This window comes from uncultured Idiomarina sp. (genome assembly GCF_964010655.1).
Taxonomy (GTDB): domain Bacteria; phylum Pseudomonadota; class Gammaproteobacteria; order Enterobacterales; family Alteromonadaceae; genus Idiomarina; species Idiomarina baltica.
Genome location: NZ_CAXGLS010000001.1, coordinates 1 through 115,343, shown reverse-complemented (window position 1 = coordinate 115,343; position 115,343 = coordinate 1). Strand labels below are relative to the sequence as shown.

Genomic DNA, 115,343 nt, shown 5'->3' with positions numbered 1-115,343 from the left:
CGCATCAGCATGGTTATAGCGCCGCAGAGAATAACCAAGTGTTTTCATTTTTAGATCAAGATAATGACCTCGTTAATGACCAAGATGAGCCACTATCAAAACAGCTTTTGTCGGCTATCGAAAACGAAAACATCAAGCTTTATTATCAGCCACGCCTCAATACCAACTCTGGCTATTTCTCTGTTCTAGAAGCCATTGTTCGATGGCGTGACAACCAGCGCGGTTATTTATCACCAGAGGACTTCAAACCGCTCATCGAAGAGGCATCACTCGCCAAGCAATTTACCGGCTGGATGATTAAAACAGCTTTTAATGACGTATCTCAATGGATAAAAAAAGATTTTATCGTTCGCCTATCGCTGCATATCACTTTAAACGATATTCTTGAGCCGGCAATCTTAAACGCGGTTGCAAAATCACTTAATCAGACTAAGTTCCCAGCCTCTAGCCTCAGCTTAGAGGTGAGTGAGAGATCGCTCGTACGTATCAATGAGCAGGCTAAAGTGTATTTAAAAAAATTGCGTTCAATGGGCGTTACTGTCATTGCCGATCAGTTTGGTGAAGGTCAGCTCACACTTCAGAGTATTTTCGTCCTACCGGTTGATGCAATAAAGCTTTCTGAAAATTTAGTGCTTCAGGCGACATCAAATAGTGACAAAAAGCGAACATTAATTTCGATGATCAAAATGGCACGCTCTCGTGGTCTAAAAACAATCGCAACGGGCGTCGATAATCGCGCCAAACTTTTATTACTTAAACATCTTGGATGTGATGAGTTGCAAGGCTCAATCCTCAGTAAACCTACAGCTAAAGATGATATCCCATGGGCAAGAATCCGATAGAAAGAACCAGTAAAGAAAAGATCGATAGTGCACACTCTCGCTGGTTGGCTGCGTATGCGATAACAACCGCGGTGATTACCATTGTCGCGATAAGCCTATTTTACCTATTCCCATTTGATATGCAGATGTTACACATGGGCATTTTGTGCCTCGGTTTAGCCATTATCGCTGAGTCTGCATTTTTTATATGGCAAGCATTACGCGCCTCTAAGGCGACTTTCTCCGCGTTGCACCCGTCGCTAAGTCAGCTCGATGAGGGTGCCACCATCATTTATGAATTACATAAACAAAACGGCAATTTTCGACCTGCCTATGTCAGCACCAATATATCTCATATCCTTGGTTATACGGTACAAGAAGCGTTAAGCCCCAATTGGTGGTTCGACAATGTTCATCCTGAAGATAGAGCGCTCACGCTAAGCGCTATTAGTAAAGTTGAAGCCAACAAGACGTTCGTTCATCGCTATCGTTTTCGTTCTAAGCATGGCAGTTATATATGGCTACGCGACGAACTTCGCACCTTCAACGACGATGACACCAAAATTGCTGGTCAGTGGACCGACATGAGCCAAGACTTAACTTGGATGCGCGACAGCAAAGCAGTGACTCAACGTGAACTTATGGGCTTTGCCGAACTCAACGAGCACGACTGTATCGTTCGTGCCGACAATAATTTTCGTAATTTAGTGGGCCTGACCGATAGTCTGCCTAATGCTCATCATATTTTAGATTTTATTTCTCCGTTAAACAGTGATAACGAGAGCCCGCTATTAGCGACAGGCATTGAGTATTTAGTCGAGTTTAATCGACCTAGTCAACAGTCACTACAAGGTCTGCTGAAAATCAGCGAAGATAAGCAAGGGAGCGTTCGCTTCGTCACGCTAATTGATCTGTCTGCATTCATTTTGGAGCGTCGACGACTCAAACAGATCGCCTACTTACAGCCTTTGACCGGGTTACCCAATATCGAGCAACTGAAGCTTGATCTTCAAAATGCACTTGAAACAGCAGCAGATAATGAGCTCGTTGCGGTACTTAATATCAATATTCGCGAGTTCCACAAAGTCAATGAGTCTTACGGCGTGGATGACGGCGATCGCGTATTACAACGAGTCGCGCAGCGCTTTAAACAGGCGCTTCCCGAAAACGCATTTTTGTACTGCGCATGGGGTGATGACTTTTGGGTTTTATTGTCAGGTATTAAGGAATATATGGCTTTACAAGACCTGATGGATAACTTGATGAACTCACTTAACAAGCCAATTTTAATTGAACAGCACAAACAAATAAAAGCGTCCGCTAATATTGGTGCATGTACTTATCCCTTAGATGGTTTAACAGCAGCCGAGTTGCTCTCGTATGCCAGTTCCGCATTGCAACGCGCACGTCGACAAACGAGCGCATGCCAAGTTATTTTTAACCAGGAAATGGCAAGTGACTCACAGTCACAACTATTGGTGAAGCAACAGTTGCATGATGCCATAGAAGCGTCACAATTCGAGATTTACTATCAACCGATGTGTGATTCAAGTCTGCAAGCGCAGGGGTACGAGGCTCTGTTAAGATGGAATCACGAAGAGGAAGGTGTGATTGCAGCCGCCAATTTTCTTCCACTTTGCGACACAGTGACCAAACAAAAACTTGGCACCTGGGCTATTCAACGTATTATCGACGACCTTCCATCGATTCCAGTGAATGCTGAGGGTAAACGTAATATCGCTGTCAACGTATTCGCAGAACAGTTAGATGATGCGTTCGTTTCAGATATGGTTCAATTCTCGCATCAGTTGTCTGAAACAAACACACATTTTTGTTTCGAACTGAAAGAAGCATCGTTGATAGATCCATCTGATGAGCTTCGGCAAACATTGAGCCGGCTGACTGAAGCAGGTTTCTCGCTGATTATTGATGACTTTGGCGCAGGCTTTGCAGGACTGACTTATTTGCGAGAGTTTCCGATTTCTGCGATTAAAGTCGAACATGACTTTATTAAAAAGCTCGATAACGAACGTGGTTATGCCATCGTGGACGGAATTGTTGAGCTCTCTCATCGCGCCGGAATAAAAGTACACGCTCTGGGCGTCGAGTCCGAGCAACAATTGAAACAAGCAAGAGCCCTAAAATTTGACTTATACCAAGGTCGATACATTCATCCCGCTAAACCTTTAAATGAACTCGTTGATAATATAAATAACTAGCGCAAGCATTCGTGTTTGCTATTATTGAGCGCGTTCATCCTGATGGTATTAAAGTTATGAATCCGGAAACATTAAAGACTTCCTCTCAAGAGGCTGCGAAAGTGATGCAGTTGCTATCTCACCCCGATCGCTTGCTCATTCTATGTTTACTCAGCGAAAAAGAGTACTCAGTGGGCGAAATTGAAAAGCAACTAGATATTCATCAACCCATGTTATCGCAACATTTAAATCGTTTGCGTCAACAGTCATTAGTCGCTACGCGTCGAGAAGGTAAGTACATTTATTACCAACTTTGCGATGGTAATACAAAGACCATTATGGAACTCCTCTACCGCCTTTATTGTCCAACGGACAGTTAACAAACGTAGGTAAGAGCATAATGGCCAATCGAGATCGCGTTTATCAAGTATCAGCCAATCGAGAATCTGCAAGTCACAAGCTTCGTTATATCGAAAGGTCGGCGCCAGAACAAGGTGATTGCCGTTTGTGCGCCAGCATTCCGAGTGCTAAGTCGCCTGTAGCATCTCGAGATGATAGCGAATGCCTTCAACGTGAGGATCTTTAACTCCCAGCTGACGAAGTCCATCTGAAAGCTTAAGTAGGTACTCACTATTGTCCCCGCTTGGGCCTCGACTTTTAGCAATATGTGTCGCGATTTCATCAAGTGGCGCTTCGCCTAAGAAGGCCGCATTGTCGCTACTAGCGATATATACAAGACCATCCTCTTGACTACCGTCTTGAAATTGCATGGGTGTAAAAAAGCGGAGATAGCCATTTTTCTCTCGATGATCTAAGTGTTCGAAAACGGCAGGCGATACTCGATAAGCCATGCCTGTACAGGTCTCTCCCGGCGTTTCAATTAACGTGAGTACACGACCGGGTGATTCAGGCGTACCACGGTGATCGTGTGAACCTTGCCAAAACCGGCGACTCCAGCCCGAAATGGTAGCAGGCTTACGTTCGATATATGGGAAATCAACCTTGTAGATTAAGGAGCCATAACCGAACAACCAAACAGATTCGAATGTTGATAAATCTTGGCGTTGCTTATTAATTAAACTCGTATCGTGAGACATCTAGTACTCCTTTCAGATACATCCTGATAAGGCAAAGTCTAACAAGCTTTTGTAATTGACAGTAGCTTGGCTTCGTTGCACTCTTATTCGCATTCAATACGATTAAAAAGGTCACTCTATGAGCCGTTCACTTGTCGATCACTTAGCACAGTACGCAAAGTATCATCGTGATCCGCGCAATATACTGACTCACCTCATTGGTATTCCACTAATTGTGGTCGCTATATTAACCTTACTGAGCCGCCCAGAGTTTAGTGTTGGCTATCTTCTACTGACACCCGCCAACTTAGTCGTATTCATTGCGGTGGTATTTTATATACGCCTCGACATTCCCCTTGGACTGCTCATGACAGTCCTTTTGTGGTTAGCGTTGTCAGTAAGTCGCGAACTTGCCGCCTTACCCACCACAGCGTGGTTAATATTTGGTATTGCATTATTCATCATCGGTTGGATTTTCCAATTTATTGGTCATTACTTTGAAGGTAAAAAACCTGCTTTTGTCGATGACATAATGGGCCTTGCCATTGGTCCACTGTTCGTTGTGACTGAAATTATTTTCTTTTTAGGTTTACGTAAACAACTGAAAAATGAGGTTGAAAAACGTCAGTGAATTACCCGGATTGGTTTATTGAGTGGGCCGACGGACGCCCTTATGCCTATACTCTGAGTGCCTGCATTCTGCTTGCTCTTGCTGTTTGGCTTGCACAGTTTTTTACTAAACACATTCTTTTACGCGGTGTCGCTCGTCTATTATCACGCACCGAGTTAGGACGCGATCCAAGCGTGGGTCTTAAAAAGATTATCAGCCGACTTTCTCAAGTGGTTCCTGCGTTACTACTAACAGCCGGTATTCATTGGATTCCAGAGTTATCCGATACCGTCATTACCATCGTCCAAAATGTCGCTGTCGCTTATATCGTGCTCACCATTGCTCGTGCCTTTAGTGCAGCAATGAGCAGTGTAAATGAGATTTATAGCCGCCGTCCCGATGCGCATTTAAAACCCATTAAGGGTTATTTACAAATCGCCACTATCGCGGTTTATTTAATTGCGGCCATCCTTATCATCGCAGCATTAATTGATAAGTCACCGGTTATTCTATTATCCGGTATCGGTGCGATGGGTGCAGTAACCATGTTGGTTTTTCAGGACACTATCCTTTCATTTGTTGCGAGTATTCAGCTATCGTCAAATGACATGATCCGCGTCGGTGACTGGATTGAAATGCCGCAGTTAAATGCTGATGGTGACGTCATCGATATGGCACTACACACGGTAAGAGTGCAGAACTGGGATAAAACAATTACCACCATTCCTACCAAGCGCCTCATTTCTGAATCATTTAAGAACTGGCGCGGCATGCAAGAGGCCGGTGGGCGTCGTATCAAGCGCAGTCTATTTATCGACCAAACCAGCATTGGCTTTTTGAGCGATGAAGATAAGACCCGCCTTCGCAAATTCAAAATACTGAGTCAATATCTCAACGAAAAAGAACAAGATATTAAACAGTGGAATGAACAATTAGTGAGTGAGGGACATGACCCCATTAATAGCCGTAATGTCACTAATATCGGTACGTTTCGAGCTTATGTGCAAAAATATCTGCAAAGCCATCCGCAAATCCACCAGGATATGACGTTAATGGTTAGACAACTCAGTCCCACCGCACAAGGCTTACCCTTAGAGATTTATTGTTTCACCAATACAATTGCCTGGGTTGAATATGAGGGCATCCAAGCGGATATTTTTGACCATCTATTAGCTATCTTACCGGCATTTGGTCTGAATGTTTTCCAAGAGACCTCTGGTCAGGATCTGCGTTCCAGTATTCGTGAGTTTGGGCGTCAGTCGTTACAGTCTTAACAGCAAAGTTGTATGGTTTTTGCAACACAATTCGATATAAAAGCAAAAGCCATACATGAAAGCATATTTCACTCGGTATCCCGTTCTTTTATTGACCGCTTGTATACTCTCGCTGTCTGTTGCAGCAAAAGAAAAAGTCGTAATGCCTGTCTCGTATTCGACAATTACTGAACTTCCGTACGCTGAAGCAGACTCCGTATTGAAGTATGGCGACCACGATAGTCAGTTTATAGAAGTATGGAGACCATCTGAACCCAGCCAAGGTAACCTCGTGTTTATTCATGGCGGATGTTGGTTAAGCGATTACGATATTAAACACGCACGCCCGTTTATGTCAGCGCTCAGTAAGCTGGGCTATCAAGTATTTGGCGTTGAATATCGGCGCGTGGGTAATGGCGGCGGCTGGCCAACCAGTTACCAAGATATCAGTTCAGCCATTCAACATATTCTTGAGAAACCCAACGTTACCGCGCCAAATACCGCCATTTTGGGTCATTCTGCGGGCGGCCACCTCGCCTTACTTGCCGCAACGGATAATCAGCTACCTCACCCGTTCTCAGCGATTATCGGATTGGCCGCTATCAGTAATATCGAACAATATAGTCAGGGTAGCAATAGTTGTGAAACGGTGACCGAACACTTTATGGGAGGCTCGTTGCAAGAACGTACTACCGAATACCGTGCGGCTAATCCAATCGAGCACGCTTTTTTGAATCCCGTTTATTTACTGCATGGCGCCGACGACCCGATTGTCGATCCAAACCAGTCAAAAGCACTGACCGACCGAGCGCAGTCAATATACATACAAAAAGGGGCTGGGCACTTTGATTGGCTACACCCGGATACTGTCGCATTTACCCGCGTAGAGAAATTACTTAAGGATGTATTTAATGAATCAGATTGATTATGCGCGACTTGATCGTGACGATCCCTTAGCCCATAAACGTGAAATCTTTGAGCTACCTAATGACACGATATATTTCGATGGTAACTCACTAGGCGCGTTACCCAAAATAGTCGCACAGACAGTCAATGAAACTACACGCGAGCAATGGGGAAATGACCTAATTAAGAGCTGGAATCAGCACGATTGGGTCAACTTACCCACCATCGTTGGTGCCAAGATTGCCCATTTGATTGGCGCACAAAATAACGAGGTCATTTGTTGCGACTCTATCTCAGTCAATCTATTTAAGGTTATCTGTGCTGCGATTAATGCCGTTGGAAGTGAGAAGCGACGCGTTATTTTATCGACTCGCGATAACTTCCCGACCGATTTATACATGGTCCAAGGTGTTGAATCGTTTCTGGGTCAGCAACGCTGTGAACTCAAGCTGGTTGACGAAGCTGAGCTCGTCGACGCTATTGATGAACGTACCGTTGCGGTTTTAGCAACCGAGGTCAACTTTAGAACAGGCCGTCGACTTGATTTGCAACAGCTCAGTCAAGCGGCTCATGCCCAGGGTGCTTTAATGATAGCCGATTTAGCCCATAGCGCCGGCGTCATGCCGATCCAGCTGAGTCAGTGGCAAGTCGACTATGCCATTGGTTGTACATACAAATATTTAAACGCAGGTCCTGGTGCTCCTGCGTTCGTTTATGTCAGTCAGCGTCACCATGCAATACTCACACAACCGCTACAAGGCTGGTTTGGGCACCTTAACCCATTTGCTTTTGAGCCCAAGTATCAAAGCGCTAAAGGCATTCGACAAATGTTAGTGGGTACGCCCCCCGTCATCTCAATGCAAGCAGTAAACGCTGCACTCGAATGCTTTAATGATGTTTCTCTAGCGCAGGTGCGTGCAAAATCAATGCAGCTGACTCACACTTTTCAACAGAGCTTAGCCGCTCAGGATTGGTCATCCGACTTTGAACTCATTTCACCGTCGCATGCCGAACAGCGTGGCAGCCAACTGAGTTATGCTCATCCAAATGCCTATGAGATTTGCCAGGCACTGATTGAACGCGGTGTGATTGCTGACTTCAGAGCACCTAATTATATCCGTTTCGGCTTTGCACCATTGTATAATCAATTCCAAGAAGTTGAACGCGCAATAGCAATACTGGCAGATATTATGTCAACTGAAGCCTATCGGGATCCGCGTTGGCAAACGCGCTCAACAGTGACCTAGCTCAACAACCGTGTGTCTATCATGAGCTCGTACCGATGCGGGCACATGATGACTTGCTACCAAAACGATAGATAGGGGCAACTCATTCATCAGCCGCTCGGTAATTCGAGCGGCTAAGTCCACTTCTAAGCCAGAGAAGGGTTCATCCAAAATCACCAGAGGCGCGTCTTTAAGCAATGCACGAGCAAGCGCCAAACGTCGATATTGCCCACCCGATAAGCGAATCCCAAGCTCACCGATACGACTATTTAACTGCTCCGGCATTTGCCGAATACGTTCGGCTAACTCAACCCACTCCAACACTTTCCAAATTCGCTGATCATCCAGTTGGCGTCCCAGGGTGAGGTTGTTAAATACGGTATCATCGAGTATGTCAGTATGCTGAGTCAGGTAATTAAATTCCGATAATTTCGGTACTGCGATCTTACCTGAAAAGTTCGCGTACATACCTGCCGTTGCATTTAGAAGTGTTGACTTCCCCTCGCCCGATGGGGCGGATAACCATACCCATTCGCCCGCAACAGCTTGGAGGCTTATAGGTGCAAACAGTTGGCGTGACTGTCGATACACGGTGACATTATCCCACCGCAGCGAGGCATCCACGGACTCAACGACTTTCGCCTTTGCTGAACTATTGGTTTGTTCTGCCAATAAGCGACGACTAGCTAGAGCAGTACGTCCATAAGTTTGCCATTGTTGAGGTAATTCAAGTAACAACTCCTGCCAAGCTAGCGCGGCAAGCAATAACATGACCACCTCCGCACTACTGACCTGAGCGTTTGGGTCAATGAACAACTGAATAGCCACCCAATAGATACCTATAACCGCTCCATGTGTCAGCCACTCAAGTAATAGCTTAATCTTGCGAGCGCGGCGTTGTTCAAACTGAAAGGCACGCTCAGTTTCTCGAGAATAATATGTAATACGTTCGCTTTGCTTATCAAACTGTTTCCACGCCATAACTTCTTCTAGTGACTCAGTGAGTGCCATTCCACGGGCGCGTATACGGTGTTGATACTTCTCAACCTTTACCGCTTGTAATAGCGAGTAGTGTGCTAGTCGAGATATCAACCAGTAGGCGCCCAGCCCTGTAATCACTACAATTCCAGCAAGCGCCCAGTGATAAAAACTAAACCAAAAGATAAAACATAAGCTAACGGCCGCTACCGCAAAGGCTGGCATAGCCAGTCTAAGCCAAAGATTATCCATTGCTTCTATGTGGCGAGTCAGACCTTGAATCGCCTGCGCGACTCGAAAACGTGCTAAGCCTTCATAGGCGTGCCGTTGAAAACGTTTGAACCAAGCGATACGCCAACGCGCTTGTATTTTCAACACCAAGTCATGATTAACTAAACGTTCAACATAACGCGCGACCGTTCTCGTCACGGCGAAAAAGCGAATACCAGAACCCGGTGCATAAATGTTCACCGTAACAAATATCGCGGAAGCCGTAATAAACCAGCCTGATAAAGCCAAAAGTCCAATGCCACAAACGACGGTGAGTAACGCCAACTTGAACCCGAGCCACCACTGCCAGCGATGTGCGTTAAAAGCCCGAAACCAAGGCTTAAATACCGCAGGCTTAGACATACGAACCTCCCCCATCGAGCTCGATACGATGATCGGCCAACGCGATGAGTGCTTCATCATGACTGGCAACAATCACCGTCCGCCCAGATTTACATAAGTCACCCAGTTCGCGTCTAATCACATCCGCGGATTCGTTATCCAAGTTTTCTGTCGGCTCGTCTAAAATGATCAAGGGGTATGAACTCAGTAAACAACGTGCCAAAGCTAACCGTCGTTGCTCACCACCGGACAAGCCTGCCCCACGCTCACCTAGCATCGTATCTAACCCCGAAGCGGCAACAGCAATGGCTTTATCAAGACCGACCCGCCGCAATACGGGTTGCGGGTCAACGGATGGGTCATCACTGTACAAAAACAAGTTAGTGCGAATGCTCGCGGGTAATAGAAAGGGTTGTTGCGAAAAGTAGGCAATCGGTTGGTCGCTATCGTTCGCGCGTAACACGGTACCTTGATAACTTTGAAGTCCAAGAAGAGCTCGTAAGAGTGTGCTCTTTCCCGAGCCAGAAGGGCCAGAGATAACCGTCAGAGCCCCTTTCGGGAACGTAAAGTCGGGGTAAGGTAATCGGGCGTTGGGCGTAATAGTCACCTGCAGGTTTTGGGTTGCCAAGCAGTGCCCCGGAGCAGTCATTGCTACATCCGCCTGCACGTCTTGCGGGTTGTTTTCAGTTAATAAGGTCGCGGCGCCCATGGCTGCCGCACGATCGTGATAAGTTTGCGCGAACTGTCGAAGCGGAGCAAAATATTCAGGAGCCAGCATAAGCACGAGCAGCCCACTAAATAACGTGAGTTCATCAGCACCTAGCCAATTAATGTAGCCAAGCAAACCAAAACCAACGTATAGCGCCACCGCCGCGATGGCCACACTCGAGAAAAACTCCAACACGGCAGAAGATAAAAACGCTAGCTTGAGCGTTTTCATGTTCGCGCGCCGATAATCCTCCCCGGCTTGCGCAATCGTATTATTGGCAAACTGTAAGCCATTAAATAGTTTGATACTTGTCGCGTTCTTAAGCATGCTGGTGAATACTCGACTTAGCGCGACACTGCTTTGTGCATGCTTTTGACTGACTCGCTCAGCCCCTATACCAACAAGCGCCATAAATAGAGGAATGATAGGCCCGGAAATAAGCAGCAACACACCCACAACGGGATTCAGCCAAAAGCAGACCACCAAAATCATCAGTGGGCTTAACACAGTCAGATACTGTTGCACAAAGTAACGCTCATAATAGCCACGTAACTGCTCAACGGTATCGATAAGCATCGACCCATCACCGCGATCAATACTTTGTCCTTGTCGACACTGACTCTGCCATCGCCGCAGTAGTCTTTGTCGTGCATGGTGCAGCGCCAGACCCGCTGCTTCACTTTGCCAAAGTTCACGCCGCCAACCCATGATGGCGCGCGCACAAGTAGCGAAAGCCAACAACAACCAATACAGTGTCAGATCGCTGAGCGGCTCTTTCAGCACCAGCAGTCGATGGGCTAACTGAGCGACCACATACAATTGCAGGATCACACTGGATGTTTGTAAAACACCGAAAAGCAGCGCTCGACGAGTCGAGCGCTGCGCAACAGTTTGGATTTGCTTAAGATAGTTCGCTGCAGAGCGAAAGTTATCACTCATTGGTTCTTAGTGATAACCCTGATCGGCTTTTACCTTGCCGCGAAATACCCAGTAAGTCCAAGCGGTGTAAACAAGCACAATGGGGATTACGAACAGCAAACCTAACAGCAGGAATAGCTGTGACTCATGGGCCGACGCTGCTTGGCTTAATGTATAGTTAGGGGGTACCACATAAGGCCACTTGCTCGCCAATAGGCCTAAGTAAGTGAAAATAAACATTCCCATGGTGGCAATAAAAGGGGTTCCCTCACGCTTGGCTTGAATCGAGCGATATAACCAAAACGCACAAGCCAACGCTAAAATCGGCAGTAGCCAAATCGGCGTGATGTGTGAGAACCAACGCTCTGAAACGAACGGGTCAACAAAGGGAGTCCAGATACTGATGATGGCAAAAATCAGCAGTACCGCCGCCAGTAGCGGCTTCACTAAACGATAGGCCCATTGTTGAGTCGAACCCTCAGATTTCATCACTAACCAAGTTGCCCCCAGTAGCGCATACCCCGCGACCAGTCCAAGCCCCGTCAACACGGTAAACGGTGACAGCCAGTCTAATGCTCCACCGACATAGCGCATATTTTCAGTTTCGAAGCCTTGGATATAAGCGCCTACAACAGCGCCCTGTGCAAACGCCGCAACTGTTGAGCCGATTGCAAAGGCCCAGTTCCAAAGATAACGCGATGTATGTGCTTTAAAGCGGAACTCAAAGGCAACGCCGCGAAAAATAAGTCCCGCGAGCAATAGGAAAACGCCGATGTAGAGTGCCGGCAAGAAAATACTGTAAACCAGCGGAAAGGCAGCCAATAAACCCGCGCCGCCTAGCACCAACCAGGTTTCGTTGCCATCCCATACAGGCGCTACGGAGTTCATCATAATGTCGCGGTCATGTTCACTGGGTGCGAACATAAACAGTATGCCTTGGCCTAAATCGAAGCCATCCATCAACACATACATGATGACACCGAAGGCAATTATCGCAGCCCAGACGTAAGTCAAATCAAAAATGGGTTCACTCATGATAGGTGCTCCTTAATCAAAGTCGGCTTCTGCAGCAGAAAGTGGACGTTTAGCACGATGCTTCTCGTCGTCGTGCTGCTCGGCAGCTTCAGTACCTGCGCGGATAACACGTGTCAGATAATAAGCACCCGCCGCGAATACACAGGCGTACACTGCGATATAGCCAATCAAGGTGAACAATGCCATCCCGCCCGTTAACGACGGTGTTAGTGCTTCGGCTTGGGTCATCTGACCGTACACAAGATAAGGCGCTCGTCCCACCTCGGTTACAAACCAACCCGACAGCACTGCGACGAACGGCGCCAGCGACATTAATCGCAATCCTTGCAAGAACCAACGATTACGTGCGTAAGCCTTATTTTTACGCAAAATGAGACCGGTAATGGCGAATAACACCATGAGTACGCCCATCGCAACCATTATTCGGAAAGACCAGAAAACAACCGGCACGTTAGGTTGTTGATCTTTTGGCATTTCTTTAATGCCGGGCACTTCACCGTCCCACTCGTGAGTCAAGATCAAGCTCGCCATGCTGGGAATACCCACTTCAAAGTGGTTTTTCTGAGCCTCTTGGTCAGGAATCGCAAATAAAAGCAGGGGCACATTCTTTTGTGTTTCCCAGTTCGCCTCCATCGCGGCCACCTTGGTCGGCTGATGTTTTAGCGTATTGAGACCATGCATGTCACCGACAAAGATTTGCAACGGCGCAATTATCAGTAACAGCCATAACGTCATTGAGAGGGCTTTACGGTGCAGCTCGGTATCACGCTTTTCAAGAATAAACCAAGCACTCACGCCAGCAACAACAAAACCACCGGTTAGAAAGGAAGCTAACGCCATGTGGCTGAAACGATACCAAAACGAGTCATTAAAAATGGCGGCTGACCAATCAATGACATGATAAAAACCATCACGCATTTCAACGCCCGCAGGTGTTTGCATCCAGCTGTTGGCCGACAAGATCCAAAAACTAGAAATAAAGGTGCCGATAGACACCATCAGCGCAGCAAAAAAGTGAACACCGTTCGGTACCTTACCGCGACCGAACAAAAGCACCCCCAGAAACGCCGCTTCTAAGAAGAACGCTGTCACCACCTCGTAGCTCAGTATTGGGCCTAAAAAGTTAGATGTCGCGAGCGCGAAGTTACTCCAGTTCGTACCGAACTGAAAGGACATAACAATACCGGACACCACACCCATACCAAAAACAACCGCGAACACTTGGGTCCAGAAGGCACCTAAGCGCTCCCACTTCGGGTTGTTAGTTTTGAATGCAAGGCCGTAAATTAATGCAATATAAGATGCCAAACCGATAGTGAACACGGGGAATATGGCATGAAATGACACGACAAACGCGAATTGAATTCGCGAAAGCACGAGGGGGTCAAGATCCATAATACGATCTCCTTAGCCAATGACGTTATAAGTCAAGTTACTAACCTTAATTGAAAGGTTACTAAATATTTTTTAACACGCTTCTTGTTGCTCTGTCGTGCGGTCAATTTGATGCATATCAATATGCTTATAAATATAATATATTAATCGCGAGCTAGCGCAATTCGCCCCGCTTTTACTGCGTTTCGGCGGACGCTCGGCTGTAATCCAATTTTAAATAAATCACCGTTCATGCCCGTAAGCGTCATCCTCACACCCGCTTTTTTGGCGACTTCAGCATGCGCTTTCATATGGTCGGGTCCGCCATGCGTGGGTATCACCATACGCGGCTTCACCCACTGGTACAGTTGTTTAAGCTCTTCTTGATTAGGATGGCCCGAAGCGTGCAGTATGCGGTCACTTTGTTCGGCATGCACGACCTCTATTCGACGCGCTTTAAACTTATTCGTGAGGCGTTGAATATCAAGCTCATTACCTGGAATAATAATAGCGCTCATGATGACTTTGTCACCTTTATCCAGCACTAAGTGAGGATGGCTATCGTCGGCTAAACGATTGAGTGCTGCTCTAGATTCACCCTGGCAGCCTGTCGCCACAACTAACACTTCTCGTGCTGGTAAATAACCAACATGCGTATGGTCAATGAGCTCAATATGCTCGGGCCATAATCCAAATTGGCGTGCCAGACCTACATTTCTCTCTAAAGAACGCCCAAGCACTGCCAAATAGCGACCCGAAGCTTCAGCTACCCGAGCTAACGTGATTAGACGTGCGATGTTACTGCTAAAGCAGCCGACAACAACGCGTCCTTGTGCTTCTTTTACCTCGGCTAACAGCCCATCATGGCAATCCGCTTCAGAAGTCGACCACCCTGGTTTCATGGCGTTAGTGGAATCACCCACAACGGCATCAATGCCTGTTAATCCAAGTCGTTGAAACACGCCACTGTCAAAGCCGGCTGAGGTAATTGGTTGTGCATCTATTTTCCAGTCTCCCGTGTGTAATACGCGAGCAGCAGGTGTTTCGATAATGGAGACCAGTTCAGCAAATGCGGTATAGGCTAATTTTTTGCGCAGAACAGCAGCTGTATAAGGTGTGGTGTAGATTGGTTTTTGCCAGCGCAGCCATAAATCTTCTATAGCGCCAATGTGGTCTTCGTGAGCGTGGGTAATAATGATCGCTTCGAGTTCGTCTTTATTATCTGTAATGAAGCGAGGGTCGGCACAGACGACTTCGTGCTTTAGGCTATTGGGCTTTGCAGGGTTAAGCGGTTCATCAAAGGAGACACCACAGTCGATCATCAACCAGCGACCGGCATGACCGTAAAGGTTCATGTTCATGCCGATCTCACCTGTCCCGCCAAGGGGTAGGAACCACATGTCGACTTCGCTTGGATACAACGTGAGTCTCCTCTAACTTACTGTGTAAGCGTTAGATATGCGAAACTAGTAACGTTGATGCTACTCCTTTTGGATTACTTTTACATCTTCATTCAGAGATTAAATCGTGCTGTGATGTCAATCAAATACAACACTACACTTGCTTAAACCAATCCTCTATCACATTCATCACTAAACGTGTCTTTGCCGGGATACTCTCTTTCACCGGTAGGACTGCATAAACACCGTATTCCACACCGTCCCAATCGGGTAGTAAGCGGACGAGTTCACCGTTTTGTAACTCAGGCTTCACTTCGGGTTCTGGCAACAGTGCAAATCCAACGCCGTCGCACGTCAATTGAACCGTTGTTTGCATATTGTCGACTTGGATACGCGGCGCTGGCAGCGGCAAGTCATAGGTATTTGAAAAATGCGCAATAAAGGTCTCCGCTTGTAAATCCTCAAGACTGCTAACCCTGCGTTTGGCGAGCTCATGAGTGCTTGCGACACAAGGCACCAAATGCCAATTAATTAAATGATGGGAGTACAAGGAGGAGTCGGGTAATGGCCCAATACGAATTGCGAGATCCACGCCTGCAGTCACTAAATCAATCGGTTCATCCGTCATTGATAACTTAAACTGCATGTCTGGAAACTGCTCAGTTAGCTGTCGTAGAGGCTCGCTCAGTAAGCCGCCCCCGAACCCCACAGGTGCCATGATCTTCATCACCCCCGCCGGCGTTTGCGTCAGCTGCTCCATACGCTCTTGATTTTTCGCAGCAATACTCAAAATGTCCAGACATGACTGATAAAACACTTCACCGGCTTCGGTGAGCGTCATAACCCGCGTGTTACGGTGAAATAACGCTAGGCCATTATCCTTTTCAAGCTTCCTAAGTTGTTGACTGACAGCAGAAACGGTCATATGCAGCTCACTCGCGGCTGCACTCATACTCTTTAACTCGACGGTGCGAGTAAACGCCTTCATCGACCGAATCATCTTCGGATTCATAGCTTAAGCACCTCTTAAATATGCTTACAAATAAACGAGATTGCAGAAACGTTTATTATACGTATATTTGCAAATAAAAACTATTCTCATTTTTATATATGGAGAACATTGTGTATCTATCAAACACGCGCGGCTTAAAACTGTCAATCATTGCCTCTGCCATTTGCACCTTCACTTTATCAGCAAATGCTAACCCGCAACAGTCAGATTACCGCGCAAACCATTCTCATAAACGTGAAAAGCCCATGGAGGTTTTAGTTGTCACTGCGTCCGGTGCCGACAAGACTTTACGAGATGCACCTGCGTCAGTCAGTGTCATTTCTGGTAAAGAATTATCACAACGTTTTTACAAAGATCTGACCGATGCACTGACCGATGCGCCTGGGGTTATTGTCACCAATGGTGGTGACCGACAAGACATCAGCGTTCGCGGAATGAGCAGTCAGTACACCTTGATTTTGGTCGATGGACAGCGCCAAACATCACGAGAAACACGACCTAATAGTGACGGTCCGGGCGTTGAAGGCGCGTGGACACCGCCCTTAGCAGCTATTGAACGTATCGAGATAATTCGCGGCCCAATGTCTTCGCTATATGGTTCGGATGCTATTGGCGGTGTCATCAATATTATAACCAAGAAAACACCGCAAGAATGGCGCAGCGAAGTTCGTGTAGACTCCGTTGTACAAGAACGCAGTGACTCCGGTAATAGCTACCAAGTTAACCTTTTTACCTCTGGTTCGCTGATTGAAGACACCCTCGGACTGCAAGTGTATGGCGGATATACACGTCGACTTGAGGACGATATTGTGGATGGATATCGCGGTAAAAAAACCGACCATGCGACCGTGAAACTCGCTTACACACCAACGGTCGACCACGAATGGCTTTTTGAGGCAGGCACTAACTCACAAACCATAGACGCCACACTGGGTAAAACCGTTGCGCCCCTAGCGGCGGGTGAAAGTTGTGGCCGCCGCGGTTGTCCTGAGTCATCCACTACCGAGTATGACAATCAAAGTTACTCCATTGCTCACAACGGTCAATGGGGGCTTGTCGGCGCTCGAAGCTATCTAAAACGAGACGAATACGACAACAATGCGCGTCAGATGTACATAACCAATACCGATTTCCAAACCGTATGGAATGTGCCACTCACCGTTGAGCAGCCAATTACACTCGGCGCCGCATATCTAAAGGAAGAGTTAGAAGATCGCACCAGTAACCAAATTAGCGACCGCACACAAATCGATAGCTCTCAATGGTCAGTATTTGCTGAGTCAACATGGCCTATCGCAAAACACTTCGAGCTCACAACCGGCTTGCGTTACGACGATGATGAGTATTTTGGTGACCAATGGAGTCCCCGGGTCTACGGCGTCTACCACTTATCACGAGCCACCACACTAAAAGGTGGCGTATCCACCGGCTTTCGAGCACCTAACTTACGTCAAACCACAGAGGATTGGGGGCAAGTCAGTCGAGGGGGAGATATTTATGGTAACCCCGACTTGCAAGCCGAAACATCGGTTAACTACGAACTCGGTTTATATACCCACTTTAGTCGAGGAATAAAGAGCTCAGTTATCGTTTTCTATAACGAGTTCGACGATAAAATATCGCGTATTGCATGCCCCGTCACTCAGTGTACCGGCGGTCCCAATCAGTTCGGCTCTATGCCCACAACGTACGTCAACGTGGATGAAGCAGTGACACAAGGTGTTGAAGCCACTTTTGATGCACGATTTAACAAAGCTTGGAAACTGAGCGCGAACTACACCTTTACGGATTCGGAGCAAAAAACCGGTGAATATAAGGGCGAGCCACTCACACAGCTACCCAAGCATTTGGTACAAACGTCGCTCAATTGGAAGCCTTCCGCGGCAATGAATACCTGGTTACGCGTTCATTATCGTGGCGAAGAGAGTCAACCCACGACTGGACCTTCGAGCGGTTCACTGATTGCTCCTTCATATACGCTGACCGATTTGGGCATCAACTACTTCCTCACACCCGATATTAAGGTCGGAGCCGGTATTTATAATCTATTTGATAAGCAAATTGGTGTCGAAGAGTACGGCTATATCGAGGACGGACGCCGTCTGTGGGTTTCTCTTGGCTGGACTTTTTAATCGATGCGCGCACGTCAATTTTGGAATATTAAAAACTGGCATTGGGTCAGTTCCGCGATTTGTTTGGTCGGCATGCTGCTTTTTTCTGTGACAGGTATCACCCTCAACCATCCCACCGTGTTTGAGGGTGATGCTGAGATCACTCAAATAGAGGCTGACGTTCCCTCCGCTATTATGGCGGGTTTAAATGCCGAGCGACCTCTGAGTCAGGCGTTTCGTCAGTGGTATCAAAGCACCACAGGTAACCCATTACCTGATGCCGTTAACGCACAATGGAGTGAATTTGAAATGTACGTATCGTTACCACGTGCGGGGGGTGACCGTTGGTTTTCAGTCGACCGAGAGTTACATACCTTTTATCAAGAAACCACAGACCGTGGCTGGATTGCTTATCTCAACGATTTACACAAAGGCCGCAACACTCACTTTTTATGGTCGCTGTTTATCGATGTCTTCGCACTGGCCGCCATTCTATTTTCAGTAACCGGCTTGTTGCTTTTGAAAAAGTACGCCAAGGGTCGTAAAACTACGTGGCCATTGGTTGCCGCAGGTCTGCTCATACCTGTATTACTTTTGATTCCAAACCATAGCTCCGCCAATGAACTCAAGGTTGAGCTGCCACGCCTCTCAGTCTCTGAATATCATCCACCTTATCTCGCGGTGTGGCTGATGGACAGTGAGCGCAAGAAAGTCGCTGATGTCGCTATCTGGTATGACACTCAACTTGCTGACAAAGAAGGTGAAAAGTGGCTTAAAGATATGCGCTTATGGTGGCGCCGCAGCGGGCGCTTTTTAAGTATGCCCGTCGATGGGATCTCTGGCGCAACCCGACAACCGGGTTCACATCGAATCGACCTCAAGCCACTGACTCAGGTTATCAGCCAACGGCCTCCGCAATCTTACACCTTGTATATCGAGGCAGCGCGCGAACTCGGTGGACGCGAGGTACTGCAATTTAATTTCCAATGGCCATTAAACAAACCACTGCAACACACCGAGCAAGGCGACAACGAGCTCGGTACTGTAATACTTACTCTGGAGCCTTTAAATGATTAAACGTAAACCCTCACAACTATTACTCATGGGCGTGTTACTAACATCGAGCCTCTCGGTCAACGCCCACCGCTTATGGATAAAACCGAACACCACGACAGTATCCGGTCAAGATGAATGGGTCACCTTTGATGCCGCTATCGCTAACGGTATTTTTAACCCAGATCACTTTGCCATGCCTTTAGACCGCCTCACGGCATACAATCCAGACGGTCAGCCCATTGAGTTGCAAAATCAGGCGAAGCTGAAATACCGAAGTGTATTTGATCTTCAGCTCACCCAGCCGGGCACCTATGAAGTCAGTATGAATAGCCGCAGCCTGCAAGCCAGCTGGCAAGATGATCAAGGGAAGCGGCAGCGTTGGCCCGGCCGTGGGGAAGTGGGTACGCTCGAAGGATTTCACCAGCACGTACCCCAAGATGCAAAAGATTTAAAAGTCTTCGACAGTGCCCGTCGGGTGGAAGTATTTGTTACCGCGGGCGCGCCAAGTCAAAAGGTCATAACACCGACTGGTAATGGACTTGAGCTTAATGGCAAAACCCACCCCAACGATCTCTATACCGGAGAATCGGTATCACTAGGTTTCTTATTCGATGGCGAACCAGCTAAAGATGCACAGGTGACCCTTGTCCGACAAGGCGAAAAGTATCGTGATAATAGTAAGCCGATGCGCTTTACCACGGACGCTAGAGGCACCTTTGAAGTGAGTTTTGATGCACCCGGTATGTACTTTATCGAGGTTGAATATAAAGACGATCGCGCAAAAGCGCCAGCGATGGTGAGATTAGGTAACTACTCAGCCGTCATTGAAGTATTACCTCTATAACGTGTTCAGGGCGCGCCAGCGCCCTGATTATTTTACACCCTACGGTAAAAAATTCCTCGCCGAGGCAAATCCAAGCTGAGCTAACTTTGGTATCTTTTAGACGCGTTGTACCCAACCAATAGAGGAACTTTTATGTCGAATAATGCTTACGTCCCACCCAAAGTATGGGAGTGGGAACCCGGTAACGGTGGTAAATTCGCCAACATTAACCGCCCAGTTTCTGGTGCGACTCACGAGCAGCCACTGCCCAAAGGGGAACACGATCTTCAACTCTATTCCCTGGCAACACCCAATGGACAAAAAGTAACTATCCTACTTGAAGAACTCCTTGAGGCCGGCGTTAAAGAAGCCGATTACGATGCCTATCTTATTAACATATTAGAGGGAGAGCAGTTCTCGAGCGGATTTGTTGAAGTTAACCCAAACTCAAAAATACCCGCTCTGCTGGATAAAAGTACCGAACCGGGCACACGCGTGTTCGAGTCAGGCTCTATTCTTCTGTATCTTGCTGAAAAATTTGGTCACTTTCTGCCAACCACGCCTGCTGCACGTGCCGAATGTCTAAACTGGTTATTCTGGCAAATGGGCAGCGCCCCTTTGCTAGGCGGTGGCTTTGGTCATTTCTATGCTTATGCTGACGAAAAGTTAGAGTACCCAATCAACCGCTTTACGATGGAGATCAAACGTCAATTAGATGTACTCGATAAGCAACTTGCCAATCATGAGTTTATTGCAGGAGACGAGTACAGCATCGCAGATATGGCTATTTTTCCGTGGTACGGAGCGTTAGTTCGCAACGAAGTTTATGAGGCTGCTGAGTTTATTCAAGCGCGCACCTATAAAAACGTACAGCGCTGGGCCGAGCAGTTATCACAGCGCCCTGCGGTTAAACGCGGTCGTATGGTCAATAAAACCTGGGGTGAGCCAGAAGAACAGCTGCATGAGCGCCACAGCGCTGAAGACTTTAAGACTAAAACACAAGATAAAATCGGCTAGAAAAGAAAAAGCCCCGAGTAAAGGCTCGGGGCAAAATATATCCAGGGAGTATAAATTTGTTGTCTGGTGTTCTCCAGAAAACGACTGCAATTATCAATACTTACGGTGACAACTTCGTTTCGGATTCATGACAATTTGATGAATCTCTCAGTTAGTTTTGATTGTCGCCTTAAACTGATATCGAGCCTTCGTCTTCCTCTTGCTGAGCTTCTTTAGGATTTGGGCCATACTTATTCGTACCCGGCTTACCCGCTACACAGGCAATACCCAAAATAATAAAGGGTCCCGCGATAGGAACGAATACCAGTAAATAAAGCCACCCTGTCAAGCCAACGTCGTGCAAACGCCGAACAGCAACGGACACGTTAGGTAATAAAATAAATACACCATAAAGACCCGTAAATAGACCCACGCCGAACTCTTGATCCCATAGTCCTAGCGTGATGTCTAGAATAGCCGCAGCAATATAGAACAACAAATTAAAGAGCGTGAACATCCAAAATTCCGTCCGAGTAGAACGGGACTTGAAATCTAAATAGCGTCGCAACGCTTCTAAATACCACTTCATAAAAAACCTATTATTGTTGAAGTGCTTGCATTATCGGCAGTTCGTTTCCGTTAAGTACAAACTTACCATCTTGCAACGTAAATTTGCTCACATAAGCATCATCTTGCTCAGTAATAAAGCCCTGTTGAATCAAAGCTGAAATAATAAGCGGCGCCTGCTGCTCAGCTAGTTGTTGCATTTTCTCAGGATCTTGTCTTGTCGGCGGTAGCTGGTTTTTAAGCTGCATCAATATTTGTTTTTCTGCAAGCCATGTAGCAAGCGGCTTGTCGATCGAGAGATTAGCATCAGAGTTCACATGAGATAGCCAAAACACCTGATTATCGATGGGCTGAGGTAATTTATCGATGGCGGCCAATTGCATCATCATATCCGCATTCATATCGCCTTGCTCGAACGAAGCTTTGAGCGCATCGATTTTAAGCGAAGGCTCAGCCTCAGAGAATTGCATCAAACGCTTAACGAAGAACTCCTTTTGTTCCTCGAGAAGAACCTCAGGATGGGCGGTCGCATCTTGGTTTGCCGCCAACTTTTGAAACGCCTCAAGCACCTCAATATTTAAATTATCCATGGATATGTCTAGCGCTATATCATTAACACTAATAACCGACGAAGTGAGCGATTCAAGTGTCTGAGCAACAGACATACTTGCATTGACTTCATCTTCCCCGATATCCGAGCGAGTGTTCATTTGATAGTTACTTAGTACTAAAGGTTGCTCCATTGTCTTATCTTCAAAATAAAACTGAGCAATGGAAAGCGATGACTCGCCCTCATAAACACTGCCTTTTAATAATTTTTCAAGCGGTGTTTCAGCGTTAATATCGAACTTCATGTCTTTAAGATCGACTCGCGCCCCACCCTCGGTAGCGAGTTTAAACTGCTCAAAACCACCGCCATATTCGATATTGTCGCTATCAATAGCGCCACGTCCCTGATAACCGGAAAAATTCACCGCTACACCGTCGCCATTCTCGACAACTTTAAACTTGGCAATTCGGTCACGGTACTCCCCACCTCCGAATAAACCTAAAGAGCCTGTCATGTGATACAAAGCATCACCATCGCCCCACTCAAGGTACTCGCGTAACTTGTCGTCCACAAGTTCAAGTTTCCATGAAGCTAAGCCGATTCCTGCATCATATTTTGTCAACAATAAACCATGTTGTGCTGATAGTTGGAATTCGGCGTTTATTTCTTCAGGGAGTTCCATTCCGTCATCGGTCATATTACCGAGTTTTACTGTAACTAAAATTGTCCCTTCCGAACTAAGATAGCCACTCTGAAAGTCGACCAGTTTAGCATCGTACGCTGGCTGAGAATCTAATGCAGCCACTTGCGCCTTAACCTGACTCTCAACAACCGAGCCTGTAAAGTATGGACTCACAGCAAATGCTGCCACAACAGCAGCTGCGCCGCCTAGAAACACTTTTTTGCTCATTTCTACACCTTATTTAGATCAGTTTATTTTGTAATTATTTTGTTGCCATTTTGTCACAAGTTGGGCTGCGGCGCATTAAGAAATATCTTAATTTTCGTGATTTTACCCATGACGCGGGCATCAAAAGACGAGATAATGCGCGCTTTGTTTTAGCAATCAGGTCGAAGCGCTATGGAAATCAAAGTTAATTTTTTAGAAAATCTCAAACTCGAAGCTAAGTTTGACGATTTCACCGTTATTGCCGATCAGCCTATTCGTTATAAAGGTGACGGCTCTGCGCCTAGCCCATTCGACTATTTTCTCGCATCATCAGCCTTGTGCGCGGCATACTTCATTCGCTTGTACTGTAATGCGCGCGATATTCCAACGGAGAATATTCGGTTATCGCAAAACAATATCGTCGATCCCGAAGACCGCTATAACCAGATCTTTAAAATTCAGGTCGAACTCCCAGAGGATATTTCGGACAAAGACCGCCAAGGTATTCTCAGAGCCGTAGAGCGCTGTACAGTCAAACGTGTGGTGCAAACTGAACCTGATTTTCAGATTGAGACCGTCGATAGCCTCGACGACAGCGCTCAAGCTCTCTTGATGGGGGCGCCAGACGGCGATCAAACGACCTTTATTAAAGGCAAAGATTTACCTCTAGAGCAAACCATCGCCAACATGACTCAAATACTGGCTGACTTGGGCATGAAAATCGAGATCGCTTCTTGGCGCAATATCGTGCCAAACGTGTGGTCTCTGCATGTGCGTGATGCCGCATCGCCGATGTGCTTTACTAACGGCAAAGGCGCGACAAAAGAAGCCGCCTTATGCTCTGCATTAGGTGAGTTCATTGAACGCCTCAACTGTAATTTCTTTTATAACGACCAGTACTTTGGTCAAGAGATTGCGCAAAGCGAGTTTGTCCACTATCCCAACGAACGTTGGTTTGAGCTCACCGAAGACGACAGCCTACCTAGCGGCATTTTAGACGACTATACACGTGCTATTTATGACCCTGAAAACGAGTTAGCTGGCTCGAATTTAATCGACACCAACTCCGGTAATATCCAGCGCGGTATCTGTGCGCTACCGTTTCAACGCCACTCGGATGGTGAAACGGTGTACTTTCCTTCTAACTTAATCGAAAACCTGTACTTAAGTAACGGTATGAGCGCCGGTAATACGCTCGACGAAGCGGTTGTCCAATGCCTATCTGAAATATTCGAACGCGCCGTCAAGCGCGAAATTATCGAAAATGAAATCGCATTGCCTGACGTACCGGACACCGTTCTTGAGCGCTTTCCCAAACTCGTAGAAGGCATCAAGGGACTAGAAGAGCAAGGCTATCCCGTATTAGTAAAAGACGCCTCGCTAGGCGGTCAATTTCCTGTAGCCTGTGTCACTCTGATGAACCCTCGCACCGGTGGTGTGTTTGCCTCGTTTGGTGCGCACCCCAGCTTAGAAGTTGCTCTTGAGCGCAGTCTCACTGAGCTTTTACAAGGGCGCAGCTTTGAAGGATTAAACGACTTACCTGCGCCGACTTTTAACCAAATGGCTGTTACCGAGCCCAATAACTTTGTCGAACACTTTATCGATTCCTCAGGTGTAGTGTCGTGGCGTTTCTTCAGCGCACGTTCAGAATATGAATTCGTCGACTGGGACTTTTCCGGTTCAAATCATGAGGAAGTGAACACCTTGTTTGGGATTCTTTCTGATTTAGGCAAAGAAGCCTATGTCGCCGTTTATGACGAACTGGGTGCACCGGCATGTCGTATCCTCGTGCCGGGTTATTCAGAAGTGTATCCCGTAGAAGATTTGATCTGGGATAACACCAACGTGGCACTGCAATTCCGCGAAGATATTCTAAACCTTCACCGTCTCGGTGACGATGCCCTCGCGGATTTAGTCGAGCGTTTAGAAGAAAGCCAGCTTGATAATTACATGGACATCATCACGCTGATCGGTATTGAGTTTGATGAAAATACTGTGTGGGGTCAGCTCACGATCTTAGAGCTTAAATTGCTTATCTACCTTGCGTTAGGCGAACATGCGCTCGCGCTAGAGCATGTGGAAATGTTCCTACAATACAACGACAACACCGTTGAACGCGTTTTATTCTATCGCGCCGTGGAAGCCCTTCTTGAGGTCGAGCTCGACGAAGAACTCGAACGTAGCGACTTTATTTATAACTTCCGCCGCATGTTCGGCGATAAAACCATGGATGCAGTCGAAAGTTCCGTCGATGGAAGCCTGCGCTTTCACGGTCTGACGCCCACCGACATGAATTTAACAGGCCTCGATCGTCACTTGCGTTTGATTGAAAGTTATAAAAAATTGCATGCCGCTCGAGCGCGAGTTGCTGCAATAAGTTTATAGCTTTTGATAGCTGCTCCTGCCTCTCGTTGAGGTGTTGAACTCTGGTGAACCTTTAAAACTACATGTTTTTGGGCTTAGTCTCACTAAGCCCTGCTCGATCTTCCTGCCAGACGCCTAATACAGTCATCTCTGACACTTACGTCATTCATTATCGTTTGCGCCTTTCGTCACCATGTACAAAATTAACCTGTCAATTTTCACAACAGTCACCAGGTCATGAAGAATTCATTAAATCAATTTTTTATTACATGTTTTTGTACCGTCTCTTTAAGCGCTTGTGTCAGTACTAGCCCCAGTCTAGGCGGTAGTTCTGGAAACACCATTACGGGAGCTGCCGGCGGAGCGCAAAGTCAGGGCGAAAACAAAGCGTTAGAACGCTGTGAAGCGCCTTTGGGAACACTCTCCATCTACGAAGATACTAACGAAAACTGGTGGTATGACTATCGACGCATGTACCCCCAACTGGGCACAACCGTGCCGCTCATACGTGTCATGATTCAGCAGTCAAACTGCTTCGTCATTGTTGAGCGAGGTAAAGCAATGCAGGCACTAGAAACCGAACGAACACTCATGGAAAGCGGAGAGTTGCGAGAGCAAAGTAACTTTGGCAAAGGTCAACTGGTAGCAGCCGACTACACAGTCAGCCCTTCGATTCAGTTTTCTGAAAGTGGTACACAAAACGTAGGAGGCCTACTCGGAGGTTGGGCAGGTATTGTTGCAGGCGGGCTATCAAGTAATGAAGCAGCAACCACCCTGTTGTTAGTCGATAACCGTTCTGGTGTACAAGTCTCCGCAGCGACAGGTAATGCGAAGAATTGGGACATCAGTGCCTTTGGTGGACTATTCAGTGGACTCTTTGCCGGTGTTGGTGGCTACACTGACACACCCGAAGGCAAAGTCATTTCAGCCGCATTTATGGACTCATATAACAATATGGTCAAATCACTAAAAAACTATAAAAGTCAGCGTGTGACTGGCGGGCTAGGTCGAGGAGGTGCGTTGGGCGTCAATTAGACGCCCAACCATTAGCTCACAACAGGCACGCCAAATATGGCTTCTATTCTTCCCTGAAGAGACATCCCATCGACGCGATGTTTAGAAGCCTTGTCGAGCAACTTGTTCCAGCGCATGTAATTATCCTTATAGAGCTTTATTGATTGATCCGATGAAGCGCCCGAACCATTCCAAGCCCTACTGTTTTCTAAAGCCACACCTACCGAAGCCATACTGACGGCAACAGTTCCTTCTAATACATTTTCAGGAATTACAATACCGAGACCAGCAGAGCCAATCGAAAGCATTGCCGGTAAGCAAGAGCGTCCCATATCAAGTAAGTTATCACGCCATGAACCTTGCCGAGCGTTGATTGCTGAAAACGTATCTCCAAACAAGCTACTGTGAATATCTTCGAACTCCTCAGCACTCCATTCATGTACAAATCGCTTACCGCTATTGTGGTCGCGTGCCTGCGCTCGAATCACCGTTTCATCTCTTACTTTAAAGAGTAAATCCAATAGCTGAGTAGGTGTAGTGACCTTCTTCTGCATTAACAAGGCGTAAGCATAAGGAAAACTTTGTAACGCCTCTGACTCTGTTTGAGAGATGGTCTGTAGTTGATTAATCGTAGAATTCTGTTGTAACTGACGACCCAAATAGCGCCACAAAAGAGCGCTCTGTTGCGACTTAAGATCTTCGATTGCAGGGGCTGCCACGTAAACCGCGCGATGCTGTGCCGCCAATTCATTAACAAAATTAACGCGAAAGCGATCGATCAAACCAGAGATCAACTTCCCCTCACCCTCTGTTTGGGATGCGGCTTGAGAAAATGCCTTATTAAAGTCATCAACGCTCGGTTGGTCAATGGCCGCGACATCAGCGATACTAACCAACAAACCGGCTACACACTTCGACCCCCGAAAGTCGTTTCGCTCTAACGTTTCCTTTGCCAAACGCTTACGTTCAGTAAAGTTAAGAGCCAACCCCTCAAGCAAACATTGCTTAAAAAGCTCCGCATCATTTTTATCAACTGCCTTTTGTTGTACCCATTTTGACGGACTTTCAAGCCACTCCTTAATCAATAACGAGGATTGAGCAACAGCTTCCTGACAGCAATTGAGCCATTGGTCAGTAACAACTAACGAAGTTTCACGCAGAAGCGAGTGATACAAATTGTTGTGATTTTTTAAAATGGCCTTGTCTTCATCTTGAATTGAGCCATCAAACCACACCTCCGACGACATCGCCAAAGATTCAATCACATTGAGCAGTTGCATGACTTGCTGTCGATTTAACTGCTTTGGACGTGAGTCTGCCCCTAACATCAAACTCATCGATAGATTCAGTTGGCGCGCATTCAACAACGAGCCACCCGTATAGTTCTGAATAGATAACGTCTTCATAATTAACGTTTTTGCTCTTTAAACCCTGTCCAACTAACACTTTATCAATAACTAGTTTGATAGCAAGTTATACCGATTATAAGTCCTGCATTGGCGGTTTTGACGATTTTGATCTCAACTTCCGTTGTAACTACCGCTTGAGATTAGTTTGCTTCAAAAAGGTTTAATACGATTACTGTCTTTTGTCATTAACGTCATCAACCGCGGATGCACAAATAATTTTTCCTTTCCTGAATCAACCTCTTGTAGCACGCCAATATCTGCTAACTGCTTTAAATAGGTTGAAGCCGTCTGGCGTTTTGCAATATCACGCTCAACCAGATTGCTAATACGGCAATAAGGCTGTTCAAAAATAAGCTGAACAAGCTCGTAGCTATATATTTTTGGTAGCTGAGCCTTTACATAATCGGTTGTACTTTCCATGAGCGTTCTAATCGCTGTGATTTTTTCACAGGTCCATGTTGCGGTTTGCTCGACACCTTTTAGCATAAATAACAACCACTCTTCCCAGTTCTGATCTTTAGTGACTTGATTCAAGAGGCGATAATAGTCTTGCTTATTATGAACGATGAAGCGACTCAAATACAAAATAGGCAGTGTTAGAAGACCCGATTCAATAAGGTATAAAACGTTTAAAATACGACCTGTTCTGCCATTCCCGTCATAGAAAGGGTGTATAGCTTCAAATTGATAATGGCTAATCGCCATCTTTATAAGTGGATCCAGATCGTCGTCATTATGAAGGAATCGCTCCCAGTTGGTTAACAAGTCGCGAATCACATCTTCACCGTTTGGCGGCGTATAGATAGTTTCGCCTGTCGTTTGGTTTCCTATAAAAGTCCCCGGTACTTTGCGAATATCCATTTCGGAGTGCTTTAAAGTACTGCATACCTCAATAGCCGTCGCCGTGCATAGCGGCTTTTTCTCAAGTTGTATAAAACCTTGGTATAGCGCAGTTCGGTAACGTAATGCTTCCTTGGTTGCATGATCAGCACCTTTACCCCCTTGCGCATACTGAAAAAGCTTATCGGTCGTGGTAACAATATTTTCAATTTCTGAACTATCCTTTGCTTCCAGCAAAGGCAGCAAGTTGATTAACATGCTTTGATTGGGAATGAGCTCTCCCGCCTTTTTTAACTCCGCTACAGCAGCACGTGCAGAAATACAGGCCTTCAGCACAGCCCTAGTTTCTATGACATCTAGGTTGGGTGGTAATGTCGGTAATTGGTTATACGGCTGCTCTGCTTGCCAAGTCATGTTTAAATTTCCAGTCTAAATCGACATAAATGAATTATGGTTTCAGTTTATGTCGTTCCAATCGACATATCAATCTAACGTGTCGATATTTTCTTGTTTTTTCGACATAAATTATTTTTAGGTCGAGATCATCGACACACCAAGCCTTATCAACCCAAACAAATGGATAGCTGTCACAGCACAATATTGCTAACGTTGTAAAAAGCAGAGTTGCATGAGCTATTCTAAAAAGTAGCACAGAGGTAGCACCAACCAATTTTGGTTAGTGGTAATTAACACTGAAAGGCTGTAAAAATGGTGGCCCCTCGCAGATTTGAACTGCGGACCAACCGATTATGAGTCGGGTGCTCTAACCACTGAGCTAAGGGGCCACTTTAGAAGTGAGTCGCTTAGAAAGCGGCGCAAATTATACGAACTTTTTGCTAGCTTGTCATCGGTATCTTTAAGATAAATCGAGAGATTTCGCCGTTTGATTGAAATTCGACCGACCCTTTTAAGCTGCTGACAAGGTCCTTCACCAAACGTAAGCCATCTCCGTAACGTTCAGGTTTTACATCATCAAACCTAAATAAGTTCTGCTCGACATCTCGGCGTACACTCGGATTTTCGTCGACAACTTCCAAAACTACGTTGTCGTCCTGTTTGCATACACGGATAAATATCTCGCCCGCCTGCGGACCAAATTTTAATGAATGTAAAATAATGATATCGAGCGTAAAGCGAAGCAGTAGCGGGTTCGTTATCACATGCACATCGTCATCACATACAGCTGCAATTGTTTGGCGGTCGTTCGCATGACGTTGTTGATGAAAGTCTGCCAATGCTCGTGTCCAACGATTCATCGCTACTTCCGCAACGGGTCCCTGCTTTTTGTGACGAACATCAATTTGTGCCAACGCTTGGCAAAGATATTCGGCAGCATCGAGTTCTCGCTGCAATTTCTCGAACTGGTGAGTCGACGTATCCGAAACCACCGTTGTAACATCCCGCTGCAGTTGTTCAATACGTCCGCGCAGTTCCTCAGCAAATGCGAGTGCTGCGCGTCCGATAATCGACAATTCATTAATCTGTCCGAGTTTCGCTTCTAACGAGTTAATCGCACGCTCTGCATTGTGTCGTTTTTGCCGTGCCTGATACAACAATAGTAAAAATGGCTGCACATCGTTAATGGCTGATGTGGTGGGCACGGGCGCAGCTTCGTCATGAAGTTGTTCTGTTAGCTTCTCTCGCTCGGTCAGCCAGCCTCTCTCAAAGTTACGGTTACGTACCAGCATCATGGTGCCAATCACAGCAAGTAAGCCGAAAATGCCGAATAGCACACCGACTAAACTTGCAGGGACCAATGACGTCCGCTTCATTAACCAAGCAGCTAAACCCCGGTGAGTGGTGACCGGGCAGGAGACGGTAATCACCGCAGCATCCACTGACTGTCTGACAGACGTAAGTATGTTGGATTCATCGACGGCTTGCCGTGACAAGGCACTGAGCAGTGCCATTTCGGACTGAGGCACGTCGGTTTTAATACTTGACCCTACATAGGTAGGAAAGGCATAGCCAAAGAATTCGCTGGCGACATCCCAATAACCCCCCTCGACTCCCTGAAGTTTACTCGTTTCGCGGTACATAACCTGCTGCAACAAGTCGGGGTTAGTGACCTGATAGTGAGGCTCTGCGTTGGTGGGGTAGAGTTGGGTGATTTCTGTACGCACTTGCTCACAACTCGACGCAAGTCCTTCAGTTGAACGACTGATCAGCTGTGATGGCGAATACCAAAATGTGAGACCAATACCGAAAATAGCGATGGCGATGATTGTCATCGCCATCCAACGGTTCTGGTTACTTATTGAGGAGAGCGAATACACGCGCCACCTTATCTAGAAATTAAACACCTTAGGGTAGTTTATAAAACTCTTTGGCGTTTTGGTAGAACACTTTATCCGCGGCATCAGGGTCATCAAGTGCTTCAACAATGGTGTCAATATCACTCGGCTCAAACCCGCGATTACTACGCGTACCCGGTAAGTCTGTGCCAAACATTAGACAATCAGGGTTCGTCTTATAGAGCGTCTTAATTGCTTCTGTAATATTCACTTCGGTACGCCCAAAGCCGCTTGCTTTGATATTCACACCGCCCTCAGCTAATCGGCGCACTTGAGAAAGGCCTGACTTAGCCATACCCAAGTGGTCCACGCTCAATTTAGGCAACTTCAACAATGTAGGCACCATATCGTCAAGTTCACGACTATCGACATAAATTTCCAAGTGCCACCCTGCTAAATCCCAGATACGACGCCCGAATTCGACAATCCCTTCGATATCTCTATGTACACCACGCTTTAAGTTAACGCGGACACCACGGATACGATGCTCATTAAGTTGCTGAATTTTCTCATCACTGACACTACCCGGTAACTGAGTAACGCCGACATAATTATCCCCCAGGTTTCCAAGCGCTGCTTTCAAATAGCGTTGCTCGAAGCCCTGAAAGGAACCTGAAACAATGACGCCACCTTCGATAGGCATTCCTGTCACAAGGCGGTTGTAATCGTCAATGTAAAAAGGCTTTGGGATGTGACCTTGGTTTTCTATCAACGGAAACGCATCATCATAGATATGAAGATGCGAGTCTATAATCCGTTTTGGCCAATGTTCACGATTAATTCCCATACTGCCTCCTTTCTTAGTAACAGAATCACTCAAGTAGAGCTTGAGCAATTACATACGGTTACTCATCCAAAAACGATTTAAGTTGCTCTGAACGGCTTGGATGACGCAATTTACGCAGTGCTTTTGCTTCAATCTGACGGATACGTTCACGCGTTACATCAAACTGTTTACCCACTTCTTCGAGCGTGTGGTCAGTATTCATATCAATACCAAAACGCATACGCAACACTTTCGCTTCACGAGCAGTCAATCCGCCGAGTACGTCGCGCACAGAGTTACGCAAGCTCTCTGAGGTAGCCGAATCAATCGGTAAATCCAGAGTGTTGTCCTCGATAAAGTCACCTAAATGCGAGTCTTCATCATCACCGATTGGGGTTTCCATCGAGATCGGCTCTTTTGCAATCTTGAGGACCTTACGGATTTTATCTTCCGGCATCGCCATCCGCTCAGCCAATTCTTCTGGCAGCGGCTCACGGCCCATTTCTTGTAGCATTTGACGTGAAATACGATTGAGTTTATTAATGGTCTCAATCATGTGCACCGGAATACGAATTGTACGAGCTTGGTCAGCGATCGAGCGCGTGATCGCCTGACGTATCCACCATGTCGCATACGTCGAGAACTTATAACCACGGCGATATTCAAATTTATCGACCGCTTTCATCAAGCCGATATTACCTTCTTGAATCAAATCAAGGAACTGCAGACCACGATTGGTATATTTCTTAGCGATTGAAATAACCAAACGAAGGTTCGCCTCCACCATTTCCTTCTTGGCTCGGCGCGCTTTTGCCTCACCAATCGACATCCGGCGGTTAATATCCTTAACCTTGGCAATAGTAAGGCCTGTTTCTTTTTCTATTTCATTTAACTTCGTCACACAGCGTTCGATTTCAACGCGTGCTTCTTGTAGTGTGGTTGCATAGTCAACGCCCGCAGAAATCTGCTCATCAACCCATGCTAAACTATTTTCGTTACCCGCAAACGCTTTCATGAATGCACGCTTAGGCATACCGGCTTGTTCAACCGCCGCTTTCATGACCAAGCGCTCTTGAACGCGCACACGCTGCATCATGGCACGCATGTCTTGAACAAGACGGTCAAACTGCTTAGGAACTAAGCGGAACTGCTTAAACAGATCGCTAAGCTTATCAATTTCAACGCGTGCGTCTGGATGTTCACGACCAAACTGAGTTATAGCTTGGCGAGTTGCCTCGTATTGCTCGCGCAGTTCGGTGAATTTCTGACGAGCAAACTCTGGGTCAATGCCGCTATCATTTTCTTCCTCGTCATCATCATCCTCGTCATCGTCGTCCTCATCCTCAAGCTCATCTTCAGAGAGCTCAGAACCAACGTGAGTTGCACTTACGGGCGCTTCATCAACCTCATCAGGGTCAATAAAGCCTACAATGATTTCGGTCAGGCGTAACTCTTCGGCCTCATAAGAGTCCCATTGCTCTAGCAAGAAATTAATTGCTTCGGGGTACTCCGCAACAGAACACTGAACTTGGTTGATACCGTCTTCGATACGCTTAGCGATATCGATCTCGCCCTCACGCGTTAACAGCTCAACAGTACCCATTTCACGCATGTACATGCGAACAGGGTCGGTGGTACGGCCTATTTCACCATCCACAGTAGCAAGTGCTTGTGCAGCTTCTTCAGCTGCGTCCTCGTCCGCCGCACTTTCGGACATCATCAAATCATCTGCATCAGGCGCACTTTCAAAGACACGGATACCCATGTCATTTATCATGCGAATGATGTCTTCTATTTGATCGGAATCAACGATTTCCTGCGGTAAGTGGTCGTTCACTTCCGCAAACGTAAGAAAACCTTGCTCTTTGCCTTTCGCAATGAGAACTTTTAACTGTGATTGCCGATTCTGCTGCATACAGAGATTCCACCTGTCACTTTCTACGAGAGTACCCAAAATGACCTAAAACTATAGCATAATGGCTAATTTTAAGCTACCAAAACGCTGATTATAGCCTAGTCAGTTACGTGTTCTTAAATGCTTAACCAGCATTAAATATTCTTGCTTTTCCGCTTTATTCAAGGGCGTTTGTTGCCCCTTTTTGAGCAGTTCGTCGGCTCTTTGTTCCACATATTGGTCAATTAAATAAACAAAGATATCCTTAAACTCCTGCTCCATATTGTGTTCATCAAGTCCATGTTGCCACACGGCAAGCTTTTCTAGTGCTTTTTGATACGGCGTATCGCGCCAATGCTCTAGCACCTGGGCTGTCGTCATATCACGCTCATTACACTGTTGATGAAGCGCGATAAATAAATCCATACCTGGCAACTTAAGTTCGCCTAACTCTGCTTTAACGGGCACCTCTTTCGCCAACTGCGGATACTGCACGATAAGAGCAACGGCACGGCGCAACGGCGTCATTTTTACCGCATCTGGTTTTGCCTTGCGTTGCTGCGGCGTGTCAACATAGCGTTCCAGTTGCGACGTTTCCCTTCTTAAGAGCTGTGCCAGTTTTTGCATTAGCGACTCACGATAAAAGTCACTGGCAATCCGCTCGATACGCGGTTTCGCCTCACTTAATAAAGCTGAGCGTCCAGACTCTGTATTTACATCAACGTCTTCCGACAAATGCTCGAAAAAGTAATCGACAAAGGATTTAGCCTGATTTAAGTAACGCTCAAACCCTTCCTTACCACTACTTTGAACCACCGAGTCAGGATCTTCACCCTCAGGTAGAAATAGGAAGCTTAAGTCGATACCATCTTTTAGCAACGGCAGTGCATTTTCTAACGCCCGCCACGCCGCATCTCTTCCGGCTCGGTCACCGTCATAACAACACACCACTCTATTAGATGTACGGAATAAACGCTGTAATTGTTCAGTAGTCGTTGCTGTCCCGAGAGAAGCGACCGCGTAGTCGATACCGGCTTGCGCTAACGCGACAACATCCATGTAACCCTCAACAATACAAATTTGCTCGGGTCGGCGTAGACGCTGCTGCATATTCCAAAAGCCATATAGCTCTTGGCCCTTATGAAACAAGCGTGTTTCGGGTGAGTTCAAGTATTTAGGACCGTCACTATCAATCACACGTCCACCAAAGCCAACGACACGACCTCGACGATCGTGGATGGGAAACATCACGCGATCACGAAAGAAATCGAACTTTCGACCCTGGTCATTAACATTGACCAACTTCAAATCGATGAGCTGTTGACGCGCACGTGGCTCAACGCCCATGGTGGTCAACAAACTATCCCAGGCATCGGGGGCATAACCGATTTGAAACCGTTTGACAATGTCACCCGATAAGCCGCGTTGCTTTAAATAAGTAATTACTTTTTCTGAGTTCGCGTGATGCTTGAGCTGATGCTGAAAAAATCGCGTACATTGCGCCATCAATTCAGTGTCATTTTTTAGCTGTGCCTGCTGTTGGTGTTGTTTTTGTGGATCATGACCCTCTTCACGAGGCACCTGCACACCTAAACTTGAGGCCAACTCTTCGACGGCATCGGGAAAGTTTAGGCCATCAAACTCCATAATGAAATCGAGTGCATTACCGTGTGCACCGCACCCAAAACAGTGGTAAAACTGCTTATCGGCACTGACCGTAAACGAAGGCGTTTTTTCATTATGGAATGGACAACACGCCTGATGGTTTTTCCCTGCTTTTTTTAAAGGTACACGGCTATCCACTACTTCGACGATATCAGCTCGCTCAAGTAGGTCGTGGATGAAGCTTTTCGGAATGAGTCCTGCCATGCCCTCAACTTATCTTTTATCTTCGTCTACAAACACGAAAGCCGCGTCGCTTAGGACACGGCTTCCAACACGTAACTTAACGAATTAAGTCTAAGTGCAAGCTGCGAAAAGTGAATATCGCTGTCTGCTACTCGTGTATCTTAGTACAAACGAGTGCGACGCGCGTTCTCGCGAGCCAATTTCTTGGCATGACGCTTAACTGCTGCAGCTTTTTTGCGCTTACGTTCTGCTGTAGGCTTTTCATAATGTTCGCGACGACGAACTTCAGACAGAACACCTGCTTTTTCACAAGAGCGCTTAAAGCGACGCAGTGCTACGTCAAACGGCTCGTTTTCTTTCACTTTAACGACTGGCATTAAAACATCACCTCGGAAAAAATTATCTATGTTGTTTAAAAAATAACCGCAAGGGTTTAATTGGTGGTGAATTGTACCGAGTGAAACTAGACTTGTAAAGTGTTATTCGAATATGAATCATTGGATTGATCATTATTGATCAAACGATCGATCGCATTTTGATGACTCACTAAATGGTATAAAACCTCCTCACACTCCGCCACGCTCAATTCGCACTTTATTCCAACGTGCCATACATTCGGTCGGTGCTCTTGAAGTAAACGGATTCGACCGCTTAACGACCAACGCTGCTGATCGTCCCTACCAATATGCAGTTTTACATCGCGATCACAGAGATCGCTCATCATGCTAGGCAATTGCTGAGTCGTTTCGAAGCCCATACCTCCGCGCCCAATATCAACAATGCTTCCATTAATATAGGGAAAATGGTTCGCAACCTGCAGTTGCGCAGGGTAATCAATACCCACTCGCGGGGACTGGCGTAAAGAACGAGCAATACCTTGCTCCGGATAACTCATAAACAACAGTTTTTCCGGGAAATGAGTCGCGTGTATTAAGCTGACATGCGCTGCGATCATTTCGCCCTCATCTGAAATCAACTTAAGGCGTAAATTCTCGCTTTCCTTGATGGCGGGTAGCACTTTCTCCCAACGCGCTTGATAACCCAGTCCTAAAATCAGGTACTGAGGGTATTGTTGACCTAACAACGTGACAGAAAAAACAAAAGGTTCACCGGCAAACGTACCACTTAACTCAACCTTTTGATTAAAAGTTGGTACAATTTTATGACTGATCTTATCTAGCATTTTTATAATTAATTTTTATTGTTATGAGATCAGCATAGCGTAAAGTTGACAATTGTTAAGCTAAACACACATAAATTTTTTATGACGTCAATTAACGCCAAACTACCATAACATACGTCAAGTCAACGTCTCTGATTGCCCGGCTGATAACTCTGTCTGTACACTCAAAACAGGTAAAACCTAATAGATTAAGGATTTTTGATTTGGACGAAGCTTCGACCAATACAAAAAATGGCCTACAATTTCCGTACTCAATTCCCGAGCGTTTTCGTTGTCGTGATTTTTTGGGTAGCGGAGGTAGTGGCGTTGTTTTTAAAGCGTGGGACGAGCTACTCCAACGAATGGTTGCCATCAAGTTCATCAAGAATCCAACTTTTCTTTCTCGGCAACGACTTGTCGCAGAAGCCCGAGCCTTAGCCAAGTTGAACCACCCATCGCTATGCGGTGTTTATGATGTGGGCGAACCTTCTGAAGATCACTCTTCTCTTTATATGGTCATGGAGCTGATTGAGGGTCCCCGAGTGACCGAGCTTGCTGGTCAGCTGAGTATTAACGATGCGGTCAAACTGGTATTGCAGTTGGCTGAGGGAGTCAGCCATATGCACAGCGAAGGCCTTGTTCATAACGACATAAACCCCACTAATGTCATTGTTAAATACGACTCGAGTGACGAATCGATTCCAACACTAATTGACCTTAGTATTGCAGGACGCGCATCATCCAACCGTCACAAAGGCTTTGGTGTCAGCCCGCTATTTTCAGCTCCGGAACAACGCGGAAGTGAACCCAATACTAGCGGGCGTTCAAAAGCAGTAGATATTTATGGGTTGGGTGCGCTGCTGTTTTTCCTAGTCACGGGTCAAGCCCCCTCTGACGAACCCCAGCGCCAGCTCAAACAATACGCTGATCGCTGCCCGGCTCGCCTGCGCAATATTATACTTAACTGTTTGCACCGCGATCCAAACGAGCGCACCAGCAGCGCACAACTATTAGCACAACAATTAACTGATTACCGATACCGCCGTTTTCCATGGCTGGTGCCGACATCAGTCACCTTACTCGTATCCTCACTCGTCGCAACGATCGCGATCAGTATCATGCACTATCATTTCGCTGATAGTGCAACGGCTGAGCACACCGAAGTGGTCGAAGCAGGTAGTCATATTGAGCAGGCGCTTGCCCATAGTCACTACGCTCGAGAACTGATAGAGAGCAATCAACTGGAACGGGCAAAGCAACAGTCGTTACTCGCCTTAAACTACTTTAAGAGCTCTTTTAAAGAGCAACAACATAGCACATCGGTTGCTGCTGAGATGACAGAGTTGCTCGTCGCCATTGCACCTTTGCTCAGTCGTTCGGAAATGAATGCCTTATTACTCGAGACCACGACTTACTTAGAGAGTGAAAAGCCCGAGGAACGCACTGCAAAATATCATTTAGCTCTGGCACGACTCTATCATCAGCTTACGCTATTGCAGCAAGACAAACCGAAACAAGCCGAGCAGTGGGAGCGCGAATCATTGCGAGCCGCCGCGCGCGCTCTCGCAATGAAACCTAATTCGCAGGAGATCAGAAGCTTTTTCACCCAACTGGATGCTCAGTCAAGCGAAGGAACCGATTGACCGCGAGCGGCATAAAATGCATTTACATAATCGTCAAACGTTCCTGCATCAAGCGCATCTCGCATGCCTTGCATCACGCGTTGGTAAAAATGTAGGTTATGAATTGTATTCAGACGCGCACCTAGCATTTCATTAGTACGATCCAAGTGATGTAGATAAGCCCGTGAGTAGTTTTTACAGGTATAGCAATCGCACTGCTCATCGAGTGGTGAGGTGTCATTGCGGTGCACCGCATTACGGATTTTAATGACACCCGTTGACACAAACAGATGACCATTACGTGCGTTACGCGTTGGCATCACACAATCAAACATATCAATACCACGGCGCACTGATTCAACCAGATCCTCCGGCTTACCAACGCCCATCAAATAACGAGGCTTATGTTCAGGCATTTTTGGCGCAGTGTGCTCAAGAATACGCATCATATCTTCTTTAGGCTCGCCAACGGAAAGACCACCGACAGCATAACCATCAAAACCGATATCGGTGAGTCCTTCCAACGAGATATCACGCAGTTCTTCGTACATTCCGCCTTGGATAATACCAAATAATGCAGCATCGTTGCCTTCATGCGCAGCTTTTGAACGTTGAGCCCAACGCAAAGACAGCTCCATTGATTTACGCGCCTCTGCTTGAGTCGCTGGATACGGCGTACACTCATCAAAAATCATGACAATATCAGAACCCAACTCACGCTGAACTTGCATGGATTTTTCCGGCGTTAGCAAAATTTTCTCGCCGTTGATAGGCGAACGGAAAGTCACACCCTCTTCATCGATTTTGCGCAGTTCACCTAGACTAAAGACCTGAAAACCACCGGAGTCCGTTAAAATCGGCTTATCCCAGTTCATAAAATCGTGGAGGTCACCATGTTGCTGAATCACTGACGTACCTGGACGGAGCATTAAGTGGAACGTGTTACCCAAACAAATCTGAGCGCCAGTCGCCTCGACCTCTTCCGGTGTCATACCCTTGATGGTGCCCAGCGTACCTACCGGCATAAATGCAGGCGTCTCAACGGTACCGCGCTCAAACACCATACGCCCTCGACGCGCGCGCCCTTGAGTTTTATCTAGTTCAAATTTCATCATTACTACAGTCTCAATTCTTATCGTAAAATTAGCATCGAATCGCCATAACTAAAAAAGCGATATTTTTCATCAATCGCCTGTTGATAGGCGTTCATAATCAATTCTTTACCGGCAAATGCGGATACCAACATAATCAAGGTGGATTCAGGTAGATGAAAGTTTGTTACCAAGCCATCAATGACCTTAAATTCATAACCGGGATAAATAAAGATATCCGTATCATCAAAAAATGGAGCAATAAGTTCGTCAGTAGCCTGCGCCGCCGACTCAAGTGAACGCACCGACGTGGTTCCTACAGCAATTACACGTTTGCCCGCTTGCTTCACCTTTTTAATTTGCTCGCATACCTTAGTATCGACTTTGGCATATTCGCTATGCATAACGTGTTCTTCAATCGAATCGACACGCACAGGTTGGAACGTTCCGGCTCCAACATGCAAAGTTACATAACCGAATTCGACGCCTTTATCCTTAAGCTGCTGCAAAATGGCGTCATCGAAGTGCAGTCCAGCCGTCGGAGCAGCCACTGCACCTGGCTCTCGGTTATAAACGGTTTGATAACGCTCTTTGTCAGATTCTTCGTCCGGACGATCGATATAGGGTGGGAGGGGCATATGGCCATGTGCTTCGAGTAACTCAAGAACGGTCTCCTGATGATTAAACTCAAGCTCAAACAACGCATCATGGCGTGCCAACATCGTTGCTTTTACCGCTCCTTCGAGTAAAAACTCGGCACCTGGCTTAGGTGCGCGATTGGCTCTTACATGCGCTAAAACCCGACTGTCATCTAACATTCGCTCAACAAGCACTTCAACTTTGCCACCCGATGTCTTCTCTCCCAATAAACGGGCAGGGATGACGCGAGTGTCGTTGAATACGAGTAAATCACCCGCTTCCAGTTGATCCACAATATCCGTGAATTGACCGTGTTCAATACGGCTTTGTTGAGCTAAAACTCGCAACATACGACTTGCTGTACGTTGTTGCTGAGGATATCGAGCAATAAGTTCGTCGGGTAAGTCAAAGCTAAAGTCGCTGACTTTTAAACCCTCTGACGCATATGACATGTTCCGTAAAATCCGCTGTTTCTATCAAGTGCGCGAATTTTACTCGAAACAGGGCAGCCTGTCACGGCTGCCGCATAGGAGAATAGAACACAGAGCCGACTAAAATTTATATTTCTGTGCCTGTTCTAGTAAATCAGCAGGCTCACTTTCACATGCATCGATCGCTGATTTTTCAAAAACATAAATATTGTCTAAACGCTTTTTGTCACTAACAGACGCATCACGAATGACCAAACTCACCTGTTCGCTGTCTGGTAGAGACTTCAGTGTAATACCGTAATCACATAAAACGCGAGTGAAAACCTGCTCGATAGCTTCAATACTTTTTTCTTGCGTGAGCAGTCTCTCTTTTTGCACCTTTTCTTGCTTTGCTTTTAGCGTTTTTTTCATTTCGTTCAGCTCGATATCAAGCTGCTTTTGTTGAGCTTTGAGCTCAGCTAAGCGCGCCTCAAGTTCCTCCTTCTGCGTATTCATCTCAGCTTTTGACGCTTTATCCTGCACATCACGCTGAAACTCAATGTCTCGAAGCTCTCGATTCAAGTCGCGCACTTCCCAAGCAAGTTCTCGCTTTTGTTCAACGAGCTCAAACCACTCATCTGAATATTCGCCACTAAACTGACTTAATACGCGGTGTGCCGTGCGTAGACCTTCTTCAACGACCCGATCCAGCTGGAGATCCTTAGCAAAACCACTCATCTCCGGCATTTCCGGCGGCATAGGTGGTTCTGGTACGTCCGGGGCTACAATACGCCATGGCATGCGTGCTGAACGAACAAAAAACACCACCCCCTGACCTCTAAGATAAGTGAACTCGACATCGTCCAGTCGTGAACTCTCTGTGCCGTCTTGTTGCTTAGCCGCCGTCGTCAAAATATCTTTGAAAATTTCAATTTGATTCTTCAGTCCTTGATGATCAGCTTCTTGTGCAATGCTCGCGGTCGCAGGCAACATCAGTGCACTGGCGATACTGAGCGATAATAACCAACGTTTCATCATTGATTCTCCTCTTTTAATAGAATCGGTTGCTGCGCAACTTGGCGCAATTGCGCGGTATAAAAATTTAAATCCTCACTGCGCGTTTCATTCATGTACTCAACTAATTGACTCATATCGTCTTTTCGTTCGGCACGATTCGTTGCCATTATATAAGTTGCGAGCTGGGCGGTTGACGTTGATAATTGCTCTCTAAAATTAGCTCGCAGCGCCTTTTCCTGCTTAGCTAATGCAATATTCTGTTGCTGTTCAAATACACTGAGCTTTTGCTCCACCACAGCAGCTACGCGTTCATCAAACTGTGCCGTTAATTGCTGTTTAACCACAAGCACAGACACCATCGCAAGTGCAGCACAGGAGAACGCAAACGAGGCAAAGCTCCACGGGTTCGCCCAGCGGTTTACTCTTGGCTGTGGACCTGTTCCCTGGCGATTCCAATCAGGCACGCGTTCACCTTGGTAGCCGTCGGCTTGCTGTTGCATCCAGCGTATCGACTGCATGCGTTTATGTAATTCGGGTGCATGAGTAGCTAACTGCTCCGCTAGCTCTTGTTCAGCCGACTTTGATAGGTGCCCATCTAGCCATTGCTCGAACTGTAATTCGTAATTCGATTCGTAGTTAGCCATTAATTACCTCCAGCTCACGCTTTAACTTCTCGACTCCGCTATACAGCCGTGACTTAATCGTATTTTCTGACTCTTGCAACTGCGTTGCGATAGCGCGTGTCGTAAGATGTTGAAAAAACTTCAATTCAACTACCATGCGTTGCGCTAATGGTAGCGCTCTAATCGCTTTGACCAACGCAGCTTCTTGTTGTTGATCACTCAGTTCCGGTTCTGGCTGACCAAAAGTAGACTCGTCTATCAGATCCGTTTGTAGCTCATTGTCTAGCACATCAATGTGCCTACGGCGGTAGAACTCAACGCATCGACGATGAGCAATGGTCATTAACCACGGCTTAAATTTATCATCTTGATTCCAGTCTTTAAGACTTCGAAAAACGCTACTAAAGGTGTCTTGAAGTAAATCAAATGCGTCATCGGGACTCGGCAACATGCGTACGCCGTAGTGATAGACCAGCTTCTCGTATCGCTTTACCAAGTCGACCCACGCGGATTGATTACCTTTGAGCGCTTGACTGACGAGCTTTTTATCGCTTTTTTTAAACACTCGTGCTTCCATTGCTTTTGGTTTAGTAATTAAGTCGATAGTGGCTGGAAAAAAGTTTTAATGAAAGCAAAAAAAAAGCTCGCGGCTAAGCGAGCTTCTTCTCAGGAACACGAGGAGTTAAGCGGCAAAGATGCCTTTTAACATGTAGAAGAACATGATGGACATAATCGCACCGGCGGGTAAAGTCACCACCCAAGAAACCACGATGTTACGTACAACACCTAGGTTCAACGCAGCGATACCACGCGCCATACCTACACCCAACACGGCACCGACGAGGGTTTGGGTCGTCGAAATTGGTAAGCCTGTGCCTGATGCCAGCACGACCGTCGAAGCCGCCGCCAATTCTGCAGCAAAACCGCGACTTGGCGTGAGGTGTGTAATGCCTTTACCGATGGTCGCAATTACACGTTTACCCAGCATCGCGAGACCTGCAACAATACCGAATGCACCAAGTGGCAAGATCCACCATGCAAGCTGTGCTTTGCTCGCAATTTCACCACCACTTGAGACAACACTTACAACCGCTGCAAGAGGTCCAATGGCGTTAGCAACATCGTTTGAACCATGAGCAAATGCCATCGCACAGGCCGTTACAACCATAAGCACCGCAAACACTTTCTCCACATTGGTGTAGTGCATATCTTTATCGGCCGACTCTTTAAACTTCAGGCGTCCAATCGCAACTTTACCAATGAAGAAGACTACGATCGCTATACCAATCGCCCATGCAAAACCTTCAGCCGTACCCATACCGAGTCCAACGTGCTTAAGACCCTTTTTGATGGTTACCAATGATAAGACAAACCCAGCTAAAGCCATGTAAAAAGGTACATATCGTTTAGCGCGCTTGAGGGGATCCTCTTGGTCAAAAATAAGCTTCTGCGCACTCATAAAGATCAAATACGCAATAAAGCCGGATATCGCGGGTGTAATAACCCAACTACCGACAATCCCTCCAACTTTACCCCAAGAAACAGCGTCAACACTGACGCCAACGGCAGCAAAACCAACGATAGCACCAACGATTGAGTGGGTTGTCGATACTGGCCAGCCAAGAAACGAGGCAATTAGAAGCCAAACACCGGCGGCTAATAGTGCCGAGATCATACCGAAGACAAGGAGCTCGGGCTGGTCGACAAAGTAAGCTGAGTCAATAATACCTTTACGTATCGTTGAGGTCACTTCGCCACCGGCTAGGTAGGCACCTGCGAACTCGAAAATCATCGCGATGAGGATAGCTTGTTTAATCGTAAGCGCTTTAGAACCGACTGAAGTTCCCATTGCGTTTGCAACGTCATTAGCGCCCACACCCCATGCCATGAAAAAACCGAACACGCCGGCCATGACAATCAGAATTAAGCCGTAAGAACTGATAATATCCATTGATAGCTCCCGTTTAGACTCGCGCTAACATCAATTCGAAGCGTGCGCCTACACGTTCAGACAGGTCGGCTAAATCACCTACCCAATCGAGAATACGATACAAAAACATTGCATCGAGCGGATTCATGTCGTTTTCAACTTGACGGAATTGCTGACGTAATTTGACCTGCAACTCATCAGTATCCGCTTCAATTTCGTCGAGCTCTTTAATGAAATTATCAACTAAAGTACGCTCACGTCCGCGGAAACCAGTTTCCAAAAGGTCATCGAATTCACCAATGGTGTCACGTGCTTTTGCAACTGCATCAATACACCGGTTTAGATAGCTGTTAAAGCCCTCAACCAAATGTGCAGGAATTTGTAATTGGCGCCCTGTGATAAGGCCAGAGATATCTTTCGCTTTGTTAGCGATACGATCTTGCTGAGAAACTAACTCTAGTAGGTCAGTCCGCTCAACGGGCATGAAAAGTCCGCCGGGGAGGTTCAAACGGATATCACGTTTTAGCTTATCCGCCGCTTGTTCAAGCGTTACAATACGTTTACGCTGTTCTTCAGCAGCGTCCCAGTCGCCCTTATAAACCGCTTGAAAGAAGTCTTTCAATGACTCCGCACAACGATGTACTTCATCGATATGTTCAATCATCGGTTTAATAGGTGACTTTGCGAATACACCTAAAAACGAATTTACAGACATAACAGGTCCTTGGATTTTAGCCGATGTTAGCTGGCGCGAATAGTAACTAAATCGCCCCCTAAATAAAACCGCTAACAACCGATATAACCTTGATTTAAGCAGACGTTGAATAGAGAACTATGCAATCGCCCGATTATGCTGAGCAACGATACTGTCTACTCACCTAGTCTCCAAAGTAGACTAATTATCGTTATGTGGAAAATATACTACAAAAATATGACACAAATATGACAAAGCCTCTTCCAGTAAAACTGAAAGAGGCTTTTTTTATATTAATCGGCTGAACGAGTTTAGAACGTATAAACAACAGTTACCGCGGTCTCAGTGTCGAGGTTTTCAATGTCCTCATTCGCAACTTCAGAGTTGTGAGTGCCCGATACCGACACTTTTAGCGCCAACGATGAGTTGATATTGGAAGAAATTGACACCTCAGCTCGGCTTTTCGTGTTTTCTTCACCAATTTCAGAGGAAACTAACGCATTAAAACGCGAGTTTTCTGAAATATCCCACGTCATACTGCCCGCTAAACGTAAGATTGCTGAACCTTCAGCTTCTAGTGGGTTTCGATTTTCATCAACCGGCTTCACACGAGAATAACCCGGACCGACTTCATAGTCAGCATACAGATTTTCGCTGTAGCGATAGCGTGCTCCGTAACCGATAGCTAATGTGCTCTGATACTCATAGCCACTGTATACATCTTCTTCATAGGAGCCGAAGATGAACAATGATGACTTACTGTTTGGCTCAAACTTATAGTTTGATTGCGCCGATAAAAACAAGCGATCTGCTGTCTCGGTTGTTTCACCCGTGTCTTGGTTTTCTTGTTCTGCCGTGTAGTAATCCAAAACACCTTTGTGGCGCCAGTTCCTGATATCCTTTGCGACATTTAGTTTGGCCTTTAAGCTTTCCGTTTCGGTATTACCCGTCGTGAATAACAGACCAAACTCGGCACTTGCTTCCCAAGCCTCTTCCGTTGTCGTATCCATATCCTCGGCATCATCAAACATAAACGTTTGAGCCTGCACACCAAATGGTAAAAGTATACTTGCTACTAATACTGATAAACGCACATTAACCCCACTTTGCATGCGAGCCGGCGCGCCGGCTCGTTCATGAGCACCCGCTCTACTTTACGTTACTTAATGACAGCCTTCAAACTGCCCGCCTCGTACAATTGAAACATTTTTTCCAATGTAATGGGCTTGATTTTGTCTGCTTGACCTTCACAACCAAAAGCTAAGTACCGATCTTCACAGATCTTTTGCATCGCGTCGGTAGCCGCTTGCAAATACTTGCGCGGGTCAAAATTACTTGGATTTTCAGCCAAGTGACGACGCACTGCGCCTGTTGAAGCTAAGCGAAGATCCGTATCAATGTTGACCTTACGAACACCGTTTTTGATACCTTCTTTAATTTGCTCAACCGGCACACCATAGGTTTCTGGTATTTCGCCACCAAATTCATTGATGATTTTCAGCCAGTCCTGCGGTACAGAAGATGAACCGTGCATTACAAGGTGCGTATTAGGAATACGACGGTGAATCTCTTTAATACGGTCAATCGATAAGATGTCACCCGTAGGCGGGCGGGTAAACTTATATGCGCCGTGTGACGTTCCACATGCGATAGCTAACGCATCAACATCCGTCGCAGCAACAAAAGCCGCCGCCTCTTCAGGGTCCGTCAACAATTGGTCATGTGACAGTTTACCTTCAGCGCCGACACCATCTTCTTCACCAGCTTCTCCTGTTTCAAGCGAACCGAGGCAGCCCAATTCACCTTCGACTGATACCCCACACGCATGCGCCATCTCAACGGTTTGCTTAGTAACACGCACGTTATAATCGTAATCCGCTGGCGTTTTACCGTCGTCAAGCAATGAGCCGTCCATCATGACCGAGCTGAAGCCCAACTGAATTGATCGCTGACACACCGCCGGTGACGTACCGTGGTCTTGGTGGACAACCACTGGAATATGAGGCCACTCTTCAACAGCCGATTCTATTAAGTGACGCAAAAAAGGAGCACCGGCATACTTCCGAGCCCCTGCTGAGGCCTGCACAATGACCGGGCTATTGGTTTTATCAGCTGCCTGCATGATCGCGCGCATTTGTTCTAGGTTGTTTACGTTAAAAGCAGGAACGCCGTATCCATTCTCTGCTGCGTGATCAAGTACTTGTCTTAGTGACACAATGGCCATGTAATTCTCCTTAGTTTTCGGCGTGCATTTATGCGTCTTGTGCGCGCTGTTCTAAAATTTCTACCGCGGGTAACTTTTTGCCTTCTAAAAATTCAAGAAATGCGCCTCCACCCGTTGATATATAACTTATCTTATCAGCGATATTAAACTGATCAATCGCAGCGAGCGTATCCCCGCCGCCAGCAATCGAAAAAGCCTCACTGTTGGCTATTGCATTCGCCATTGATTCGGTGCCTTTACTAAATGCCTCAAATTCAAAGACCCCAACTGGACCGTTCCATACGATAGTACCAGCTGCTTTCAGTTTCTCTGCCAGCATTTCTGATGTTTTAGGCCCAACATCAAATACCATATCTGAATCCTTGATCGATTCAACCGCTTTGGTCTCTGCTACTGTATCGGCGCTGAACGCCTGTCCCGTCACAACATCAACAGGCAACGGAATTTCTGCATTCTTTGCTTTGGCGGCCGCCATCAGACGTTGTGCTTCAGGTACTAAGTCTTTCTCGTACAAAGACTTTCCGACATTGTGCCCTTGGGCTGCGATAAAGGTGTTTGCAATACCGCCACCGACGATGAGTTGATCGACAACCGTCGAAAGCGATTCCAACACAGTAAGCTTTGTCGAAACCTTAGAACCGCCAACAATCGCGACCAACGGGCGTTTAGGGTTATCAAGTGCTTTACCGAGCGCATCAAGCTCTGCGGCAAGCAGCGGTCCGGCGCACGCCACAGGCGCATATTTTGCGACGCCATGTGTTGAGGCTTGCGCACGGTGTGCTGTACCGAAGGCATCCATTACAAACACATCACATAAGTTTGCCAATTGCTGAGCTAAAACATCATCGTTCTTTTTCTCGCCCTTGTTGAAACGTACATTTTCAAACACCACCACTTGTCCCTGCGCGACATCGATACCATCAAGGTATTCCTTCGCTAAAGAAACCGGTTGCTCGAGTGCGTCGTTCAAGTAATCTGCTACAGGTGCCATCGAATATTGTTCTTCATACTCGCCCTCTGTCGGACGACCGAGGTGCGACATCACCATCACTTTAGCACCCCTTTCGAGTGCCAATTTAATCGTGGGTAGTGCTGCTCTTAAGCGCGCATCCGAGGTGATCTTTCCATCTTTTACCGGAACATTTAAATCTTCCCGTATCAATACGCGCTTGTTTTGTAAGTCCAAATCAGTCATCGCTATGACAGACATTGAATCCCCTTACTCAGTTGAGTTTTATATAATTATTGCTGTGTCATTAATTCAGTCGTTTCTAACAAACGGTTAGCGAAACCCCATTCGTTATCGCACCAACATAATAGTTTTACCAATCGACGATGACTCACACGCGTCTGGGTTCCATCAACAATGCAAGAGTGCGGGTCATGGTTAAAATCAATCGACACCAAAGGCTCTTCAGTATAGTCGAGTATTGCTCGTAACCCGTTGGAAGCTGCATTTTTTATCAATCGGTTAACTTGTTCACCATCGACATCGGTTTGTAGCGTGACGCTTAAATCCATCGCTGTCACATTTGTAGTTGGAACACGTACCGCGATCGCCTCAAAGCGACCGTGTAAATGAGGCAATATGCGTTCAATCCCGCGTGCTAGCTTTGTATCGACAGGGATAATTGACCGTCCCGCCGCTCGTGTGCGCCTTAAATCAGGATGATAAGCATCGATGACTTGCTGATCATGCATTGCCGAGTGGATCGTAGTGACCGCACCTGATTCAATGCCAAAAGCGTCGTCGAGTAATTTGATCACCGGTACAATGCAGTTCGTTGTACAAGAGCCATTCGATACGATGCGATGCTCAGGCAATAATACATCTTGGTTGACCCCAAAAATGATAGTCGCATCCATATCAGGCGTACCGGGTTGCGAGAACAACACCCGACTCACACCCGCGTTTAAGTAGCGCTCTCCGTCTGCATGGCTGCCAAACACACCCGTACAGTCAACAACGATATCAACGCCGTAAGCTTGCCATTCAACGCGCTCAATTTCGGTTTCGTGGCTCAACTTAATCGTATCGCCGGCAACGGTAAGATCGTCATCAGACAACGTGACTGGAAATTGAAATCGACCGTGAGACGAATCGTACTTCAACAAGTGCGCCATCGACTCCGATGGCGCGGGCTCGTTCACCAAGACAATACTAAAGCGTTGCTGCCAGCCGCGCTCATAGAACGAGCGTAGAAAACTACGCCCGATCCTGCCGAAACCGTTTATTGCGATTCTCTTCGTCAATTCAAACCTCGTTTAGCTCGCCGCGCGAACAACCGCTTCCACGGTAATATCAAAGTGCTCAAAAAGTGCTTTAGCCGGAGCTGACTCACCAAACGAGTTCATACCAATCACAGTGCCGTCTAAGCCAACGTATTTACGCCAATAATCAGCAATACCGGCTTCAACTGCAACGCGCTTACGAACTGCTGAAGGTAGTACGTGCTCGCGGTATTCGGCGTCCTGCTCATCAAATACATCCGTGGATGGCATCGAAACAACACGGACATTCATACCTTTTGCAGCCAATTGTTCATGTGCTGCAACTGCTAAGTCGACCTCGGAACCCGTCGCAATCAAAATACAGTCTGGTGTGCCATCACAATCTTTCAGGATATAACCACCACGGCTAATGTTATTCAGTTGCTCGGCATCGCGTGTTTGCTGCTGCATACCCTGACGGCTAAACACCAACGCCGTTGGTTTATCGTTGCTTTGCAACGCACTGCGCCAAGCAACCGCGGTTTCGACTGCATCACACGGGCGCCAGCAATTGAGGTTAGGTGTTAAGCGCAGATTAGCCAATTGCTCAACAGGCTGGTGAGTCGGTCCGTCTTCGCCTAAACCGATTGAGTCGTGGGTGTAAACAAAAATCGAGGGCTGCTTCATTAAGGCGGCCATACGCACTGCGTTGCGCGCATATTCCATAAACATTAAGAAGGTTGCACCGTAAGGCTTGAAGCCACCATGCAGCGTAATTCCATTCATTATCGCCGACATCGCAAACTCACGCACCCCGTAAAACACATAGTTTCCGCTCGCGTCGTCAGCTGTCACACCTTTAGCGCCCTGCCATAAGGTTAGATTAGACCCTGCTAAGTCAGCCGAACCACCAAGCAGTTCAGGTAGCTTTGGACCCACCTCATTCAATACATTTAACGACGCTTTGCGTGTTGCGAGGTTTTCAGGGTTCGCTTGCAATTGTTCAATGTAAGCCTGCAACTCGTTTTCAAAATCGCCAGGCAACTCACCCGCTAAGCGACGTTTAAGCTCTGCAGCAAGTTCTGGGTAAGCTTGTTCATAAGCCGTCCAATGCTTATTCCACGAGGCCTCAATCGCATCACCCTTGTCTTTTGCATCCCACGCTTGATACACATCCTGTGGGACTTCGAAGCGATCATACGACCAATTCAATTGCTTGCGAGCGAGTGCAATTTCGTCATCACCTAATGGCGCGCCGTGGCAACTTTCTTGCCCTTGCTTATTAGGCGAGCCAAAACCAATAACGGTTTTACAAATAATTAATGTCGGGCGCTGCGTTTCGCTACGTGCGCTTTCAATCGCCTGTTTAATGGCATCGGCATCATGTCCATCAACATCACGAATCACATGCCAGTTATATGATTCAAAGCGTTGTGCAGTATCGTCTGTAAACCAGCCTTCGACTTCACCATCAATCGAGATACCGTTATCGTCGTAAAATGCGATGAGCTTGCCTAAGCCAAGTGTACCTGCCAATGAGCAAGCCTCATGAGAAATGCCTTCCATCAAGCAACCATCGCCCAAAAAGGTATAGGTGAAGTGGTCAACTACATTATGTTCATCACGGTTAAACTGTGCCGCCAGAGTTTTTTCCGCTAACGCCATACCGACAGCATTTGCGATGCCTTGACCCAAAGGCCCTGTCGTTGTCTCGATACCCGGCGTATAACCATACTCTGGATGGCCAGGGGTTTTCGAATGTAACTGACGGAATTGCTTAATGTCGTCAATGCTAAGGTCGTAACCTGTTAAATGAAGCAACGAGTAGATGAGCATCGAGCCATGACCGTTGGACAGCACAAAGCGGTCGCGGTCGGCCCAACTGGGGTTATTTGGGTTGTGCTTTAAATAATCTCGCCATAATACTTCAGCGATATCTGCCATGCCCATTGGCGCCCCAGGGTGACCTGAGTTGGCTTGTTGGACGGCATCCATACTTAGAGCACGGATAGCGTTGGCGAGATGACGACGTTCAGACATGAAAAACCCCCGATTGGTGACACGCAATTAGATGAACCATAGTTGGTGCGCGTATTGTCCACAATTCGGGGGCTTCAAGCAAATTTATGGGCGAAAAATTCAACACCCGTAAATTAGATATCCTGCTTTAATGCATCGGCTTTATCAGTTTTTTCCCATGGAAATTCCTCTCGCCCAAAGTGCCCGTAGGTCGACGTAGCACGATAAATAGGCCGTTCCAGATCAAGCATCTGAATTAAACCGTAAGGACGCAAGTCAAAATGACGGCGTACTAGCGCTATCAACTTCTCTTCACTGTGTTGCGAAGTACCAAAGGTATCAATACTGATTGATGTTGGCTCAGCAACGCCAATTGCATATGACACCTGAATTTCGCAGCGTTCCGCCAGGCCTGCGGCAACGAGGTTTTTCGCCACGTAACGTGCCGCGTATGCGGCGCTGCGGTCAACCTTCGATGGATCTTTGCCCGAGAACGCGCCGCCACCGTGACGCGCCATGCCACCGTAGGTATCCACAATAATTTTGCGCCCCGTCAAACCGCAGTCACCCATCGGGCCGCCAATCACGAATCGGCCGGTTGGGTTAATGTGGAACTTAGTATCATGGCTAACCCATTGCTCGGGGAGTACTGGCTTAATGACTTCTTCCATCACGGCTTCACGCAATGTGGCTTGGTCAATATCTTCACGGTGTTGGGTCGAAAGCACTACCGTATCAATTGCCACCGGTTTACCATTCTCGTAAACAAACGTCAGCTGGCTTTTGGCATCAGGACGTAACCAATCGAGCGTGCCATTTTTACGCATCTCTGACTGACGCTGAACAATGCGGTGCGCATAGGTAATGGGGGCTGGCATTAATACCGAGGTTTCATTAGATGCATAGCCAAACATCAAACCCTGGTCACCCGCGCCTTGCGCTTCAGGCGATTCACGATCTACGCCTTGATTAATATCTTGGCTCTGCTTACCAATCGCGTTTAGTACCGCGCAAGAGTTGGCATCAAAACCCATGTCCGAATGTGTGTAACCGACATCACGGATGGCTTGACGGGTTAAATCTTCAATATCGACCCAAGCTGAAGTGGATATTTCCCCGCCCACTAATACCATGCCAGTTTTGACATAGGTTTCACACGCCACACGGGCGCGGATATCTTTTGCTAAAATTGCATCCAGTACGGCATCAGAAATCTGGTCCGCAATTTTATCAGGATGGCCCTCTGAAACCGATTCAGAAGTAAATAGGTGACGTGACATATGCCTACCATTCCTTTATTTTGATTAAAATAACTAGTACTGACGGCGTAATTTAACCGATCAATAAAAAAATTTCTACTTCTAGACGTCCAAAAGTCTGTTCATAGATAAGGATTCAATTAAGTCGTATGAGAGTTCCACGCATTTTTCATCCCGAGCCACTCATGGTCAACAGCACCGTATCGCTCAGTGATGACGCCTTTCAACACACCATCAAAGTGCTTCGCATGCAAGAAGGTCAGGCGCTTGAGTTGTTTTGTAACGATGAGTTTAATTACCCAGCAGTACTCACTTCAGTCGCCAAGAAAAGCGCGCAAGTTGAAATTATTGGTGCCCAACTCAACAACACCGAGTCTCCTCTATTCGTTCACCTAGGTCAGGTCGTTTCGCGCGGAGACAGGATGGATTTCGCCCTACAGAAATCAGTGGAACTCGGTGTTAATGCCATCACTCCGCTGTTCAGCGAGCGCTGCGGTGTAAAATTAAACGGTGATCGACTTGAGAAGAAACAACAACAATGGCAGAAAATTGTCATTTCTGCTTGTGAGCAATCCGGTCGCAGTCATGTCCCTACCGTGCTTCCCGCGGTGTCAGTGGATGACTTTGTACAGACACCTTTTGACGGTTTACGCTTAACTCTCGATCCCTATGCGCAGGTACCTCTCAATCAGATTCAAGGCGCTCGCACAGCCCAACGCATCCAATTGATCATTGGTCCTGAAGGAGGCTTCACTGATATTGAGGTAGAGCACGCGCGTAACAACAGCTTTAAACCGATTCGTTTAGGACCACGTATTCTGCGAACAGAAACCGCTGCGATGACTGCTTTAGCAGCCATACAGTATGAATTTGGTGATCTCAACGCCAGCAACGAATAAGGAAGATACCCATGAAGTTAGCCATGATTATGGATCCCATTGCGCAGGTAAAAACGGAAAAAGATACCAGTTTCCGACTGTTGCTCGAAGCACAGGCGCGCGGTTACCAAAGTTACTATATTGAAATGGCCGACCTGCTCATTGACTCAGGTCGACCTTACGCTATGGCACGCAAAGTCACCGTCAAAGATCAAAAAACGGACTTTTATCAGTTGGGCGATGTCGAGAAGCTGCCATTAGGTGAGTTCGATGTCATCATGATGCGCAAAGATCCGCCCTTCGATAGCCAGTTTCTTTATGCGACTCATATTTTTGATTTAGCTGAGGCGGAAGGTGCGCTTGTCGTTAATAATCCGCAAAGCCTGCGAGATTGTAATGAAAAGCTTTATACCAGCTGGTTTCCTGAGTTTATCACCGACAGCCTAGTATCAGCCAATGCTGAGCAGCTTAAGGCGTTTCACAAAAAGCACGGTACCGTCATTCTTAAGCCGCTCGACGGAATGGGTGGCGCGTCGATATTTAAAGTTAACGAAGACGGTGCGAATTTAGGTGTCATCATCGAAACATTGACCGAAAAAGGTCAACGTTATGCTATGGCACAAAAATATCTGCCAGAGATCAAGGACGGCGATAAGCGTATACTGATTATTAATGGCGAACCGGTACCTTACGCATTGGCACGAATTCCGTCTGCAGGAGAAACTCGAGGTAACTTAGCGGCCGGTGGCAGCGGACGACCGCAACCTTTGAGCGAGAGTGACGAACGCATCGCGCGTGCCATCGGCCCCACACTTAAACAAAAAGGTTTATACCTCGTTGGTCTCGATGTCATTGGCGAACGTATTACAGAAATCAATGTGACCAGTCCAACATGCATGCGAGAAATCGAAAACGCCTACGACATCAATATCGCGGCGCAACTCTTCGCAGCTATCGAGCAGGATCTAAAGCAACGCCGTTGAAATTACTGAATAAGCCCCGATATAAGTCGTATCGTGAGTGAGGAGTGCTTTATGGAAAGCTTACAAAACCATTTTTTAATTGCAACACCGAGCATGAATGACCCGCTGTTTCGTCGCAGTGTGACTTATATCTGCGAACACAACGAAGACGGTGCGATGGGGCTGATCATTAATCAACCTGCAGAGCTAACGGTTAACTCGTTGCTCGACAAACTTGAAATTGTTTATCCGGATAGCGCAGATAGCCTTAAAGGTCCAGTCTATCAGGGCGGACCTGTGGGCCAAGAGCGAGGGTTCGTGATTCACCCGCCACAACAAAACTGGCGTAGTAGTCTCAAGTTGAGTGATGAGATTATGGTCACCACTTCGCGTGACATTTTAGAGGCATTGGGTTCCTCCGCGGCGCCGTTACAATTTCTGCTAACGCTTGGATATGCGGGTTGGGAAGCTGGCCAGCTGGAGCAAGAGCTGGCTGAAAATTCGTGGTTAGCTATCCCTGCGGATCCTGAGATATTGTTTAATACACCGACTAATCAACGTTGGGAAAAAGCCACCGAGCAACTCGGTTTTGATATTTGGAAGCTCGGACCCGATGTAGGTCACGCATGACAGTTGTCGGGTTTGATTTTGGCACCAAAAGTATTGGCGTTGCGGTGGGTCAGTCGATAACGGGCACCGCCTCTATTTTAAAAGCACTCAAAGCTCAGGACGGTATTCCAAACTGGAGTGCTGTCGAACAACTGCTCAAAGAGTGGCAGCCTGAACGTGTCGTCGTTGGCCTACCACTTAATATGGATGGCACGGAGCAACCGCTCACGCAACGCGCGAAAAAGTTTGGCAATCGTATTCACGGTCGTTTTAATGTCCCCGTTGTCTTTCAAGACGAACGTTTAACGTCCACCGCTGCTCGAGAAGCGCTGTTTGAACGCGATGGCTATCGCGGCTTGGAAAAAGGCAAAGTCGACAGTGCTGCGGCGTTGCTCATTGTTGAGGATTATCTTCGTGCATTGTAGTCATGTTGCCAAATCAGGATAATTCGTTATAGTGATGATTAAAAAGTAGAATGCTTGGGAGAAGGCTGTGCTAGGCAACGAAGAACCATTTTCTGTCACAGGTAACACCATTTTATTGCGCAACGAAAATAAAAAGTTGCTACTGGTAACTGGTGACCGTTATAAAAACATTTTAGTTTCGCGCACAGGCGTGGAGATGAGCGACTGGAACGCTGAACGCCGTCCTGGCGTGCGCGTCGTTTCACTTCATGAACTATTCAAACGCGACAAAACGTATTTCTTTATTAGAGCGGGCGGCGTTGAGTATCAAGTCGACTTAAAGTTTGAAGAAAGTCCAATTACCGAAATGAAGTTCTAATGAAAAAGCTATCTGATGAGAGAACATACCTGTCCGCTTGGGGTGCAGTCATTGTTCTCTCAACAGTTCTGCTTGTTAGCAGTGTCCCCAAAGTTTTTGCTCAACAAACAGCTTTCGAGAAAACATCCCGTGACGGCGATATTTTATTTTCCTACCAATGGAATCTTCCCAACGGAAAGCTCACACAGCTTAGTTTCAGTGTTAATCAACGCGAGTTCTTAAAACCGTTTGCAACATTTCGGAGTTACGACCGAAAGCGCGCACTTCGTGAGCTTAATTATCAAGTTAATCAGTATATACAGCGCCAACGTTGGTATGGTGTCGAAGCGACGCTGTCCCCCCGACAAGAGAAATTAACATTATCAATGCGCGAAGCACGAACGGCACCGTTACAACAACGTTACCAACAGCAACTGACAAAGACACAACAATTTTTTAATCAGCAATGGCGAGACTATTTATCGGCAAATTACTATCGCAAATTGTCGCTTCCATTGGGAGAAACGGGCATCGTTCCAGATGCTGTTACTATTGCCGAGAAAACTCAATCACTTCTCAGAACGCTGGTTGTCGCTATCGGGAACGAACTTAAAGACAACAGTCGACGCAGCTACACCAACTACGTTGGCCATTTTGTTCAGTCGATTCCTTATGACAGTCTCAGCAGCAAGCTATCAAGCCGTGGAGATGGCTTCACGCCACCTAATTACCTTCTTCTCAACAATCGAGGTGAATGTGACAGTAAAGTCAGCCTCACGCTAGCCTTACTAAAAGAGATTATCCCCGAAGCAAGAATGATCATTGTTTATTTGCCAAAACATGCGATTTTTGGCATTCAAATGGCAAAGCAAGCAAACGATATAACCTTGATGCACAACGGAACCGAATTCGTTCTCATGGATGTCGCAGGGCCCGCCGTGTTACCAGCGGGCCAACTCTCCAGTGATGTTCAGTTTCTTGTCAACACTGGGCAGTATACGGTTATCAAAGGCAACTAAGCTATAGGTGCTCCTCTGCATACTCTGCCAGACTACTTCTTACCACACCGTTTAGATTAATGGTCGCACTACCTGGATAATCTTTGAAGCGCTCTACGATAAAGGTGAGTCCTGAGGTGACAGCAGTTAAGTAATAACTATCAATCTGCGCCAAATTGCCCGACACGACCAGTTTCGTATTCTCACCACAACGGGTAATTATTGTTTTTAGCTGTGATGCGGTTAAGTTTTGTGCTTCATCAAGTATGACCACCGCATTTTGAATACTGCGACCACGCATGAAGTTTAATGACTTGAACTGGATATTCGCTTTCGTCATGATGTAATTTAGACTCGAGTCCATGCTCTCATCATTCTTGTGCAATACTTCAAGAGAATCCGTTATAGCTGATAACCAAGGCGCCATTTTTTCTTCTTCGGTACCTGGCAAGAAGCCTATCGACTCAGCAATCTCAGGCGTATTGCGCGTAACAATTATTTTTTCGTAGATTCCCTTTTCGACCACCATTTCTAATGCCGCAGCAAGCGCTAATAGCGTCTTACCACTACCCGCGGGGCCGGTCAAAATAACCATGTCTAAGCTTGTATCAAGTAGCGCGTGCATCGCCATCGCTTGATATATATTCTTAGGGTGAATCCCCCACGCGCTGTAACCCATTAAGCGCTCATGTCCCAAATCCATCAGCGTTACAGAGGTATCGTCAAAGGTGTCCACCCGAGCTGCGAAGTGCTCTGTTTCATCGATAAAATATTCGTTGTAGAAGATTTGCGGCATGTGTTCGCGCGAGACCGTATGATAGGCATCTCGCCCCTCTTGCAACGTACTGACATCACCCACTTGTTGCCAAAAGTCCCCTTCAAACTGATAGAAACCTTTCGTCAATAAGCGAATATCATCAATTAATTGGTCTGTGCGATAATCCTCAACATGTTTTACACCCGCACCTTTGGCTTTTAGGCGCATATTGATATCTTTTGTCACCAAAGTGACCGTGCTACCCGCAAACGTAATTTGCAGTTCTAACGCCACTTGAATAATACGGTGATCATTTTCATTGAGCGCCAAAGCAGACGCACTTTGCTTCAACTCGTAGTCAGGGAAAATAGCTAATGTGCCGCTCGCTTGATGGTCGCCACTTAACTGCGTCAAAGGGACACCTTTAACTATCTGCTCAGGTGTTGCATCCTTCAACACCTCCTCCAACGAACGAATCGCAACACGCGCATCTCGGCTCACGTCTTTATTGCGATCCTTAATATTATCTAACTCTTCTAGCACGACCATAGGAATAACGACGTTATGCTCATCGAAGCTGAGAAAAGCGAGAGGATCATGCAATAGAATATTGGTATCTAAAACGAAGTACTTAGTAGCTTGGGAGGTTTGACTAACATTTGCGGTCATAGCGTACACCTTTTGTTATCGTTTGATTAAAGCTTAGACCAAAATTCGTGACACAGGGATGACAGTCGCATTGTTTTTTTCTAATCTCCCCATTACTATTGCCGACCTTTAAAGTTAGCGCATAGGAAGGACGAAGTGAGCGAGTTTAGTTTAGGGCAACGTTGGTTAAGCGAAACTGAAACAGATTTAGGCCTTGGCGTAGTCACAGCCGTGGATGGACGCCAGGTATCAGTGATGTTCCCTAGCACCGGGGAAACACGAATGTACGCTAAATCCGACGCACCTCTCGCTCGATTTGTGCTGAATGAAGGACAAGAAGCAACACATGCTGATCAATGGCGTTTTATCGTCACCGAGGCGAAAGAGCATCAAGGGTTAGCCATCTATTTCGGTGAACGCGAAGACTCAGGCGAAGAGGTGATGGTGCCAGAGTCCCAGTTGGCTCATCAAATTGATACCAATCCAGCATTAACGCGCTTTATTGCAGGGCAAGCCGACCGCCACGATCTGTACCTTCTGCGCATGCAAGGTCAACAACAATTAGCGCGCTGGCAACAAAGCCCTGTCGCGGGTCTCCTAGGCGCACGTGTGAATCTGTTAGCGCACCAGTGTTACGTCGCATCAACCGTGGCGAACCGCTACCATCCTCGAGTTATGCTCGCTGACGAGGTCGGCTTAGGAAAAACCATCGAAGCGGGCATGATCATCAAGCGCCAGCATGTCACGGGGCGTAGCCAACGCATACTAATTGCCGTACCCGATAGCCTCCGTCACCAATGGCTTGTTGAGATGAAACGCCGATTTGCGCTTGATTTCAGTGTGTTTGATGAAGCCAGAATCCGAGAAGCGCAACTCGATAGTGATAATCCATTTTCTACTGAACAATTAGTGATTATCAACAACAAAATCCTACACGATGAACAGTGGCATGACGCACTCATGGGTGCCGAATTTGACATGTTGGTGGTCGACGAAGCCCATCACCTTAATGACAGTACACCGGGCTATGAACACTTTGCTCAGCTAGCGAAAGCCATTCCAGGCTTATTGTTATTAACCGCAACACCCGAGCAAGAAGGTAACGAAGGACACTTTAAGCGTTTGCAGTTACTTGACCCAGACCGCTTTAACGATTTTAGCGCGTTTGAGGAGGAGCAAACTCATTATCGCGAACTGGCAGATAAAGCGACGGAGCTTAAAGGAGAGGAACTCGACGAACTCCTTGATGAACACGGCACAGGCCGGGTTATGTTTAGAAACCGCCGTCAAAATGTCGGTGGATTCCCAGCACGTCAATTTCACCCGGTTAAACTACCTGAGCCCGAGGATGACATGCGTGAACCTTGGTGGCTTGGCGACCCCCGTGTGACTTGGCTTATTGACCATATAAAAGGTAACCGGGATGACAAGACGTTGCTTATTTGCCACAGCGCGAAAACGGTAAATGAGCTCGCTGAAGCATTGCGTGTGCTTGAGGGGATAAACGCTGCCGTTTTCCACGAAGGGATGTCATTACTTGAACGCGACCGCGCTGCCGAGTTCTTTGCCGACGATGATAATGGCAGCCCGATTTTATTGTGCTCAGAGATAGGTAGCGAGGGGCGGAACTTTCAGTTTGTGCATCAACTCGTATTATTCGACTTACCTGAAAACCCAGACTTACTTGAGCAACGGATAGGACGCCTTGACCGTATCGGACAAACCCATGATATCGCGATCTACCTGCCGTACACCGAAGATTCCGACGAGGGCATTTTACTGCCTTGGTATCACACGATGAATGCATTCGAACAATGTAACCCCGTCGGACGCCGCATGTATGACGACTTTTCTCAGCAGATTAAAAAGGCTTTGCTAAGCTGCCAGCCGCTTCCGAAAGAAGTGCTGCAGCAGAGTGCAGAGTTACATCAGCAACTCATGTCCGAGGTTGAAGCGGGTCGCGATAAACTACAAGAGTTAAATGCATGCCGTCCAGAACAGGCTGAATCGGTAATCGCGGCTATAGAAGAAAGCAGCGACGTATCAACTCTGGATGAGTTTATGACTACATTCTGGGAGCGCTTTGGTATCGATATCGAAGAACTCGACGAAAACCGAGTGTTCGTTAAACCGAGCGAGCATATGCGCGTCGAGGCTATTCCAGGCCTGCAAGAAGAAGGGATGACCATCACCTTTGACCGCACCACGGCACTTAATTACGAGGATATCGAATTCTTAAGTTGGGACCACCCTCACGTGCAAGAGGCCTTGAATATAGTGACCCAGCAAGACTTCGGTAGCGTCTGCGTTACTAAGCTAAATAATAAAGCGCTGCCTGAGGGCGCCTGGTTCATGGAGGTTGACTTTAGTGCACAGATTAACGCCCCCCAAAGCGCGGTAGCTCAGGAGTTCTTCCCGCTTCAGAACCATCGTATATTGCTTGATAGTCAAGGGCGGGAACTGACGAGCAAAGTGCCACGCGATGCATTAACCAAGCAAGCCGACTTTATGGATAAAAAAACCTCACGGCAAATTTTAAAGCAGTTGCGTGATATCACTAAGTCGCACTTAGAAGTAGCGCGTAGCTCTGCTGAAGCTTGGTTAGAGCAACAAAGCGCTGCTATCGGTTCGCGTATCAGTGAAAACTTAGGAAAGGAACTTGAACGTCTGACCAAACTAAAGCAGCGCAATCCTTCCGTACGCGAATCTGAAATTGAAGCTATCAAAATGCGCCAGCAAACCTTATTAGAAGCGCTAAAACAACCGCAGCTTTCGTTGTTTGCCGTGCGTATTTTGGTCAATCATCACTAATGGCACTGCTTCACTATCAACCACCAACCAACCCTTATCTCAAGATAATACATCGAGATAATGCGTTGGTTGTGGTCGATAAGCCCGCAGGACTGCTTAGCGTACCAGGGAAATTACTCGAACATCGAGATTCCGTTTACACTCGCCTAGCTCGCATATTTCCTGATATCAAGTTAGTACACCGGCTAGATATGGCCACATCGGGTGTGATGGTGTTTGCGCTTGGTAAAGCCGCGCAAAGCCACCTAAGTAGACAGTTTCAACAACGAACTCCAAAGAAAACCTACTTGGCAAAAGTGTGGGGAGCATTGCCCGCTGACAATGGCTGTATCGATTTACCACTTAGCTGCGACTGGCCTAATCGACCGAAGCAACAAGTCGACTTTTTCAATGGCAAGCCCAGTCAAACCTTTTACCGAGTGCTAAAACGTCAAGCTCAGGGATGCACTGTCAAACTATCACCCTACACAGGCCGTTCACATCAGCTACGGGTGCACATGTTGGCATTAAACTGTCCTATTTTAGGTGATAAGTTTTATGCACACTCAGCCGCTTTTCAGGCGGCTGAACGACTGCTCCTACATGCATTTGAACTGCGTATTACACACCCTCAGACCGAGCAAACGCTAACCTTCACCAGCCCCTGCCCGTTTTAGCTAAAGTTTAAAGAATTTCCGTCTTATGACGATAACAAAGCATGAATATTATGCGCGTTGCCATCCTGTTGTTTGTCATATGCTGGTCTGTTATTTCACACGGACAGGATGATCGTGCTCGTTTCGTCCCCCCTGACGAGATCGTCTGGCTCAAAGACGCGACAGAGAAAGACGTACAGTATTTAGCACTGCAACTTGAGCCATTAAGAAGCTTCGAACGAGGGCAATTTGTTGCCTTGCCGGACTGGGGTCTACACCCCTTGCAATCTTCGCTCATTAAATCCAGTTATCACGAAGCGTCGAAGATGGGTTGGCGTAGTTGGGGACTGACACCACCGAGTATGCATATCCAACCCACCTCGTTAGCGCATCACACCCCTGACTCTGAGTTTACTCAGCCCGATGATAACGCACTGGAGCCTTATAGAGCCGCGTTATTTAAGCGCCTTGAAGCACTGAATGAAAAAGTGAGCCAGCACCCTGGTTTCGTTGTGTGGCTTGTTGAGGGAATCAGTGGTGCGCTCTGGATTGATTGGATCAATAAAAATCCTTCAGCCGCACCCGATGCGGTCATCTTGTTGGATGTGTATCTGCCGCAGCCAGCACTTAATCGAGTCCTAGGCACCAAAATCGCTAAGCTCACCTTCCCGGTACTTGATATTAAATCAGCTTCAGCCAACCGATGGGTCGCTAAGCAATGGTCTATGCATGAAACACTTAGCCAAAAATATCAACAATTAAGCTATCGACCGCGTAGCTTATTGACCCGTCCCCCAGAAGCCGCCAACGAACTAAAGAGTGTCATTCAAGGTTGGTTTAAATTCCATGGCTTTTAATAGCTACCGTATGTCACGGTGTTTTTTGATTGCTTCATAGGCTGACTGGATATCCTGGGCGCGTTTTTGTGCTTCTTTCATCACATGCTCCGGCAATCCTTTTGACGCAAGCTTGTCAGGATGATGGCGCGCCATCAGCTTGCGATACGCTTTTTTAATCTCCGCATCTGACTGTTCTGGCTTCACTCCTAATACTTCATATGCATCTTGAAGTTCATTACGCGACGGCTTAGCCTGTTGGCTCCCCGCGTTTCCTTGCGAACGGTGTTGATGAAACCTAAATGCGGCTTTCTGCATCGCAAGCCACTGATCAATCTGAAACCGCCTGAAACCTAGCGCTTTACCAACATTAACAAGGACTTCATGCTCACCTCGATCAAGTACACCGTCATTAAGAGCCAAAGCCATCAACTGTTCCATAAAGATCTGAAATACCTCACGGTTGCCATAAAATGACTCCCTAAACCGCTTCATCGTATCTTCCAGTGGAAAAGTCGCCTGCTTCCCTTCTCGAAACGCCTCTTGCGCCTCTCCTCTCGCTTCAGAATCGAGTCGGAATCGGTCCATCAGTTCCGATGCTTGTGCAATATCTCGCTCGGTCACGCGTCCTTTTGCTTTAGCAAGATGTCCCATCACTGCAAACAGGGTATATAAAAATAATGCATCTTTATCGGCATCACGTTTGCCACTCATAAATTGCCCAAAACCACCACGGCTGGCAAAGTCCTGAGCCATTCCTCGATCAAACCAGTGTCCAATTAATACGCCGATGATAGCTCCAGGCAATCGCAAAAACAGATAGCCCGCTAGCGCACCAATCACCTTTCCCCAAATCATTATGTTTCCTCTACTTCTTGATTTAACTGACTCAAACGCGTTGGCGTTCCCACATCCGTCCAGGCACCTTTTAGTAGACTCCCCGCCACTTTTCTCTGATTAATGGCATCGAGCAGCAAGGGCTTCAATGGCCTATACCCATCGCCGTAACCGGCAAAAAATGCGGGGTCATATAAGCCAATGCCGGCGAACGTAAATCCAGTCTGCTCGGGAGACTGGGCTATTACCCGGCCATCTTGCAAGGCAAAGTCGCCACTTAGATTATGTTCAGGGTTATCGACGAGTAATAGGTGAGCCAAGTCGTTCGTCTCAAGTTGAGTTGGCAAGTCTGTTAAGTCGGATGAGATAAAAATATCGCCATTAATGACCCAAAAAGGCGCTGTTCCCAGCATCGGTAGAGCATTAATGATGCCGCCCGCTGTTTCTAACCCACCGTCAGGTTCGGGAGAATAAATAATCTTCACGCCCCAACGTGAGCCATCGCCAAGCTGAGACTCAATTTGCCCCCCTAACCAAGCATGATTAATCACAATTTGCGAGACCCCGGCCCCCACCAACTTTTCAATGATGTATTCGATCAAAGGTTTGCCCGCAACGGTTAAAAGTGGTTTTGGGGTCAAATTAGTCAGAGGTTGCATACGCTTTCCGCGACCTGCGGCCAGTATCATCGCTCTCATGAGTTCTCCCATTTGGGTATAATACGTTGGGTCAGCCATTGGTGGTAGTTACTTAATTCCGGATAACGTGCACTGACTTTACTCAGATAGCCTAATGTACGAGGCACGTCTTTCAAGTAACCGGTTTTATCATCACGGTGCGCTAGTCGGGCAAAAATTCCTGCGGCTTTCGTATGCCGCTGAAGTCCCATCCAGTCGAACCAGCGTTGCCACTGTTCTGGCTCAACATCTGCACTTAGTAGCCCATCCTCCTGCAGTTGGCTCCGTAACCGTTGAGATAGCTCATCGACTAAGTCATCAGGCCACTCAATGTAACAATCTCTCAGTAGCGAGACCGCGTCATAGGTAATCGGCCCGATAACCGCATCTTGAAAGTCGATAACACCAAGCCCTTTAGGCGTCACCATCAAGTTGCGGGAGTGATAATCTCGGTGCACACCAACCTGTGGCTGAGCAAATGCATTACTCACTATCAGCTCGCAGAATTCAGACCATAGTTCGTCGTCGCGATCATCCCAGTCAAGATCGAGGTGCTGCATCAACAACCAATCTTTAAACAATGCCAGTTCGCGATCTAACAATGCTCGATCAAAGCGGGGTAAATCGCCTTCCGCTGTTGCCGTCACCCCCATAACTCGTGGCAAAATCGAAAGCGCTTGATCATAGTATTGGCGTGCGTTTTGCGCTTGGAGTTTCGACAATAGTACCGTGTGACCCAAGTCTGTCTGCAACATGTATCCCTGCTTCAAATCAACGTTCAATACCAGCGGCACGGGAATATTTGCCGCTTGATAAGCGTCCGCTACGAGAAGAAAAGGGCGCATATCTTCTTTATCGGGTGGGCAATCAACAGCAATTAAGCTACGTTGACCATCTGAAGCTCGAAAGTAGCGTCTAAAACTCGCGTCACCAGAAACCACTTCCAGTTGCGTTTGAGGATACCCCGTCTGCGCCTCACACCATGCTGCCAGACCAATCTCACGAGAATCTTCCAAAATGCCCCCTCTGTGTGCCATTATTTGGCAAATTTAATCTCTATTTATGCGTACTAAAATAGCAGAATACGCAGATTTGCTTTATTATACCAAGCTTGTCTCTAATCATTAATTAACAACTCAAAACGGATTAGTATCTTGCCATTGCGTTACAAAGTTGCCAAAGCGTCCGCTGTCTTATTTACCTTACTCAGCGCGTCAGTTTCTGCTCAGCAGGAGCTTACTAATGTGTGCTCAGCCCGCTATAATCAGTGGCGTTTCGAAGAACCCGACTTCGACGTTTCTGCACAACTCCCTGGTAGCATATTAGTCCACTCTGATAACTCTAATGTCAGCAACAATGGCGAAGCGTTATTCTCTGGTAACGTGAGTATCCGTCAGGATGGTCAATGGCTTCTCACTGAGTCTGCACGGATCAATCAAGAAAAACAAACCATCGATGCGAATCAAGGCGTTCTGTTTTCTGACGGTTATATTCAAGTCAAAGGTCAATCGTTTAATTATAATGGCGTTTCAGCAACCGCCGAATTACGCGATACTGAATATCGAATGAAAACCACACAAGCGCGTGGCGAAGCCCAGCTACTGCGTTTATCTGAGCAGCACGTCAATCTGTTTTCTTCAAGTTTCACGACCTGTCCAACGACAGATCCGGCTTGGAAACTGACTGCTGATCGAATCGAAATCAGTCAATCAGAAGACTTTGGTGAGGCATGGGGCGCTAAAGTTGAGTTGTTCGATATCCCCGTTATTTATTTACCGTATTTTACGTTTCCAGTTAACGATAAACGTAAAACAGGGTTTCTGTATCCGACCATTGATACCTCATCTGTCAGTGGCCTTGAGGTAGAAGTCCCTTATTACTTTAATATTGCGCCGAATATGGATGCAACGCTTGCTCCCGTATACATTAGTAAGCGCGGGACAATGTTAAAAACAGAGTACCGCTTTCTAACCGATAGCTATGGTGGTCAAATCAATCTTGAGTACCTTCAAAGCGACTCACTTCGACTCGATAACGCCGATCGCTATTTATGGCATATTGATCAGCAAGCGCAACTCGGCGAGCACTGGCGCGCCTATGTGGATGCAACGCAAATCAGTGATGACAACTATCTCAATGATTTTGGTAGTGATTTTGCGGGGCGAGCAGACACCCACTTGTACCGTGTGGCGCAAGTTGATTATTTAAAGGATAACTTTTTTGCACGCATCCGTGCTGAAGACTACGAACTACTAGGGCAATATCAAAGCCCGTTTAGAACACTGCCACAAATTTCAATGCGTTACGATGAAGGTGCATACACGGGCTTTAACTGGGCGATCGAAAGCGAACTCACCTACTTTCAAAGCCAAGACGATTCAAACGTATACGCGACACGCGCCCACCTTCAACCCAGCTTAAGTTACGCGCTCGAAGCGCCTGCTTACGATGGTGAAGCTGAAATCACTTATTTATATACGCACTATCGTCAACAAGGGACAAGCCCTGAGCTCGACGAGTCCGTGTCGCGCGCGTTGCCAAGAGCTCGCTTAAGAGGTCGCCTGCACCTAGAGCGCTTTTTTGACGGCGACGGCGTTGACGCATACCGCCAAACATTGGTACCACAACTTCAATACCTCTACGTCCCGTACAAAGACCAGTCTAATATCGGCATCTATGATACATCGCTGATGCAAGACGATTATTACGGCCTGTTCCGCGCCCAGCGCTATTCCGGTTTAGACCGCATTGCAGAAGCGAATCAAATAACCTATGGTGCCACAACAAGCATTTTTGATAAGCGCGAGCGTGAACTGTTGCGCTTTGCGTTTGGCCAAATTTATTATTTTGATAAAAGTCGGACCGAGCTATTGCAGCAAAATACATCGCGGACATCCAGCAATACAGAATGGGTTGCCGACTTAACATGGGCGATTACCCCTCATTGGAGTATCAAGAGCGCGTTACAATACGATACGGAACTAAATCAAACACGAAAGAGTCAGACCGCTTTAGAATATCGCTTTGACAATAAAAACTTGCTTCAAGTGAATCATCGTAAAGCAACCAATATTTTAAATAGCGATATTGAACAAGTCGGCGCGCAAGCGGTTTGGGAAATTAATAACCAATGGCAGGTCGCTGCTAACATTTACTATGATTTGGTAAATCGCCGCACCAATGATGCCATTCTTGGGGTGCAGTACAGCAGTTGTTGTTGGGCGCTACGTGTAAGTGCGTACCGTCGAATCAACCTGAATTTAGAGCCTGCTATGGCTGGAGCGGCAAACGCTGGTATGATGCAAAGCACGTTTGCGGCACCCGAATTTGACAACGGTGTTAGCTTACAGTTTATCATCAGCGGCCTTTCAAGCGACGGAAGCAGTCTGATCGAAATGTTAGAGAAAAGCATTTACGGCTACAGACGACCTTTTTACTTAAGTAACTAGTGGTACAAATAATGAAACAGTTAGTTAAATTCAGCACATCAGTCAGTATCGCGTTGATGATGTGCATAACCGCAACGGTGGCGCATGCACAACAAGTGCTGGACCGCGTGGCAGTTATTGTCGACGATGGCGTTATTTTAGAAAGCCAAATTGAGCAGCTTATAAAACAAGTAAAACAATCCGAAAACTTCTCATCGGCTAATGCACCATCAGACAAGGTGCTACGCACGCAAGCGACCGAACGCTTGATCCAGCAGGAGCTTCAGCTGCAGATGGCGGAACGCATGGGTATTGAGGTATCGGAAGCTCAGCTTGACCAAGCCATCTCGAGGATAGCGCAGGATCGCGGCATGAGTGTCGACGAGCTGCGCGAGAATACAATTAACTCTGGGCAAAGCTGGCCGGCATTTCGCGAGCAGATTAAAACTGAGATAATCACGAGCCAAGTTGAGCGAGCCGCTGTTCAGAGACGTGTTTCTGTCACGCCACAAGAAGTAGAGAATTTAGTCAACTTGATTGAGCAAAATGACGCTTCACCTACAGAGTACCGTTTACGCCAAATTTTGATTGGTGTTGACTCTGACGCACCGAATGAAAAGCAGGAAGCGGCCAAACGTCGAGCGCAAGCCGTCATCGATCGCCTCGAGGAAGGTGAAGACTTTTCGCAACTTGCTATTCGTTCATCGTCAGGCTCAAATGCGCTAGACGGCGGTGATCTTGGCTGGATGACTGAGAATTCCATGCCGACATTGTTCGCAGAGGTCGTAAAAGGTAAATCAAAAGGTGAAATTATTGGCCCTATCCGCAGCGGCGTGGGCTTTCATATTTTACAAGTCGCAGATAAGCGAGGCGAGCAAGTCGTCGAAGTACAGGAAGTCAAAGCGCGACATATTCTTATTAAGCAATCAGTGATTTTATCGGATAACAAAGCCAAAGAAATGCTTGCGCAGTTTCGTGAGCAAATCTTAAGTGGTGAAAAAACATTTGCCGAACTGGCGAAAGAGCACTCCGCTGATCCAGGGTCCGCATCACGCGGAGGGGACTTAGGTTGGTCACGTCCAGATCGGTATGCCGAAGAATTCAAACAACGCGTCAGTACGTTGGAAAAAGGTGTGATCAGCGAACCTTTCCGCACGCAATTTGGCTGGCATATTGTAGAGGTAACTGATCGCCGCACGCTCGATGCCACGCAGGAAAGTAAACGCGACAAGGCATACCAAATGCTATTCTCGCGCAAGTATCGAGAAGAAGTGGACACGTGGCGACAAGAAATGCGCGATCGTGCTTATGTTCGCGTCGTAGCCAAGTAAAATGCGACCATTACTCGCTTTTACCCCCGGCGAGCCCGCCGGGGTAGGTCCCGATTTAGCCGTTATGATGGCACAACAGCATTGGCAAGCAGATATTGTTGCCATTGCGGATGCAGGCTTACTCAAACAACGAGCCACGGAACTCAACCTGCCACTTGAACTCATTCCCTATGAGGGCGCCCGCCCTCAGTCGCCAATGCAACCAGGTCAGTTGCTTATAAAACACGTTCCCCTTGCTGAAACCGCAATTGCTGGAGCGCTGAACGTTGCTAACGGTCAATACGTTGTGGAGACCCTATCCATTGCCTCGGATGGTAATTTAAGCGGAGAGTTTGACGCTATCGTTACCGGGCCTGTACACAAAGGTATTATTAACGAAGCAGGTGTCGCTTTCTCTGGTCATACCGAGTTTTTTGCGAATAAAGCAGACTGTCCTGATGTTGTAATGATGCTGGCAACAGAAGGATTACGCGTTGCGTTAGTAACCACTCACATTCCGCTTGCTTACGTATCAAAAGCGATTACACCTGAACGTCTAGAAAAGATTATCACAATCTTGGACGCGGATTTGCGACAAAAATTTGGAGAGGAGCAACCCAACATATTAGTGTGCGGATTGAATCCGCATGCGGGCGAGGGAGGTCATCTCGGGCATGAGGAAGAAGCAATTATTGCGCCCGTAATAAGGTCATTACAAACTAGGGGAATGACGGTGTCTGGCCCTTACCCTGCTGATACAGTCTTTCAGCCCAAGTACTTGGAGTCGGCGTCAGCTGTCGTTGCGATGTACCACGATCAAGGTCTACCTGTGTTAAAATATAAAGGCTTTGGCAAAGCGGTGAATATTACACTCGGATTACCTTATATTCGAACATCAGTCGACCATGGTACGGCATTGGATATGGCAGGCAGTCCAGCGATTAACTCAGGTAGCTGTCAACTCGCCATAAAGACAGCAATTGATATGGTAAATAACTCAAAATTATGAGCAAAACTCACTTAGGTCACCGAGCGCGAAAGCGATTTGGTCAAAACTTTCTAAATGATGAACACATTATCGAATCAATTGTCGATGCGATTCACCCACAGCCGGGTGAAAATTTAGTTGAGATAGGACCAGGCCTAGCAGCATTAACCGAGCCAGTGGCAGAAAGGTGCCAGCAACTTCGCGTTGTAGAGTTAGACAGAGATCTCGCCGACCGTTTAGAGACCCATCCGTTTTTGAGTCAGCATTTGGACGTCATTCGTGGCGATGCCATGAAAATCGACTTTAAAGCGTTCGCCTCTCCTGAGCAAAAACTACGCGTGTTTGGTAATTTACCTTATAATATTTCGACACCTCTAATTTTTCATTTGTTAAAGTTCAGCGATTATGTCGAGGATATGCACTTCATGTTACAAAAAGAAGTGGTTGATCGATTAACAGCTGAGCCTGGCAGTAAAACATATGGTCGTATCAGCGTGAGTGTGCAACAACGCTGCGAGGTTCAAAAAGTATTGGATGTGCCACCTGAAGCATTTACTCCACCGCCTAAAGTTGAATCAGCTGTTGTGCGTTTGCGACCCTACGTGAAGAGCCCAACGCCTGTAAAGGATGTTCAACAATTGCAGTCGTTATGTTTGACAGCTTTTAATCAAAGACGTAAAACAATTAAAAACAACCTTAAAAAGCTCATTGATGATACGCAATTAGAGGCACTAGGCATTAACCCGAGTGCTCGCCCAGAAACACTCACAGTTGCTGACTATTGTAGAATATCGGATTGGCTGACGGATAATCAGAAGTCCTTATGACGGTAAAAACACAAGTCCATATCGAAGTTTCTACGCAATATATTGCGGCTCAATCTAACCCTAATCAGGGTCAATATGTGTTTTCGTATACCATAAAGATTAGTAATAACGCTGCCCAAGACGTGACACTTAAAAGTCGCGAGTGGCGTATTACTGATGCTGAAGGCAAAATCACCCGCGTCGCTGGCGAAGGGGTCATTGGCCAGCAGCCAACGATTGCGCCAGGAAAGTCATTTAGTTATACCAGCGGTACTGTTATTGCGACTCCAGTCGGCATGATGGAGGGTCATTACTTAATGTTTTCTGAGCAAGGTGAACAGTTTAAGGTGCCAATTCCCTCATTTCGTTTAGCCATTCCCAATATTATTCATTAGATCGATGGCGACATATATAGTTGGTGATATCCAAGGCTGTTATTCCGAACTTATGGAGCTACTGAATCAGGTAGGCTTTTCCCATAAATCGGACTCACTGTGGTGCGTTGGTGATATCGTTGCGCGAGGGCCTGACTCAAAAGCTGCGATAGATTTCTTCCTTAATAGCGGCTCTTCTGTACACACGGTACTTGGCAATCATGACCTGAATTTATTAGCTATCCTGTTGGGTGCGCGCGAAGTGAATCCAAAGGACAAATTAGAGGCTGTTATTTCATCGTCTAGACGACTTGATTATATCGACTGGATCCGTCAGCAACCATTACTACATCATTTCAAGCACCACAACACGTTGTTATGCCATGCTGGCGTCTATCCGCTTTGGTCAACTCAGCAGGCGGCTGAGCATGCAAACGAAGTTGAACAGTTACTAACCAGTGATGACATGCCGCGGTTCGTAAACCATATGTTTTCTAATCAACCTAGCAATTGGCGCTCAAGTCTTAGTGGATTTGACCGATACCGATTTATAATCAATGCGTTTACGCGCATGCGTTTTTGTAGCAAAACCGGTGAGCTGGACTTTCACCGAAAAAACCATCCACGAATAGACACGGACGCTCAGTGGAAACCCTGGTTTGAATTGTCCCATAGTAATGACCGCATTGTTTTCGGACACTGGGCGGCACTCATGGGAGAAACTCAAAATACGAAATATATTGGTTTAGACACAGGTTGTGTTTGGGGTCAACACATGACGCTTTTTCATTTAGAGGAAGCGAAATACTTTACACAGCCTGCTCTGTCCCAACTGTAGTTGTAGCGATGCTGAGGACTATCTTATGAAAATGACTGTTGCAATGCGAGTTATTGGTGGCTTCGCACTGATTACTTTGCTTTTGCTTGTGATCAGTTTGAGCTCACTGTTTAACATTAACAGTATAGGCTCATCGGTTGAACGTTTAAATGATAAGGCAGTTCCTGCCCTAGAAAGCGTAGCGGGTCTTAAAGTCGACGTATTGCAGCTCGGCGCTCTGCAAAGTGAAACGTATTACGATGAGTCATTAGATCAGCTCCAAAGCCACACTCAAAGCTTCTCCAGCACAAGACAACAGTTTTCGAATTCGCTTGATCAAACCATGAACTTAATTCGAGGCGAAGGTTATTCGAAGCTCGTTGAGCGACTAGAAACCGATGCCAATAAGTATGTCGACTCGATAGACAATCTATTCGCACAGCAACGCAAATATTTAGAGCTAGAGCAAACGGCAAAAGCTCAGTTAGACGACATCGCATTTAATATTGATGACGCATCAATCATGATGCTTGATACCTCAGACATGTCAGGTGTGCCTGAGGTTAAACAGCTAGCACGCTCCATAGAATCATCTTTATCGTCGTTAGTAACACTGATGTACGATTTAAGTAAAGCAGATGCAATTGATCGCGCAGAAGTAATTCAGAGCGAGATCGGAATCAATATCGATTCACTGCGCCCACGTTTAGACAGCTTGGAGTCTGCGGTAACGAGTGATAACGAAAAATTGGTCAATGACGGACTTACTCTTATTCGCGGTGCTCTGAGCAATTTGCAAGGCGCGGGGTCTTACCCAGATAACATTGTCGCGCGTTTGAAAACACGTGATGTCGAACAACAAACGTTAGCTCAATCGAAACAAGAATTGGATGGGTTGATTGAGTTAGCAAATGAACTACAAGCTGCTGTGCGTAGCATCGCTGACGAAACACGCACTAATGTTGAGTCATCCATCTCGACCTCAAGCTGGATAAATAGCATTTTAACTATTGTATCTATTGCGCTTGCCGTCGTGATATCGTGGGTAACCGTCCGAAGCATCAGCAACCCGCTCGGCAAAGTAAACCACATGCTCAATATTATGGCCGAGGGAAATCTTACTGAGCGTGTTGCATATGATTCGCAAGATGAGTTTGGTACGCTCGCTGAGAATACCAATAAGCTAACCGACAACCTGCGTAAACTGATCGAAGGTATTGCGAATCGAGCAACACAGTTGGCAACGGCAGCGGAAGAGTCCTCAAGCGTCTCGGATCAAACCACACACGCGATTGAAGAACAACGCAGTCAAATCGAGCAAGTTGCAACAGCAACTCAAGAAATGAATAGCACGGCGAGTGAAATGGCAAGTGGCGCCGACCAAGCGTTAGCTGAAATCCAACATTCCGACCAAGAAGCTAAACGAGTACGCGGTATTTCAGAACAGAACCGCGCTACAATTGAACAGCTCGCGAAAGAAATAGAAGGTGCCTCTTCGGTCATCAATCAGCTTTCTGAAAACAGTAAAAATATCGGCGGTATTTTGGATGTGATCCGCGGTATTGCTGACCAAACCAACCTATTGGCGCTCAACGCGGCTATTGAAGCAGCGCGTGCGGGCGAGCAAGGACGCGGATTTGCAGTCGTTGCCGACGAGGTGCGCACGTTGGCGAGTCGAACTCAAGAGTCGACTGAAGAAATTCAAAGTATGATCGAATCTCTGCAAACCGACTCTCAACGTGCTGTCGAAGTGATGGAGCGCGGTCGGGCACAGGCAGAGCAAAGTGTACAACAGACCGACGAGGCCGCTTCAGCACTCAATGCAATCACCGAGTCAGTACATCAAGCGGCGGATAGCAGCACTCACATTGCCAGTGCAGCGCAAGAGCAAAGCCGTACGGCGCATGATATCAGTGAGCGTCTGGAAGCCATCGTATCCATTGCAGAACAAACCGCGTCGGGTTCGAAACAAACAGCGCAGGCATCCAATGAAGTTGCCAAGTTGGCAGATGAATTACAAGACTCAATTAAGAGCTTCACCGTTTAAATTAGGTGATTATCCAAAAAAAGGCTTGCCCAGTGGGCAAGCCTTTTTTTATCGCCATCGCGAATTAAACAAAGATAATTTTAGCAAATTTACGCTTGCCGACTTGATATACGCCTGAATCTTCTTTTGTGCACATCAGTTTCGTGTTAGTGACTTTCTCACCATCCCGCTTGACGGCTGACTGTTTAATCATACGCATCGCATCAGACGTTGACGATACCAACCCCGCTTCTTTCAAGGCGTTGCCAATGGCGATACCGTCGTCTCCAACTTTGACTTCAACTTCTTTGATATCATCCGGTATCGCATTTTTCTGGAACCGCTGGATAAAGTCTTGTTCCGCCTTATCTGCTGCTGCTTCATCATGGAAGCGCGCAATGATTTCCTTAGCTAGAAGAACTTTGATATTACGCGGGTTTTCACCATCAGCGACTTGCTGTTTAAAGTCTTCGACTTGTTCCAACGGACGAAAGCTCAATAACTCAAAGTAACGCCACATCAGTTCATCTGATATCGACATGACCTTGCCGAACATCTCGTTAGCGGGCTCAGTAATACCAATATAGTTATTCAATGACTTCGACATTTTTTGAACGCCGTCGAGCCCTTCGAGTAAAGGCATCATGATGACCGTTTGAGGGCGCTGCCCTTCTTCTTTCTGAAGCTCGCGTCCCATCAACAAGTTAAAACGCTGGTCGGTACCCCCCATTTCAACATCGGCCTTGAGTTCGACAGAATCCCAGCCTTGCACAAGAGGATACAAAAACTCATGAATCGCGATAGACTGATTGGCCTGATAGCGCTTCTTGAAATCATCTCGCTCTAACATGCGAGCCACAGTTTGGCGCGCTGCTAGTTTAATCATGCCATCCGCGCCGAGATTATTCATCCACTCTGAATTAAAGCGAATTTCTGTTTTCGTCGGATCGAGAATTTTAAAAACTTGCTCTTTGTAAGTTTCCGCGTTTGCCAGAACATCCTCTCGCGTTAACGGTTTACGCGTAACGTTTTTGCCCGTCGGATCACCAATCATCCCGGTGAAGTCACCAATGAGGAAAACCACCTTATGGCCATAATCCTGAAATACACGCAGCTTATTAATTAAGACCGTGTGGCCTAAATGAAGATCCGGTGCGGTCGGATCAAAGCCTGCCTTGATAATCAGAGGTTTACCCTGCTCTAGCTTGTCAGCAAGTTCACTCTCGATAAGGACTTCATCGGCACCGCGGGTAATTTCTGCTATTGCTTCGGCCACCTGAGGGGTCATTGAGCCAATCTCCTACGTCGTGAATAAAGTGTAAAAGTGTTAGTTTACGCCATTTATAGCCCTGTTTTAACCTCTTTAATACTGGTATTCTTGAATTTTTCATATTATCCTCAAGAAAATCGCCTTGAGCGAAGTTTAAACAAATAACGAAGTGCGCAACCAAATGAATGTCCAAGCAGTACATAAAATCAAACAGTTTATCGTTGATTTACCTCGCTCCCATAGAGTGCTAATCAGCTCTGTGAGTGCGCTGTTATTCTTGTTGCTGTTCGTGCCAACCGAACAAGCAACCGCCTCTAAAAATAGCACAAAGCCAGAGCAGCTTTTGCCGGGTCAACGCTATCAGCTTGATCTCGTTTTTGAGCCCGAGCAACAAGTCGATAATCAACAGCCTGAACTTTTCTGGCAAACCTACGTGGTTAAAAGTGGCGATAGTTTAGCTAAGATATTTGATACGCTGGGCTTTTCCGCACAGCAACTTTATCGGGTAACGCATTCGGGTAGCGAGGCGAAAAAATTACGCAATATGCATCCCGGCGATGAGCTCCGCATTGCAACCGATAGCAACGACGAGCTCGTGCAACTGGTTCATCATATTAGCGGTTTGCAAACCTTAATTATCACACGACAGAACGAAGACTTTGTATCTGAAATCGAAACGCGCGAAGTAGAGACGCGTACGGAGTTTGCTCATGCTGTCATCGATAGCAGCTTTTGGAGCGCTGCGATGAACGCGGGAATGACCGATAACCAGATCATGAGCGTCGCAAATATTTTTGGTTGGGATATCGACTTTGCACTCGATCTCCGTAAAGGAGATGAGTTCAGCGTATTATTCGAGCGCGAATTCGTCGACGGTGAGTTTGTTGGTTATGGCAAAATTCTAGCGGCCGAGTTTGTTAATCAGGGCGAAGTTTTTCAAGCTGTATTGAACGCGGAAAATGGTCGTTATTACACACCGGAAGGTCGTGCGATGCGCAAAACTTTCTTGCGTTCACCGGTCAACTTCACATACGTGAGCTCAAACTTTAATCCGCGTCGACTGCATCCCGTCACGGGTCGAGTACGTCCTCATAATGGAACCGACTATGTAGCGGCGGTTGGGACGCCGGTCATGTCCGCCGGTGACGGTCGCGTAATAAAGGCAAGCTATAACTCACTCAATGGTAACTATGTGTTTATTCAGCATGGTGAGCGTTACGTTACTAAGTATCTTCACTTGAGTCGTAAACATGTCAAAACGGGCGACCGCGTTTCACAGGGGCAGATTATAGGTCGAGTGGGTTCTACAGGTCGTGTGACGGGTGCTCATTTACATTATGAATTCTTAGTTAATGGCGTACACCGTAATCCACGTACCGTGGAGTTGCCAAAAGCTAAATCGCTTTCAGAGTCGGAGCTGCCAGCATTTAGAGCACACGCCCAACAACTCGTTGCGGTACTCAACGACAACAAGCGAATCTATCTGGCAATGCGCTGATGAGCTTGTATATTGGTTTGATGTCCGGCACCAGCATGGACGCTGTTGATGCAGTGCTATGTGACATCAAACCCGATAGAGTTCAATTTATTGATGCACACGCAGTTTCCATTCCAAACGAGCTAAAGCAACGGCTCGAAAACGCCTGTCGTCCTGATCTATCCGTTACCGATTATCAATACCTTGCTCGCGAATACGCAGCGTTATGTGCTGACGCTACGTTGCAACTGATCGAGAAGGCTAAAGTCGAAAAGCAAGCAATTTCAGCCGTTGCCAGCCATGGTCAAACGCTTTGGCATGCTCCTCCAAAGCACAGCGGACAGATCGGCTATAGCATTCAGCTCAATGATGCCGATTGGTTATCAGTTCAAGTAGGCCTACCGGTTATTTTTGATTTTCGTGCCCGTGATCTCGCACTTGGTGGTCAAGGTGCACCGTTAGTACCGGCTTTTCATCAGTTTATTTTTACAAACACTCATCGAGCCCCTATTGCAATACTGAACCTTGGTGGTATTGCTAATATCAGCTATTTAGATACTCAAAAGGGCATCGCGCTTGGTTTTGATACAGGCCCAGCCAACACCCTGCTCGATCAGTGGATCGAACGTCACCAAGGGAAACGGTTTGATCAGCAAGGTCGATGGGCGCAACAAGGCACATTACAGGTCAAGCTGTTAGAAGCTCTACTCAATGATCCATTCTTTCAAAACTCTCCACCTAAGAGCAGTGGTCGGGAGCATTTCAATTTAGCTTGGTTGGAGCGCTTTATAGATGAGCCATATCGCCCACAAGATGTGCAACGCACGTTACTAGAATTAACCGCTAAAAGTGCTGTGGATAGCTTTCAATGGTTACCCGAGAGTCCTACTCAGCTCATTGTATGCGGTGGCGGTGCGTTTAATTCGTTTTTACTGGAGCGCATCGCTCAGTGCCTACCCGACAAGGTGACATTGGCAGACAGTGCCCAATACGGTGTCGCGCCTCAACACGTTGAGGCAATGGCATTTGCTTGGCTAGGATGGTGTTTTGACAATAACAAACCAGCCAACCTGCCCGCAGTGACGGGGGCCAGTCGGCTGGCTACTTTAGGTAAACGCGTTAACGCATAGTATTACTCAGCGCCGAGCTCTTTAAACGCATCACGCGTTAAATTTTCATTCTCGGTTTCGCCCACCACAATACTATCCTCAATACGCACGCCGCCGTATGGACGAAGTTCATCCACGCGTTGCCAATTGATATCTGAGCTACCTTCGAACTCCTCAAGCAACTGGTCAACAACGTATAAGCCTGGCTCAATCGTGAACACTTGCCCTACTTCCACATCGCGTAACAAGCGTAAGAATGGGTGGCGTTCATTACGTGGGTAACTATCACCTTTATCATTCTTTAAGAAGCCCCCTACATCGTGTACTTGTAGTCCAATGAAGTGACCTAAACCATGCGGCATAAAGGCACTGGTGATACCTTTTTCATACGCTGACGCCGCGTCAATCGTGATAAAGTCGAACTGCTCTAAGATAGCCGCAATTTTATGGTGCATCGACACGTGCAAGTCGTAATAGCTCACCCCCGGCTTGATTTCAGTCAGGAGCTCTTGTTGTGCAGCATCGACGGCGCTAATCAAATCGGCGTAAAAACCTTCTTCTTTCGCGTAAGTGCGTGTGATATCAGCGCAATAGCCCTTATATAATGAACCCGCGTCAATCAGAAACGACCGGCTCACAGCAGGTGCTTCAGTGTCGTACACATCATAGTGCAGAATCGCGGGGTGTTCATTTAACGCGACGATACTATTGTAAGGAACCTGAGACTCGCGGAAGTTCATCGCCGCTAAGTAGTCCGCATGAATTTCGAGCTCACTTTTGCCTGCATAGAAGGCTTCTTTAGCTGCGACATGCGCTTTTGCTGCAAGCTTATTGGCTTCGCGTAAGTTATTTACTTCCCATTCAGTTTTAACCGCTCGATGAAAGTGCAAATGGTCAATCAAGCCCTGTGGGTTACGCGCTTTCACGTTCCAGCTACAGACCGGTTCGGCAAAGTCTTCGCCGATAAATGCTGAGTTTTCAAGCTCACTCCCCAGATCGGCAACCATCGCATCTAAACTATCGATGATTTTTAAATCAACGTGTTGCTGCCAATCTTCTTCTGGGATTTTCGCTTGCGAGTGCCAAAAGTCGCGTGCTTGAAACAAATAAACAATTGGCTTACCGGCACCCTTTTTGTAGAACACAGCACTTTTGGGGCTTTCAAGTACAGGTACCCAATATTTAAACAGAGGGTTTACTTTATATGGTGCGGGGTTGTCATCTAAAAACGCAACGCGCGGTTGACCTGCGTAGACCAACACAGACTCAAACTGATTGTCCTCTAGCGCCTTGTCAAAACGCTGCGTAACCGTTTCTAAATGCTTTGCGTATAAACTCATAATACTCCCTCAAATCGGAATGGATAGGAGTATTCTACCTAAACGCTGAAATGAATTCAGCCTATTGGCTAAATTGAGAAGCTGGAACCGCATCCACAGGTCGTTGTCGCATTTGGATTGTTCACAAAAAAACGCGAACCTTGTAGACCTTCTTCGTAATCGACAACGCCACCCACTAAGTATTGTAAACTCATAGGGTCAACAACGAGCGTAACGCCATCCTTATCGATCTGCATATCACCCGCGTTTATCTGCTCTTCGAAGGTAAAGCCATATTGAAATCCCGAGCAACCGCCCCCCGTGACATACACACGAAGCTTTAGGTTTGGATTCTCTTCTTCGGAAATTAACTTTTTAACTTGGGCCGCCGCATGTTCTGAGAACTCGATCGGCATTGCTTGCTCTACTGCCATAACATCACCTTGGTGAGCGTATTCAATACGCAATTTTCGCTTATATCGGGCGTTAAGGTCAAGATTGCTGGTTACTTTCTAACTCAAGCGAGCGATTCTTACGTATACTTTGTGTCCAGTAAAACCGACGTTCCAATTGTCCTTGTCCACCCTCAGTGAGCGTCACCCTAACATCGACGTGCTCAGGAAGTACGCCTTCCGGTAAAATAAAGTCACCTTCGAGCAAACTAAAATAGCGCATTGAAAATGCGTGAGGTCGTGGCTCAATATTCGCTAGCTCAAGTAAGTTATAGCGTTTCACCGTTTTTTCACCGGTTCGTGCCTGCAATTCGATGGTGATATTACCTTCGACAAATTGTCGCCGCTGCTCAATCTGTAAGAGAGCGAGAGAGAAATGGAAGTGTCGCTTATTGGCATTTGGTGTTAACGCAAATGACTCAATCACCACCCCACCTTGCTCGAGCTCAGGCGCCATAATCTTCTGATAAAAAGCGACATCTCGTCGTAGCGCATAGTTGTCATTTTGCAGCTCTGTCAGCTCTGCCTGCAGCTCTTCATTTGCTGAGCGCTCAATATCAAGTTCAACACTCAACACATTGGTTTGATATTCTAAACCTTCAATTTGTTGGTAAAGTTGATCAAGACGTTCACTTTGTTGCGCTACGGTTTTTTCGTCAACATCAGCCAGCCGCCCACCTAACCAGTAAGAAAAGTAAATACTTACACACAGCAGTGACATGATGCCGAGATAGAAAGCCAGCGGACCTATACGCTGTTTGAGTTTTTTAGGCAGATTTGTAAACTTCATCATTTGTTAACGTCTGTTTATTCTCGGTATTCATGGTATGTTAGTGCGTATTAATGACCCACTCACCTGCAAGCTGCGTGTAGGACAAAAAACATGCAATTTTCCCGGCAAGCGATAATTAAACGAGCGCGTAAACAACTCGCCGCCCCGACAACAACGGTTGCTATCTGTTTATTAGGACTACTCGGTGGCATTGTCGCGGCTCTTTTTATTGTCGTTTTCCGGTTTGCTATTGACCAAAGTGCCTATCTTGTCGGTAATGTGACTCACTGGCAACAGCCTTTACCGACTTTTTCTCGGTTTGCTCTACCTGTTGGTGCCGCGCTGGCTTTGTTCGTTTTATTTAAGCTGTCCAGAGCTAAGCGCGTTCGTCTCGGTATCCCTTACGTAATCCATCGTATGAAACAGCAATATGGCATGCTTCCCTGGCGTAGTACGGTGAATCAATTTTTTGGTGGTATTATTGCATTGGCGGCAGGGTTTAGTGTCGGAAGAGAGGGACCGGCTGTGCATTTAGGCGCGGCAGCCAGCACTTGGTTAGGTTATCACATTGATACACCCAAAAACGCAGTACGTACACTTGCTGCATGCGGAATCGCAGCGGCAATAGCAGCATCTTTTAATACACCACTGGCGGCAATGGTGTTGGTGATGGAGGTCGTACTGCGTGAATATAAAGTCCATATCTTTATTCCCGTCATGCTAGCAGCCGTTGCAGGGTCTATTATCACTGACCAAATTTTTGGTCCCGCCACCGAGTTAACGTTGTTGAAGGGGCAAGAATTGCCAGAGTCTCAGTTTGGCTTTGTCATACTGCTTGGTATATCGGTTGGTATTATTGGCGTGCTATTTAAAAAGCTCATGCTAGACGTCATGAACACGGTAAAAGACACCGCAATGCTTACGCGGTTGCTATTCGCAGGACTCATTACCGCTTTTCTCGCTGTCATAATCCCAACCAGTCTTGGCCCGGGTCTATCGACGATTCAACAAGTCGTTCAGTTCCAAGATCAACAAGCCGTACTCTTAACATTACTACTTGCTAAGCTCGTCGCGAGCGCTATTGCCTTGGGCATGGGAACACCCGGTGGCTTAATCGGCGCCGCCTTTGGCGTGGGTGCAGCGGTCGCCGCGTTATTCGTCAATATCCTCGTGCAATATCAGTTAATTGGCGCGGAGCACTTAGACTCCTATATATTATTAGGCATGGCTGGAATACTGGCTGCGTGTATTCACGCGCCTATGGCCGCTCTACTCGCCATTGTAGAGCTCTCAGGCAGTGTCGAAATCATTGTACCCGCAATGCTGGTTATCGTTCCTGCCTATTTGATTTCGTCCCAACTGTTTAGGTCAAAGTCTGTCTTTATCGCACAGCTAGAATTACAAGACCTGCCCTATCAAATTCCTCCTGTCGCCGTCGCGTTGCAAAAAACAGGAGTTGAACATGTCATGGAGACACAATTTAAATTGTTGCTGGAGCCGACCCAAAACGAGCTCTTAGATGTATTAGAAAAAGCGAGTAACCAAACCGTTATTGTCATGAATGTCGACGACAACAACCTTCCGCAGTATCGAATTGTTACTTACGATATAGGCGCTGGCGACAGTCCTTCACTTAATTATATGCCCATTAAGGGCCTCAAGGTCACTTCGACCTTGTCTGAAGTGTGGGATGAACTGAGTGGTCAGCGTCGAGGCGCTGTCTACATTTTTGATCAAGACAATGGCGAACCCTGCGGTATTGTGACCTGGGAAATCGTACGTCGCGCACTACAACGAGAACTTGCCTAAGAGGAGCTGTACCCACGATGTCCACTTTGCTTTGGATTAAAGCCTTGCATGTCATATTTATGGTGGCATGGTTTGCCGGGATATTCTATCTACCCCGTTTGTTTGTCTATCACGCCATGTCCAATCAACCAGCCGTTGATGAACAATTTAAAATAATGGAACGAAAATTACTCTATTTTGTAACGCCGTTTGCCGTTCTAACTTTAATTTTTGGTGTAACTTTAATGGCTATGTACGGTAGTGCTTGGATTGCAGCTTCTGGCTGGCTGCACGTAAAGCTGGTTCTGGTCGCTTTACTGTATGGGTATCACGGCTACTGCTTTAAATTACTAAGTGACTTTAAAAACAACCGTAATAAGCGCAGCCATCGTTTTTATCGCGTTTTTAACGAATTCCCCGTGTTATTGTTATTTGCCATTGTCATTTTAGCGATAGTGAAGCCGTTCTGATTTTTTTGCAGACAATATCTGATATACTGAGCGTCCAGTGACATCCGCTGGCAAAGGGCTTTATACGTTATGAATTTCACCGGCTCCAACATCCTCTCGGTCAACCAATTTGATCGCGACAGTGTCAAATACATTTTTTCCGTTGCGGATAAAATGCAACCCTACGCGCGACGTCAAAAGCGCACAAAAGTGCTCGAAGGCGCCATTCTCGGGAACTTGTTTTTTGAGCCCTCCACCCGCACACGGGTCAGCTTTGGCACTGCTTTCAACCTACTCGGTGGTGAGGTGCGCGAAACAACCGGTATGGAAAGTTCTGCGATTGCTAAAGGTGAATCACTTTATGACACGGCTCGTGTGTTGAGTAGCTATAGCGATGTTATCGCAATGCGACACCCGAAATCGGGTTCAGTCGCTGAGTTTTCTGAAGGTAGCCGCGTTCCAGTGATAAATGGAGGCGATGGTGCCAATGAGCACCCAACACAAGCCTTACTCGATTTGTATACCATTGAAAAAGAGCTTGCCTACCACTGCCAGACTATTGATAACATGCATATTTGCATGATCGGCGACCTCAAGTATGGACGCACTGTACACTCGTTGTCGAAGTTGCTGACCATGTATAAAAATGTTCGCTTTACTTTAATTTCGCCGCGCGAACTATCAATGCCGAGCTCAGTGCTCGATGCACTCGATAACGCGGGTCATGCCTTCCATATTACAGAAACGATGGAGGGTATCGTCGATGCGGACATCGTCTACCAAACGCGTATCCAGCAAGAACGTTTTGCATCTCCTCAAGATGCTGACCAATACCGCGGACGTTTTCGGTTAAACCAAGATATCTACACCAAGCATTACAAACCTAATACCGTCATCATGCACCCGTTACCGCGTGATTCGCGCTCAGAAGCAAACGAATTAGATAACGATCTGAACCAAAATCCGAATTTAGCGATATTCAGACAAGCCGATAATGGCGTCTTAATTCGGATGGCACTGTTCGCGCTCACCTTGGGTGTTGTCGATCAGGTCGACCAATATGAGTGCCCGGTAAACTGGTACAGCGATAAGCGTTAAATCTGTCAAACAAGTTTAAGGAACTGTTCATGAGTCGTTCAGAACAATTATTTACGCAAGCACAAATTAGTATTCCAGGCGGCGTAAATTCGCCGGTACGTGCATTTAACGGTGTGGGCGGCAGCCCTATTTTTATTGAGCGCGCCGATGGTGCATACATGTTTGATGCCGATGGTCAGCGCTACATTGATTACGTGGGTTCTTGGGGTCCGATGATCCTAGGTCATAATAATCAAGTCGTTTTAGACGCCACCATCACAGCAGCGCAGCGGGGTTTAAGCTTTGGTACACCGACCGAAGTCGAAATCACCATGGCAGAGAAGATCCGTGAGTTGGTACCGTCTATTGAAAAAGTACGCATGGTGAACTCTGGCACCGAGGCGACCATGACAGCGATTCGTTTAGCGCGTGGCTATACCGGTCGCGATAAGATCCTTAAGTTTGAGGGTAACTATCACGGTCACGCCGACGCACTCTTGGTTAAGGCTGGCTCCGGTGCTCTGACCCTTGGCGTACCCAATTCACCGGGTATCCCAGAAGATTTTGCAAAGCACACGCTGACAGTTGAGTACAACAATATTGACTCTGTTAAAGATATTTTTGCTCAGTATGGCGACCAAATCGCCTGTATTATTGTTGAACCCGTTGCTGGCAATATGAACTGTATCCCTCCCGTACCTGGCTTCCTAGAAGGCTTACGCACGATTTGTGACGACTACAGTTCAGTACTTATTTTTGATGAAGTCATGAGTGGCTTCCGTGCGGCCCCAGGTGGCGCACAAGAGCGTTACAACGTAACTCCCGATCTAACCACCTTGGGTAAAGTCATTGGTGGCGGTATGCCTGTGGGTGCCTTCGGAGGTAAAAAGGAAGTCATGGACCATATCGCGCCAACGGGTCCGGTCTACCAAGCAGGTACCTTATCCGGCAACCCAGTAGCCATGTCGGCAGGACTTGCCGCACTGTCACAATTAAGTCAGGAAGGACTTTACGAGCAGTTATACGCGCGTGTCGATCAATTACTCGACGGCATGCAACAACTCGCGGACGAGGCGGGTATCCCGTTTACCACTAATCGCGCCGGTTCGATGTTTGGTTTCTTCTTCACTAAAGAGAAACAAGTGACTTCATATAAACAAGCTACCGAGTGCAATATGGAGCACTTTAAAGCGTTTTATCACAGCATGCTCAAGCAAGGTGTCTATTTAGCACCTTCTGCCTTCGAAGGTGGATTTATGTCTGCTGCTCACTCCGAACAAGACATTGAAGACACTTTGGCGGCTGCTAAGATCGCGTTTAGCGAACTCTCAGCTTAACCACCAAATAGACGCTCAAGCCAACTTTTCTCTTCCACTTGGGCGTCACAATTCATATTTTCAGCAAGCGGTTTAGGTATAGCAGGTAAAACAATCGCTTGCTGACAATTATCCGGAATCCTCGTGCCTTGTTTTTGGTGAAAGCTCTGGAACGTCAATCCTTCGACAGGAACGAGCGATAGCGGCTCTGGCTTAACTTGCTGATAAAAGCGTGACACCATTGGTAAGGCGCCCGAACTGCCGCTTAACCAAGTGGTTTTGTTATCATCTGTACCGAGCCAAGCAGTCACCACATAGCGTCCATCGATAGACACAAACCAGCTGTCTTTGTAGTCATTTGTAGTCCCTGTTTTGCCAGCCATCGGTGTCCCCGGAAACGCCTCGCCTAACGCATGTGCCGTCCCTTTACTGACTACCCCTGCCATCGCATAGCGAGTTAAGTACGCGACTTTAGAACTTAATACACGCTTTTTAACCTCTTTTGCATTCTCGTACACCGGTAGCCCGTCGTGCGTAGTAATCGCATTGATCGCTTTCAATGGTTGAAATACACCATCATTTGCAATGCTAGAAAATACCCGAGAAACCGCTAGGGGTGACATTTCGACAGCCCCCAGTGTAAGGGATGGATAGTCACGAATCGGTGTTACTACACCCATTTTTCTTAATTGGGTAATCAGCCTCTCAACACCTACTTGCAAACCAATACGAACTGCTGGCAGATTGCGCGAATAAACGAGCGCGTCATAAATTGTCATGTCTCCCCAAAACTCGTCATCGTAGTTTTGGGGCTTCCACGGCTTACCACGCTCATCCGTTAACGTAACAGCCTCATCAACAACGTGACTATTTAGACCCATTGTCTCGGACTCGCTCATTGCTGTGGCATAAATAATGGGTTTAATGAGTGAGCCTATCGGTCTCAATGCCTTAATCGCACGGTTAAAGCCAACTTGATTCGCATTGCGACCACCGACCAAGGCGACAATATTTCCATGTTGGTAATCACTGACGACGAAAGCACCTTCTAAGTCTTTAATCTCCCGACCAGGAATACCATCAGCCATGACGCGTTCAGCCCGATGCTGTGCTTCGATATCCAGCGCTGTGAAGATTTTGAGACCATTTTCTTGCCAATTGGGTGGTAGCTTGATGCGACTAAGCTCATCTTTTACACGCTCAAGATAGTGAGGAAAGCTATCCTCTACTAGCCGACGCGAAGCACGTACTTTGATGTCAGTCTCGATCGCTGCGATAAAATCGGTTTTACTCAATAAATCGTTTTCATACATTAGCCTTAACACGAGATCTCGGCGCTGACGTACGCGTTCAGGATAACGTCTCGGATCATAGTAAGACGGCCCTTTAACCATCGCAATCAGCATTGCCACCTGATCAGCGGTTAGTTCCTGCACCTGACGCCCAAAGTAATACTGACTTGCAAGCCCTACCCCATGAATCGCATGGCGTCCGTCTTGACCAAAATAAACTTCATTAAAGTAAGTTTCGAGGATCGTGTTTTTGTCGAACCGATAATCGATGACTAAAGACATCATCGCTTCGTGGAACTTACGCCACAATGTTTGTTCGCGTGTCAGATAGAGGTTCTTAACAAGCTGTTGAGTCAGCGTGCTACCACCTTGCACGGTTCGACCCGCGCGGATATTTGCAGCGAGTGCACGCAGCACTGAGAGAGGTGAAACGCCAGAGTGATGGTAGAAATTTTTGTCTTCAACCAATAATAGTGTCTCAGTCATCAAGCTCGGGATCATCTCTAATCCCACTAACAAGCGATCTTCATTGCTCAGCGAGTTAATGCGACCAATGAGCTGAGGCTCCAGTTGAATGTTCTGTAGCTGACGTCCGTCTGGCCAACTCACAATGGTTGCAATTTTTCCACGATGAAAGTTTAGCTCAACGCGTTGCGACATCTTGGGCCCGTCAGCAAAGTCAAACGGCCTTCGATGCACCATGAGTCTATCGCCAGCAACCGAAAAGTATCCTGTTGCTTCGGTTGAACTACTGCGCTGATAACTTAAACGCTCAAGTACATCTATCACTTGCGCCTGACTTATCGAGTCACCCACACGAAGTGTTTTTTCCGCCGCATAGACCAGTGCAGGCGCCTGATAGCGTTGATTGGCAAAAACTCGCGTGAGGGTGGCGTCCAAATAGATTAGATAGAAAGCCGAAATGACGACCACAATCAGGCCGAGTTTTAGGCCTGTTTTAATAATGTAGTTTAACCAGGGTTTACTTGTCATTCAGTTGTCGCTTCGTTTTTACTGTAGCAATTGCGTGTGTCGGATCATCGGGCCATGGATGCTTGGGATACCGTCCGCGCATCTCCTTTTTAACTTCCTGATAGCCTGAGCGCCAAAAAGAAGCCAAATCATGCGTTCGTTGCAATAACCGACCTGCCGGTGAGAGCAAATCTATTGCAATGGCGACTTGTCCGTTTAGCACGGTAGGTGATGCGACTTCACCAAAAGCTTCTTGCAACTTTATTGCAACCTTTGGTGAGCGTTCAGACTCTGTGCTACTCGGATAATCAATGATGACGCGTCGACCACTGGGCGCCAACCAATGCGTCGGGCACCACTTATTCAACAGTTGCTGCCCCTCGTAAGTCAGCGTATTGAGTAACGCCTCATTCGGTTGCCATCCCTTCAACTGTCTTAAGCCCGTCATACCATGCCAATAAGGCAATGCCCAATCGGCTAAGTGCTCAAGTAAGTCCGTTTCATACGGGGCGATATTAAACAGTTCAGGTCGTGCGCGATATAGAAATTGTAGCCTGGCTAATAACCCTGCGGTACCGCTGTTCCAGCCGATAGCGTTAAGGCCCTCAGCCCGCAACCAATGAGTCAAAGCATCATTAAGTGCGTCTCTTGTTAATGCGGCGGGCTCCCGATGCCTATCCAAGACAAGTGCGCCACACATCTGCTCACTGGTTTTTATGAGCCGCTCGCCGTCTTTAGTCCAATTGTAAACCTCTCGTTCGACCAAACCTACTGCGGGATGACTAAGCAGCCTGTATTTGTCGATCGATAAATATCCGATCAGCCGGTTATGACGTTGCTTTTCGCTCAAGCTCAGCTGCGTAACGATAAAGTAGGATGAGTTGTTTCGGTTACCAAATGAGTTCTGCAAATCGTAAATACGCGCCCCACTTGCAAGTTGTGCCTCATCAGTCCTATCCTGATAAGCAATGCGGTCAGTAAAGCCAAATAATACCGCTTCTTCGATATCTTCAAACTGTGTAGCGCCTTGCCGTTCGATTGAAAATACCTGACACCAATACGCAAACCGTTTCCACCATATCGAACCGCGTGTTGCGTTACGAAAATGTTGCTGAGCGGAAATCACGCTATCACTATTTGTGAAGCGTTTATCAGGCTGCTCATAAGTCGCCAGCCACTGAGCAAGTGCGCGTTGCTTTCCTTCAGGAAGTTTACCCCGGGCGTGTAATGCTATACACGACAGTCTAATATCGGTTCCAAAGCCAGCGACTTCTTGCCCCGCAAGCGTTAGTCGTTGCTCTTTTAACAACCCCATATCAGTCAGCGTGTCTTTAGCGGCTTCGACTAACGCGCTATCCGGTGGAGTAAACCAGTTAAGCTCCTCTACTTCTGTTCCCCACGCTTTGACTTGAACGATCAAATCCGTTAGCTCTTGAGTGGCTACATCGGGTGGGCTATAAGCGGCTAAGCGCTGTTGAGTATCTTCACTCCATAATCGGTAGGCTCTACCAGGCTGCTGTCTCGCTGCACGACCTGCCCTTTGCTCACTATTGGATTTAGCGATCATTGCCGTTGTGAGACGACTATCTCGATATTGAGGCAGATATATGGATTGTCGTTCTCGCCCCGTATCAACTACCGTATCAATACCTTCAATGGTGAGTGAGGTCTCAGCGATATTAGTAGCCAAAACCACCCGTTTACTAGCGCCCGCACGAATCACCTGCTGTTGCACATCGGCGGTTAGGCTACCATGCAAAATAGACACATCCTCACCTATTAACGTCTCCTGTAGACGTTGCTCAACATACTTGATCTCGCGCATCCCAGGCAAGAATACTAACACTCCTTTACGTGCGTGTTGAAAAGCTTCCACAATAACCGGTACGCTCTCTTCTAACCATCGTTCCAGGCGAGAGGGGGGTCGATAATGAACATCAAGATCAAACCGTTTCACGTCTACTGAGAGCAACTCAAAGCGCTGTTCTGTCGCGTTCGTGAGCCAGGTCGTTAACGCTTCCCCCGGTAAGGTAGCCGACATGATTATCAAATTTAGCTCGGGCCGTAGCGGCAATAAGTCCAGCACCAAGCCAAGGCTCAAGTCGCTGTGTATGTTACGTTCGTGAAATTCGTCAAAAATGACAGTGGTAATCTCATGTAACTCGGGATCTTGTTGCAACCAGCGAGTGAATATACCCTCTGTAATAACCATTAGCCGTGTATCTTGGCTGCGCTTTGAATCGCCGCGAATACTGTAGCCGATGGTTTTACCGACAGGTTCATTGAGTTGTTCCGCTAGAAAATTCGCTATTGATAAGGCAGCGACTCGCCGCGGTTGTAATAAAACAATGAGCCCTTCATTGTCACCGTGAAGAGCACTTGAAGCCAGTAAATGTAAGGGTAGAGCGGTCGATTTACCTGCCCCGGGAGGGGCTTCTATAACAACTCGAGCGCCTGGGCAGCGCTCGAGTAAAGATAGTTTAATCGCATCAATCGGTAGGTTTAACACGTCAGCCTACTCGTCATACATTAATCAGCCAATAAGGTTGCAGCGATTGTGCGTGCGCCCATCGCTGTCGCGCCCGCAGCCCACATCGGCGTTGATGACTTCTGATATGCACCGGCCAAATCAAAGTGCAACCAACCTTGTCCATCATTCGGTGCAAAACGCAGTAAAAAGCCAGCCGCGTTGCTTGCACCACCAGCACCGCCACCTTTCTGTGGACGACTATTCGCACAGTCGGCAAAAGGCGAAGGCGTATTTTCCATATGCCATGTTGCCAACGGCAAGCGCCATAAAAGCTCGTTCTCTTGTGCAGCGCAGTTCAGCGCAAGCGCCGCTGCCTGTTCATCAATACTGAACACCGCATTAAACTCATTGCCCACAGCCATTTGCGCGGCACCGGTCAGCGTCGCAGCATCGATCACCTGCTTAGCCCCCGCTTCACCTGCAGCCATTAAGCCATCGGCTAGCACGAGTCGCCCTTCAGCATCGGTATTGACCACTTCCACGCGAAGCCCATTTTTATAAGTAATGATATCGCCCAGCTTGTAGGCTTTGCCACTGATCATGTTCTCTGCGCAGCACAAGAATAGCTTCACGCGTTTATTCAGGCCTCGACGAATGGCCGTTGAAAGTGCACCGGCGAGCGTCGCGGCGCCACCCATATCGCACTTCATGCTCAACATACCTTCACTTGGCTTGATACTATAACCGCCCGAGTCATACGTAATACCTTTACCCACGAGCGCGTAATCAACAGGCGCGTTTTCATCGCCCGTCGGGTTGTAATCGATGACAGCCAGCACAGGCGCATGTTGGCTCGCGCGACCGACAGTATAAATACCCATCCAACCTTCGTTTTTGAGTTCATCGCCGACAATAAAACGTGCACTGACATTCTCTGGCGCAATACTCTTTAAATGCTCACTGACGCGCTCAGCTAAGCTTAACGGATAGATTTCTTCGGCCGACAAGTTCACCAGTTCGCGAGTAAATTGATTAGCCGCTCGCATGTCATCAAGCTGTGAGGCGACTCCTTCATCGGTTTCGTTCCATGCCACTGTATTGTCTGACATGGTTGAATTAAAACCTTGATAGAATGCCCACTGACTTTCCATATCCCAACCCGCGCCAGCGAGTTGAACTGAAGCATAACCCTGTCCATCAAGATGACGGCCTGCTTTTTGGATTTTCCGTAAGTTTTCAACACTGTCCGATCCAACATGAACGTTAACGCCTTGGTCGGAGTGACTCACTAAAGCCGACTGCTTTAAGAACGCCGCAGGTTTATCTAAAGTTAGAAAAACATTTACTGAACTAGACATCAGAATCATCTCCCATTAATTTGTCGATGCGTTTACTTTAGGGTTATAAGGACAGTCATGCAATTTAACAAGCCACTCGAAGTGGGTATCTTACACCAACGATATAAACGATTTTTAGCGGATATCGAGTTTGCTGCACAACCCCAAAGTATCGAAACAGTTCATTGCCCTAACACCGGCGCCATGACAGGCTGCGCGGAACCAGGCTACAAAGTATGGTGTAGTGTATCAGATAATCCCAAGCGCAAATATGCAAAGACTTGGGAGTTAGCACAAAACTTTGCCAGTGATTGGATTGTTATCAATACCCAGCGGGCAAACCAAGTTGCCGGTGAGGCATTACAGCAGGGGCTTATCACCGAGCTCGCTGAGTTCAACGAGTGGCTTGCTGAACAACGCTACGGCGAGCAAAACAGTCGTATTGATTGGCTCGGTGAAAGTAATACGGGCGCAAAGTGTTACGTAGAGGTCAAAAGCGTCACCCTGGTTGAGCAACAATGCGGCTACTTCCCCGACACCGTGAGCGCTCGAGCAATAAAGCACGTGCAAGAGCTCGAACACATGCGTGAGCAAGGTCACCGAGCGGTAATGCTATACGTCTGCATGCACTCTGGCGCAGACCACGTAAAACCTGCCGCCCACATCGATCCAAAATATGCAAACGCCTGTATTAATGCAGCGCAAAAAGGCGTCGAGTTTTATGCATTAAGCACCGATATAAATGAGCAAGGTATACGAGCTACCGGTGTGTTACCTGTCATGCTGAGTCACGAATAATACAGGCTGTATGAGTGTTCAAAAAGTACGAAAAGACGTTGCCTTAGGATGGCCTTTCTGCTATATGTAGCGTCCTTTTTTTCAGCTTGTTTAATTTAAGAGCAGCGAATTAACTGTAGGAGAACCATGATGCCAGAGGGCAAGAAGAAAACGCATGGCATCCTGGCGCTTGCCGGGCTAGAGCCGTATCAAGAGAAGCCGGGCGAAGAATACATGAATGATGAGCAATTAGCTCACTTTCGCAAAATTCTAGAAGAGTGGCGCCGCCAATTACGCCAGGAAGTGGACCGTACGGTTCACCACATGAAAGATGAAGCTGCAAACTTCCCTGATCCGGTCGATAGAGCCGCTCAAGAGGAAGAGTTCAGTATTGAGTTGCGCACGCGTGATCGCGAACGCAAACTTATCAAAAAGATCGAGAAAACTCTGCAAAAAATCGAGGAAGATGACTTCGGTTTCTGCGATTCATGTGGCATCGAAATTGGCATCCGCCGGTTAGAGGCACGCCCAACAGCCGATCTTTGTGTCGACTGCAAAACGCTTGCAGAGATTAAAGAAAAACAGATGACCGGTGCTTAAACCGATTCAACCTCAGTCTTCTGATAGCTACCGGGGTCGGTTTGCACCGACCCCGTCGGGTCCTTTGCACTTTGGCTCACTTGTTGCCGCATTGGGCAGCTTCTTGGATGCACGCGCGCACCACGGTCAATGGCTCGTGCGCATCGAAGATGTTGATAAAACCCGTGCCGTCCCCGATGCCGACACGCAGATACTCAAACAACTGGAAGCCCACAATTTACATTGGGACGAAACAGTTATTTACCAAAGCCAGCGCGACGACGTCTATGCGCGCGTGCTCGCTGATATCAGCGCGCAAACTTATCAATGTGATTGTAGCCGAAAACAAATACGTGCCCAGGGCGAGTATTACACTGGTTACTGCAGAACACGCCAACCACGCCCGACTCCTTATGCTATCCGCTTCAAAAACGACAACGCGAAAACTCACTTATTTGACCGTCGTCACCAGTACGTCGAGGCAGAGGTCCAGTTTGCCCAAGAAGATTTTATTCTACGCCGCCGTGATGGTTTGTTTGCCTACCAATTAGCTGTCGTGGTCGATGATCTAGCACAAGGCATCACCGATATTGTGCGCGGTTCGGACTTGTTAATTCCTAGCTTCTGGCAAGCAACACTGTGGCAAACATTAGGCGGAAGAACCCCTCGCTGGTTGCACCTGCCCTTAGTTACTGACCCTAACGGACGCAAACTGAGCAAGCAAAATCACGCGCCAGCGATTGATGCAACGCATCCAATAGCGAACCTCATCGCAGCCGCCAAGGTGTTATCACTCTCCCTAGGGGATGCCAACGATTATGATAGTGTCGATGCAGTGTTGACTGCAGCGATTCTACAATGGCAATCACAGTGGCAAATGATCGTATAATAAAGGTACAATATGCGCGCCCATCAATGAGCGTGCAGACTTAAAGCGGAGAACAGTCATTATCAAGCAATTCAAAAAGCTAGCTGAACGAGCAATGTCAAGCTTTAAAAAATCATCGAATAGCCGTTTACCACAGCTAACTAAGCTGACTCGCGATCAGCATCCAATATCTCGCAAAAATATAAGCGATAACGCGCTTAAAGTTTTATATCGCCTCCATAACTCAGGCTTTGAAGCCTATTTAGTGGGCGGGTGTGTACGCGATCTGCTTCTAGGTATTCAACCGAAAGACTTCGATGTCACTACCAACGCAACGCCTGAGCAGGTAAAAAAATTATTTCGCAACTGTCGCCTTGTCGGTAGACGTTTTCGCTTAGCACATATCGTATTCGGGAAAGATATTATTGAAGTCGCGACCTTCCGCGGGCATCACAAAGAAGACGATAGTGAAGCAACATCACAAACACGTAAACAGCCGACAGCCAAAACCGATGAGCAAGGTTTTTTAGTGCGCGACAATGTTTACGGCTCAATCGAAGAAGATGCTGAGCGACGCGACTTTACTGTTAATGCGATGTACTACAATATTGCTGATTTCTGCATTTACGACTTTGCGGGTGGCAAAAAAGACTTAGACGCCGGTGTCATACGACTGATTGGCGATGCTGAACAACGCTACCGTGAAGACCCAGTGCGTATGTTGCGAGCCATTCGCTTTGCCACAAAGCTTAACATGCAGATGGATAAGCATGTCCAAGAGCCTATTGTCGAAATGGCATCGCTTCTCAGGAACATCCCACCCGCACGGTTGTTTGACGAATTCCTGAAAATGTTTATGGCAGGTAAAGCCAGCGCGAACTTTGAAATGATGGTGCAGCACAACTTGTTCCAACAGATGTTCCCGGTGCTTAAAACCTATTTAAAAGATGAGCAGTCACCCGCGATAGCTCTTATCCAACGTGCACTCTCGGACACTGATAAACGAGTCAATAACGAGCAGCGCGTCACACCCGCTTATTTGTTAGCGGTAATGCTCTGGTATCCAATGGAAGCACGTCGCTCACAATTGGAGGTTGAGTCAGGACTGCCACCGATGGATGCGCTCAATATTGCCTCTGCCGACGTGATCGATAGGCAAAACCAAACGGTTGCTGTACCAAAACGTTTTTCGCTCCCCGTCCGTGATATGTGGCAATTACAGCTGCGCTTACAAAGTACCCGTGGTGGAAAGGCGATGAAGGTGCTTGAACATAAAAAGTTTCGCGCGGCATACGACTTCCTCATGCTGCGCGCCGAAGTTGAAGGTTCTAATGAGTTGATTGAGCTGAGTCAGTTTTGGACTAAGGCACAGAAAGCGCCTAATAAGGTCATCGGTAAAAAGCCAGGCCGCTCAGGACCTAAACGCCGCCGGCGACCTCGATCACGCAAAAAACCGAAGGGCTCTGAGAGTAATGAGTAATGCCTTTATTGCGTTGGGCGCTAATTTAGGTGACCCAGCGCAACAGCTCAAACAGGCGTTGTTGCACCTGAGCCAATCAGCGCATCTCAACTTGATCAATGTATCGTCGCTTTACCATTCCAAACCTATGGGGCCGCAAGACCAGCCCGACTACGTTAATGCGGTTTGCCAAGTCGAATGTCATGATTTAACGGCTGAGCAACTGTTAGCGCTTCTCCATCACGTCGAAGACGAATTTGGACGTCAAAGAATTCGTCACTGGGGCGAGAGGACACTCGATCTCGATTTACTGCTATTTGATGACGTTCGTTCCGATACTGAAGTGCTTAAACTGCCGCATCCAGGTATTTATGAGCGTCGCTTCGTATTACAGCCGCTAGCTGAGTTTGCCCCACAGCTCAAATTACCCAATAATAATACGGTAGCACAGCAACTTGCCATGCTTACTGATGAACCGCTTGCCGTGTTATGCTCACATTCTGAACTCATGACTTTGCTCAGTTAAGGATAGTCCTATGGTTGCGATGACCATTGCCAAACTACAAAAAAAGAAACAACAAGGCGAGAAAATTGCTTCTCTTACGGCATACGATGCAAGCTTTGCAAAACTAATGGTTGAGCAAGGCGTTGATTGCATTTTGGTAGGCGACTCACTCGGCAATGTTGTGCAAGGCCGTTCGTCGACTGTGCCGGTCACAATGACGGACATGGTTTATCACACTGAATGCGTTCGTCGTGGCGCACCAGAAGCCTTTATCATGAGCGACTTGCCGTTTATGAGCTACGGCACGCTAACCGATACTTTAAAAAACGCGGCTCAGCTTATGCAGGCAGGCGCCAATATGGTGAAGCTCGAGGGGGGGGACTGGCTCGTTGATTCAGTTAAAGCACTCACCCAACGCGGCATCCCGGTCTGTGCACACCTTGGTTTACTTCCCCAATCCGTCAATGTGCTAGGTGGTTACCGGGTACAAGGTAAACAAGAGGCGCAAGCAGTGCAGCTGATTGAACAAGCAAAACAGCTCGAAGCTGCCGGCGCACAATTACTCGTACTCGAGTGTATTCCCAATTCTTTAGGCAAGCGCGTCACCGAAGCACTCACCATTCCTACTATTGGCATTGGCGCGGGTCCTGACACCGATGGCCAGATCTTAGTGATGCATGACATGCTCGGTATGAACAGTGAGTACTTACCAAAGTTCGCTAAAAACTTTTTGGAAGAAGGTGATGGTATAGCCGGTGCTTTTCGTCAATTTAGCGAACAAGTGAAGTCGGGTGACTTTCCTGAATTAAAGCATAGCTACGAGGGCTAGTTATGTTAGTACTAAAAAACTTAAAAAGTATGCGTCAGTGGCGCTCGGAACAAACCACTTCGGTTGCTTTAGTGCCTACCATGGGCAATTTACATGAGGGTCACTTGAGTCTAGTTAAAAAGGCACAAACACTGGCAGATAAAGTTGTCGTCAGCATCTTTGTGAATCCCATGCAATTTGGAGCAGGCGAAGACCTTGATAGTTACCCACGAACGTTGGAGCAAGACTGCCGTCTGTTAAGTGATGCCGGTGCGCACGCAGTCTTCACACCTACAGTCGATGAGGTTTACCCACGCGGACTCGAGCAACAAACACGCGTTGAGGTTCCCGGCATCAGCGACATACTATGCGGTGAGAGCCGCCCAGGCCATTTTACTGGCGTAGCGACGATCGTATGTAAGCTGTTTAATATGGCACAACCCGACGTTGCCGTGTTTGGTGAGAAAGACTTTCAGCAACTGCAGGTAATTCGTTTAATGGCGAGTGACCTCTCGTTACCCGTTCAGGTTGTCGGTGCACCGATACAGCGTGAAGGCTCGGGTTTAGCGATGAGTTCAAGGAATGGGTACTTATCGAGTTCGCAACGAGAACAGGCAAGTCTTATTTATCAGCAGCTGTGTTGGGTCAAGCAACACTTGAGTAGCGCCTCTAAAGCCACTTCGTTATGCCGACAAGCAAGCCAACAACTTTCCCAACATGGTTTTGCTGTCGACTATTTTGAAGTGCGTAATGCTCACGATCTGACGGTGGTCTCTGACGACGCCCCGGAGTGGGTGGTGTTGGCGGCTGCCAAACTCGGCAGCACGCGCTTGATTGATAACTTACGCGTCGCGAATCAAACCTAACTCGCGCATTTCAGTGTGCAACGCCCCTCTTAGGCTCGTTGCTTTCTCAGCAATTTCGCGTTGTTCCGCGATAATTTCACGTAGCATGTCATGGGTCGTGAGCGGATTCGCCAATACGACCCTAAAGACAACGGTCGGCACACGGTAGTAATGCTCAGGTGTCAGCTTTGTACGCGATACGAATGAGCGGCCACTTTCACGCTGCCGCTTCTGAATGTAGCGCGTGAGTGCATTAAGATGCGGAGTTAGGCGCTCCACTTGCTCAACATTGGCTGCTTCCAGCGCTAGCTTCACGCGCTTAGGTACAAAGCGATAGGTTAATAAACACAACTCAGGCTCTGTGATCACCTCGAAGTCATCTTGCTCAGCAATCAAACTAGAGAAGTAGCGGGCTTTTTCAAGGCTGTTATTGATTAGAAGCTCATAACCACGACGTCCGATTACATGCATGGCTGAAAAAACCATCATTGCCATACCCGGTCGTGATCCTTCCATGGTATGCGAACCTAAGTCTTTAGATCCCTGACGGATGATATATTCGGCATGATGTTCAATCGCCTTAACCATTGCAGGGTCCTTAAACAGCACCAAGCCCGCGCCCATGGGTACATACATTTGCTTATGCGCATCAATGGTGACACTATCAGCGCGCTCTATGCCACTTAATAAATGTCGATAATCGTTGGACAATAACGTCGCACCACCCCACGCCGCATCAACATGAAAGTGAATACCTAATTGCTCAGCAATATCAGCCATGTCAGCCAATGGGTCTATATGCCCAGTCTCTGTGGTTCCCGCGACGCCTACTATCGACAGCACTTCGCCGCCTTGTTCACGTACGTCCTGACAGGCCTGTCGCAACGCATCAATCTTAATTCGATTATTAGCATCGGTGGCAACGGCCACTAAATTCTTACGACCAATACCTAACACATCGGCGGCCTTGCTCAACGAGTAATGCCCTCGTTCCGAAACTAATACCACCAAGCGCTTGTAATTATAATGCGCCAGTCCCGCAGCTAGGCCTTCTGCGGCTATCCCTGCAAAATCACCATCCGGCTTTAACAGTTGGTTGCGCGCTACCCAAAGTGCGGTCATATTCGCCACGGTCCCGCCCGAACAAAATGCGCCAAGTGAATGTTGTGCACTATGCATCCAGCGGTTGTAAAACGATGACTCGCGTTGGTAAACCAGGTGATGCAGCATACCAATGACATTACGCTCAAGCGGCGTAAATGCTTTTGAAGTTTCGATTTTGACGAGGTTTTGATTGAGACCAACCATCAATTTCGCGAGCGGCATCAAAAAGTAGGGTAGTGCCGACGTCATATGGCCGATAAACTTCGGTGAGGCCGTATGTACTGAGTGCGCAACTAATTTCTCAAGTAAAAACTCAGTATGGTCTGAGACAAACTGCGGATTTTCTGGAATCGACGCTTTCTCAAAGTCGCGCTCGATATCTTGTAGTGGCTTTTCTTTTGCCACGATATGATCGCCCAAGAATCCTAAAAGGTTTTCAGACAGATCTTTCTCGATTCGGCTTAGCGTTGAGTCGGGCGCCTCGGGCAACGTAAAAATCCGATACAAAGACTCTTGGTTTACTTCCGCGTATGACTTATCGTCAACGTCATTCATATGCTTACCTGTCCACATTCTCAACTGCAGTAACTGCAGCCGTTAAATCAGCGGTTAACCGCCATAGTGCCTGTCCACTGGCTAAATATTTACGCTCAAAAGGTGTCATCGCCTGCTCAGGATCCATCGCAAGGTAACCCACCGAAGCATCCACCTGATTGAGACTTAACGCTTGCGCGACCTCGAGCAAGTAGGTACTCCAATTAGAACGCATCTGTAACTGGCCACCTATTTGAACCACCGCAGGCCACACGGGTGAGCCATGCCAGCGTCGAGATAAATGCGCCTGCTTGGGCCATGGATTCGGGTATAAAATTGTATGCAATTCAACGGGCCACTCAGCTGCCGCAACCAAACGCCAGAAATCGAGTAAATCTGCTCTCACCAGATAGTAACGCTGTCCTCGCGATGAGCCCTCGTAAAAGTCATGTTTATCTAATCGGTGACTCGACTTATCGACCCCCACGACTAAGGCGTCAGGATATTGTTCTGCCAACTTAGCGGTACTCTCACCGACACCGCAGCACGAGTCTAAAATAATCGGTCCCTGCCATGCTTGCACGCGCTCATGTACCGCATCAAATGCCGCTTGGTTATGAGCCTGTATGGGCTTTAAAAACTCCGATCCCCAGTGCCGACGAGCGACACTCAGGGTATCTTCATGAGGACCTGTTTGGTTCGAGTGTACTGGGCGTGCTTCTTGGTTCACGAACGAATTCCCTTACCTTTTTCTAGCAAGTAATAGGCACCTGAGAAAAACACCACGTTAAAAGCAATTAAAACCCACATGGCAGTCGCAATACCCACATCTGACTGACCTAAAAAGCCATAGCGGAATCCATTTACCATATATAAGATTGGGTTTGCCATCGACACGTTCTGCCAGAACTCAGGTAGCAATGACACCGAGTAAAACACACCACCGAGATAAGTTAGCGGTGTTAAAACGAAAGTCGGTACGATAGATATGTCGTCAAATGTCTTACCGAATACACCATTCAGTAAACCACCTAGAGCAAATAGCGTTGAGGTTAATACCACGGTCAGAATGACATAGCCAATGTGCGCGATGCTAATATCGACAAACATAAAGGAGACGAATGTCACAATGACCGCCACGATCATTGCACGTGCCATACCACCACCAACATAACCAAGAATAATGGCCCACGTCGGTACCGGCGAGACCAGCATCTCTTCAATATTGCGTTGAAACTTTGCGCTAAAAAACGACGAAGCCACGTTGGAGTAGGAGTTAGTAATCACCGACATCATGATAAGGCCCGGTACGATAAACTCCATATAAGTTACACCACTCATGGTGCCGATACGCTCACCCACAATGCTACCGAAAATGACAAAATAGAGTGTCATGGTAATTGCAGGCGGCACTAAAGTTTGCACCCAAATACGCAGAAAACGCGTGCACTCTTTTATCCAAATTGTTTTTAGCGCTATGATATTGGCCGATGCGTTACTCATTGACTACTCTCCTCTTGTTTTCGGCCGTTCTCAACCATATGAACAAATAACTCTTCGAGGCGGTTGGCCTTGTTTCTCATCGATAAGACCTTCGCGCCTTGCCTGCTCAGCTGCTCAAATACGTTATTCAAGCCAGCGTCTTTCTCGACATCAACCTCGAGGGTGTTATCGTCGCTCCAGCGACTCTCGAAACCATCAATTGCAATATCTTTATGGCCTTCAGCCAAATCTAGAATAAAGGTTTCACGGCTTAATTGAGTAAGCAGTTTCTTGATAGAAGTATTCTCCACAATACGACCCGCATCGATAATGCCAATATTACGACATAACATCTCAGCTTCCTCTAGATAGTGAGTCGTTAAAATGATGGTGATGCCTTCTTTATTAATTTGTGTGAGGTAATCCCACATCGAACGGCGTAGCTCAATATCAACCCCAGCAGTCGGTTCATCTAAAATCAGTAATTTGGGCTCGTGCAACAAGGCGCGTGCGATCATGAGCCGACGTTTCATGCCGCCTGATAGCGCGCGTGCAGGCTGGTCACGTTTGTCCCATAATCCCAATTGCTTTAGATATTTCTCTGAACGTTGATGCGCCAACTTTCTTGGTACGCCATAATAACCCGCTTGGTTAACGACGATCTGACGTACTGTTTCAAACTGGTTAAAGTTAAACTCTTGTGGCACGAGGCCAATTTGTCTTTTTAAATCGGCAAGCTGCGTATCAAGGTCATACCCAAACACCGTCACCTTGCCTTCGGTCTTATTGACAAGGCTTGAGATCACGCCAATGGTTGTAGACTTACCTGCGCCATTAGGACCTAGTAACGCATAAAAGTCACCTTCTTGAACTGTTAAATCGATCCCTTTAAGTGCTTCAAAGCCACCCTTATAGACTTTTCTTAACCCTTTGATTTCTAGTGCATTAGTCATTACTAAAGTTTACTCCTTTCCATAGCCCCAACGTTGCATCAACGACTGTTCAAGACCTAAGTGATCTAGCATCCGAGCGACCATGAAGTCGATTAAATCGTCGATCGTCTCGGGTTGGTGGTAAAAACCCGGTGCAGCGGGCATAACCGTGACTCCCTGCTCACTCAACTGCAACATATGACGCAAGTGTATTGCCGAAAGTGGGGTTTCGCGTGGAACTAGTATCAATTGCCCGCGTTCCTTGAGAACGACATCGGCAGCTCGCTCGATCAAGGTATTACTGCTACCTAACGCCACTGATGACAAAGTACTTGTCGAACAGGGACAAATAATCATTCGCTTAGGCGCGGCGGAGCCCGAAGCAACCGGTGAAAACCACTCTTCTTTACCGAATACTTGTAGCTGGTTTGGCACGACTTCAACGCCGCGTTTTTCAAGCAATTCGACCCATTGCTGCTGCATCTTTTCAGGGGCCGCAGATAAGCTTACGTTATGCTCAGTTGCCATCACCACACGAGCCGCACTCGAGACAAGTAAATAGACCTGTTGCTTCTGCTGCAGAAGACATTCTATCAAACGAATAGCGTAAGGGGCACCCGATGCTCCAGTAATTGCGACCGTGATGCGGTTATCTTCAGATCTCATTATTAACTATCCAACTCATGATTTATGTTGCTTGTAGAGCTTTGACTAAGCGATTTTGCATACCCTCGAACCCACCGTTACTCATAATAACCACCGTATCACCTGGTACTAGATCGTCGATAGCATGTTGCAACATTGCTTCTGTGTTACTAAATACACACGCATTAGGCACTGCGCTAGCAATGTCCCACTCGATAGACGCAGGAGCAAATATATTAATACTATCCGCATCGGCAAGTGCGTTTGCCAAAGCGTCTTTATGGACACCGCTTTTCATCGTATTTGAACGAGGTTCAAGAAATACCACTAGTCGTCCTGTTTCGCTCTTTTTAAGCGCTTCTACCGTGGTTTTAATGGCGGTAGGATGATGTGCAAAGTCATCGAACACTCTTATTCCGCGGTGCTCAAGCAATAACTCCAATCGCCGCTTAGGGGCCTTAAATGTTGCTAACGCTTCAGCCGCCTGTTGCGGTAATACGCCAACATGGAAAGCCGCGATCATTGCCATCACAGCATTCTGCATATTATGGGTACCCACTAAAGGCAACTTAACAGCGACTTCGTTATCGTCTCGACGAAGATTAAATAACGACGCATCCGCTGAATTAGCATGGTAATGCCAGTCTTTGCCAACCCTTACCACGTCACTCCAACAACCCTGTGTGATCACCTGTTCGATGGCATCGACTTGGTCGGGAATGATGACTTGCCCATTTCCAGGAACAATTCGCAATAAATGGGAAAACTGCTTTTGAATATCAGCTAACGTGTCGAAAATGTCAGCGTGATCAAACTCAAGATTGTTGATAACTAGAGTATTCGGTGAATAATGAACAAATTTAGATCGCTTATCAAAGAATGCGGTATCATATTCATCCGCCTCAATAACAAAGAAGTCACTTTTACCCAGCGCTGCACTCACATCAAAGTTACCGGGTACGCCACCAATCAAAAAGCCAGGCTGATAGCCATTCGCTTGCAAAATCCAAGTAAGCATGCTGGCTGTCGTCGTTTTACCATGCGTCCCGGAAACAGCAAGCACCCAACGCTGAACTAGGACATTATCGTGCAACCATTGAGCGCCGGAACAATAACTCATCTTCTGATCGAGTACCGCTTCCACCTCTGGGTTTCCACGACTCAGAGCGTTACCAATAATGACAAGTTCGACCGTTTTATCGATATTCTCCGCACGGTAGCCCTCGATGAGATCAATACCCAAAGCTCGCAACTGATCACTCATCGGCGGGTAAACCTGCTGGTCGGAACCTGTAACCTGATGACCCAGTTCAATTGCTAAACGAGCGATGCCGCCCATAAATGTGCCACAGACACCAATAATGTGAATATGCATAGTTAGTTTTCGAGCTAAAATAAAAGGCTAAGTGTATCATTCAAGCGCACAATCAACAGGATTTTTGCGCAGAATTAATGTACGATACGCGTCCATACACCTGTCACGACAAAAAGGGAATGGAACGACATGAAACGCCTGCTTCCAACGCTCCGTGCTGATAATGCACCTGAAGGACTGATTTCAGTTCTAAATACCATACAAATTGCCGCTAAAGAGATCTCTTTTCGGCTGCATCAAGGCGCCCTCGCCGGGGTATTGGGCTCAACACTGGACGAAAATATCCAGGGTGAAACGCAGAAAAAGCTCGACGTGGTCGCAAACCAATTGCTCAAAACCTTATTGCTTGAGTCTCCTCGTGTACACGCAATTGCGTCGGAAGAAGAGGACAGCATTGTATTGAGTCCGAATTCAGGCGAGTACTTAGTTGCTTTTGATCCGCTTGATGGCAGCTCAAACATCGATATCAATGGTACAGTGGGTACTATTTTTTCGGTTTTACCCAAGCCAGAAAATAGCGCCAATGACGAATCTATGTTTCTGCAAAAAGGGCGTAACCAAGTCGCGGCAGGATACGTACTTTATGGTCCCTCGACTATGTTGGTAATGACAACAGGATCGCATGTCCGCACCTACACGCTCGACCAAACAGTAGGTGAGTTTTTACTGACTAAGGACACTGCGTCTATCCCAGCGGACACTCAAGAGTTCGCAATAAATATGTCTAATCAACGCCACTGGGGTACGGCGGTGCGCGAATACGTCGAACACCTGCTTTTGGGTGAGGACGGCCCTCGACAAAAGAATTTTAATATGCGTTGGAACGCGGCAATGGTTTCTGATGTCCACCGTTTAGTCACTCGTGGCGGCTTATTTACATATCCGTGGGATGCTCGTAATCCTGACAAGCCGTATAAACTGCGCTTAATGTACGAGGCTGCACCAATGGCTATGATTGTAGAGAAGGCGGGCGGCTCGGCAAGTAATGGCTATGTGCCCATTTTAGATATTGAGCCTGAGCAGATTCACCAACGTGTAGCTGTTGTCATGGGCTCGACAAATGAAGTACAAAAATGCGTTGAATATCATGAGAAGCATGGGTAAGACCTTAGCTTAATCCCTTGCCCCGATAGCGACAAACGATATAATTTAGTGGTTAACAATTAACTGATGTAGGAAACATTATGAGTTTAGGTAACGTACCTGCGGGTAACAATCTTCCCGATGAAGTGAACGTAATCATTGAGATTCCAGCAAATGCTGACCCGATTAAATATGAAGTCGACAAAGACACTGGCACCCTTTGGGTTGATCGTTTCATGGCGACGCCAATGTTCTATCCATGCAATTATGGTTTTGTGAACCATACCTTGTCTCTCGACGGTGACCCCGTTGACGTGCTTGTTCCTACACCTTATCCATTGCAAGCGGGCTCAGTCATTAAATGCCGCCCTGTCGGCGTGCTTAAAATGAGCGACGAATCAGGCGAAGATGCGAAAGTCGTTGCTGTCCCGGTGAGTAAGCTGACTAAAGAGTACGACCATGTTCAGGACATTGATGACCTTCCTGAATTACTTCGTGCACAAATCACGCACTTCTTTGAGCGTTACAAAGAACTCGAAAAAGGCAAGTGGGTCAAAGTCGAAGGCTGGGGTAACGCAGCAGACGCGAAAGAGGAAATCGAGTCCTCTTACAAACGCGCTCAGAAGTAATTATGGCTTATGCCATAGAAATCGACCACCTTGCCTTTGCGTGGCAAGGTGGTCAACTCACTTTAGATATTCCTCACTGGCAGGTAGAAACGGGTGAATCCGTTTTGCTCCGCGGACCGAGTGGCAGTGGTAAGTCGACGTTGTTATCGTTGCTTGCGGGTATCAACGTAGCTCAACAGGGGAATGTGAGTTTACTCGACCAGTCCTTATCTAACCTCAGTGGTCGCAAGCGCGATAGATTTCGAGCTAATCACATTGGCTATATTTTTCAGCAATTCAATTTACTCCCATACTTAAGCGCGCTCGACAACGTGCTCCTGGCAACTCAATTTTCTCCTAAACGCCGCCAGCGCGTAGCTGAAAGTGGCCAGTCGGCGGAACAGCTCGCTATTCAATACTTAAAACGGCTCGGTCTTAGTGCCTCGCAGCAACAACAAGCGGCGGCTAACTTGAGTGTGGGTCAACAGCAACGCGTGGCAGCTGCAAGAGCATTGCTCGGTGCACCCGAGTTATTGATCGCTGACGAACCGACTTCAGCGCTCGATAGCGATCGCAGAGATGATTTTATAAAACTTTTGCTCGAACTCAGCGAACAGAATAATACAACCGTATTATTTGTGACGCACGATGCGAGTCTCGGGCAGTATTTTAATCGTCATGTTGAGTTAAGCGACATCAATCGAGCAGCGGGAGGTTCACCCCATGCTTAAACTTGCTATTAAAAGCTTGGCTAATCGCAAAACCAGTGCGCTACTGACGGTTATTGCAATCGCTGTCAGCGTCGCGCTGTTACTCGCCGTTGAACGCGTAAAAGAACAAGTGCAGGCAAATTTTGCCAATACCGTATCGGGCACCGATCTCATCGTCGGCCCCAGAAGCGGCGACGTACAACTGCTACTCGCATCCGTTTTTCATATCGGAGCACTCAACAATAGCATGAGCTGGCAAAGCTATGAGAGGCTAAGCCAAAATCGACAGGTCGAATGGTCGGTACCCATCTCTCTAGGAGATAGCGTTAGTGGCATGCCGGTTGTTGCGACAACCGCCGGTTATTTCCAGCATTTTAAGTATGCCAACCAACAGCCACTTAAATTGCAGCACGGCGAGTGGTTTAATCATTCTGAGCAAGCCGTATTAGGTGCTGATGCCGCAGAAAAGTTGGACTTTAGAGTTGGCGACCAACTCATTATCGCACATGGCACAGGCGGCATAAGCTTTAGCCAACACAGTGGACATCCAATTGATGTTGTTGGCGTTTTGAAACGCACAGGCACCCCTGTTGACCAATCCATTTATGTTGACTTAAAAACGCTTGAGGACATTCATGGCGGAGAGACTGCTAGCGAAGCCGAAGAGCATGCGCACGAGCACACCGGTCATGATGAGCACGCTGACCACCATCACCCGACCAGCGCTATAAGCGCGGCATTGGTGGGTTTAAAGTCGCGCCAAATGGCGTTATTTATGCAGCGCGACATCAACACCGCAGATGGTGAGCCACTGACTGCATTAATGCCGGGACAAACATTGCAACAACTTTGGAAGACATTACGTGTGTTTGAGCAAGCTCTTAATGGTATCTCCGCTATTGTAGTTATCATTGGCCTACTCGGCATGCTAACGATCTTACTGGCAAGTCTACGTGAACGCAGCCGAGAGATGGCTGTGTTAAGAGCGGTAGGTGCGGGTCCTGGCACGCTGTTCACGTTGTTGGTCACTGAGGCTGTATTATTAACGATCATTGCTACGGCGTCGGGGCTTGCGTTGTTATATATCCTGCAAATTTCCCTTGCCGGCGTGATTCAGCAGCAAACGGGATTATTGTTTGCTCTGCAGTGGCCTACCGCTGCAGAATGGTGGAGAATGTTATTTGTGGTTGTTGCAGGCTTCTTAATGAGTCTTGTACCTGCTTGGCGCGCTTACCGCCAATCACTTGCAGACGGTTTAACGGTGAAAGTATGAAGTATAGTTTGAAAGTAATGATGAGCACGGCGTTGCTATTTCTGGCGAGTCAGAACATGGCGTTCGCAAGCGAAAAAATTGGTTGGAAAGATTTAGTACCTGAAGGCTTTACCCCTCCCCCCGTAAAGCCTCAGTCGTATTACGACCAAAACCCTGAAGAAGCAGAGCAAAAGTTTCTTGATGCACCTGTTGTACAGGCGCTAGATGGCAAGAAAGTGAAAATTCCTGGCTATGTCGTACAACTGGAAGGCAACGCGGACGCGGTTACAGAGTTCTTATTAGTCCCGTATTTTGGTGCTTGTATCCATGTTCCACCACCGCCTCCTAACCAAATTATCCACGTTAAGTTCGAAGAAGGTGTTCCTTACGAGAACACCTACGATGCGGTTTGGGTCGAAGGAACTATCTCAACTCAACGCACAGACAGTGATTTAGCGGTTACGGGCTATTCAATGAAAGCTGATAGCGTCACGGTTTATCAGTAACGATATTAATCTATGTTGGCGGATTGTTTAGCAAGCAGCTCCGCCAACCGTTGTGCTGGCATGGGCTTCGCGAAATGAAATCCCTGTGCCTCCGCCACCTGTAAGTTTTTGAAATAACTCACTTGCTCTTCAAGCTCAATACCCTCTGCTAACACACTCATTCCAAGTCGATGAGCCATATTCACAATAGTCTCAATAATGATACGGCCACTGTCTTCATTTGAGTTGTGTACGAATGTCTTGTCGATTTTAATACGATCGAGTGGAAGTTTCTGAAGATAACTCAACGATGAGAAGCCGACGCCAAAATCATCAATAGCCACATGAATACCTTGCCGTTTTAGACGGTAAAGTATATCGGCCACAAGATCAGGGTCTTCCATCACAATACTCTCAGTGATTTCCAGCTCAAGTCGGTCTGGGCTGACATTATGGTTTTGTAACTGCTGTTCGACTAACTCAGGAAAATCACGCATTCTAAATTGCGGCACTGATACGTTGACAGCAACGCGAAGTTCGGGCAAACCTAGCTCGTCAAACTGGCGGATCTGCTGGCAAGCCTCTTCAATGACCCAAGCACCGATATCAACGATTAACCCTGAATATTCTGCCAGCGGAATGAACTCGCCAGGAGAGATAAAACTACCATCGCGCTGCGGCCATCGCAGCAAGCTCTCAACACCAATAATCCGTTTTGAAGCTAAACAGACTTGCGGCTGATACCACACCTCTAACCGTCTTTCTGCGAAATCGGCCCGCAGCATGCGTACAATATGTAACCGACGCTGAGTTTCCTGCTCCATATAAGGCAGATAGTAATTATGACGCTCAAAAGAATTCTTCTTCGCATTTTTAAGTGCAATATAAGCTTGCTTAAGCAAGCTCTTACCGCTCTCATGCTCGCTATTCGATGCAGCAGTAAAGCCACAGGTAATGCTCAATGGAATATGATGCTCTCCCGCTCTATAAGGAAGTCTAAATAACTCATTCAGATTACGGGGCGAGATAATTTCTTCGGGACCAATTAAACCAAAGACATCAGCGGCAATGCGTGAAATAAACACCTCAGACCCCAGTTGCTCACTCAAGCGCAAAGCGACCGACCGAAGTAATAAGTTGCCGACATCCTGTCCGAGCCCGTCATTCACATCAGAAAAATGGTCGATATCCATAATTGAAACGACAATATGTTCATCTTTCTGCTTTGCGAGGTCTGATAGGCGTTTAGAAAACTCGCTTCGATTTGCGACACCTGTCAATGGATCACGATAAGCCGCGGCACGCAACTCCTCAAACAAGTTCGCGTTTTCAAATCCCACGGCAATATTGGCGAGAAACACTTCGAGTAACTCTTGGTCATAATTCTCCAGCAACTCTTCTGTTTCTATGTAAGCAGCGGCTTGATGAACTTGTCCATCGATGAAAAATACGGAAGCGCCCTGTAATTGAATATGACGCTTTTCCCGCAAGCACTGTTTCACCGCTTCTTCTATAAATGCCGAATTAAGACTCGAAATTGAGCGATTAATACTTCCAGCGAAATGCCCTGCTGCCCCAAGTACAAGAATGTCATCATCTTTATGTGGCGCTCGCGCTCCTACGATACCCTCGGCTGACAACCCTAATAGCGAAGCTAACTGAGTCACCACGCCCTCAGAAAAATTCACAATAGAGTGCTTTTCCATCAGATTCGATGCAGAGTGAATAATTTTTCGTAACCCGCGGCGGTTTTCGTTGATAGTACGTAGTTGTTGGTATGAACGGATGGCAGCAAAAACGGTGGTTAACAAGCGACTTCGGGTCAGTTCCGTTTTTGTTTTGTAGTCGTTTATATCATAATCTTTGATAACACTTTCTTCTGGCGCGTAACCGGGTTGACCGGTGCGTAGCACAATTCGAACTTCTTCGTTACGTAATTCATTACGTATGGCTCGTGCAACCTTGAGTCCAGCATCATCGGATTCCATGACAACATCCAACAACACCATTGCGATGTCGTCATGGTCAGCCAGCATATCCATTGCTTGCTGACCATTATAAGCATGAATGAACTCAAGCGACTTGTCAGCAATCAGCACATCCGAAAGCGCCATTTTAGTCACGGCATGAATCTCCTGATCATCGTCGACGATCAAGATTTTCCAACTCTCCAATGCACTAACTGCCCTCGTTTCCTCCTCATCGTCGATAAGAAACAGCGGCTCTTCATTTTTACTGCTCATTCTTGCCTGCAATTTGTTAATTCCGATATAACAATCTAGCCATATCGAACTTTAACTGCAAGTATTTATAACAGGCTATCTAGAAATGAACGTCAACTGACACGAACGGACCCGAGAACCGAATATCACTGTATGTATCGTCGATATCATCGAGCTTAATTTCCATATCGCGGTACCCTAAACGCACGCTCGCATCTATCGCCGCATTATCTAAGAACTGATACTCCACTGATGCACTAACATCGCGGATATCGCTATCGTCAAAACTTAATGCACTCGCCTCAGCATTGATCCACCAAGAAGTGAATGGTAGTCCGATTTTTGTTGATGCGTAAGCCATCGGTACCGTACCAGAGAAATCAACGGGAGTAACAGCGGCATCTGCGACGATATAACGGGTGTTTCCATCAAAGCGTTTTGCATTGACACCTAAGTCAATCGAGACGATATCGTTGTCAAAGATTTCATAATAAAGAATATAATCAACGTGACTAAAATCGCTTTTTGGATTTATGCCATCACCGTCGACCGTCATGTCGTTCCAACGTGCTTTAAAATTCGGAATTAAGGGTATTGGATGTTCAAGTGCGACATAGTAGCTGGAGAACGTCTCGCCTTGATCATCATAATTGCCTAACTGTACTAACGGATCAAAAGCTGAAATCGAACCATCGACATTTCCATCCCAATACTGCCCACCAGCGAACACACCTAATACGGTGTCGGCACTTGCTGCCATAGGAGCTAGCGCTAAACCAGCAAGTGGTAATACCTTCGCAAATTGCTTCATAGTGTTATCCTATTTAAATTGTTCAGCCTTGTGCTAATAAGCTACGTAATTCAATAAGCGCAGCGTTTGCACGAGAAATATAATTAGCCATGACTAATGAATGATTTGCCATCAATCCAAATCCAGAACCATTAAGGACCATTGGGCTCCATAACGTCTTCTGCGTTGACTCTAATTCACTAATTATCTGTTGCAAGCTAATTAACGCATTTTTATCTTCTAGGATATCCCTGAAATCGATTTCAACGGCTTTTAAATAGTGGAGTAAAGCCCAAGAAGCGCCGCGGGCCTCGTAAAAGACATCGTCAATTTTCCACCAGCTCGTTTGCTCACGGACGATACGAGGCGTTGGCGTTGACTGTCGTGCATTCGCATCACCCGCCAAGGTGACATCGGGCTCTACTCGCGCAACACTGGCACTCAAACGGCGAGATAGAGAACCTAAACGCTTCTCTACTTCTGCAACCCACGCACGCAAATTATCGGCTCGCGAGTAAAATTGAGCTGAGTGATCGTTAGGATCTGCAAGTGCCAAACGATACTGCTTAAGTTGACTTATCACTTCACTGAATTCACTTTCGGGTGATGGCGCAAACCAACTGGTATGATCAATGTTCATTGCCGGCTGAGCTACGACAAGAAAAGTATTCTCAGCTGACTGGGACTGTGAGCGGCTATACTCGTTACGCATAACTAACAGCAAATCACGGGTCATTTGGACAACCCCATATTCCCAGGCAGGAATATCGTCGACCCAGGCAAACGGTGGCAGAAGATCATTACTCATATAACCGCCGCGCTTATTTAGCAGCGTATCCAACACATCGATGGCCGCCGTTGAAGTTGCGAAACCATTTACGGGCTCTAGATTGAGACGCTTAGCTTCGGCTTCAACACGTTGTTCAACGTCAAACGTATCTGGCTCTTCAGAAAACCACCACGCAACTATCCACAGTAAGATTAGAAAGGATACTAATGAAATGAGTAACCACTTTACACTTAACTTTAATTTGCCTATTCGCATAGCCTGTTATCGACCCTCAATCGGAATTAAAATAGTTTGTGTCTGATTATTATCGTACGAAATGGTCAGATTAAAAGTTTCCCCCTGAGACAAAGGCTGCTTCAACCCCATCAACATGAAGTGATAACCTCCACTTTGAAATACAACTTGCTCGTTGGGAGCAATCGCAAGTTCAGGAACATGCATCATCGACATCATGCCATCTTTCATTTTATGCGTATGGATCTGAGTCATTTTACTGACATTTGAAGACACGCTTTTAATCACTATGGTTGCAGCCGAGTTGTTCTTTATTGTTGCGAACGCGACGCCATTATTTGAGCCTGGGATTGACTCTTTCGCGCGCGCATCTGTAATAGTCAACGCATCTTGCGCTATAGCTCCGCTAGAAACCATGAGCGCAAGACCAAAGAAGAGTTTTAACATGATATTCACCTCAATTATTGATCATTGAGATGATGTTACACGGTTTTGCGTCGATCCCGAAATACAAAGTAAAGAATCAGCAAACAAATGATAAGCGGCCAAAACATACCAATCCCGGTAAATATCAAGGCAAGAAAACCTGCACCAAGTCCCAGTAGTACGCTACCAAACACGGTCATCACGACAAAAAATACTAATCCAACAATGGCGAAACCGACCAATAGACTGATTGTAAATTCAATAACTGAACCGACCGCAAAACCCAACCCCGAAAGTATCTCTGGGGCGAAAAATAGCGCGCCCACAATCACTAATGCAATGAGCCAACCTTTACCGGCACTTCGTTTATACGTGGACATATTGTTCTCCTAAACTGTTCACTTCAGTGAATATAATTCAAATGCCATGCCAACATATAAGTGTTTGTTTATTATGGAGTTTTTATATTTACGGCGTTTGCTTTCAAAATTATTAAGCGTTAAACATAAAAAAACCGCCACTTTGTGGCGGTTTTGACTAACTCGATTTTATTAGAAACGGTATTCAACTTCTGTATAAACATAGCCGCCATTAAATCCAATTGGCGAGTTAGTAAGTGGATATTTGAAGATACCATTAAATTGATTACCTTCACCCCGTTCGTCTGGGTATTCGTTGAACAGGTTTTGCGCTCCGACCGTGATATCAAACTGATCATTTAGCGCGTAACTCACTGTAATGTCGGTAATCCAATTCGGTCCGTAAGTCTCTTTGCCACTGGAATAATTGATACTATAAGTACCAAAGTAACTCAATTGAACGTTGCTAGTCCAGCGACCTAATTGGTGAGTCAAGCCAAGTGAAGCACTACTTGAGGGAACCGACTCTGTCATTCTCACGCGTTCGTCTTCATCAAAAAGAACTTGCTCTAAACCATCAAGTAGCGGCGGTAAGTTTACAGAGTCAATCTCGGTATCATTGTAGCCATATGCAAGTTGCGCTTTGAGTGACCCATAATTATTAAGTTCGAAATCTTTGCTCACGACAAGGTCAATACCCTGAGTGGTGGTATCCACGGCGTTCACAAAGAATCGAGCGTTATCGGCGTTAGTTTGCGCTAAAGCATCAGCCACGGCCTGCGAATCAGTAGGCGAGACGTCACCTGATAGAATGATGCGATCATCTATCGCTATCTGATACGCATCCAATGTCACCGCGAGACCATTATAACCATTCCACACTAAGCCTAAACTGTAACTCTGTGACTCTTCTGGCTGCAAACGACCGATGTTGAGTGCGTTAGCTACGTCGCTCAGATTATTAAAAGTTCCTGATTGTTCTGGTACTAAACCGTCCCCTCTATCAACAAACAAAGTCGATACATTGGTAAAGTAAAGTTGCTGAACACTCGGAGCTCGAAAGCCAGTATTCACTGCACCACGAATAGCCAATCTGTCTGTAATGTCGTAACGACCTGACAGCTTCCAGCTTGTATTATCACCAAAGTCAGAGTAGTCCTCGTAACGAACGGCTGCGCCCCACATAAAATCAGTGGTTAGCTGGTTCTCTGCTTCTAAATAAATACCGACGTTATCGCGACTTTGATCGACTTCCGAATCCGGAGTGAAGCCACTGAAGCCCTGACTACCGGACGGACGATCTTGATAACCACCATCAATATAAGAGGCCTCTTCACCCGCTGTAATTTGATAAGTGTTTTTTCTATAGCTAATTCCCGTCGCTATTGATAAGTCGGAATTATTAAAAAACGGCAAAAATCGCTGAGCGTCAATGGTGACGTTTGTCTCTTTATTTTCCAACGTGCCTGCTTCAAATGACGTCGGTGTTTGAGTCGGCCCTAAAGAGGCATTCAAAGAGTTTTCAACGTTGTATTGAAACTCGCTAACGCCATGACCCGCACTGACATCAATCGTCCATTCCCCCTGCAACCATTCGTAGCCTAAATATGCAGAGTAGTCTTTAACGTCGGGTGCAAGGATTGGCAGAAAACCATCTGGATAGATTTCAGTCAGCGTATTAGATTGCAATGCACGACGATAAAACGCACCCGATTCTGATGAGCGGTCACTTACGCCAGCAAAGGCATACAAAGTGCCGCCTTCAACCACTTCTTGCTCATAGTTTGCGAATAAGGCAGCGTTCTCATATTCTGCATCACCCACGTGAAAGCTGTAGCGATCGAATGTTTCTTCTCTTGGGTCAGGCTCTCCGTTAGGCAATTCCGGATACTGCTGACGAGGATCAGGACCCGCGCGATTGGTACGGTTCTTGTGATGAAATTCGCCGGATAGCGTTAGTGAGCCGTTGTCACCGACCTTAAACCCACCACTAGCAGATAGCTTATACTGCTCCCCGTCGCCTTCGTAGGTTTGACCGACTTGTGCATTAGCTGTGCCGCCAGAATCGTTGTCTTTAAGCACGATATTGATCACCCCAGCAATTGCGTCCGAACCGTAAAGTGCTGCAGCACCGTCGCGTAACACTTCGATTCGCTTAATCGCTGAAATAGGAATCGCATTCAAGTCTACGTTGGAACTACCGCGGCCGGTTGTGCCACTTAAGTGTACTAGGGCCGACTTATGACGACGTTTGCCATTCACCAATACTAAGGTGTGATCTGGAGATAATCCCCGTAGAGACGCTGGGCGCACCGCATCAGTTCCGTCAGTAACCGATGACGACGGGAAATTAAAACTCGGTACTGCGTATTGAAGCGCTTTCGCCGTCTCGGTAATACCCGTAGCTGCTAAATCGTCAGCTGAAATAATGTCGACAGGTGCAGCACCATCGGTAGCAGTTCGGTAAGAAAGACGTGAACCTACAACCTGTATTACCTCTTCAACATCCGCCTCAGCTTGATCTTGCTGCTGAGCTAATACGGGTAAGCTACCCAACGACGTTGCCGTAGCAACGGCGAGCGTGATTGCATTATATTTATTCATTACTGCTCTCCATGGGCCATAACACAAAGAATTTATGCAAGGCAATATACCAGTAGTTAGCAATACGAAGATAATGCAGTTTACGATTATATATAAACAAAAATTATAGGTAGCGTGCGCCTTGGGCGCACGGGGCGATGTGGATTGTCGCGCAGGATGCGCGACGTACACGGCACGGTGGTAGCGTGCGCCTTGGGCGCACGGCTCGGTGTGGATTGTCGCGCAGGATGCGCGACGTACGCGGCGCGGTCGTACCATCATGCGTTCGTAGCGTGCGCATTCTGCGCACGGCGCGGTGTGGATTGTCGCGCACAATGCGCGACGTACGCGGTGCGGGCGTAGCGTGCGCATTCTGCGCACGGGGCGATATGGGTTGTCGCGCAGGATGCGCGACGTACACGGTGCGGTGGTAGCGTGCGCCTTGGACGCACGGGGCGATATGTATTGTCGCGCAAGATGCGCGACGTACAGGGCGCGGTCGTAGCGTGCGCCTTGGGCGCACGGGGCGGTGTGGATTGTCGCGCACAATGCGCGACGTACAGGGCGCGGTGGTAGCGTGCGTCTGGCGAGCAGGCATAAAAAAATCCCCCGTGCTTGCGCACGAGGGATTGTTTATTTGAAGTCTGGCGGTGTCCTACTCTCACATGGGGAGACCCCACACTACCATCGGCGCTGGTATGTTTCACTTCTGGGTTCGGAATGGAGCCAGGTGGTGCCATACCGCTATGGCCGCCAGACATAAACTGTCACAACATGGATTCGGCTGATTGTTTCGCCACTCTCTTATTCAATTCGATAAAGCGTCTTACGTGCTCAACAAGCAAACACCTTGGGTGTTGTATGGTTAAGTCTCACGGGCAATTAGTACGGGTTAGCTCAACGCCTTACAACGCTTCCACACCCCGCCTATCAACGTCGTCGTCTGCAACGACCCTTCAGAGCACTTAATGTGCTAGTGAGAGCTTATCTCGAGGCTCGCTTCCCGCTTAGATGCTTTCAGCGGTTATCGATTCCGAACTTAGCTACCCGGCAGTGCCACTGGCGTGACAACCGGAACACCAGAGGTTCGTCCACTCCGGTCCTCTCGTACTAGGAGCAGCTCCTCTCAAATCTCAAACGCCCACGGCAGATAGGGACCGAACTGTCTCACGACGTTCT

Annotated in this window: 101 protein-coding genes, 1 tRNA gene and 2 rRNA genes (1 of these 104 running past the window's edge); 48 read left to right on the top strand and 56 right to left on the bottom strand. The window is 47.1% G+C overall.

The genetic code is table 11. The features are described 5' to 3' along the window. The 3 genes in view from ABNS04_RS00520 to ABNS04_RS00510 are tightly spaced (at most 56 nt apart) and all read left to right on the top strand, a layout consistent with a single transcriptional unit that may run on beyond the window. Positions 1-842: the final stretch of an EAL domain-containing protein gene (locus ABNS04_RS00520; RefSeq protein ID WP_348671153.1), read on the top strand. It extends 871 nt beyond the left edge of the window; 842 of the gene's 1,713 nt are visible here — the last part of the coding sequence; its start codon lies beyond the left edge, outside the window; it ends in the stop codon at positions 840-842. Next, complete coding sequence (locus ABNS04_RS00515; RefSeq protein WP_272977971.1) at positions 824-3,040, top strand: GGDEF and EAL domain-containing protein; 2,217 nt, start codon at positions 824-826, stop codon at positions 3,038-3,040. Before ABNS04_RS00520 ends, ABNS04_RS00515 begins: the two co-directional genes overlap by 19 nt. A 56-nt stretch (positions 3,041-3,096) precedes the next feature. Then, a complete protein-coding gene (locus ABNS04_RS00510; RefSeq protein WP_040488113.1) occupies positions 3,097-3,399 on the top strand; it encodes a metalloregulator ArsR/SmtB family transcription factor in 303 nt (100 codons plus the stop codon). A gap of 147 nt (positions 3,400-3,546) precedes the next feature. Here the strand turns inward: ABNS04_RS00510 and ABNS04_RS00505 are convergent, their stop codons facing one another. Then, entirely contained in the window at positions 3,547-4,116 is a 570-nt protein-coding gene (locus tag ABNS04_RS00505) for a gamma-glutamylcyclotransferase (protein WP_006956398.1), read from the bottom strand. Between the two features lie 118 nt (positions 4,117-4,234). Here ABNS04_RS00505 and ABNS04_RS00500 point away from each other — a divergent pair, with 118 nt between their 5' ends. From ABNS04_RS00500 to kynU, 4 genes are read left to right on the top strand one after another with little or no spacing between them, the layout of a single operon-like run. Continuing rightward, a complete protein-coding gene (locus tag ABNS04_RS00500; RefSeq protein ID WP_272977970.1) occupies positions 4,235-4,726 on the top strand; it encodes an Mpo1-like protein in 492 nt (163 codons plus the stop codon). Further along, positions 4,723-5,979, top strand: coding sequence for a mechanosensitive ion channel family protein (locus ABNS04_RS00495; RefSeq protein ID WP_006956400.1), 1,257 nt, complete (start codon positions 4,723-4,725; stop codon positions 5,977-5,979). The genes ABNS04_RS00500 and ABNS04_RS00495 overlap by 4 nt, the downstream gene beginning before the upstream one ends. 55 nt (positions 5,980-6,034) lie before the next feature. Beyond that, on the top strand, positions 6,035-6,883 hold the full coding sequence (locus tag ABNS04_RS00490) for an alpha/beta hydrolase (RefSeq protein WP_272977969.1): 849 nt from the start codon (positions 6,035-6,037) through the stop codon (positions 6,881-6,883). Continuing rightward, positions 6,870-8,111 (top strand): kynureninase, encoded by a 1,242-nt coding sequence (gene kynU / locus ABNS04_RS00485; RefSeq protein ID WP_272977968.1) that lies wholly within the window; start codon positions 6,870-6,872, stop codon positions 8,109-8,111. Before ABNS04_RS00490 ends, kynU begins: the two co-directional genes overlap by 14 nt. On the opposite strand, the gene ABNS04_RS00480 is transcribed toward kynU, so the two are convergent. The 6 genes from ABNS04_RS00480 to ABNS04_RS00455 form a co-directional block, all read right to left on the bottom strand. Beyond that, on the bottom strand, positions 8,097-9,701 hold the full coding sequence (locus ABNS04_RS00480; protein ID WP_272977967.1) for an ATP-binding cassette domain-containing protein: 1,605 nt from the start codon (positions 9,699-9,701) through the stop codon (positions 8,097-8,099). The two genes, kynU and ABNS04_RS00480, sit on opposite strands and share 15 nt — an antisense overlap. After that, positions 9,694-11,328 (bottom strand): ATP-binding cassette domain-containing protein, encoded by a 1,635-nt coding sequence (locus tag ABNS04_RS00475; RefSeq protein WP_272977966.1) that lies wholly within the window; start codon positions 11,326-11,328, stop codon positions 9,694-9,696. Before ABNS04_RS00475 ends, ABNS04_RS00480 begins: the two co-directional genes overlap by 8 nt. A 6-nt stretch (positions 11,329-11,334) precedes the next feature. Then, entirely contained in the window at positions 11,335-12,342 is a 1,008-nt protein-coding gene (cydB, locus tag ABNS04_RS00470; RefSeq protein ID WP_006956405.1) for a cytochrome d ubiquinol oxidase subunit II, read from the bottom strand. Between the two features lie 12 nt (positions 12,343-12,354). Then, entirely contained in the window at positions 12,355-13,737 is a 1,383-nt protein-coding gene (locus ABNS04_RS00465; protein WP_272977965.1) for a cytochrome ubiquinol oxidase subunit I, read from the bottom strand. A gap of 143 nt (positions 13,738-13,880) precedes the next feature. Then, a complete protein-coding gene (locus ABNS04_RS00460) occupies positions 13,881-15,077 on the bottom strand; it encodes a ribonuclease J (protein ID WP_272977964.1) in 1,197 nt (398 codons plus the stop codon). A 193-nt stretch (positions 15,078-15,270) separates the two neighbouring features. Then, positions 15,271-16,128, bottom strand: a complete 858-nt coding sequence (locus ABNS04_RS00455) for a LysR family transcriptional regulator (RefSeq protein ID WP_272977963.1) — start codon at positions 16,126-16,128, stop codon at positions 15,271-15,273. Positions 16,129-16,289: 161 nt separating this feature from the next. On the opposite strand from ABNS04_RS00455, the gene ABNS04_RS00450 reads away from it, so the two are divergent. The 4 genes from ABNS04_RS00450 (at position 16,290) to yghU (ending at position 21,135) form a co-directional block, all read left to right on the top strand. After that, positions 16,290-18,260, top strand: a complete 1,971-nt coding sequence (locus tag ABNS04_RS00450; protein ID WP_348671156.1) for a ligand-gated channel protein — start codon at positions 16,290-16,292, stop codon at positions 18,258-18,260. Positions 18,261-18,263: 3 nt separating this feature from the next. Beyond that, the gene (locus ABNS04_RS00445; protein WP_272977961.1) at positions 18,264-19,316 is read left to right on the top strand and encodes a PepSY-associated TM helix domain-containing protein; all 1,053 of its coding nucleotides are present in this window, start codon (positions 18,264-18,266) and stop codon (positions 19,314-19,316) included. Further along, on the top strand, positions 19,309-20,139 hold the full coding sequence (locus ABNS04_RS00440) for a DUF4198 domain-containing protein (protein ID WP_272977959.1): 831 nt from the start codon (positions 19,309-19,311) through the stop codon (positions 20,137-20,139). The genes ABNS04_RS00445 and ABNS04_RS00440 overlap by 8 nt, the downstream gene beginning before the upstream one ends. 132 nt (positions 20,140-20,271) lie before the next feature. Next, the gene (gene yghU, locus ABNS04_RS00435) at positions 20,272-21,135 is read left to right on the top strand and encodes a glutathione-dependent disulfide-bond oxidoreductase (protein ID WP_272977957.1); all 864 of its coding nucleotides are present in this window, start codon (positions 20,272-20,274) and stop codon (positions 21,133-21,135) included. Between the two features lie 169 nt (positions 21,136-21,304). Here yghU and ABNS04_RS00430 read toward each other — a convergent pair whose 3' ends face one another. Beyond that, a complete protein-coding gene (locus ABNS04_RS00430) occupies positions 21,305-21,703 on the bottom strand; it encodes a DUF805 domain-containing protein (protein ID WP_040488096.1) in 399 nt (132 codons plus the stop codon). Positions 21,704-21,713: 10 nt separating this feature from the next. Beyond that, a complete protein-coding gene (locus tag ABNS04_RS00425; RefSeq protein WP_348671152.1) occupies positions 21,714-23,141 on the bottom strand; it encodes a DUF945 family protein in 1,428 nt (475 codons plus the stop codon). 171 nt (positions 23,142-23,312) lie between these two features. Between ABNS04_RS00425 and ABNS04_RS00420 the strand changes: the two genes are divergently transcribed. Then, a complete protein-coding gene (locus ABNS04_RS00420) occupies positions 23,313-25,505 on the top strand; it encodes an OsmC domain/YcaO domain-containing protein (RefSeq protein ID WP_272977589.1) in 2,193 nt (730 codons plus the stop codon). A 216-nt stretch (positions 25,506-25,721) separates the two neighbouring features. Then, positions 25,722-26,519 (top strand): CsgG/HfaB family protein, encoded by a 798-nt coding sequence (locus ABNS04_RS00415; protein WP_272977590.1) that lies wholly within the window; start codon positions 25,722-25,724, stop codon positions 26,517-26,519. An 11-nt stretch (positions 26,520-26,530) separates the two neighbouring features. Here the strand turns inward: ABNS04_RS00415 and ABNS04_RS00410 are convergent, their stop codons facing one another. The 9 genes from ABNS04_RS00410 to ABNS04_RS00370 form a co-directional block, all read right to left on the bottom strand. Next, positions 26,531-27,904 carry a hypothetical protein gene (locus tag ABNS04_RS00410; protein WP_272977591.1) on the bottom strand — a complete coding sequence of 458 codons (1,374 nt, stop codon included), beginning with the start codon at positions 27,902-27,904 and terminating at the stop codon, positions 26,531-26,533. A 153-nt stretch (positions 27,905-28,057) separates the two neighbouring features. Beyond that, positions 28,058-29,161 carry a Fic family protein gene (locus ABNS04_RS00405; protein WP_272977592.1) on the bottom strand — a complete coding sequence of 368 codons (1,104 nt, stop codon included), beginning with the start codon at positions 29,159-29,161 and terminating at the stop codon, positions 28,058-28,060. A gap of 295 nt (positions 29,162-29,456) precedes the next feature. Further along, positions 29,457-29,532, bottom strand: a tRNA-Ile gene (locus ABNS04_RS00400). 51 nt (positions 29,533-29,583) lie between these two features. Then, entirely contained in the window at positions 29,584-31,023 is a 1,440-nt protein-coding gene (locus tag ABNS04_RS00395) for a HAMP domain-containing sensor histidine kinase (protein ID WP_131382113.1), read from the bottom strand. A gap of 28 nt (positions 31,024-31,051) precedes the next feature. After that, positions 31,052-31,828 (bottom strand): amidohydrolase family protein, encoded by a 777-nt coding sequence (locus tag ABNS04_RS00390; protein WP_272977594.1) that lies wholly within the window; start codon positions 31,826-31,828, stop codon positions 31,052-31,054. A 58-nt stretch (positions 31,829-31,886) separates the two neighbouring features. Then, positions 31,887-33,722 (bottom strand): RNA polymerase sigma factor RpoD, encoded by a 1,836-nt coding sequence (rpoD, locus tag ABNS04_RS00385; protein WP_006954237.1) that lies wholly within the window; start codon positions 33,720-33,722, stop codon positions 31,887-31,889. Positions 33,723-33,824: 102 nt separating this feature from the next. Further along, on the bottom strand, positions 33,825-35,570 hold the full coding sequence (dnaG, locus tag ABNS04_RS00380) for a DNA primase (RefSeq protein ID WP_348671151.1): 1,746 nt from the start codon (positions 35,568-35,570) through the stop codon (positions 33,825-33,827). 140 nt (positions 35,571-35,710) lie between these two features. Next, positions 35,711-35,926 carry a 30S ribosomal protein S21 gene (rpsU, locus tag ABNS04_RS00375; protein WP_006954239.1) on the bottom strand — a complete coding sequence of 72 codons (216 nt, stop codon included), beginning with the start codon at positions 35,924-35,926 and terminating at the stop codon, positions 35,711-35,713. Positions 35,927-36,012: 86 nt separating this feature from the next. Beyond that, the gene (locus tag ABNS04_RS00370) at positions 36,013-36,732 is read right to left on the bottom strand and encodes a PilZ domain-containing protein (RefSeq protein WP_348671150.1); all 720 of its coding nucleotides are present in this window, start codon (positions 36,730-36,732) and stop codon (positions 36,013-36,015) included. Between the two features lie 203 nt (positions 36,733-36,935). On the opposite strand from ABNS04_RS00370, the gene ABNS04_RS00365 reads away from it, so the two are divergent. After that, positions 36,936-38,354, top strand: a complete 1,419-nt coding sequence (locus ABNS04_RS00365; protein WP_348671149.1) for a serine/threonine-protein kinase — start codon at positions 36,936-36,938, stop codon at positions 38,352-38,354. On the opposite strand, the gene tgt is transcribed toward ABNS04_RS00365, so the two are convergent. The 13 genes from tgt to metK all read right to left on the bottom strand — a co-directional run bounded on the left by tgt (position 38,330) and on the right by metK (position 52,471). After that, positions 38,330-39,445 carry a tRNA guanosine(34) transglycosylase Tgt gene (tgt, locus tag ABNS04_RS00360; protein WP_006954242.1) on the bottom strand — a complete coding sequence of 372 codons (1,116 nt, stop codon included), beginning with the start codon at positions 39,443-39,445 and terminating at the stop codon, positions 38,330-38,332. The genes ABNS04_RS00365 and tgt overlap by 25 nt on opposite strands. Before the next feature lie 20 nt (positions 39,446-39,465). Continuing rightward, a complete protein-coding gene (gene queA / locus ABNS04_RS00355) occupies positions 39,466-40,515 on the bottom strand; it encodes a tRNA preQ1(34) S-adenosylmethionine ribosyltransferase-isomerase QueA (RefSeq protein WP_272978681.1) in 1,050 nt (349 codons plus the stop codon). A 99-nt stretch (positions 40,516-40,614) separates the two neighbouring features. Next, entirely contained in the window at positions 40,615-41,511 is an 897-nt protein-coding gene (locus tag ABNS04_RS00350) for a hypothetical protein (RefSeq protein ID WP_272978680.1), read from the bottom strand. Continuing rightward, positions 41,508-42,134, bottom strand: coding sequence for a hypothetical protein (locus ABNS04_RS00345; protein WP_272978678.1), 627 nt, complete (start codon positions 42,132-42,134; stop codon positions 41,508-41,510). Before ABNS04_RS00345 ends, ABNS04_RS00350 begins: the two co-directional genes overlap by 4 nt. Continuing rightward, positions 42,127-42,678, bottom strand: coding sequence for a sigma-70 family RNA polymerase sigma factor (locus ABNS04_RS00340; protein ID WP_006954246.1), 552 nt, complete (start codon positions 42,676-42,678; stop codon positions 42,127-42,129). Before ABNS04_RS00340 ends, ABNS04_RS00345 begins: the two co-directional genes overlap by 8 nt. A gap of 117 nt (positions 42,679-42,795) precedes the next feature. After that, positions 42,796-44,064, bottom strand: coding sequence for an inorganic phosphate transporter (locus ABNS04_RS00335; protein WP_006954247.1), 1,269 nt, complete (start codon positions 44,062-44,064; stop codon positions 42,796-42,798). Between the two features lie 13 nt (positions 44,065-44,077). Further along, positions 44,078-44,758 (bottom strand): TIGR00153 family protein, encoded by a 681-nt coding sequence (locus ABNS04_RS00330; protein ID WP_006954248.1) that lies wholly within the window; start codon positions 44,756-44,758, stop codon positions 44,078-44,080. A 290-nt stretch (positions 44,759-45,048) separates the two neighbouring features. Further along, complete coding sequence (locus ABNS04_RS00325) at positions 45,049-45,831, bottom strand: DUF481 domain-containing protein (RefSeq protein WP_272978675.1); 783 nt, start codon at positions 45,829-45,831, stop codon at positions 45,049-45,051. A 65-nt stretch (positions 45,832-45,896) separates the two neighbouring features. Beyond that, complete coding sequence (gene fba / locus ABNS04_RS00320; RefSeq protein WP_006954250.1) at positions 45,897-46,961, bottom strand: class II fructose-bisphosphate aldolase; 1,065 nt, start codon at positions 46,959-46,961, stop codon at positions 45,897-45,899. Between the two features lie 28 nt (positions 46,962-46,989). Further along, a complete protein-coding gene (locus ABNS04_RS00315) occupies positions 46,990-48,171 on the bottom strand; it encodes a phosphoglycerate kinase (protein ID WP_272978674.1) in 1,182 nt (393 codons plus the stop codon). A 32-nt stretch (positions 48,172-48,203) separates the two neighbouring features. Then, complete coding sequence (epd, locus tag ABNS04_RS00310; RefSeq protein ID WP_272978672.1) at positions 48,204-49,214, bottom strand: erythrose-4-phosphate dehydrogenase; 1,011 nt, start codon at positions 49,212-49,214, stop codon at positions 48,204-48,206. A 12-nt stretch (positions 49,215-49,226) separates the two neighbouring features. Continuing rightward, on the bottom strand, positions 49,227-51,212 hold the full coding sequence (gene tkt / locus ABNS04_RS00305; protein ID WP_272978670.1) for a transketolase: 1,986 nt from the start codon (positions 51,210-51,212) through the stop codon (positions 49,227-49,229). Between the two features lie 113 nt (positions 51,213-51,325). Then, positions 51,326-52,471: a methionine adenosyltransferase gene (gene metK / locus ABNS04_RS00300; RefSeq protein ID WP_272978668.1), complete on the bottom strand. Its 1,146-nt coding sequence runs from the start codon at positions 52,469-52,471 to the stop codon at positions 51,326-51,328. A gap of 128 nt (positions 52,472-52,599) precedes the next feature. Between metK and ABNS04_RS00295 the strand changes: the two genes are divergently transcribed. From ABNS04_RS00295 to ABNS04_RS00270, 6 genes are all read left to right on the top strand, one after another. Then, on the top strand, positions 52,600-53,349 hold the full coding sequence (locus ABNS04_RS00295; protein ID WP_272978666.1) for a 16S rRNA (uracil(1498)-N(3))-methyltransferase: 750 nt from the start codon (positions 52,600-52,602) through the stop codon (positions 53,347-53,349). 11 nt (positions 53,350-53,360) lie between these two features. Further along, positions 53,361-54,311: a glutathione synthase gene (gshB, locus tag ABNS04_RS00290; protein WP_272978665.1), complete on the top strand. Its 951-nt coding sequence runs from the start codon at positions 53,361-53,363 to the stop codon at positions 54,309-54,311. 51 nt (positions 54,312-54,362) lie between these two features. Beyond that, complete coding sequence (locus ABNS04_RS00285) at positions 54,363-54,920, top strand: YqgE/AlgH family protein (RefSeq protein ID WP_006954257.1); 558 nt, start codon at positions 54,363-54,365, stop codon at positions 54,918-54,920. Continuing rightward, positions 54,917-55,324 carry a Holliday junction resolvase RuvX gene (ruvX, locus tag ABNS04_RS00280; RefSeq protein ID WP_272978663.1) on the top strand — a complete coding sequence of 136 codons (408 nt, stop codon included), beginning with the start codon at positions 54,917-54,919 and terminating at the stop codon, positions 55,322-55,324. The genes ABNS04_RS00285 and ruvX overlap by 4 nt, the downstream gene beginning before the upstream one ends. Before the next feature lie 67 nt (positions 55,325-55,391). Further along, complete coding sequence (locus ABNS04_RS00275) at positions 55,392-55,682, top strand: hypothetical protein (RefSeq protein WP_006954259.1); 291 nt, start codon at positions 55,392-55,394, stop codon at positions 55,680-55,682. Continuing rightward, a complete protein-coding gene (locus tag ABNS04_RS00270) occupies positions 55,682-56,680 on the top strand; it encodes a hypothetical protein (RefSeq protein ID WP_272978662.1) in 999 nt (332 codons plus the stop codon). The genes ABNS04_RS00275 and ABNS04_RS00270 overlap by 1 nt, the downstream gene beginning before the upstream one ends. A gap of 1 nt (position 56,681) precedes the next feature. On the opposite strand, the gene ABNS04_RS00265 is transcribed toward ABNS04_RS00270, so the two are convergent. Next, positions 56,682-58,085 carry a PhoH family protein gene (locus ABNS04_RS00265; RefSeq protein WP_272978661.1) on the bottom strand — a complete coding sequence of 468 codons (1,404 nt, stop codon included), beginning with the start codon at positions 58,083-58,085 and terminating at the stop codon, positions 56,682-56,684. Positions 58,086-58,220: 135 nt separating this feature from the next. Here ABNS04_RS00265 and rapA point away from each other — a divergent pair, with 135 nt between their 5' ends. The 3 genes from rapA to ABNS04_RS00250 are packed head-to-tail and all read left to right on the top strand — an operon-like array spanning position 58,221 to position 62,367. Beyond that, positions 58,221-60,875 carry an RNA polymerase-associated protein RapA gene (rapA, locus tag ABNS04_RS00260; RefSeq protein WP_348671148.1) on the top strand — a complete coding sequence of 885 codons (2,655 nt, stop codon included), beginning with the start codon at positions 58,221-58,223 and terminating at the stop codon, positions 60,873-60,875. Continuing rightward, complete coding sequence (locus tag ABNS04_RS00255) at positions 60,875-61,531, top strand: pseudouridine synthase (RefSeq protein ID WP_272978659.1); 657 nt, start codon at positions 60,875-60,877, stop codon at positions 61,529-61,531. Before rapA ends, ABNS04_RS00255 begins: the two co-directional genes overlap by 1 nt. Before the next feature lie 41 nt (positions 61,532-61,572). Continuing rightward, positions 61,573-62,367: a DUF3530 family protein gene (locus ABNS04_RS00250; RefSeq protein ID WP_272978658.1), complete on the top strand. Its 795-nt coding sequence runs from the start codon at positions 61,573-61,575 to the stop codon at positions 62,365-62,367. Positions 62,368-62,370: 3 nt separating this feature from the next. Here ABNS04_RS00250 and djlA read toward each other — a convergent pair whose 3' ends face one another. From djlA to ABNS04_RS00235, 3 genes are read right to left on the bottom strand one after another with little or no spacing between them, the layout of a single operon-like run. Then, the gene (gene djlA, locus ABNS04_RS00245; protein ID WP_272978656.1) at positions 62,371-63,204 is read right to left on the bottom strand and encodes a co-chaperone DjlA; all 834 of its coding nucleotides are present in this window, start codon (positions 63,202-63,204) and stop codon (positions 62,371-62,373) included. Continuing rightward, positions 63,204-63,881, bottom strand: coding sequence for an N-acetylmuramate alpha-1-phosphate uridylyltransferase MurU (gene murU / locus ABNS04_RS00240; RefSeq protein WP_272978655.1), 678 nt, complete (start codon positions 63,879-63,881; stop codon positions 63,204-63,206). Before murU ends, djlA begins: the two co-directional genes overlap by 1 nt. After that, a complete protein-coding gene (locus ABNS04_RS00235; protein WP_272978653.1) occupies positions 63,878-64,876 on the bottom strand; it encodes a phosphotransferase in 999 nt (332 codons plus the stop codon). Before ABNS04_RS00235 ends, murU begins: the two co-directional genes overlap by 4 nt. A gap of 138 nt (positions 64,877-65,014) precedes the next feature. On the opposite strand from ABNS04_RS00235, the gene lptD reads away from it, so the two are divergent. Genes lptD through ABNS04_RS00200 form a run of 7 tightly spaced genes read left to right on the top strand, consistent with a single transcriptional unit; the run spans position 65,015 to position 73,630 of the window. Beyond that, positions 65,015-67,309 (top strand): LPS assembly protein LptD, encoded by a 2,295-nt coding sequence (lptD, locus tag ABNS04_RS00230; protein WP_006954272.1) that lies wholly within the window; start codon positions 65,015-65,017, stop codon positions 67,307-67,309. 11 nt (positions 67,310-67,320) lie between these two features. Then, a complete protein-coding gene (gene surA, locus ABNS04_RS00225) occupies positions 67,321-68,619 on the top strand; it encodes a peptidylprolyl isomerase SurA (protein ID WP_272978651.1) in 1,299 nt (432 codons plus the stop codon). 1 nt (position 68,620) lies between these two features. Beyond that, positions 68,621-69,607, top strand: a complete 987-nt coding sequence (gene pdxA, locus ABNS04_RS00220; RefSeq protein WP_272978650.1) for a 4-hydroxythreonine-4-phosphate dehydrogenase PdxA — start codon at positions 68,621-68,623, stop codon at positions 69,605-69,607. Next, complete coding sequence (gene rsmA, locus ABNS04_RS00215) at positions 69,604-70,413, top strand: 16S rRNA (adenine(1518)-N(6)/adenine(1519)-N(6))-dimethyltransferase RsmA (protein WP_272978648.1); 810 nt, start codon at positions 69,604-69,606, stop codon at positions 70,411-70,413. The genes pdxA and rsmA overlap by 4 nt, the downstream gene beginning before the upstream one ends. Continuing rightward, a complete protein-coding gene (apaG, locus tag ABNS04_RS00210) occupies positions 70,410-70,787 on the top strand; it encodes a Co2+/Mg2+ efflux protein ApaG (protein WP_006954280.1) in 378 nt (125 codons plus the stop codon). The genes rsmA and apaG overlap by 4 nt, the downstream gene beginning before the upstream one ends. 4 nt (positions 70,788-70,791) lie before the next feature. Continuing rightward, positions 70,792-71,604: a symmetrical bis(5'-nucleosyl)-tetraphosphatase gene (locus ABNS04_RS00205; RefSeq protein ID WP_272978646.1), complete on the top strand. Its 813-nt coding sequence runs from the start codon at positions 70,792-70,794 to the stop codon at positions 71,602-71,604. Positions 71,605-71,629: 25 nt separating this feature from the next. Continuing rightward, positions 71,630-73,630 carry a methyl-accepting chemotaxis protein gene (locus ABNS04_RS00200; protein WP_272978644.1) on the top strand — a complete coding sequence of 667 codons (2,001 nt, stop codon included), beginning with the start codon at positions 71,630-71,632 and terminating at the stop codon, positions 73,628-73,630. 64 nt (positions 73,631-73,694) lie between these two features. On the opposite strand, the gene tyrS is transcribed toward ABNS04_RS00200, so the two are convergent. Beyond that, a complete protein-coding gene (gene tyrS / locus ABNS04_RS00195) occupies positions 73,695-74,897 on the bottom strand; it encodes a tyrosine--tRNA ligase (RefSeq protein ID WP_272978642.1) in 1,203 nt (400 codons plus the stop codon). Between the two features lie 163 nt (positions 74,898-75,060). Here tyrS and ABNS04_RS00190 point away from each other — a divergent pair, with 163 nt between their 5' ends. Then, the gene (locus ABNS04_RS00190) at positions 75,061-76,377 is read left to right on the top strand and encodes a peptidoglycan DD-metalloendopeptidase family protein (protein ID WP_006954288.1); all 1,317 of its coding nucleotides are present in this window, start codon (positions 75,061-75,063) and stop codon (positions 76,375-76,377) included. After that, positions 76,377-77,486 carry an anhydro-N-acetylmuramic acid kinase gene (locus tag ABNS04_RS00185; protein WP_272978640.1) on the top strand — a complete coding sequence of 370 codons (1,110 nt, stop codon included), beginning with the start codon at positions 76,377-76,379 and terminating at the stop codon, positions 77,484-77,486. Before ABNS04_RS00190 ends, ABNS04_RS00185 begins: the two co-directional genes overlap by 1 nt. 2 nt (positions 77,487-77,488) lie before the next feature. Here the strand turns inward: ABNS04_RS00185 and pepQ are convergent, their stop codons facing one another. The 3 genes from pepQ to ABNS04_RS00170 form a co-directional block, all read right to left on the bottom strand. Beyond that, entirely contained in the window at positions 77,489-78,805 is a 1,317-nt protein-coding gene (gene pepQ, locus ABNS04_RS00180; protein ID WP_006954291.1) for a Xaa-Pro dipeptidase, read from the bottom strand. A 68-nt stretch (positions 78,806-78,873) separates the two neighbouring features. Next, on the bottom strand, positions 78,874-79,218 hold the full coding sequence (gene erpA, locus ABNS04_RS00175) for an iron-sulfur cluster insertion protein ErpA (protein ID WP_006954293.1): 345 nt from the start codon (positions 79,216-79,218) through the stop codon (positions 78,874-78,876). Positions 79,219-79,276: 58 nt separating this feature from the next. After that, positions 79,277-80,029, bottom strand: a complete 753-nt coding sequence (locus ABNS04_RS00170) for a DUF6776 family protein (RefSeq protein ID WP_272978637.1) — start codon at positions 80,027-80,029, stop codon at positions 79,277-79,279. Positions 80,030-80,119: 90 nt separating this feature from the next. Between ABNS04_RS00170 and ABNS04_RS00165 the strand changes: the two genes are divergently transcribed. From ABNS04_RS00165 to hemL, 4 genes are all read left to right on the top strand, one after another. Further along, positions 80,120-81,817, top strand: coding sequence for a chloride channel protein (locus tag ABNS04_RS00165; protein ID WP_006954297.1), 1,698 nt, complete (start codon positions 80,120-80,122; stop codon positions 81,815-81,817). 17 nt (positions 81,818-81,834) lie between these two features. Next, positions 81,835-82,266: a protoporphyrinogen oxidase HemJ gene (hemJ, locus tag ABNS04_RS00160; protein WP_006954299.1), complete on the top strand. Its 432-nt coding sequence runs from the start codon at positions 81,835-81,837 to the stop codon at positions 82,264-82,266. Positions 82,267-82,335: 69 nt separating this feature from the next. Further along, entirely contained in the window at positions 82,336-83,343 is a 1,008-nt protein-coding gene (locus ABNS04_RS00155) for an aspartate carbamoyltransferase (RefSeq protein ID WP_272978634.1), read from the top strand. 29 nt (positions 83,344-83,372) lie between these two features. Next, positions 83,373-84,659, top strand: coding sequence for a glutamate-1-semialdehyde 2,1-aminomutase (gene hemL, locus ABNS04_RS00150; protein WP_006954303.1), 1,287 nt, complete (start codon positions 83,373-83,375; stop codon positions 84,657-84,659). Here the strand turns inward: hemL and mrcB are convergent. Genes mrcB through pepB form a run of 3 tightly spaced genes read right to left on the bottom strand, consistent with a single transcriptional unit; the run spans position 84,656 to position 90,730 of the window. Continuing rightward, positions 84,656-86,923 (bottom strand): penicillin-binding protein 1B, encoded by a 2,268-nt coding sequence (gene mrcB, locus ABNS04_RS00145; RefSeq protein WP_272978633.1) that lies wholly within the window; start codon positions 86,921-86,923, stop codon positions 84,656-84,658. The two genes, hemL and mrcB, sit on opposite strands and share 4 nt — an antisense overlap. Beyond that, complete coding sequence (gene hrpB, locus ABNS04_RS00140) at positions 86,913-89,411, bottom strand: ATP-dependent helicase HrpB (protein WP_272978632.1); 2,499 nt, start codon at positions 89,409-89,411, stop codon at positions 86,913-86,915. The genes mrcB and hrpB overlap by 11 nt, the downstream gene beginning before the upstream one ends. A 20-nt stretch (positions 89,412-89,431) precedes the next feature. Further along, positions 89,432-90,730, bottom strand: a complete 1,299-nt coding sequence (gene pepB, locus ABNS04_RS00135; protein WP_006954306.1) for an aminopeptidase PepB — start codon at positions 90,728-90,730, stop codon at positions 89,432-89,434. A gap of 57 nt (positions 90,731-90,787) precedes the next feature. Here pepB and sfsA point away from each other — a divergent pair, with 57 nt between their 5' ends. The 7 genes from sfsA to panC all read left to right on the top strand — a co-directional run bounded on the left by sfsA (position 90,788) and on the right by panC (position 96,571). Then, on the top strand, positions 90,788-91,507 hold the full coding sequence (sfsA, locus tag ABNS04_RS00130) for a DNA/RNA nuclease SfsA (protein ID WP_006954307.1): 720 nt from the start codon (positions 90,788-90,790) through the stop codon (positions 91,505-91,507). A gap of 129 nt (positions 91,508-91,636) precedes the next feature. Further along, positions 91,637-92,086, top strand: coding sequence for an RNA polymerase-binding protein DksA (gene dksA / locus ABNS04_RS00125; RefSeq protein WP_006954308.1), 450 nt, complete (start codon positions 91,637-91,639; stop codon positions 92,084-92,086). After that, complete coding sequence (gene gluQRS, locus ABNS04_RS00120) at positions 92,079-92,954, top strand: tRNA glutamyl-Q(34) synthetase GluQRS (RefSeq protein ID WP_006954309.1); 876 nt, start codon at positions 92,079-92,081, stop codon at positions 92,952-92,954. Before dksA ends, gluQRS begins: the two co-directional genes overlap by 8 nt. Before the next feature lie 94 nt (positions 92,955-93,048). Continuing rightward, positions 93,049-94,413 carry a polynucleotide adenylyltransferase PcnB gene (gene pcnB / locus ABNS04_RS00115; protein WP_272978629.1) on the top strand — a complete coding sequence of 455 codons (1,365 nt, stop codon included), beginning with the start codon at positions 93,049-93,051 and terminating at the stop codon, positions 94,411-94,413. Further along, complete coding sequence (gene folK, locus ABNS04_RS00110) at positions 94,406-94,918, top strand: 2-amino-4-hydroxy-6-hydroxymethyldihydropteridine diphosphokinase (protein ID WP_006954311.1); 513 nt, start codon at positions 94,406-94,408, stop codon at positions 94,916-94,918. Before pcnB ends, folK begins: the two co-directional genes overlap by 8 nt. 10 nt (positions 94,919-94,928) lie before the next feature. Beyond that, complete coding sequence (panB, locus tag ABNS04_RS00105) at positions 94,929-95,726, top strand: 3-methyl-2-oxobutanoate hydroxymethyltransferase (RefSeq protein ID WP_272978626.1); 798 nt, start codon at positions 94,929-94,931, stop codon at positions 95,724-95,726. Positions 95,727-95,728: 2 nt separating this feature from the next. Then, positions 95,729-96,571 (top strand): pantoate--beta-alanine ligase, encoded by an 843-nt coding sequence (gene panC, locus ABNS04_RS00100; RefSeq protein WP_272978624.1) that lies wholly within the window; start codon positions 95,729-95,731, stop codon positions 96,569-96,571. On the opposite strand, the gene panP is transcribed toward panC, so the two are convergent. The 6 genes from panP to mpl are packed head-to-tail and all read right to left on the bottom strand — an operon-like array spanning position 96,548 to position 102,622. Then, positions 96,548-98,209: a pyridoxal-dependent aspartate 1-decarboxylase PanP gene (panP, locus tag ABNS04_RS00095; protein ID WP_040487582.1), complete on the bottom strand. Its 1,662-nt coding sequence runs from the start codon at positions 98,207-98,209 to the stop codon at positions 96,548-96,550. The genes panC and panP overlap by 24 nt on opposite strands. A gap of 4 nt (positions 98,210-98,213) precedes the next feature. Then, the gene (locus ABNS04_RS00090) at positions 98,214-98,918 is read right to left on the bottom strand and encodes an SAM-dependent methyltransferase (protein WP_272978622.1); all 705 of its coding nucleotides are present in this window, start codon (positions 98,916-98,918) and stop codon (positions 98,214-98,216) included. Then, positions 98,915-99,691 carry an ABC transporter permease gene (locus tag ABNS04_RS00085; protein WP_006954316.1) on the bottom strand — a complete coding sequence of 259 codons (777 nt, stop codon included), beginning with the start codon at positions 99,689-99,691 and terminating at the stop codon, positions 98,915-98,917. Before ABNS04_RS00085 ends, ABNS04_RS00090 begins: the two co-directional genes overlap by 4 nt. After that, positions 99,688-100,623: an ABC transporter ATP-binding protein gene (locus tag ABNS04_RS00080; RefSeq protein WP_272978620.1), complete on the bottom strand. Its 936-nt coding sequence runs from the start codon at positions 100,621-100,623 to the stop codon at positions 99,688-99,690. The genes ABNS04_RS00085 and ABNS04_RS00080 overlap by 4 nt, the downstream gene beginning before the upstream one ends. A 9-nt stretch (positions 100,624-100,632) precedes the next feature. Beyond that, entirely contained in the window at positions 100,633-101,268 is a 636-nt protein-coding gene (locus tag ABNS04_RS00075) for a flavin prenyltransferase UbiX (protein WP_272978618.1), read from the bottom strand. 22 nt (positions 101,269-101,290) lie between these two features. After that, complete coding sequence (mpl, locus tag ABNS04_RS00070) at positions 101,291-102,622, bottom strand: UDP-N-acetylmuramate:L-alanyl-gamma-D-glutamyl-meso-diaminopimelate ligase (protein WP_286681553.1); 1,332 nt, start codon at positions 102,620-102,622, stop codon at positions 101,291-101,293. 129 nt (positions 102,623-102,751) lie between these two features. On the opposite strand from mpl, the gene ABNS04_RS00065 reads away from it, so the two are divergent. From ABNS04_RS00065 to ABNS04_RS00045, 5 genes are all read left to right on the top strand, one after another. Then, the gene (locus tag ABNS04_RS00065; protein WP_006954320.1) at positions 102,752-103,726 is read left to right on the top strand and encodes a class 1 fructose-bisphosphatase; all 975 of its coding nucleotides are present in this window, start codon (positions 102,752-102,754) and stop codon (positions 103,724-103,726) included. An 80-nt stretch (positions 103,727-103,806) separates the two neighbouring features. Then, entirely contained in the window at positions 103,807-104,334 is a 528-nt protein-coding gene (gene ppa, locus ABNS04_RS00060) for an inorganic diphosphatase (protein WP_006954321.1), read from the top strand. Between the two features lie 2 nt (positions 104,335-104,336). Continuing rightward, entirely contained in the window at positions 104,337-105,044 is a 708-nt protein-coding gene (locus ABNS04_RS00055; protein ID WP_272977650.1) for an ABC transporter ATP-binding protein, read from the top strand. Further along, positions 105,037-106,296 carry an ABC transporter permease gene (locus tag ABNS04_RS00050; RefSeq protein ID WP_272977651.1) on the top strand — a complete coding sequence of 420 codons (1,260 nt, stop codon included), beginning with the start codon at positions 105,037-105,039 and terminating at the stop codon, positions 106,294-106,296. The genes ABNS04_RS00055 and ABNS04_RS00050 overlap by 8 nt, the downstream gene beginning before the upstream one ends. Before the next feature lie 17 nt (positions 106,297-106,313). Beyond that, positions 106,314-106,781 (top strand): DUF3299 domain-containing protein, encoded by a 468-nt coding sequence (locus ABNS04_RS00045; protein ID WP_116287532.1) that lies wholly within the window; start codon positions 106,314-106,316, stop codon positions 106,779-106,781. Positions 106,782-106,786: 5 nt separating this feature from the next. On the opposite strand, the gene ABNS04_RS00040 is transcribed toward ABNS04_RS00045, so the two are convergent. The 8 genes from ABNS04_RS00040 to ABNS04_RS00005 all read right to left on the bottom strand — a co-directional run. Next, the gene (locus ABNS04_RS00040; protein WP_348671147.1) at positions 106,787-109,003 is read right to left on the bottom strand and encodes an EAL domain-containing protein; all 2,217 of its coding nucleotides are present in this window, start codon (positions 109,001-109,003) and stop codon (positions 106,787-106,789) included. 79 nt (positions 109,004-109,082) lie between these two features. Then, entirely contained in the window at positions 109,083-109,793 is a 711-nt protein-coding gene (locus tag ABNS04_RS00035; protein ID WP_272977517.1) for a TIGR04219 family outer membrane beta-barrel protein, read from the bottom strand. A gap of 22 nt (positions 109,794-109,815) precedes the next feature. Further along, entirely contained in the window at positions 109,816-110,817 is a 1,002-nt protein-coding gene (locus tag ABNS04_RS00030) for a DUF2333 family protein (protein ID WP_006954327.1), read from the bottom strand. A 6-nt stretch (positions 110,818-110,823) separates the two neighbouring features. Beyond that, the gene (locus tag ABNS04_RS00025) at positions 110,824-111,243 is read right to left on the bottom strand and encodes a copper chaperone PCu(A)C (RefSeq protein WP_006954328.1); all 420 of its coding nucleotides are present in this window, start codon (positions 111,241-111,243) and stop codon (positions 110,824-110,826) included. A gap of 35 nt (positions 111,244-111,278) precedes the next feature. Next, positions 111,279-111,602, bottom strand: a complete 324-nt coding sequence (locus ABNS04_RS00020) for a hypothetical protein (RefSeq protein WP_272977518.1) — start codon at positions 111,600-111,602, stop codon at positions 111,279-111,281. 171 nt (positions 111,603-111,773) lie between these two features. After that, a complete protein-coding gene (locus ABNS04_RS00015; protein ID WP_272977519.1) occupies positions 111,774-114,185 on the bottom strand; it encodes a TonB-dependent receptor in 2,412 nt (803 codons plus the stop codon). Between the two features lie 621 nt (positions 114,186-114,806). Continuing rightward, positions 114,807-114,922, bottom strand: a 5S ribosomal RNA gene (rrf, locus tag ABNS04_RS00010). Positions 114,923-115,025: 103 nt separating this feature from the next. Then, positions 115,026-115,343 (bottom strand): 23S ribosomal RNA (locus ABNS04_RS00005); the annotation flags it as partial.

What these genes read in the sequence shown, in the direction of transcription:
- ABNS04_RS00515 (WP_272977971.1), top strand. Translation starts at nt 824, where the DNA reads ATGGGCAAGAATCCGATAGAAAGAACCAGTAAAGAAAAGATCGATAGT.
- ABNS04_RS00510 (WP_040488113.1), top strand. Translation starts at nt 3,097, where the DNA reads ATGAATCCGGAAACATTAAAGACTTCCTCTCAAGAGGCTGCGAAAGTG.
- ABNS04_RS00505 (WP_006956398.1), bottom strand. Translation starts at nt 4,116, where the DNA reads ATGTCTCACGATACGAGTTTAATTAATAAGCAACGCCAAGATTTATCA.
- ABNS04_RS00500 (WP_272977970.1), top strand. Translation starts at nt 4,235, where the DNA reads ATGAGCCGTTCACTTGTCGATCACTTAGCACAGTACGCAAAGTATCAT.
- ABNS04_RS00490 (WP_272977969.1), top strand. Translation starts at nt 6,035, where the DNA reads ATGAAAGCATATTTCACTCGGTATCCCGTTCTTTTATTGACCGCTTGT.
- kynU (WP_272977968.1), top strand. Translation starts at nt 6,870, where the DNA reads ATGAATCAGATTGATTATGCGCGACTTGATCGTGACGATCCCTTAGCC.
- ABNS04_RS00480 (WP_272977967.1), bottom strand. Translation starts at nt 9,701, where the DNA reads ATGTCTAAGCCTGCGGTATTTAAGCCTTGGTTTCGGGCTTTTAACGCA.
- ABNS04_RS00475 (WP_272977966.1), bottom strand. Translation starts at nt 11,328, where the DNA reads ATGAGTGATAACTTTCGCTCTGCAGCGAACTATCTTAAGCAAATCCAA.
- cydB (WP_006956405.1), bottom strand. Translation starts at nt 12,342, where the DNA reads ATGAGTGAACCCATTTTTGATTTGACTTACGTCTGGGCTGCGATAATT.
- ABNS04_RS00465 (WP_272977965.1), bottom strand. Translation starts at nt 13,737, where the DNA reads ATGGATCTTGACCCCCTCGTGCTTTCGCGAATTCAATTCGCGTTTGTC.
- ABNS04_RS00460 (WP_272977964.1), bottom strand. Translation starts at nt 15,077, where the DNA reads ATGAACATGAACCTTTACGGTCATGCCGGTCGCTGGTTGATGATCGAC.
- ABNS04_RS00455 (WP_272977963.1), bottom strand. Translation starts at nt 16,128, where the DNA reads ATGAATCCGAAGATGATTCGGTCGATGAAGGCGTTTACTCGCACCGTC.
- ABNS04_RS00445 (WP_272977961.1), top strand. Translation starts at nt 18,264, where the DNA reads ATGCGCGCACGTCAATTTTGGAATATTAAAAACTGGCATTGGGTCAGT.
- ABNS04_RS00440 (WP_272977959.1), top strand. Translation starts at nt 19,309, where the DNA reads ATGATTAAACGTAAACCCTCACAACTATTACTCATGGGCGTGTTACTA.
- yghU (WP_272977957.1), top strand. Translation starts at nt 20,272, where the DNA reads ATGTCGAATAATGCTTACGTCCCACCCAAAGTATGGGAGTGGGAACCC.
- ABNS04_RS00430 (WP_040488096.1), bottom strand. Translation starts at nt 21,703, where the DNA reads ATGAAGTGGTATTTAGAAGCGTTGCGACGCTATTTAGATTTCAAGTCC.
- ABNS04_RS00425 (WP_348671152.1), bottom strand. Translation starts at nt 23,141, where the DNA reads ATGAGCAAAAAAGTGTTTCTAGGCGGCGCAGCTGCTGTTGTGGCAGCA.
- ABNS04_RS00420 (WP_272977589.1), top strand. Translation starts at nt 23,313, where the DNA reads ATGGAAATCAAAGTTAATTTTTTAGAAAATCTCAAACTCGAAGCTAAG.
- ABNS04_RS00415 (WP_272977590.1), top strand. Translation starts at nt 25,722, where the DNA reads ATGAAGAATTCATTAAATCAATTTTTTATTACATGTTTTTGTACCGTC.
- ABNS04_RS00410 (WP_272977591.1), bottom strand. Translation starts at nt 27,904, where the DNA reads ATGAAGACGTTATCTATTCAGAACTATACGGGTGGCTCGTTGTTGAAT.
- ABNS04_RS00405 (WP_272977592.1), bottom strand. Translation starts at nt 29,161, where the DNA reads ATGACTTGGCAAGCAGAGCAGCCGTATAACCAATTACCGACATTACCA.
- ABNS04_RS00390 (WP_272977594.1), bottom strand. Translation starts at nt 31,828, where the DNA reads ATGGGAATTAATCGTGAACATTGGCCAAAACGGATTATAGACTCGCAT.
- rpoD (WP_006954237.1), bottom strand. Translation starts at nt 33,722, where the DNA reads ATGCAGCAGAATCGGCAATCACAGTTAAAAGTTCTCATTGCGAAAGGC.
- dnaG (WP_348671151.1), bottom strand. Translation starts at nt 35,570, where the DNA reads ATGGCAGGACTCATTCCGAAAAGCTTCATCCACGACCTACTTGAGCGA.
- rpsU (WP_006954239.1), bottom strand. Translation starts at nt 35,926, where the DNA reads ATGCCAGTCGTTAAAGTGAAAGAAAACGAGCCGTTTGACGTAGCACTG.
- ABNS04_RS00370 (WP_348671150.1), bottom strand. Translation starts at nt 36,732, where the DNA reads ATGCTAGATAAGATCAGTCATAAAATTGTACCAACTTTTAATCAAAAG.
- tgt (WP_006954242.1), bottom strand. Translation starts at nt 39,445, where the DNA reads ATGAAATTTGAACTAGATAAAACTCAAGGGCGCGCGCGTCGAGGGCGT.
- queA (WP_272978681.1), bottom strand. Translation starts at nt 40,515, where the DNA reads ATGTCATATGCGTCAGAGGGTTTAAAAGTCAGCGACTTTAGCTTTGAC.
- ABNS04_RS00350 (WP_272978680.1), bottom strand. Translation starts at nt 41,511, where the DNA reads ATGATGAAACGTTGGTTATTATCGCTCAGTATCGCCAGTGCACTGATG.
- ABNS04_RS00345 (WP_272978678.1), bottom strand. Translation starts at nt 42,134, where the DNA reads ATGGCTAACTACGAATCGAATTACGAATTACAGTTCGAGCAATGGCTA.
- ABNS04_RS00335 (WP_006954247.1), bottom strand. Translation starts at nt 44,064, where the DNA reads ATGGATATTATCAGTTCTTACGGCTTAATTCTGATTGTCATGGCCGGC.
- ABNS04_RS00330 (WP_006954248.1), bottom strand. Translation starts at nt 44,758, where the DNA reads ATGTCTGTAAATTCGTTTTTAGGTGTATTCGCAAAGTCACCTATTAAA.
- fba (WP_006954250.1), bottom strand. Translation starts at nt 46,961, where the DNA reads ATGGCCATTGTGTCACTAAGACAAGTACTTGATCACGCAGCAGAGAAT.
- ABNS04_RS00315 (WP_272978674.1), bottom strand. Translation starts at nt 48,171, where the DNA reads ATGTCTGTCATAGCGATGACTGATTTGGACTTACAAAACAAGCGCGTA.
- tkt (WP_272978670.1), bottom strand. Translation starts at nt 51,212, where the DNA reads ATGTCTGAACGTCGTCATCTCGCCAACGCTATCCGTGCTCTAAGTATG.
- metK (WP_272978668.1), bottom strand. Translation starts at nt 52,471, where the DNA reads ATGTCACGTCACCTATTTACTTCTGAATCGGTTTCAGAGGGCCATCCT.
- ABNS04_RS00295 (WP_272978666.1), top strand. Translation starts at nt 52,600, where the DNA reads ATGAGAGTTCCACGCATTTTTCATCCCGAGCCACTCATGGTCAACAGC.
- gshB (WP_272978665.1), top strand. Translation starts at nt 53,361, where the DNA reads ATGAAGTTAGCCATGATTATGGATCCCATTGCGCAGGTAAAAACGGAA.
- ABNS04_RS00285 (WP_006954257.1), top strand. Translation starts at nt 54,363, where the DNA reads ATGGAAAGCTTACAAAACCATTTTTTAATTGCAACACCGAGCATGAAT.
- ruvX (WP_272978663.1), top strand. Translation starts at nt 54,917, where the DNA reads ATGACAGTTGTCGGGTTTGATTTTGGCACCAAAAGTATTGGCGTTGCG.
- ABNS04_RS00270 (WP_272978662.1), top strand. Translation starts at nt 55,682, where the DNA reads ATGAAAAAGCTATCTGATGAGAGAACATACCTGTCCGCTTGGGGTGCA.
- ABNS04_RS00265 (WP_272978661.1), bottom strand. Translation starts at nt 58,085, where the DNA reads ATGACCGCAAATGTTAGTCAAACCTCCCAAGCTACTAAGTACTTCGTT.
- ABNS04_RS00255 (WP_272978659.1), top strand. Translation starts at nt 60,875, where the DNA reads ATGGCACTGCTTCACTATCAACCACCAACCAACCCTTATCTCAAGATA.
- ABNS04_RS00250 (WP_272978658.1), top strand. Translation starts at nt 61,573, where the DNA reads ATGAATATTATGCGCGTTGCCATCCTGTTGTTTGTCATATGCTGGTCT.
- djlA (WP_272978656.1), bottom strand. Translation starts at nt 63,204, where the DNA reads ATGATTTGGGGAAAGGTGATTGGTGCGCTAGCGGGCTATCTGTTTTTG.
- murU (WP_272978655.1), bottom strand. Translation starts at nt 63,881, where the DNA reads ATGAGAGCGATGATACTGGCCGCAGGTCGCGGAAAGCGTATGCAACCT.
- surA (WP_272978651.1), top strand. Translation starts at nt 67,321, where the DNA reads ATGAAACAGTTAGTTAAATTCAGCACATCAGTCAGTATCGCGTTGATG.
- pdxA (WP_272978650.1), top strand. Translation starts at nt 68,621, where the DNA reads ATGCGACCATTACTCGCTTTTACCCCCGGCGAGCCCGCCGGGGTAGGT.
- rsmA (WP_272978648.1), top strand. Translation starts at nt 69,604, where the DNA reads ATGAGCAAAACTCACTTAGGTCACCGAGCGCGAAAGCGATTTGGTCAA.
- apaG (WP_006954280.1), top strand. Translation starts at nt 70,410, where the DNA reads ATGACGGTAAAAACACAAGTCCATATCGAAGTTTCTACGCAATATATT.
- ABNS04_RS00205 (WP_272978646.1), top strand. Translation starts at nt 70,792, where the DNA reads ATGGCGACATATATAGTTGGTGATATCCAAGGCTGTTATTCCGAACTT.
- ABNS04_RS00200 (WP_272978644.1), top strand. Translation starts at nt 71,630, where the DNA reads ATGAAAATGACTGTTGCAATGCGAGTTATTGGTGGCTTCGCACTGATT.
- tyrS (WP_272978642.1), bottom strand. Translation starts at nt 74,897, where the DNA reads ATGACCCCTCAGGTGGCCGAAGCAATAGCAGAAATTACCCGCGGTGCC.
- ABNS04_RS00190 (WP_006954288.1), top strand. Translation starts at nt 75,061, where the DNA reads ATGAATGTCCAAGCAGTACATAAAATCAAACAGTTTATCGTTGATTTA.
- ABNS04_RS00185 (WP_272978640.1), top strand. Translation starts at nt 76,377, where the DNA reads ATGAGCTTGTATATTGGTTTGATGTCCGGCACCAGCATGGACGCTGTT.
- pepQ (WP_006954291.1), bottom strand. Translation starts at nt 78,805, where the DNA reads ATGAGTTTATACGCAAAGCATTTAGAAACGGTTACGCAGCGTTTTGAC.
- erpA (WP_006954293.1), bottom strand. Translation starts at nt 79,218, where the DNA reads ATGGCAGTAGAGCAAGCAATGCCGATCGAGTTCTCAGAACATGCGGCG.
- ABNS04_RS00170 (WP_272978637.1), bottom strand. Translation starts at nt 80,029, where the DNA reads ATGATGAAGTTTACAAATCTGCCTAAAAAACTCAAACAGCGTATAGGT.
- ABNS04_RS00165 (WP_006954297.1), top strand. Translation starts at nt 80,120, where the DNA reads ATGCAATTTTCCCGGCAAGCGATAATTAAACGAGCGCGTAAACAACTC.
- hemJ (WP_006954299.1), top strand. Translation starts at nt 81,835, where the DNA reads ATGTCCACTTTGCTTTGGATTAAAGCCTTGCATGTCATATTTATGGTG.
- ABNS04_RS00155 (WP_272978634.1), top strand. Translation starts at nt 82,336, where the DNA reads ATGAATTTCACCGGCTCCAACATCCTCTCGGTCAACCAATTTGATCGC.
- hemL (WP_006954303.1), top strand. Translation starts at nt 83,373, where the DNA reads ATGAGTCGTTCAGAACAATTATTTACGCAAGCACAAATTAGTATTCCA.
- mrcB (WP_272978633.1), bottom strand. Translation starts at nt 86,923, where the DNA reads ATGACAAGTAAACCCTGGTTAAACTACATTATTAAAACAGGCCTAAAA.
- pepB (WP_006954306.1), bottom strand. Translation starts at nt 90,730, where the DNA reads ATGTCTAGTTCAGTAAATGTTTTTCTAACTTTAGATAAACCTGCGGCG.
- sfsA (WP_006954307.1), top strand. Translation starts at nt 90,788, where the DNA reads ATGCAATTTAACAAGCCACTCGAAGTGGGTATCTTACACCAACGATAT.
- dksA (WP_006954308.1), top strand. Translation starts at nt 91,637, where the DNA reads ATGCCAGAGGGCAAGAAGAAAACGCATGGCATCCTGGCGCTTGCCGGG.
- pcnB (WP_272978629.1), top strand. Translation starts at nt 93,049, where the DNA reads ATGTCAAGCTTTAAAAAATCATCGAATAGCCGTTTACCACAGCTAACT.
- folK (WP_006954311.1), top strand. Translation starts at nt 94,406, where the DNA reads ATGAGTAATGCCTTTATTGCGTTGGGCGCTAATTTAGGTGACCCAGCG.
- panB (WP_272978626.1), top strand. Translation starts at nt 94,929, where the DNA reads ATGGTTGCGATGACCATTGCCAAACTACAAAAAAAGAAACAACAAGGC.
- panC (WP_272978624.1), top strand. Translation starts at nt 95,729, where the DNA reads ATGTTAGTACTAAAAAACTTAAAAAGTATGCGTCAGTGGCGCTCGGAA.
- panP (WP_040487582.1), bottom strand. Translation starts at nt 98,209, where the DNA reads ATGAATGACGTTGACGATAAGTCATACGCGGAAGTAAACCAAGAGTCT.
- ABNS04_RS00085 (WP_006954316.1), bottom strand. Translation starts at nt 99,691, where the DNA reads ATGAGTAACGCATCGGCCAATATCATAGCGCTAAAAACAATTTGGATA.
- ABNS04_RS00080 (WP_272978620.1), bottom strand. Translation starts at nt 100,623, where the DNA reads ATGACTAATGCACTAGAAATCAAAGGGTTAAGAAAAGTCTATAAGGGT.
- ABNS04_RS00075 (WP_272978618.1), bottom strand. Translation starts at nt 101,268, where the DNA reads ATGAGATCTGAAGATAACCGCATCACGGTCGCAATTACTGGAGCATCG.
- mpl (WP_286681553.1), bottom strand. Translation starts at nt 102,622, where the DNA reads ATGCATATTCACATTATTGGTGTCTGTGGCACATTTATGGGCGGCATC.
- ABNS04_RS00065 (WP_006954320.1), top strand. Translation starts at nt 102,752, where the DNA reads ATGAAACGCCTGCTTCCAACGCTCCGTGCTGATAATGCACCTGAAGGA.
- ppa (WP_006954321.1), top strand. Translation starts at nt 103,807, where the DNA reads ATGAGTTTAGGTAACGTACCTGCGGGTAACAATCTTCCCGATGAAGTG.
- ABNS04_RS00055 (WP_272977650.1), top strand. Translation starts at nt 104,337, where the DNA reads ATGGCTTATGCCATAGAAATCGACCACCTTGCCTTTGCGTGGCAAGGT.
- ABNS04_RS00050 (WP_272977651.1), top strand. Translation starts at nt 105,037, where the DNA reads ATGCTTAAACTTGCTATTAAAAGCTTGGCTAATCGCAAAACCAGTGCG.
- ABNS04_RS00045 (WP_116287532.1), top strand. Translation starts at nt 106,314, where the DNA reads ATGATGAGCACGGCGTTGCTATTTCTGGCGAGTCAGAACATGGCGTTC.
- ABNS04_RS00040 (WP_348671147.1), bottom strand. Translation starts at nt 109,003, where the DNA reads ATGAGCAGTAAAAATGAAGAGCCGCTGTTTCTTATCGACGATGAGGAG.
- ABNS04_RS00035 (WP_272977517.1), bottom strand. Translation starts at nt 109,793, where the DNA reads ATGAAGCAATTTGCGAAGGTATTACCACTTGCTGGTTTAGCGCTAGCT.
- ABNS04_RS00030 (WP_006954327.1), bottom strand. Translation starts at nt 110,817, where the DNA reads ATGCGAATAGGCAAATTAAAGTTAAGTGTAAAGTGGTTACTCATTTCA.
- ABNS04_RS00025 (WP_006954328.1), bottom strand. Translation starts at nt 111,243, where the DNA reads ATGTTAAAACTCTTCTTTGGTCTTGCGCTCATGGTTTCTAGCGGAGCT.
- ABNS04_RS00020 (WP_272977518.1), bottom strand. Translation starts at nt 111,602, where the DNA reads ATGTCCACGTATAAACGAAGTGCCGGTAAAGGTTGGCTCATTGCATTA.
- ABNS04_RS00015 (WP_272977519.1), bottom strand. Translation starts at nt 114,185, where the DNA reads ATGAATAAATATAATGCAATCACGCTCGCCGTTGCTACGGCAACGTCG.